Origin of the sequence: Pseudomonas matsuisoli, assembly GCF_014647635.1 — a bacterium.
GTDB classification, from domain to species: domain Bacteria; phylum Pseudomonadota; class Gammaproteobacteria; order Pseudomonadales; family Pseudomonadaceae; genus Pseudomonas_P; species Pseudomonas_P matsuisoli.
Genome location: NZ_BMPO01000006.1, coordinates 227,901 through 313,053, shown reverse-complemented (window position 1 = coordinate 313,053; position 85,153 = coordinate 227,901). Strand labels below are relative to the sequence as shown.

Genomic DNA, 85,153 nt, shown 5'->3' with positions numbered 1-85,153 from the left:
GAGCGCAGCGCAATCTACACAACAAGCTCGAGGCTTAAGGGCGGGTGCGGCTTGCGGTCCTCCCCCGATGATCAGTCGGGGACTATCGCCTCTTTGGAGACGGGAGTCGACATACAAGGGCGGGTGTTAACTTGCGCGGAATCAACGCATGACTATGGTTTCTCAACGTGGCGAAGGTCCGGTGGCGCTGGTTCGCGCGTGCGACGTAAGCCAGCGTTTCCGCTGTCTGTGCTAGGCTTGCCGCCCTTTTTTGACGACAGCGGAGCAGTACCATGTCCGACATCGAACTTTCCACGGACGAATCTCGGGTCAGCTATGGCATCGGCCGGCAATTAGGCGACCAGCTACGGGAAAATCCCCCGCCTGGAATCGATCTGGATGCGGTGATCGTTGGGATTCGTGATGCCTTCGGTGGAGCCGCCAGCCGCGTCGAAACTGAGGCGCTGAACGAATCGTTCCGGGTCATACGCGAGCGCATGCATGCCGAAGCGCAGGCCAAGGCGGAAGCGGTTGCGGGTGAAGGGCGCGCCTATCTGGAGCGCAATTCAGGACGAGAAGGTGTAACGGTGTTGCCGTCAGGCCTGCAGTATGAAGTCATCACGCAAGGCGCTGGCGAAAAGCCCTCGCGTGACAGCCAAGTGCGGACCCATTACCACGGCACATTGATCGACGGCACGGTGTTCGATAGCTCCTACGAGCGCGGCCAGCCGGCTGAGTTTCCCGTGGGCGGTGTGATTCCAGGTTGGGTCGAAGCGCTCCAGCTGATGGGGGTTGGGAGCAAATGGCGCCTGCATGTGCCGAGTGAGCTGGCGTATGCGGGCCAGGCCGTTGGCAACATTCCGCCTCACAGCGTTCTGGTGTTCGACGTCGAGCTTCTTGAAATCCTTTGATCCCCAGGCATGGCCGCTAGGTGCCCACCAGCGGCCATGCAGCGCCTGCGGCCTGGCTTGAACTCGGTAATCAAGCGTGCGTCGCTTCTGCGCTGGGACGTAGCGCCCGTGCGTAGCAGAACAGGAAAAGGTCGCGGACCATTTCCTTGAGCACGGGCGGCTCTGCCGAAGACAAGCTCGGTAAGTCCAGCTCGCCAAGCTCTCGCAGTTCTTCCAGAGCGTCGCCTTCCAGCTCGGCGCATACCTTCCCGGTCTCCCGGTGCAGGATGCGTAGATAGGGGTGGGGGCGTTCCAACCATGCATCGATCAAATAGGTCATGGCCTTGTTCTCCTCAATAATCGCTTTGAGTGAGAATAATTCTTATTATTAAAATGGCAAGGCATAATTTGCGCATGCCCGATGTGCGGCGTTTTGTCCCGGTGATATACGGGCGGTGCAGTCTGTTGGGGCGGCCATCCGCTTTAGTCGCCTATTGTGCAGGTGGTAGGGAGCCGGACGACCGAAGCGGTGGTTGCCCGTCGTCGCAGTAGCTTCGATCGCTCGATATCAGTGCGTGCGCGCGACGGCGAATTGGCTGAGTTCGATGAGCGCGTTGCGGTATTCGCTGTCGGGCAGGTCGCTGAGGCAGGCGATGGCGCGTTCGGCGTAATCGCGTGCAAGCGATGCGGTGTAGTCCAGCGCGCCGGCGGATTCGACCGCCTCGCGAATACTTTCCAGATCGTCGATGCCGCCTTTCTGGATCGCTCGGCGAACCAGCGCGGATTGGGCCTCACTGCCTTCGCGCATGGTGTAGATCAACGGCAGTGTCGGTTTGCCTTCGGCAAGATCATCGCCCACATTCTTGCCCAGCGTATCGGCATCACCCCGGTAATCGAGCAAGTCGTCGACGAGCTGGAAGGCGACGCCCAGGTGATCACCAAAGGCCCGCAACGCTTCACGTAGCTCGGGCGAGGCTTTTGCGAGAGACGCCGCGCTGTGCGTGGAGGCTTCGAACAGCATTGCTGTCTTGCCGCGGATAACTTCCATGTAGGTTTCTTCGGTCGTGCTGGCATCGCGAATCTTCGATAGTTGCAGCACTTCGCCCTCGGCGATGACGCGTGTGGCTTTGGACAGAATGCGCATCACGGCCATCGAGTCCAGCTCGACCATCATCTCGAAGGAGCGCGAATAGAGGAAATCACCCACTAGCACGCTGGGCGCGTTGCCCCACAGGGCGTTCGCCGTGGAGCGGCCGCGCCGCATGCCCGACATGTCGACGACGTCGTCATGGAGCAGGGTGGCGGTATGCAGGAATTCGATCGTGGCGGCCAGCAGGCGCAGGTCTTCTTTCTCGTGACCGAGCGCGCGTCCGCAAAGAAGAACCAATAAAGGGCGCAAGCGTTTGCCGCCAGCGGAGATGATGTAGTCACCGATCTTCTCGACCAGTGGCACATGAGATGTCAGCTGTTGCTTGATAATGCCGTCGACGGCGGCGAAATCATCCGCCACCACGCTGTAAAAGGCCTGGGGTTGCGTCAACGGGGTCACTCCTCATCGGTTGCGCGGCATGCTATGGGGCGGGTCTAGGGCTGTCAAGGCAAGCACCGGCGCAGCTTGCGTGCCGGAGGCGTCTTGCGTACAATCGCGCACCCTGAACTTCCCTGGGCATTTCCCTGCCTTACGCAATTGCCTGAGCGTCTCTTCCTGCGCCGGGCAGCCATGCCAGCCAACACTCTTCCTATAAAGCGCTGGGTGAGCAGGATCAACGGAGATAATCCATGTACGCAGTAATCGTTACCGGTGGCAAGCAATACAAAGTTGCCGAAGGTGAATTCCTCAAGGTCGAGAAGCTGGAAGTCGCCACTGGCGAATCCATCACGTTTGACCGTGTTCTGCTGGTCGCTAATGGTGATGACGTCACCATCGGTGCTCCGGTGGTCGATGGTGCCAAGGTTGTTGCCGAAGTCGTTTCGCAAGGTCGTCACGACAAGGTCAGCATCATCAAATTCCGCCGTCGTAAGCACCACATGAAGCGTCAGGGCCACCGTCAGTGGTTCACCGAAATCAAGATCACCGGCATTCAAGCCTGATCATCTTTTAGGAGGCTATGACACATGGCACACAAAAAAGCTGGCGGTTCCACCCGCAACGGTCGCGACTCAGAAAGTAAACGCCTCGGCGTGAAGCTGTTCGGCGGCCAGGTCATCAAGGCCGGTAACATCATCGTTCGTCAGCGTGGCACTCAGTTCCACCCTGGCTACGGCGTTGGCATCGGCAAGGACCACACTCTGTTTGCAAAGACAGACGGCGTGGTTAAGTTCGAAGTCAAGGGCGCGTTCGGTCGTCGCTACGTTAGCGTAGTCACTGCTTAATCGCAGTCCTGTCGAAAAAGCCCTGTCTTCTGGCAGGGCTTTTTTGTTTTCGCTGTCCATGGCGGGCTCGCTCGCAGGGTTGAGATGGCGATACCTTATTGTGATTGCGGCGCCTTCGGGTGCTGTCTTGTCTGCGTGATCGGTGTTGGCGGCATGCGGCCGTGACCTGCGATCCTGTGTTTTACCTGTTTACTCGGCCCGCCTTGGGGCGGGAGGCGCTAAATGAAATTCGTCGATGAAGTATCGATATTCGTAAAGGCCGGCGACGGCGGCAATGGGTTGATGAGCTTTCGGCGCGAAAAGTTCATCGAGAAGGGTGGTCCAAATGGCGGTGATGGTGGCGACGGCGGCTCGGTATTCATCGAGGCCGACGAGAACCTGAACACGCTGGTGGACTACCGCTATACCCGTCGTTTTGACGCGCAGCGTGGCGAGAACGGTGGAAGCAAGGATTGCACGGGCCGCAAGGGTGAGGATCTGGTGCTGCCGGTGCCGGTAGGTACGACCATCATCGATGCCAATACCCAAGAGATCATCGGTGACCTGACCAAAGCTGGGCAGCGTCTGATGGTTGCGCAGGGCGGCTGGCACGGTTTGGGTAATACGCGCTTCAAATCCAGTACCAATCGTGCACCTCGTCAGACAACGCCTGGTAAGCCGGGGGAGTCCCGTGATCTGAAGTTGGAGCTGAAGGTTCTGGCGGACGTTGGTCTTCTGGGGTTGCCGAATGCCGGTAAGAGCACCTTCATCCGGTCGGTGTCGGCGGCCAAGCCCAAGGTGGCGGATTACCCGTTTACCACGTTGGTGCCTAACCTGGGTGTCGTCAGTATCGGGCGCTACAAAAGCTTCGTGGTGGCGGATATTCCGGGCTTGATCGAGGGTGCTTCCGATGGCGCGGGGCTGGGCATTCGCTTCCTCAAGCACTTGGCGCGTACGCGTCTGCTGTTGCATCTCGTGGATATTGCGCCGCTGGATGAAAGTGATCCCGCTGATGCGGCTGAGGCCATCATTCGTGAGCTCGAGCGGTTCAGTCCGGCGCTGGCCGAGCGCGACCGCTGGCTAGTGCTCAACAAAGCAGATCAGTTGCTGGATGACGAGCGTGAAGCGCGTCTGCAGGCAATGATCGAGCGTTTGCAGTGGGAGGGTCCGGTTCACGTCATCTCCGCGCTCGAGCGCGAGGGGACCGAGGCGTTGAGTCAGGACATCATGCGCTACCTTGACGAGCGTACGCTGCGCATCGCTGAGGAGCCCGAATACGCGGAAGCGGTGGCGGAGCTCGATCAGCGTATCGAGGATGAAGCGCGTGCACGCCTGCAGGCGTTGGATGATCGCCGGGCGTTGCGTCGCTCGGGGCTGAAAAGTGTCGACGATGTCTCGGATGACGACTTCGATGACGATGACTTCGATGATGAAGACGGTCCTGAAATCATCTACGTGCGGGACTGATCGTATTCGGCGATAAGTGCCGATTGACTTTGTGCAGGGTGGAAGCATGCGGGACAAGGTTACGAGTGCGCGTCGCTGGGTGGTGAAAATCGGTAGTGCCTTGCTGACCGCCGATGGGCGAGGGCTGGATCGCTCGGCGATGGCTGTCTGGGTCGAACAGATGGTCGGTCTGCGTGAGGCGGGAATCGAGTTGGTGCTGGTGTCCTCCGGCGCGGTCGCCGCGGGTATGAGTCAGCTGGGTTGGTCCGAGCGCCCGAAGGCCATGCATGAATTGCAGGCGGCGGCCGCTGTTGGTCAGATGGGGCTAATCCGGGCGTGGGAGTCCAGCTTTGGGGAAAGAGGGCGCCAGACTGCGCAGATCCTGCTTACGCATGACGATTTGTCCGACCGCAAGCGCTACCTGAATGCCCGTAGCACGTTGCGCGCCCTTGTGGATCTGGGTGTCGTGCCAGTCATCAACGAGAACGATACTGTTGTTACTGACGAAATTCGTTTTGGTGACAACGACACGCTCGCGGCGCTCGTGGCGAACCTGGTGGAGGCGGACCTGCTGGTCATTCTCACCGATCGCGACGGTATGTTCGATGCCGATCCGCGTGCAAACCCCGATGCGCAGTTGATCAGTGAGGCGCGTGCCGACGATGCGGCGCTTGATGCGGTTGCGGGTGGCGCGGGCGGTGCGCTGGGTCGGGGTGGCATGCAGACGAAGCTGCGCGCGGCTCGCCTGGCGGCGCGTTCTGGTGCTTACACCGTCATTGTGGGTGGTCGTATCGAGCAAGTGCTGGCGCGCTTGCAGGCGGGAGAGGTGCTTGGCACCTTGCTGACGCCTGAGCGTGAGATGCTCGCTGCGCGCAAGCAATGGCTGGCTGGGCATCTGCAGACGCGCGGCACGCTTGTGCTCGATGCTGGGGCTGTCAAGGCGCTGGTTACGGATGGAAAGAGCCTGTTGCCGGTAGGGGTTCGTGCCGTGCAGGGGTCTTTCCGGCGCGGAGAGATGGTGGTCTGCATCGATGGCGAAGGGCGCGAAGTTGCCCGCGGTCTCGCTAACTACAGTGCGCTGGAGGCCCAGAAGATCGTTGGACGTTCGTCCGATGCGATCGAGCAGCTATTGGGCTATATGGGTGAGCCTGAGTTGGTGCATCGCGATAATTTGGTCTTGGTGTAGCGGGCTTGGTGGCGCATCGTTTTGTGGTGCCTGGCGACTAAAGTGGATCGTCCTCCCCCACCGGTCGCCCCTGCAAGATCTATGAGTTCTTCAAGATGAAGCCATCGCCGAGCGCGCTGTAGGGGCGACTTTAGTCGCGAAGGCGGCCGGAGGTCGCCCTTTCCTCGTTCGCGTCGTATTCATTTAATTCCAGGCTTCCTCCATCGCAACCGCTCTCTTGATAATCGTCTCGAGGCCGCTGTTGCTGTTTGCGATCAAGGCTGGTCGCTGCTTCGGCGACTAAAGTCGCCCCTACAGTAGCTTGCGCTGGGTAGTGAGTTCGGTAGTGCGCCTAGGCGACCGGGCGTCCGTCCGCTTCAGCCGGCTCATGCTTTAGGGCATGAATTTCAGGCACAAAAAAACCAGCCCGAAGGCTGGTTTTTTCTAGAACTTGCTTGCTTACGCAGCAGCCTGACCGAGGGCCTTGATGTGGCCATTCAGGCGGCTCTTGTGGCGAGCAGCTTTGTTCTTGTGGATGATGCCCTTGTCCGCCATGCGGTCGATGACCGGGACGGCGGCAGTGTAGGCTGCCTGAGCTTTTTCCAGGTCCTTGGCGTCAATCGCCTTGACCACATTCTTGATATAGGTACGGACCATGGAGCGCAGGCTGGCGTTGTGGCTACGACGCTTCTCAGCCTGTTTAGCGCGCTTTTTGGCAGAAGGTGTATTTGCCACCGTCAAGCTCCTCGAAATGGGATACGAACAAATAAGGCCGCGAATCTTGCCGTCGTGGCTGGTGCTTGTCAAGCAGCGTATTTAGTGGGCGACTAAAGGTTCCTGTCGTCGCGGCGGATGATTTCTTTTGTGTCCGGCTCTACACTCGGCGGCTTCGTTCAGAATGTGGCTGTATCGGTTTCGATGCGGGCGCAGATACGCAGGTGTGCACGGTTCATGAATCTTCTCCGGTCGCTGGCTGCTGTCAGTTCGATGACCATGCTGTCCAGGGTCCTGGGCTTCGTACGCGACACGATCATCGCTCGGGTATTTGGCGCGGGCATCGCAACCGATGCATTCGTCGTGGCTTTCAAGCTACCGAACTTGCTGCGGCGGATTTTCGCGGAGGGTGCTTTCTCACAAGCCTTCGTGCCGATTCTGGCGGAGTACAAAAACCAGCAGGGCGAAGAGGCGACGCGCACGTTCGTAGCCTATATCGCAGGGTTGCTTACGCTGGCATTGGCGCTGGTGACATTGCTAGGCGTCATCGCTGCGCCGTTCATCGTTTGGGCGACCGCCCCTGGTTTTGCCGCCAATCCGGAAAAGTTCGAGCTGACTTCGGGCCTCTTGCGTGTCACGTTCCCCTACATATTCCTGATTTCGCTGTCCTCGTTCGCCAGCGCTATTCTCAACACCTGGAACCGATTCAGCATCCCGGCCTTCGCGCCCACCTTGCTCAATGTGAGCATGATCGTCTTCGCGCTGTTTTTGACCCCTTATTTCGATCCGCCTGTGATGGTCCTGGGGTGGGGCGTGCTCGCAGGAGGCGTCCTGCAGCTGGTGTATCAGCTTCCGTATCTGAAGAAGATCGGGATGTTGGTGCTGCCTCGCCTTAATCTGCGCGATACCGGTGTCTGGCGCGTACTCAAGCAAATGTTGCCGGCGATCCTCGGGGTCTCGGTCGCGCAGATTTCGCTCATCATCAATACGGTTTTCGCGTCGTTTCTTGCGGCAGGTTCAGTCTCATGGATGTACTACGCCGACCGCTTGATGGAGTTGCCTTCCGGCGTGCTGGGAGTGGCGCTGGGGACGATCCTGCTGCCGTCGCTTTCGAAGACCTACGCCAGCAAGGATCGTGGCGAGTACTCGCGCCTGCTCGACTGGGGGTTGCGTCTCTGTCTGTTGTTGGTCGTGCCGTGCATGGTTGGTCTGGCGTTGCTCGCAGAGCCTTTGACCGCGGCGTTGTTTCAATACGGCAAGTTCACCGCGCACGATGCCTTGATGACGCAGCGCGCGCTCATTGCCTATGCCGTGGGGCTACTCGGCATCATTCTGATCAAGGTGCTTGCGCCTGGTTTTTACGCGCACCAGAACATTCGGACGCCCGTGCGTATCGCCTTGCTGACGCTGGTCGCTACGCAACTGATGAACCTCGTATTCATCGGTCCGCTGCAGCACGTTGGGCTGGCCTTGTCGATCAGCCTTGCCGCGTGCCTTAACGCAGGCTTGCTGTTCTGGAAGCTCCGCCAGCAGAAGATGTTCGAGCCGCAGGCAGGATGGGCAGCCTTTGCGGTAAAAATCGGCATTGCGGTGGTCCTGATGGCGGGTGTGCTTCTAGCGCTTCTGTGGCTCATGCCTGCTTGGGGCGAGGGGTTGATGGTGGAACGTCTGTTGCGCTTGATGCTGGTCGTCGGTGCGGGGGCCGGAACGTATTTTGCCGCGCTTGCCTTGCTGGGATTTCGCCCGCGTCATTTCTCCCGCCGCGCAGTCGCTTGACACCGGCTCCGCTCGACCGCGTGTTCGGGGTTTGGCCTGTCGCCAGCTGCCCTGTGTGCGTATAATCGACCACTTTGTGAACAAGATGCGCACTATGCAGCTGGTTCGAGGGCTTCAAAACCTACGTCCCCTCCCTGAAGGGTGCGTAGCCACCATCGGGAATTTCGACGGCGTTCACCGTGGGCACCAGGCAATTCTTAAACGCCTGCGCGAGCGTGCGGCCGAATTGCGTGTGCCGAGCTGTGTCGTGATCTTCGAGCCTCAACCTCGTGAGTATTTCGATCCCCAGGGGGCGCCTGCGCGTCTAACCCGGCTGCGTGACAAGCTTGAGCTGTTCAATGCCGAGGGTGTCGACATAGTGTTGTGCCTGGCCTTCAATCGCCGCTTGCGCGAGCTCAGTGCGGCTGCCTTCGTCCAAGCTGTGTTGATCGAGGGGCTGAAGATCCAGCATCTCGAAGTCGGCGACGACTTTCGTTTCGGCTGCGATCGGATGGGCGATTTCGACTTTCTGCGCAGCGCCGGTGAGGCGTTCGGCTTTAGCGTCGAGGCCGCGACTACCATCGAACTCGATGGTGTGCGGGTCAGCAGTACCCGCATACGCAAAGCGCTCATACAAGGCGATTTCGCCTTGGCTCAACGCTTGTTGGGGCGCACTTACGGCATCACCGGGCGTGTGCTCCATGGGCAGAAGCTGGCCCGCCAGCTGGGAACGCCAACGGCCAATGTGCAGCTCAAGCGCTGCAAGGCGCCCATGGCTGGAGTGTACCTTGTGAGTGCGCGGATCGAAGGCGGCGAACCGCTGCATGGCCTTGCCAACATTGGCGTGAGGCCAACGGTTCAGGGTGATGGGCGGCCGCATCTCGAGGTACACCTGCTGGATTTTTCAGGCGATCTCTACAATCGCCGAATGAGTGTGTTGTTTCATCAAAAGCTGCGCGACGAGCAGCGCTTCGCCTCTTTGGAGGCGTTGAAGACAGCGATCGATTCCGATGTCGCTGCCGCCCGGGCCTACTGGCTCGGCCAACCGCTTCACTAACGAGCCTGAATGAAGATGACCGACTACAAAGCGACCCTCAATCTGCCGGAAACGGCATTCCCGATGAAGGCCGGCCTGCCTAACCGCGAGCCGGAAACGCTGCAGCGCTGGAACAGTATTGACCTGTACGGCAAGTTGCGTGCGATCGGAGAGGGGCGCCCGAAATTCATTCTTCACGATGGCCCGCCCTATGCGAATGGCGCGATTCATATCGGTCATGCGCTGAACAAGATTCTCAAGGACATGATCACGCGTTCGCGAACCCTGTCGGGGTACGACGCACCCTATGTCCCGGGTTGGGATTGCCACGGCCTGCCGATCGAGCACAAGGTCGAAACCACGCATGGCAAGAACCTGCCCGCCGACAAAGTGCGCGAGCTGTGCCGTGCCTATGCTAGCGAGCAGATCGAACTGCAAAAGGTGGACTTCATCCGCTTGGGCGTGCTCGGCGACTGGAGCAACCCTTACAAGACCATGAATTTCGCCAACGAGGCCGGTGAGATCCGCGCGCTGGCGGAGATGGTCAAAGAAGGCTTCGTCTTCAAAGGCCTGAAGCCCGTCAACTGGTGCTTCGATTGTGGCTCTGCGCTGGCGGAAGCCGAGGTCGAGTATCAGGACAAACAATCCAACGCCATCGACGTAGCCTTCCCGGCCGCCGATCCGCAAAAGCTCGCCACGGCGTTTGGTTTGGCGTCGCTGTCCAAGCCGGCCGCCGTTGCGATCTGGACGACTACGCCTTGGACCATTCCTGCGAACCAGGCGCTAAACGTCCATCCAGAATTTGAATATGCACTGGTCGATACCGGCGAGCGCCTGCTGCTGATCGCCAGCGAGCTGGTCGAGTCCTGCCTGCAGCGTTACGGTCTTCAGGGCGACGTCATTGCAACCACGACCGGCGCCGCGCTGGAACTGATGGAATTCAACCATCCGTTTTACGAGCGCATTTCGCCAATGTACCTGGCGGATTATGTGGAGCTGGGTGCAGGTACTGGGATCGTCCACTCGGCGCCGGCTTACGGTGAGGATGACTTCTACAGCTGCAAGCGCTATGGCATGAGCAACGATGACATTCTCACGCCGGTGCAAAGCAACGGTGTATATGCCGAATCCTTGCCGTTCTTTGGGGGCCAGTTCATCTGGAAGGCCGGGCCTGCCATCGTCGAAAAGCTCGATGAAGTCGGTTGTTTGCTGGCCAGTGAAAAGATCACCCACAGCTACATGCATTGCTGGCGCCACAAGACGCCACTGATCTATCGCGCCACTGCGCAGTGGTTCGTCGGGATGGACAAGACGCCGGTCGAGGGCGCCACGCTTCGCGAGCGTGCGCTCGAAGGTGTCGAGCAGACTCAATTCGTCCCTGCGTGGGGGAAGGCGCGTTTGCACAATATGATCGCGGGGCGCCCGGATTGGTGTATCTCGCGCCAACGTAACTGGGGTGTGCCGATCCCGTTCTTCCTGCACAAGGAAAGCGGTGAACTGCATCCGCGTACCGTGGAGCTGATGGAGACCGTCGCCCGGCGCGTTGAGCAAGAGGGCATCGAAGCCTGGTTCAAGCTCGATGCCGCAGAACTCCTGGGCGATGAGGCTACGGAGTACGACAAGATCAGCGACACGTTGGACGTCTGGTTCGATTCCGGTACCACGCACTGGCATGTACTGCGTGGTTCGCACTCCTTCGGGCACTCCCAAGGACCGCGGGCGGACCTCTACCTGGAAGGCTCCGACCAGCATCGCGGCTGGTTCCACTCATCGCTGCTGACCGGTTGTGCCATCGATGGTCATGCGCCCTACAAGGCGCTGCTCACCCATGGTTTCACCGTGGACGAGAACGGCCGCAAGATGTCCAAATCGCTGGGTAACACCATCGCGCCGCAGAAGGTGAACGACACCTTGGGCGCGGACATCCTGCGTCTGTGGGTAGCGTCTACGGACTATTCCGGCGAGATGGCCGTCTCCGATCAGATCCTGCAGCGCAGTGCGGACGCCTATCGTCGCATTCGCAACACCGCGCGCTTCCTGCTCTCGAACCTGACCGGCTTCGACCCCGCGCAGCATGCGATCCCCGCCGAGCAGATGCTGGATCTGGATCGCTGGGCTGTGGATCGCGCGCTGCTGTTGCAGCGTGAAATCGAGCAGGCGTACGAGGAGTACCGCTTCTGGGTCGTCTACCAGAAGGTCCACAATTTCTGCGTACAGGAACTCGGCGGTTTCTATCTCGACATCATCAAGGACCGTCAATACACGACAGCGGCGGATAGCGTTGCACGTCGCTCATGCCAGACCGCGATGTTCCATATCGCCGAGGCGCTGGTACGCTGGATTGCGCCGATCCTGGCGTTCACCGCGGATGAGATCTGGCAGTACCTGCCAGGTGAGCGCAATGAAGCCGTAATGCTGAACACATGGTACGAGGGGTTGACCGAGCTGCCGGCGAACGTCGAGCTGGGCCGCGACTTCTGGGAACAGGTGATGGCGGTGAAATCTGCCGTCAACAAGGAGCTGGAAGCTCAGCGCGCCGCCAAGGCCATCGGCGGCAACCTGCAGGCAGAGATCACGCTGTATGCCGATGAGTCCTTGCAGGGGACGCTGACCCGTCTGGGCGATGAACTGCGCTTCGTGCTGATTTCCTCGAAAGCCTCCGTACAGCCCTTGGCGGCAGCACCGGAAGGTGCCGTGGCCAGCGAGCTGGCGGGTCTCAAGTTGAGTGTCGTGAAGTCCGCGCATACGAAGTGCGCGCGCTGCTGGCATCACCGTGAAGACGTTGGCGTCGACCCTGCGCATCCGGAAATCTGTGGCCGTTGCGTGAGCAACGTCTATGGCTCTGGCGAGGAGCGTCATCATGCGTGATTTCTCGCGCTGCGAGGCTGCATGGTGGATTACGGCGCTCGCGCCTAATCCACCCTACGGGCTTGTCGTAGGGTGGGATCCCCGCCGGGGCTTCCACCAGGTGGTTGCTGCGGAGTCCTGCGTATGACTTCGCGTTTCGGCAAGCTGCCCTGGATCTGGCTCAGTGTCGTAGTCTTCGTGCTCGACCAGATCACCAAATTCTATTTCGAAGGAACCTTGTCGCTGTACCAGCAGATCGTGGTGATCCCGGACCTGTTCAGTTGGACGCTTGCCTACAACACGGGCGCCGCGTTCAGCTTTCTCGCCAATGAGTCGGGCTGGCAGCGTTGGTTGTTCGCACTGATCGCAACAGGCGTCAGCATCGTTCTGGTCGTTTGGCTCAAGCGGCTCAAGGCGGATGAGACCTGGCTAGCCGTTGGCCTTGCGCTGATCCTGGGCGGTGCGCTGGGCAACCTTCTCGATCGTATGCTGCTGGGGCACGTGGTCGACTTCATCCTGGTGCACTGGCAGAACCGCTGGTATTTCCCTGCTTTCAATCTCGCAGACAGCGCGATAACCGTCGGCGCGATCATGCTGGCGCTGGACATGTTCAAGAGCAAGAAACCCGAGGAGGCCGCCCATGAGTGAACAACGCATCGGCCCTGACAAGCAGGTGACCCTGCATTTCGCGCTCAAGCTCGACAACGGCGATGTCGTTGACAGTACGTTCGACAAGAAACCTGCGACGTTCAAGGTCGGTGACGGCAGCCTGTTGCCGGGTTTCGAACAAGCGATCTATGGGTTGAAAGCGGGGGACAAGCGCACGTTAAGCGTTGAGCCGGAGCAGGGCTTCGGTCAGCCCAACCCGCAAAACGTCCAGATCATGCCGCGCAATCAGTTCGAAGGTATGGAGCTTTCGGAAGGACTGCTGGTGATTTTCAACGACGCGGCTAATGCCGAATTGCCAGGTATCGTCCGGCACTTCGACGACAACCAGGTCACCATCGATTTCAATCATCCGCTATCGGGCAAGACGTTGAGCTTCGATGTGGAGATCATTGAGGTTCAGTCGATACAGTGAGCGAGCGGGCCTGATCCGTTCTGACGTCGATCGGCCCGCGAACTGTTCGGAACAGTGTTGTCCAAACTATCCACGTGACAGGGGTGCGCCCCGTAACCGTCCAGGTACTTCATGCAGATCAAACTCGCTAACCCCCGCGGCTTCTGTGCCGGTGTCGACCGGGCCATCGAGATCGTCAACCGCGCGCTCGAAGTCTTCGGCCCGCCGATCTACGTCCGTCACGAGGTCGTACACAACAAGTTCGTGGTGGAAGACCTGCGTGCACGCGGCGCAGTGTTCGTCGAGGAACTGGATCAAGTGCCGGATGACACTATCGTCATCTTCAGTGCGCACGGCGTCTCCCAGGCAGTGCGCAAAGAAGCCGATAGCCGTGGACTGAAAGTGTTCGACGCGACCTGTCCACTGGTGACCAAGGTGCATCTAGAAGTGACCCGCTACAGCCGCACAGGCCGCGAATGCATCCTGATCGGCCACGAAGGTCACCCGGAAGTCGAAGGGACCATGGGGCAGTACGACGGCAGCAATGGCGGTGCGATTTATCTGGTTGAAGACGAGGAAGACGTCCGTAACCTGAGCGTCCGTGATCCCGAGAACCTGGCGTTTGTTACTCAGACCACCCTGTCCATGGACGACACCAGTAAGGTCATCGATGCCCTGCGTGCGAAGTTCCCCAGCATTGGAGGCCCGCGCAAGGACGACATCTGCTACGCCACGCAAAACCGCCAAGACGCGGTGAAGCAACTGGCGAGCGAGTCCGATGTGGTGCTCGTGGTCGGCAGCCCTAACAGCTCGAACTCCAACCGTTTGCGCGAATTGGCCGAACGTCTCGATACACCGGCCTATCTCATAGACGGAGCCAGTGATCTCAAGCGCGAGTGGTTCGAAAACGTCGCGCGCATTGGCGTGACCGCGGGTGCCTCCGCGCCGGACATTCTCGTTCGTGAAGTGATTGCCCAGCTCCGGGAGTGGGGCGCATCCGGTGCGGAAGAGCTGGATGGTCGGCCTGAGAACATCGTGTTCTCAGTGCCGAAAGAGTTGCGGGTGAAAGAGGTTTCGTAGGGCTGTTGCCTACGAAGCCTCATATTTCATCAGGTCACCGCCAGCATTCTGCCGCGCCTGCCGAACCGCTGGCGCCGCGCGTGCCGGCGGCGTTCAGTGTAAGGTTTCCGCATTTGGTGTCGTTTGCTTGCGCGCCTTTCGGTGTTGCGGTCAAGGTGTAGCCGTCGGTTCCGCTCACCGTCAGCTGGTACTTTTGCGTCTGCGACATGAACGCACCGTCCCTCTTTTGCAGGCCGAGGCTTTCGAGCTTGCTGCTGTCAGTCACGTAAGTCCTAGTCTGCGCAAAATAGCGTTCTTGCCGCGCGGCCGCGTCGCTCAGCAACGCCATGCCCTCCGTGCGGTTGCCACGCTGTACATAGCTCTGATAGCTCGGATAAGCGATGGACGCCAGAATCCCGATGATCACCACCACGATCATGACTTCGATCAGGGTGAAGCCCTTACTCATTCGCTGGGTTCGCATTCGTTGTCCTCATCGTCGCAGGGAATCAGTTGCCATGTTTGACGACCGTTGGATGTCGGGCCGAAGTTGGCGCGTATATTCTCGCCTGTGCTGAATACGACGTCACCGTTCAGCGTATGACCGCCGGCATAATCCAGCTGATAGCCAGAGCCTACTTCTCCGTCAACACTGTCATCCGAGTCGACGATTCCGTCGCCATTGAAGTCGAACACGTTAAAACTGGTACGGGCACCGGAGGTGGGGTTGAGTCCGTACAACCAGCCGGTTACACCATCTTTGCAAGGGTCGTCGTTAGGCGTAAGCGTAGTGAATATCAGTGCATCTCCTCTCGCCGTCATTGGACTGATCATCATCTCACCAAGCTTGGATGTACTCACCTGCAGGTCCATGCGCCATCCCCAATGCCTGACACTGCTGTCGTTGTCCTGCTGAGCCGTTGTCGTGCCGTCTTTATACCAAACGGGCACATTCTTGCTGAGGAGCCGAACCGGGTTGCTACTTCCACTCGCGGTTGTCGATGTAATGGTTTGTTCGATTAACGAGCTGCGTGTGATACTCGGCGGGTTAGTGCCACCGGTTGCTTCGCCTTTGGTTTTACGGTCCCAGATGGCGTAAATGCTTTGAGCGCGCGTCGTGTCCACTGCAGCATCCTTGTCCTCGAAATATTTACCAGTACCAATGATCACCAGATAGCCGCGCTGAGTGGGGTGTCGTACAAGTGATGGAGGTGCTGTGATTGCCTGTGCGTTGCCGTTCGCGTCAACTGCCTTGAACAGCGGTTTAGCGTTGTATGAAATGCTCACTCCTGTACTCGAGAAAGGCGTATCTGACGCGGTCGTCGAAGCATCGAACAAATCAAAGCGCCACAGATTGCCCTGTAGATCGCCAGCGTAAGCATAGTCAGCGATACCATCGCTATTATTGTCGGCCAGCCGGACGCTGGAGAGACCGTTCGCCTTGGTGGTATCGCCCGTAACTACCAGAGGTTTTTGATCGGGTGTGAGTTGGGCGCCGGTCTTCACATCGAGCACAAACAGTGCTGCCTTGTCAGGTGTACTACCGTTCTGGTTGCCGTAGCCGTTGCCAGTTACGACTGCCCACTTGCCGTTGTTCAGTCGGGCTACTGTGGGGGTTGCGAAGGTATAGCCTAGATCCTCATGGGAGAACTCCCAGAGAAGCTTTACATCGCCTGGGTTGGTAACGTCCAAGGCAAACAGCGAGCGACCGCCTCCCCTTAACGTACCGATTAGCACGGTATGCCACTCATTATCGTAGTACACGTCAGATACCACAGGTGTCCCATCCACGTAGAAGCGATGGCCGCCGGATTTGTAGTTCTGCCCTGTTAGGCGACTCAGGTTCGGAAACACAGCAGTCGGAATGAAGGCGAAGGTTTCATCGCCTGTCTCAGCGTTAAACCCATGCAGCATGCCGTCATTCGCGCCTACATAGACGACTGGCGTACGTGTAGCTACTGTTCTCTGGAACGATGCATAGGTGCCTGCGCTGCCGTCAATACGATCCGCAAGATAGGGCACGTATTGCGCGGCTTTCACCAATACCGGAGTCGAATTTACGATATCGCCGAGCACGGTGCTGCGCGGGCGGAAGTCGGTGCTACCGGTGCCCTCGCGGGTGCGCACGCCTCTGATGTATTCCGTACGCGGTTCGCCCAGAAGATCCGAAGCTTGGCTGGTGCTAAACGGATTAACGTTTAGATAGTCACGTTGAGCTGCGTTTAGATTGCCCCAGGTGAAATTTTGTAATCCAACTGTCCCATCCGTACTGGCCATCTTGACGGTGCGTGCTGCTACTAACTTGCTTTTCGCGCTCCATACAAGAGTTCGGGCACCCGCTGCATTGAGATTGTAGCGCTTGACATCTCCGCTCCAGTCCCCACTAGAGAATTCAGTCTCGTAAATCTCCCTTTGCGTGGAGTCTGTTGTTTGCGATGCTGCGACCGCTGGGCGCGTCGAGGAGGTTGCATAATTCCCGATACGATTAATGATCTGAGCAAATGCATCTACGACTTTATCTGGGCTATCTGCATTGAAGAATTCACCTCGGGAGTTGACTGCAGCGTGCCAGAGGTCGTAGACCTTTCCCTGATCGTTGATTTGCTCGTTGCCTAAGTTGTTTAAAGGCCACCACGTTGCTTTGCCGCTTAAAAGCGCTTCATAACCCGCTCCTGCGTAAGTTTCTCCAGTCCAAGGCACGTTGTTCCTGTCCAGCGCTGCGCTAAGACCAAAACTAACCGTATAGTTCACCATGTGCTGCCAAGTTGCTGGATTATTGCGCGGATTTGAAAAGGGATTAGCTGAAGCGACATTAATTACAGGTTTGACGTTATTAGCAAGGCCTGGCATGAGATCGTTAGCCCAATAGTAAAGGGCAAGATCCGCTAGCGTGTTTGGCACGCCGTCCGCAAAAGGCGCGGCCGGTGAGTACTCGCTATTGTCTCCGCGAGTATGGCTTTTATTGTCGTAGTTTCCAAAACTATTGCTTTCACCTGGTAATTTGTGGCCTGTACCATCTCCGCTCCAGACACCGTCCGTCATTAGCACATGGAAGCTAGGTCGGCAGCTGTAGATTTTTCCTCGGGCTGCTTCGTCCGTGCCGGCGGGATTTTCACGCCAAGCAGCGTCCTTCTTAAGTAGTTCCCCTGCCCGCGACGTGGCCTCGAACAAGGGCGTTCCCCCGCCGAACCGGATGCTTGGAAGCCAGGAAAAGAAGTCGCCTTTGCGAGCGTCAGTAAAAGTGCCAATAAAGTTCGATCCACAAAGAGCACCATCGCGTATCGGTGAGTTACAGCCACTGATAGTTTGCCAAGTTACACGTATGGATTGAGGTAAATCTGTGAATGATAGGTTCGCAGCACTTATTGTTGCTAGCGCGCGATTTCGGTAGAAAGAATACCAGTTAGAAAAGTTCTGCCTTTCATCAGTACCACTCGCTTTATCATCTGCTCTCACCACTCCCGAGGTCGCAGAGACGAATACAAGATCATAGCAATCTTCGTTGGTCGTTCTGCAAGAGGCTAAATTACTCTTGTATCGGTAGTAATAAGCGGGAACCCCTTTCTGCGTTAGATCAATTTCATAACGGCGAGTCCACCAGTTGAAGCTACAGCTAGCGTTTGGGAAGCCGGGTACGTTTGCCTTGCAATCAATGGCATTTCCCGTAACTGAGTACTTTATGCCGGTGCGCGAGTCCTGATAAGTGGTATTTAATGAATTCGGGGAAAGAAGGAAGTCTGACTGGGGGTTTACCGCTAGTCGAGGATTATCATTGCTTTGCCCGTATTGAGTTGGAAGCGCATTTTCGGTTGGATACGCCCACGTCACTTTATAGTCGGTAGAAAGATCCAGCGAGCCTCTGGTGGTATCCGGTAAGAAGCCATTGTTCCAGGCTTTCGTGAAGGTTGTGCTATAGGGCGTTTGAGAAATTTGTCCGTTACTATCGTATTTAACCGGTGTGCGGTAGGTAATGTTTGGGTCGTAATACATCGGATTGAATGCTGCTGATTTTACGCGACGTGTAGTATCTAATGTACGAGCATCATCCGGTACAAACGCCCAGCGCATGCTGCCAGAGTTATCGAGGCTAAGGATAAGATTTGGAGCAACGCTGTCAGATAGAACTAACGGTTTTTGACTGATACTTAACAGCGAGGCCTGCGTTTGTCCGATACCGAAGCAAAAGAAGCTGCTGGCTGCGAAGCTGATGGCTGCAAGGCGCGCTCGCTTAGATTTTACATGCGCTCTAATCATGATTAGTTAAATACCTTGGCCGTAGTGGAGCGCAAACGCGTAGTTTCCCCTTGGGCATTGCGCGACTCGCTGTTAACTTCATATCTAAAAGTACCGATCCCTTGCATCAGGTTCCCGTATTCGGGGTCTTCGGCCTGCCCGTTTGGAATGTCTGCAGGTAGAGGGACTGCATACCAGGTGATATCAATGTTGCTTGGGCCTTCATTGTTGTCGGCACCTCCGTATGCAACCCCTTTTTCGAATACCTGTTTATACTCGGGATCTTGATCTAGCAAACACGGCTTTTTGGGTGCGCAGGTCGTTGTTGCATTCAAGGGCTTGGCCGGCGCCGTAATTGATCGTTCACCTTCGCGAAGTGCGGACTCTGCTGCGTTTAGTAAGCGTTGTTGCTCTAGAAAGTTTCCGGTCATTCGGTATTCAAGTGTTACCTCTCTAGCGCTCGATACTGCCAAGAGGGTAATGATCAACAACATGATCAACGCGATAAAGAGCGCAGCGCCAGATTGTCGTCTTGGAAAATTCCTTCTCACGGCAGCAAGTTCCTTAAGGCAATCATGTTCTGGAATACTTGATACAGCTGGCGCTCGTCGGCTGTTTTGAGTGAAGCCATTTCAGCGGCGTCTGCGTTTGTCAGTGTTTGCCATTCGGCCAACGCATCATCGGCGCCGACGCTTTCTCTTAAATTAGCACCGCTTTCCAGCAAGACTGTGTATCGGACTGCAAGAATAGGTTTATCAGTGGGGTCACCGGTGTAGTTCGTGATGGCGCGGTTATCCGCTGCGGTACCTACGCCGAACTCGTACTTCAGGGCCGTCAGTCCGCTCGTTAGTTCCGCGCTGGATGTGTTCCCCTTTGCGGTACCGTCCTTGTCGGTTCGCCTACTCTCGCACCTGAACGTATCGCCCGCGACGTAGAATCGCTGAACGACGATTTCGCTCGTACTTGTATACGGTTTATCGATTCCGGTTGTATTTGTGACTGCATTACCTAGGCAGTCCAAGTCGTGCTCGGATCTAGGCTGGTAGCGCAGACATATTCCTGCTTCCGCATTTTGTTTATTGGAATTTGTCGCGCTGTAGTCTTTAGCCGTTATCAAAGTCGTGCCAGGAGCAAAGTCGCACTCACCAACATTGGATGCGGGGAACGCGCCTTCGAAAGCTTCGTCGGGTCGGCGTCGATAACCGGTTTTTGCCAGTTCCTGTTGCAGTATTAAAAGCGCATATCGTGCAGTTTCTGAATTTTGTGACTGGCTCTGCTGGAATACATAGCTGCGCTTATTGTCGATGTAGAGCTGAGTCACGCCAAGGATCAAAAAACTGCTTATTGCTAACGCGACCAGCAGTTCAACCAGCGATAGTCCACGTTGATGAACGTTGTTCATGGCTGTCCTTAAAGCTGGGTTCTAAGGGTGTAGGAGCATACGGTGGCATCGCCGCCCTGAACTTCGCATTCGCCCGCGCGGACTCGCCAGGCAATACGAATCTCGATCGCATCACCATCGTTGGTGCAATTACCACGGGTCTTGGAACGGCATACGTGGTATTCGCTTTTCATTAGCTCTGAATCGCCAGGAAGGACTTGAGCGGCCTTCGCCGCCCAACAGCCCAGTTGGTCTTCAGTGTCGTCTGGCAACGGTGTGCATTTGTCAGGTTTGGCCGGGAAATCGGCGTTCGCGCCCTTTAGAAAGCCGGAAGTACCAGGCAGGCCTTCGGGACGTGCACGCATCATTTCTACGAGTTCAATGGCTAACCCTGCCGCAACGTTGCGCTGCACGGCATCTTGGGTGTACTGAATCGTACGGCCCTGCAAGGCCATCATTCCCAGGACACCGATGCAGATCAGGACCATGGTGATGAGCACTTCAATCATGCTGAAGCCGGTCTGTTCTCGTTTTAGTCCTGTGATCATGGTTCGCAACTGCTCATTGGTTGTTCATCGGCAGTCTGCCCGCGCTTGGAGCTGCGTACCAAGCCGCTCGATTGGACTGTCAGTGTGTAGCCATTGGCAAAGTCTTCGTCGTGGCAGAGAACGATGGTCTGTTCCGGTGCACTGCCGTTGTGGCGGAAGACAAGGCTATCGTCCGAGGTCGCGACTTGTACGCCAGCAGCTACTTCCATGGTTCGTAGCGTGTTGTCCTGATCGCATTGGTTACCAGGGCTCACGAACCACACGGTGCTGTCGTCTAGACACACTGTTGCTGCTGCGCGACGTGTCAACGCAGATTCGCGACTGAACTGCAGCAGGGCCGTGAGCTCCGAAGCTGCCGACTGCGTCCGGTTGCCACTGACCAGTTGCGAAAAACTAGGTAAGGCGACGGCGGTCACTACCCCGAGAAGGACGACGATGATCATCAGTTCCACAAGCGTGAACCCCGATGTGCTGCGTCTGTTAAGCATGCATTCAGATCCCAATTTCTCTTGGGACGAATGATCCTCGCTGGACTTTCGAATGTCTCGACGTGGGGGATGGCCGGCATATGCCCGCGCATGACCGGTCTGTTCGCTTGTCGCTCGGTGAACTAGGTCTCACAGTACCGGTTTGACGGTGCGTCGGGAGCGCGCGTTTCAATTCTGGTCCTGCCTTGCCGATTGATTATCAGGTGCCAGTTTTCAAGTGTCGGCATTGCGGGACAGAACACGAAGCGGCCATTGCTGAGGGAGGTCGTTCCGTTCGCTTGATAGCGAATTACTTTGCGCACGCCGTGCCATGAAAGTTGGCCTGGACTGATCATTCGGTGTGTGTGGATTGTTTCCTTATTCACACGCACGAGCCAGCCAAAAGACCATGCTCCATCGCATGCTTCGCCATCGCTAGATCCGCAAAGCTCTACGGTGCGCCCACTCGTAACAGCGGTTGAACGTGCGTTTGCGAGACTAGCCATGAGCTCGTTTCTTATCGCGTCCCTGGCGTTCCTGGCCTGTAACTCTCCCAGTGCGGGAAGCGCAAAGCTCACGAGAACTGCAATGAGCGAAACGATAATCGCCAGTTCAACCAGCGTGAACGCGCGCTGCGATTGATAGTTCATGGGCATCTCCTTTGCACCTATCATGTGCGGCCTTCCTGGCCGGCTTTCTTTTCTATGCCAGGCATTTTTTATGTCAACGAAGCGCCCCTGGCTTTGTGACCTGTTACCGAGGAGTGTTTGGTGTTTGCGGACGTGATCGTGGTGGGCGGAGGGGTGATCGGCATGTTGTCAGCCCTGCGGCTGGCTGAGGCAGGCATGCGGGTTTGTGTGTTGGATCGTGCTGATTTCGGTCGTGAGGCGTCCTGGGCCGGGGGCGGGATCGTTTCACCGTTGTATCCGTGGCGCCACGGCTCGGCGGTCAAGGCGTTGGCTGAATGGTCGCAGGGCATTTACCCGACGCTAGGCTCAACGCTGGCGGCGGAAACGGGTATCGATCCAGAGGTCTATCAGACTGGGTTGTATTGGCTGGATATGCACGATGAGGCGGATGCGCTGGAGTGGGCGCAGCAGGAGCGCGCGCCGGTGCAATCGGTGCCGATCGAAACGGTGTATCGCGCCGTCGGAGGACTGGGGAAGGGCTTCTCGCGTGCGATGTACCGGGCAGATATCGCCAACGTTCGAAATCCGCGTTTGGTCCAAGCGTTGCTGGCGTCGCTTACTGCGAACCCGCTCGTGACCTTGCTACCGAACCAGGCCGTAGCTGACTTGATCCAGGAGGGATCCCGCGTCATTGGCGTCAGGACGGCGGCGGGTAATTTGCACGCGGATCAGGTAGTCATCGCGTCCGGCGCCTGGAGCGCCAGCTTGCTGAGCGCTCTCCACTTGCAGCTTCCTGTGTCGCCGGTCAAAGGGCAGATGATTCTCTATAAATGCGATGCGGAGTTCTTGCCGACGATGGTGTTGGCGCGGAGTCGTTATGCCATTCCACGGTGTGACGGCCATGTCTTGGTCGGCAGTACCTTGGAACACGCCGGATTCGACAAAACGCCGACTGGCGACGCATTGGCAAGCTTGGAAGCGTCCGCGCTCGAGCTGCTGCCCGGGCTTGCGAACTTTCCGCGTGTAGGGCATTGGGCGGGACTGCGGCCTGGCGCGCCTGAGGGAATTCCGTTCATTGGGGCAGTCGAGGGGCACGAGGGGTTATGGCTCAATTGTGGCCATTATCGCAACGGGCTGGTGCTTGCGCCGGCTTCCTGTCAGTTGCTTACTGATTTGATGGTGGGGCGCGAGGCGATCATCGATCCGGCGCCATATCGGCCTACGGTGGAGCGCATGCGGCCGGGAGTGATTGATTGATGTGTAGTGTTTGATGGTGAGTGGCCAAGGTGGGTAGCGAATGTTGTCCCGAGTGAGGTGGCTTAACGCGACTAAAGTCGCCCCTACAGAAAGACGAGCGCCGACCGGATGTTCGTTGCGCGATAGCGAGTGTCGTGAGCGTTAAAAGAAGCACAGGGCCGGCACGATGGGGTCGTGCCGGATTGTGCTGATCAATCGATACCCAGCTTCTTCAGGCGGTAACGCATGGAGCGGAATGATAAGCCGAGCCGTTCAGCCGCCGCTGTCCGGTTCCAGCGCGTTTCTTCCAGGGCCTGGACGATCAGTTTGCGCTCGAGCTCTTCGAGGTAGTCTTCGAGGTTGTCGATGTGAGCGAGACCGACTTCACCGTTTTGCTCCGAGGGCCGGGCCTCGGCCAGGCGAAGATCGTTGGCGCAGATGACATCGTTCTCGCACAGGGTGTAGGCGCGCTCAAGCATGTTTTCCAGCTCGCGAACGTTGCCTGGAAAGCGGTAGTTCTTCAGCTTTTCTTGTGCGCCTGCATCTAGCGTGGCGGGGTTGCTGCCGTTATCGGCCAGGCGTTGCAGCATCTTTTCCGCTAACAACAGAATGTCCTCGCGGCGCTCACGCAGGGGGGGCACACGTAGTTCGATAACGTTGAGGCGGTAGTACAAATCTTGGCGGAAACGCCCTGCAGCGACTTCGGCGGCAAGGTCTTTGTGCGTGGCGCAGAGGATGCGGACATCAACCGCGATTTCTTGCTGGCCGCCGACGGCGCGTACGGCTTTTTCCTGGATGGCGCGTAGCAGTTTCACCTGCATTGCAAGAGGAAGGTCGGCGACCTCGTCGAGGAAGAGCGTGCCGCCGTTCGCCGCCTGGAACAGGCCCTGTTTATCTTCCATCGCGCCGGTGAAACTGCCTTTGCGGTGGCCGAAGAACTCACTTTCCATCAATTCAGAGGGAATGGCGCCGCAGTTGACGGGAACGAAAGGATGGTCGATGCGAGGGCCTTGCTCATGGATAAGGCGCGCCACGAGCTCTTTACCACTACCGGATTCACCGCTGATGTAGACGGGCGCCTGGCTGCGCGACAGCTTGGTGATCTGCTTACGCAGCGTCTCCATCGGTGGCGACTTTCCCAACAGGCGCGCGTCGACTTGTGTCGCACCCTCTGCATTGGCTTTCAAGCGCAAAGCCGTCGCGACGAGTTCGCGAAGCCGCGGCAATTCGACGGGTTTGGTTACGAAATCGAAAGCGCCGGCTTTGAGCGCATTGACGGCGGTATCCATGCTGCCATAGGCGGTAATCATGGCCACTGGCGTCAATGGATAGCGTTGCTGAATGAATTGGACCAGATCCATGCCGCTGCCATCGGGTAGGCGCATGTCCGTCAAGCAAAGATCGAAGGATTCTCGCCCGAGGCAATCACGCGCTTCCTTGAGGTTGCGTGCGCTGCGGGTGTCCAATTTCATCCTTCCGAGGGTGATTTCCAGTAGTTCGCGGATATCGGGCTCATCGTCGACGATTAACGCCCGCTGTCGGGAGGCACTCATTAGTTATTCAGTTTCCGTCTGCTTTTGTGGATGAGCGAATGTAATGCGGAAGCAAGTGCCTCCTTCTTCGCGAGGTTGATGATCGAGGCGCGCCTGGTTGCTCTCACATAGTTCGCGCGAGATGTACAACCCTAGACCATTGCCCTGGCTTTCGGTGGTAAAAAATGGCTCGAAAAGATTTTGCAGCTGTTGCGACGAAACGCCAGGACCGTCGTCGATAACATCCAGAACAGGAAGCTCGCTCTTCACATTTCTATAGAGCCTCAGCCACACCTGGGCTGTTCCATTCTTTTGTTCGCTGTACCGTAAGCCATTCTGAACCAAATTGTTGATGACCTGCGTTAACTGGTTCGCGTCCATGCGGGTGAGTAGGCTAGAACCTTCTGTCTGGATATGCAGCGTTTGATCGGATTTTGCGGTTTCCCGAAATTCCGCCGCGTACCGGTGAAGCCAGTATTTGAGGTCGATTAGTTGGGGAAGCGACTTGCGGCGTCGGGACAACTGAAGGATGTCCTCGATGATGTGATTCATCCGCCGCGAGTGCTGCTGAATGATCTGAGTCAGGCGACGGTCTGCATCATCCAGTTCTTCGGATTCCTGCAGGAGCTGCGCAGCATGGCTGATGGCACCCAGTGGGTTGCGGATCTCATGCGCAATGCTTGCAGTCAAACGCCCAAGGGAGGCGAGCTTCATCTGCTGAGCTTGCTGCGTGACGCGTGAGGCGTCTTCGAGAAAAACCAGGATCTGATCCGCGCCACTGCGTTGCAATGCAATGAAAGCGGGCTGCAATGTGAGCCCTGATGCTGGCGCACTGAGGCTGCTTTGTCGCAAAGCGGGGTTTTGCTTCCAGCGATCGATCTGCGGTACCAGCTCAGGGAACAGTTGATCGACGTTCTTACCTTCCAAGCGCTCTTCACCCAACGCAATGCGGGCATGTTGGTTAGCCAAGAGAATATCCAGTTCGTCGTCGAGCACCATGATGCCTGTGCGCATACGTTCGATGATCAGCGCATTCAGCGCTTGCAGGTCGGCCAGATCCTCGCCGCGGCGTTCTGCCAACTCCTCCGTTACGCGCAAGCGCCGAGTCATGACCTGAACGAGGATCGCAAGCGAAAAGCCCAGCGCGCCTAGCGAGCCTGCCTGAAGGTAGAACGTCGAGCGATCAGGAAAGGCAAAGCCGAGATAGATGGTGATATAAAGCATACCGATAGCGGCTATGGCGGCCAGTATCAGTCCGAAACGAAGTCGCAAGAGAGAATTGGCGATAGCCACGGCGATGACGATGAAGTTGCCGATCCCACTGGCGGCGCCGCTGGCGGCATAGAACATCACCAACAGCATGCTGATATCGAAGAGCGCCACGGCGAAGATCTGGGCGCGCTTGTGCGGTTTGCGAATGACGAACGCAAGCACCAGGTTGATCGCCAGATAGCTCCAGCTGACGTACTGATACGTCGTCTCCTGGGACAGGTCCAGCAGGTTTCGATTCAGTTCCGTCGCCGTCAGTACGACCAGCGCGAGCCCAACGGTGAGCCGATAGAGATGGTAAAGCCGTAGAACGCGGAGTGCCCGGTGCTCGCGTGATTCGGTATCGATGGATTCAGTGATCACCCGTAGACCCGGTCTTCGGCAGATGGGTATGGCTGCAATACCATTTCTGGTCCTGCAGAAGCGCTTGCTGCTGCGGGACGTGCACACCGCAGGTCGCACAGCGCACCATCGGCGCGGGCTCTTCCGGGCGTACGTTGGTTTCGTTTGTTCGCGCAGTTGCGCGTTTCTTGCGGCGCCAGTACCAGACAACAAGGGCAATGACGGCGATCCAGAATAGCAGGCGTAGCATGGCGGACTCATCCAGTGCAGATGCCGCAGTGTAGCCAAGGTTAATAGCGCTTCACAGCGACATCACGGTAGTCGATGGCGTCGTCTTGTACAGGTTCGCGAAAACATCGCAATGAGCGAACTGTACGGCGCAGGGCGGATGCGTAGAATGCCCGCGAATGCGGCCTTGAGCGGCGCGCACGGTATCGTCTATTCAGGAGGGCTCATGAGCCATCGTCTGCGGGTCGCCATGGCCCAGCTCAACATGCGTGTCGGCGACGTGCACGGCAATGTAGAAAAAGTCATCGCGGCTGCGCACGAGGCGCGCGACCGGCTGGGCGCCCACGTCATCGTATTCCCCGAATTGACGCTGTGCGGATACCCTCCGGAGGACTTGCTGTTGCGCTCGAGCATGCAGCGACGTATCGAGCAGGCGCTGCAGCGTTTGAAGGAGGAAGTGCGCGGCATTCACATCGTCGTCGGCTTCCCTTGGCAGGAGGGCGGCGTCTGTTACAACGCGTGTGCGGTCATCACCGATGGCGAGCAACGCGCGCGTTATTACAAGCAACAACTGCCCAACTATCGCGTGTTCGACGAGAAGCGTTACTTCGAGCCCGGTGGTCGACCGTGCGTCATCGATATCGAAGGTGTGCCCGTTGCGATCACGATCTGCGAGGACATCTGGTTCGCCGAACCGATGAGCCAGGCGCGAAATGCCGGCGCGCGCTTGATGCTGAGTCTGAACGCCTCGCCGTTTCATCGCGGCAAGCAGCAGGAGCGTGAAGCATTGCTTAGCACGAGGGCCGGCGAGGGCCAGATGCCGATCGTTTATGTGAATCAGGTCGGCGGTCAGGATGAGTTGGTGTTCGACGGTAGCAGCTTTGTGGTGGATGGGGCTGGGCAGGTGATACAGCGCGCGCCTGCGTTCGTAGAGGGCATATTTCTCGCCGAATTCGAGGTGGACGGCGAGCGGGTATTGCCACGCGCCGGTACCCGTGCGGCCCCGACGAGCATCGAGGCCGATGTCTATCAGGCGCTCGTGGTCGGCGTGCGTGACTACGTGCGTAAAAATGGATTCAAGGGCGTTGTGTTGGGACTGTCCGGCGGTATCGACTCGGCGCTGAGCCTTGCCGTTGCCGTCGACGCGCTGGGGGCTGAGCATGTCGAGGCCGTCATGATGCCGTACCACTACACCGCCCAGATGAGCCAGGACGACGCCAAAGAGGAAGCTGAGCGACTGGGGGTGAAATATAGCGTGCTCCCCATCGCTTCGATGGTCGAGGCGTTTCTCGGAACGCTCGCGCCGGTGTTCGAGGGGCTTGCGAAAGATACGACCGAAGAGAATCTCCAGGCCCGTTGCCGCGGTACGTTGTTGATGGCGATCTCGAACAAGAAGCGCTATCTCGTGCTGACGACGGGTAACAAAAGCGAGATGGCGGTCGGGTATGCCACGCTTTACGGCGATATGGCGGGCGGGTTCGACGTGCTTAAAGACGTGCCCAAGACGCTGGTGTTCCGCTTGTGTGAATATCGCAACGGGCTGGGCTACGTCATCCCACAACGGGTCATTGACCGGCCGCCGTCAGCCGAACTGTCTCCAGATCAGAAGGACGAGGATTCGCTACCGCCTTATCCTGTTCTCGACGAGATTCTTCGGCTCTATATCGAGCATGATCTCTCCGCCGATGCGATCGTCGGAGCAGGTTTCGAGCGCGATACCGTGCACAAGGTCATTCGCCTGGTCGATCTCAATGAGTACAAGCGCCGCCAGGCGGCCGTAGGGCCCAGAGTGACCGAGCGTGGCTTCGGGCGTGACCGGCGATACCCGATCACATCCGGTTGGCGTATTGGCGATTGATTCACGACCGTCGGGTTTAACGCATGGACGTAGGGCTTCCACCCTTTACCGCGGGCGATTAATTCGATGGCGCGAGGTGAGCGGTGGATTACGCGGCCGGGCCGCTAATCCACCCTACGGTTCTGGATTGCCCGTAAGTAGACGCCGTTAACGCGAATCGCCCAGGACCTTTGTAGGAGCTAGCTTGCTGGCGATCCGGGTCTGATCGACGACGCCGTAGTGACCTGCTGATAATGATCGCCAGCAAGCTGGCTCCTACCCGGAAGCGGCGCGGTCCAGGCCGCCAAGGACCGTTCGGCGCTCGTTCCAAATCCACCCGCTCGATCGACCTATCCAAGCCACTAACGAATTGTCTGTATTTTCGTTTATCGCTTTGACAGGATTCATTTCTGAAATTAAATTTTCGGTTGCGAAAACTCCCGGTCGCGCTCGCGGTCCGAGTGAACAATTACAACAAACATCATGAGGCTCCTTATGAGTACTCCTCTCGTTCCCTCGTTGAAGGGACAATGCATTGCCGAATTCCTGGGTACCGCGCTGTTGATCTTTTTCGGTACCGGATGCGTAGCCGCCGCGGTCGTGGGCGGTGCCAGCATGGGGTTGTGGGAGATCAGCATCATCTGGGGTGTCGGCGTTAGCATGGCCGTCTACCTCGCCGCCGGTGTATCCGGTGCGCACCTGAGTCCAGCCGTCACGATTGCCCTTTGGCTGTTCGGTGGCTTCGATCGAAAGAAGGTGCCTTTCTATATCGTCGCGCAGGTGGCGGGCGCCTTTAGCGGTGCTGCGCTTATCTACGGTATCTATGTCAGTTTGTTTTTCGATTACGAACAGACCCATCAAATCGTGCGCGGGAGTGTCGAGAGCCTACAGCTCGCAGCCGTCTTCTCCACGTATCCTCATGCATCGCTTTCCATCGGCCAGGCATTTCTGGTCGAAGTGGTGATCACGGCCATCCTGCTAGCGCTGATTATGGCGTTGACCGACGACGGTAACGGGCTGCCCCGAGGGCCGCTGGCGCCGTTGCTCATCGGTCTGTTGATTGCGGTGATTGGCGGCGCGACCGGGCCGCTGACCGGGTTCGCGATGAACCCTGCTCGCGATTTCGGACCAAAGCTCATGACCTATCTGGCGGGATGGGGCGAGATCGCCTTCACGGGCGGGCGCGATATTCCCTACTTCCTGGTGCCGATCTTTGGCCCAATCGTTGGCGCCTGCCTGGGCGCCGCCGGGTACAAGGCATTGATTTGCCGGCATCTGCCCAAGCTGGGTTCGGGTGCCTGTGAAGCGTCCAGCACGGACGCGCGTGTCGCGAACGACGCCGAGTCCACTGCAAACGCGTCAAAAATTAGATAAGGAGTTGTCGCCATGACTGTCGAGAACAACAAGCAATACATTGTCGCCCTGGATCAGGGCACGACCAGTTCCCGGGCCATCGTATTGGACCGTGATGCCAACGTGGTCACTATCGCCCAGCGAGAAGTCGCACAGATTTACCCGCAGCCGAGCTGGGTGGAACAGGACCCCATGGAAATCTGGGGCACGCAGAGCGGTGTGTTCGTCGAGGCGCTGGCGCAAGCCGGCATCAGCAATGAACAAGTTGCAGCGATCGGGATCACTAACCAGCGTGAAACGACGGTCATCTGGGACAAGCTGACCGGGCGCCCCATTTACAACGCTATCGTCTGGCAGAGCCGGCAAAGCACTGCCATCTGCGATGAGCTCAAGCGCGAAGGTATGCAGGATCACGTCCGTAAGACGACCGGTTTGGTCATCGATCCGTATTTCTCCGGTACCAAGATCAAGTGGATTCTCGATCGCATCGAAGGGGCACGCGAGCGTGCCAAGCGTGGTGAACTGCTCTTCGGGACCGTCGATTCCTGGCTGATTTGGAAGATGACGCGCGGCGATGTGCATGTCACCGACTACACCAATGCTGCACGCACCATGCTGTTCGATATCAACAAGCTTGACTGGGATCCGGTCATGCTCGAGAAGCTCGACATTCCGCGCGAGATGCTGCCGGAAGTGCGCTCCTCCTCCGAGGTCTATGGGCAGGCCTACATTGGCTCCGGGCAGAGCACCGGCATTCCGATTGCGGGTATCGCTGGGGATCAGCAGGCCGCGCTCTTCGGTCAGATGTGCGTTGAACCAGGGCAAGCCAAGAATACCTACGGCACCGGCTGTTTCCTATTGATGAACACCGGCGACAAGCCCGTCGAATCGCGTCACGGCCTGTTGACGACCATCGCCTGTGGTCCGCGAGGCGAAGTGAACTACGCCCTCGAAGGCGCAATCTTCAATGGCGGGTCTACCGTCCAGTGGTTACGCGATGAGTTGAAGATCATCAACGACTCGTTGGACTCGGAATACTTCGCAATGAAGGTCGAGGACAACAACGGTGTTTATCTAGTCCCTGCGTTCACCGGGCTTGGCGCACCTTACTGGGATCCGTATGCGCGTGGTGCGCTGTTCGGACTGACGCGCGGCGTCAAGGTCGATCACATCATCCGGGCGACGTTGGAATCCATCGCGTATCAGACGCGCGATGTCCTCGACGCGATGCAGCAGGACGCCGGCGAGCGTGCCAAATCGCTACGGGTCGACGGCGGCGCGGTTGCGAACAACTTCCTCATGCAATTCCAAGCGGACCTGCTGGGTACGCCGGTGGAGCGTCCGGAAATGAAAGAGACCACCGCGCTGGGTGCGGCGTATCTGGCAGGGTTGGCGACTGGGTTCTGGGGCAGCTTGGATGAATTGCGCAAGAAAGCGACCATCGAGCGCGTGTTCGAACCTGAAAGCGAAGTCGCGCATCGCGAGGCTCTCTATAAAGGCTGGAAGCGAGCAGTCGAACGCACCAAGGGTTGGGCTGAAGAAAGTTGATTTAGCCTAAATCATGGGTAACGAGTGGCGGAGCCTGGGGCTCCGCCCTTTGCGTTATGTGGCATCGCTTTTCCCACAGGCAGTAGTCGGGCATGCTTGGTCCGGTTTTAATAATAAGGACACCTGCATGAGTCTCGCGCCCCGTCAGCAGAACACCCTCGATCTCGTACGCGAGCGCGGGTACGTCAGTATCGAGGAGCTGGCCCAGCACTTCTCTGTCACCCCCCAGACAATCCGTCGTGATATCAACCAATTGGCCGAGGCCGGGTTGTTGCGCCGCTATCACGGTGGCGCGGCACACGACTCCAGTGTCGAGAACACCGCCTACAGCATGCGTTCAGGCCAGGCCCGCGACGAGAAGCGGCGTATTGCGGAAGCCGTTGCCCAGCAGGTACCTGATCAGGCCTCGCTGTTCATCAATATCGGTACCACCACCGAAGCGATCGCCCACGCGCTGCTGAATCACCGCGATCTCAAGATCATCACTAATAACTTGCATGTCGCGAACATCCTGAGTGCCAAGGAAGACTTCGATGTGCTCGTGGCGGGCGGTCATGTCCGTGGGGATGGGGGCGTGGTTGGACAGGCCACCGCGGACTTCATCAAGCAGTTCAAAGTGGACTATGCCCTGGTGGGGATTAGCGGCATCGATGAGGACGGTACACTTTTGGATTTCGACTTCCAGGAAGTACGCGTCTCACAAGCCATCATCGAGAACGCACGCAAGGTTTACCTAGCGGCAGACGCGAGCAAATTTGGGCGGAACGCGATGACTCGCTTAGGCACGCTCGAACAGATCGACGTGTTGTTTACGGATGAGGAGCCCTCCAGCCATTTCATTCAGTTGCTGGCGGCGAACGGGGTAAAACTCGAAGTCGTGAGCTGATGCCTCAGCGCGTCATTAGTATTTTCATATCAGTTCGATAATTTTCTTTTAACGCGGAAATGAACACGCGCGGCTAGCTAATGGAATTTTATCTGCCTATGATGTTCATATTCGAATATGAATGTTCGTTTTCGGCAGGAGAGAACCATGGGTGCGCCCGCTTCCAGCTATCGAGACCTTTACGATATCGCCGTGATTGGCGGTGGTATCAACGGCGTAGGCATTGCCGCGGACGCAGCGGGACGTGGCCTGGACGTCTTTCTCTGCGAGCGCGATGACTTGGCGAGTCACACCTCGTCGGCCAGCAGCAAGCTGATCCACGGCGGGCTTCGGTATCTTGAGCACTACGAATTCCGGCTCGTGCGCGAGGCGCTTGCGGAGCGGGAGGTCTTGTTGGCGAAGGCGCCCCACGTCGTCAAGCCAATGCGCTTCGTGCTTCCGCACCGACCGCATTTGCGTCCGGCATGGATGATCCGAGCGGGGCTGTTCCTGTATGACCACTTGGGCAAGCGCGAAAAGCTGCCTGCGTCCAAGGGGCTGCGCTTCGGCAATCAGAGCCCGCTGAAGCCCGAGATCAATCGAGGTTTCGAGTATTCCGACTGCTGGGTGGACGATGCTCGGCTGGTAGTGCTCAACGCAATGCATGCACGAGAGAAGGGCGCCGATATCGTTACGCGAACGACGTGCCTGAAAGCGGTTCGTGTAGACGGTGTGTGGTCCGTCGATTTGCAGCGCGAAGATGGTACTCAATTCACCATTCGTGCGAGGGCGTTGGTCAATGCAGCGGGGCCTTGGGTGGCGAAGTTCATCGGCGAGCATCTCCAGCAGCGTTCGCCGTATGGCATTCGGCTTATCCAGGGAAGCCACGTCATCGTGCCGAAACTGTATGAGGGCGAGCACGCCTACATCATGCAGAACGAAGATCGACGTATCGTCTTCGCGATCCCTTACATGGGGCGCTATACGATGATCGGCACGACGGATCGTGAATACAAAGGCGATCCTGCGAAAGTGGACATGACCGACGAAGAGATCGCCTATGTACTGGGCGTTGCGAACGCTCACTTCAAGAAGCAGCTATCGGCGGAAGATGTGTTGCACACGTTTTCCGGCGTACGTCCGCTGTGTGACGACGAGTCCGATAACCCCTCAGCGATCACGCGTGACTACACGTTGTCGGTGTCCGACGACGGCGGAAAGGCCCCGCTGCTTTCGGTGTTTGGCGGCAAGCTGACAACGTACCGCAAGCTGGCCGAGTCGGCGATGTCACAGCTAAAGCCTTTCTTGCCGAATATGGGTGCAAGCTGGACTGCCTCCGCGCCACTACCGGGCGGCGAGGATATGGATTCCCCTGCGGCGTTGGCGGACACCTTGACTCGGCGTGTAGAAGGTCTGATGCCCGATGTGGCCATGCGTTGGGCCAGTGCTTATGGCACGCGCGCATGGACGTTGCTGGGCGACGCCCGCTCGGTCGCGCAATTGGGAGAGCATTTCGGGCATGGCCTGTATGCGCGCGAGGTGGAATACCTCTGTCAGGAAGAATGGGCTTCGCAGATAGATGACATTCTTTGGCGCCGGAGCAAATTGCAGTTGGTCTTTTCACCGGCGGAGGTCGCGCGTCTCGAGGCGTACCTCGATGCTCGCAAGCGTCAGGTTGCCGAAGGCAGCGATGCGGCCTGATGACTGCCGAATTGTCTCGAGCGCTATAGCGAATGTCTTACACGCAGAGACGTAAACTGGCGATTGGGTGCTTGGTGGGATCGGCGTAATCTACGTCCATCAACTGCAGCACAGGACGTGCTCAGGTCGCTCAAGGATGAAACGCCACCGCCAGGAAGGCAGCCCGATATGGACATTGGGACGTGGTCGGCAAAACCCGCTTCGGCGGGTTTTTTGTTGCCTTTAAAAAGTCGATTTCCTTCAGTCGTGTCGGTCGCCTGCCGTCCCCTTTTCTATGTTTCCTCCTGCGCATTGGGTTGGAACGCCTATCTCGCCGTGGGATCGAAGTGCTATCTGGCTTGGGCGCCTTAACGATGCCCGTAGCGTTGCTTAGGATGGGCTTCTCCTCAAATGACTGAAAGGCATAAAACGCGTTATCCCGAAACGCGCGTGGATAACAGCGCGACAGCGGACCTTTCCGATCCCGGAAAGAACATTTTCTTCGCGGCGGTCGAGACAACTCGCATGCCGATGATCGTCACGGATCCTAATCAACCGGATAATCCGATCATCTTTGCAAACCCCGCCTTTCTGGAGCTGACAGGCTATTCCTTGGCGGAGTTGATCGGTCGAAATTGCCGGTTCTTACAAGGACCCGAGACTGACCGTGAGGTGGTGGCTCAAGTACGCACGGCGATCGCTGACCGCCATGAAATTCAGACTGAGATCCTGAACTATAAAAAGGACGGGTCCACATTTTGGAACGGCCTTTTCGTTTCCCCCGTGTTCAACGACGCCGGAGAGCTCATTTACTACTTCGCTTCTCAGCTCGACGTCAGCCGTCGGCGGGATGCTGAGGACGCGTTGCGGCAGTCGCAAAAAATGGAGGCGCTTGGGCAGCTTACGGGTGGTATTGCCCATGACTTCAACAACCTCTTGCAGGTGATCACGGGCTATATCGACCTTATTCAAATCAGTGCGTCCAAGCCGGAAGTTGATTCGCAGCGGATCATTCGAAGTGCCGGTCTGGCTAAGGATGCCGCGGCCCGGGCGAGTACGCTGACTCAACAACTCCTTGCCTTTGCTCGAAAGCAGAAGCTGCAGGGCCGAGTGCTCAATTTGAACAGCCTCGCAAGCGCGCTGGATGATCTGGCGGAGCGGACGCTGGGCGAGGCCGGGTTCTCGGTTTCCATGCAGCCAGACCTCTGGAATTGTCGTGTCGATGGCACGCAGCTCGAGGTGGCCTTGCTCAACATCCTGATCAATGCGCGTGACGCATTGGAAGGTGCGGGGTCGCCGCATGTGTCGATCGAGACACGCAACGTCGAGTTGGACGAGCAGGCCGCGAGTAGCCGCGCACGCATGGCATCAGGGCGATATGTCTGCATTTCCATTTCGGACAACGGTGCGGGAATGCCGAACGAGATACGCCAGCGCGTGATGGATCCGTTCTTCACTACCAAGGATGAAGGCAAAGGGTCTGGGCTCGGCCTTTCGATGGTGTATGGCTTCGTCAAGCAATCGGGGGGCACGGTCCGGATTTACTCGGAGGAAGGGCACGGGACTACGGTGCGCCTCTATTTCCCGGCAGAAGAGAGTGCCGTCAAGCCAACCGAGGCGGACACGCACATATCGACGGACGCTACCGGAAGCGAGCGCGTCCTTATCGTCGATGATCGTGAGGACGTGGCAGCGCTGGCGGAGGAAATACTCAAGGATTACGGCTATGTCACCGAAATTGCGCTCGATGCCAAACAGGCGCTTGCGCGCTTGGAGCGGGCGCGTTTCGATCTCCTGTTCACGGACCTAATCATGCCTGGCGGCATGAACGGCGTTGTGCTCGCGCGTGAGACTCAGCGCCAATACCCCGAGGTAAAGGTGCTGCTGACTACGGGCTACGCCGAAAGCGCGATCGAGCGGACCGATATTGGCGGTGTGGATTTCGACGTCATTACCAAGCCCTACATGCCCAGTGAATTGGCGAAGAAGGTCCGAATGGTATTGGATAGAAATGGCCTGATTAAATGATAACCAGGTCACATTAGAACGCTGAAGTAATTCGCAGAACGGTGTCGCTTGATGTCGTTTTGATACTATCCGTCGCAGGCCTTCTAGGCAGGGTTAACCCTGTCTTCTGCGACGTTGCACATAGGATGTGCGTACTTCGGATCCCAAATGACCACTACTGAACAACAACTCATAAAGCTGATGGCACAGAATGCGCTGTCCATTGCTCAGCTCACGAGCGTCGTGACCTCTTTTGCATTCGAGCTTGCTCGCAGCAGTGATCCTCGGGTGAGCCGCGCCAGCGCTCACGTGTTGGCAAAGTTAAGCACGGTGTCGACTGAGATGGACCGGCAGTGGATCACCATCACCGAGATTTCCGGCGTGCCGAGACCGTTTCTCACGAAAGTGGAAGAGGTCGTGCTGCAAAAGCGGGACGCGAGCGCCTCTCGTCGAGAAACCACGGCGTAGAAAAACATCGAGCAGATCTGAGACGCGGTAGGCAAACACGGAATGTTACTCGGTTTAACGTAGGCACAGATGTTTAACCGCCCCGACAGGACGTCAGGCCTATGGAAACGCTAGATCCTATGAAAGCCCTCCTGTTTTCCAGTGCCTCTGCCGAAGTCGTGTCGATCGATCACATTCACGATCTCGACGCCCATCCGATCGATGTCGATGCGCTGATTGAAGAAGATCTCTGCGCGTGGCTCGTTGAGACCGGCTGTACCGTCCGTAAGCTTGGAGCATCGCATTGGTCGGTTACCCGGCCGGATGGCAGCGAAGTGTCCATAAGCGGTCTTGATCGACTCTCTCTCTATACCGCGAACGCTCAGCAGCTACATCAGGTCGGCGGGCACTGAGCAGGATTTCTGCGCGGTCAGTCCGTTCACGATGTCTATTGACCGAGGCAGATCGCCTCCGTCCTACGCAAGATGCAGCGGGCATGGGGGCGGGAGCGCCTCTTTCCATCCATAGGCGAACGCCTACGTCGACTTGAGCATGTCGATGAACGCTCGCAGAGCTGCAGGCACTTGCCGATGCCCCGAGTAGTAGAGCGCCAGCCCAGGTTCCAGCGGGCACCAATCCTCCAGCACACGCCGCAGCCTACCGTCACTGATCGCCGCGACAGCATAGGGCTCCGGCACGTATGCGATTCCCAGACCGGCAATGGCTGCTTCGAGCATCAGGGTGTTGCTATCCAGGGTCAGTTGCCCAGGAACGTCGATCGAAACCGCTTTGGTATCGTGGGCGAACTCCCAACGGTAACGTTTGCCGCTGGGCAGACGCTGGCGAATACAAGAGTGCGTAGATAGCTCGCCCGGCTCGTTGATCGCGGAGTGGCCTGCGAGATAGCGCGGCGAAGCGACCGCAATGAACCGCAACGGTGGGCCCAGCGGCACGGCCACCATGTCCCGTGGCACCGCTTCTGTCAGACGAATTCCTGCATCGAAGCCCTGTTCGATAATGTCGACCAAAGCGCCATCGGTTACGAGGTCCAGTTCGACGTGGGGGTATTGCGCCATGAATGGCGGCACGACCGTGGACAGCAGCAAGCGAATGCCGCCTTCGTTGCCGTTAATACGAAGCGTGCCCCGAAGGTACTCGGCGTTCGGTACGAGATCGGCCAGCACGCCGTCCATCTCGTTCATCAACGGCAGCATGCGTTGGATCAGGCGCTGACCTTCCGGTGTGGGCGATACGCTACGTGTCGTCCGGTGCAGTAGCCGCACGCCCAAGTCGCGCTCCATGACTCGAATGGTATGGCTAAGAGCCGAGCGGGTAACGCCAAGGGTATCGGCCGCTTCCCGAAAGCTACGTCTCGCGACAATTTCGGCAAGCGCCTGCAAGTCATTCCAAGAGGGCCTTTTCATCGGTGAATCTGCCTCACCGGCGCGTTCTATTTTCGAAGGATTATGCCACCTATAGGGCGCAATAAGATGAATCCCCCCGGGGACCGATACAGCGGCTTCGCGCTTATCGGAATAGGTACAACCAAAGGTGAGGTGGCAGGTATGAATCTGAAAAGAATGCTGTTGGCGCTAAGTGCATTGGTTGCACTTGTGCTGCACGGTGGAGCATTTGCAGAAAAGCGTAACGTCTTGGTAGGCACCTGGCAGATGGTCGAAGCGACGCTGGAACGTGAAGGCGTTCGCTCTGAGGCCTATGGGCCGCGCCCGCATGGTTGGCTCGTATTCACCGAGGAGCTGACGTTTGTCGAGGTGCTCACCGATCCGCGCGTTCCAAAGTTCAAGTCCGCGGTTCGCGGCGAAGGAACCGACGATGAAAATCGGGCGGCCATGGCAGGAAGCATTGGCTTCTTCGGGCGTTATACCGTCGATGAGAACGGCGAGTTCGCTGGCAATACCGTCGAAGGCTCAACGTTTCCGAATTGGGTGGGCGCGACGCGCACGCGAGATGACCTGACGCTGGACGTCGACGGTGATCGAATGGCCGAAGACTTTCAACGCCCGGACGGTACCCGCGTCCATATCGTATGGACACGGGTGAAATGAGTACTCCCGCCGGAGCGGTGTGGGTGCAAAGCATCTCCGCATCACCACCCGGTCGCAAGCGGGTCGCCGCCCATACCTGCAGCAAGCCGGCACATTTTGGAACGCGGTCAGCAGGTCGAATGCGCTACTGTGCGTTCCGGAACGATTTTATTCACTTTCTCTTCCATGGCCGCCGCCGGCCTCATGAGGAGCTGTATCGGAAATGCATTCCGCAGAGCTCAAATCCTTCTACATGGTCGCGCGTCTGGGCAGCGTTACCCAGGCCGCGAAGAAGCTCGGTCTTAGCCAGCCGACCGTGACGACTCAGATCCGAAATCTAGAGGCGCAATACGGTGTGGAATTGTTCTATCGCGGCGGGCGTCGTCTCAGCTTGAGCGATGACGGCGCGCGGCTGCTGCCAATGGTGCAGAAATTACTGCAGCAGGAGGCGGACATTGAATTCTTCCTGCGTAACAGCGGGCAGTTCCAGGGCAACCTTCGTATCGCCGCCACCGCGCCGTACTACGTGCTGGATGTCGTGCAACGCTTTCGCGAGCGCTTGCCGCAGATGCAGATCACCTTGGAAATCGGCAATTCCCAGCAGGTCATCGAGGCGTTGGAAGAGTATCGGGTCGATCTTGCTGCCTCCTCACAACTGGAGCAGGACGCACGGTTTACCCGAATGGTGCTCGGTCAGGACCCGTTGGTTCTCGCAGTGCACCACAGCCATCCGCTGGCCCACCACGAACGTCTACCCGCATCGGCCCTCTCGGGCCAGTGCCTGTTGATGCGGGAAACAGGCTCGACGACACGTCAGCTTACCGAGCAGATGCTGCAAGAGGCGGGTGTCACCGGGACCAACATGCTGGAGATCGGTAGCCGCGAATCGATTCGTGAAGCCGTCCTGCGCAATATCGGCATCAGTGTGATCGCGCGTCATGAGGTGCCGGACAATCCCGCGTTGCGGGTCATTGCCCTAGACGACGCGCCGCTTATTCCCGAATACCTTTATTGCCTGCGTGAACGCCGGCAGGCGCGATTGCCTTCGGCGTTTCTCGCCATTGCCCGAGAGTTTTCCGCACCCTGACGCGCGCCTTCCGCTATACCAAAAATCCCGATGCCCTCATCGACGGCTTTTGCCTTATTGCCATGAAGCCTTAGTACGTCGCGCCCACCATGAACCTTGACCGATTTCATACGAGGTTCTGGCATGGCTACCGTCGATCTGCAACTGCGCGACATTCACAAGGGCTTCGGCGCCTTCAAAGCACTGGATGGCGTTTCGCTGGATGTTGCAGCAGGCGAACTGGTGTGTCTGCTCGGGCCGTCCGGCTGCGGCAAAACAACCTTACTGCGGTGCATCGCCGGCCTGGAGCATCAAGATCGGGGCCAGATCTACCGATCAGGGCGCGATGTCTCGGCGATGCCGCCTCAGGCGCGGGACTACGGCATTCTGTTCCAGTCGTATGCGCTGTTCCCCAATCTGACGGTGGCTCAGAACGTCGGCTACGGCCTGGCCAATCAGGGGCGCGAATCCATGCGCGCACGTGTGGGTGAAATGCTCGATATGGTCGGTCTGGCGGGTAGCGCGGAGAAATTCCCCGCGCAGCTCTCCGGCGGCCAACAACAGCGCGTGGCACTGGCACGCGCGTTGGCCCCGAACCCTTCGCTGCTGTTGCTCGATGAACCGATGTCCGCCCTCGATGCGCGGGTGCGCGAACATCTTTGTGGGGAGCTGCGCAATCTGCAGCGTCAGCTCGGCATTACTACCTTGATGGTCACGCACAATCAGGACGAAGCCATGTTGATGGCCGACCGTATCGCCGTGATCAACCGTGGGCGTGTCGAGCAGTACGCCTTGCCGAAAACGATCTACAACGCGCCGGCGAGTGCCTTCGTTGCCGAATTCGTCGGGCAGGGCAACTGGCTGCCGTTCGAACGTGAAGGCGTTCGCGCACGTGTGGGTGGGCTAAGCCTGCATCTAGAGGCGCCCGGCACTCAGACCCAGGGGCGTTTGTTCTGCCGACCAGAGGCCGTACTGATCAATCCGGATGCCGAGCAGGAAAACCAATTCTCGGCACGGATGCGCGAGATGACGTTCCTGGGTAATCGCTGCCGTCTGCGCTTCGAGTTGGATGAACTACCAGGCCACGCATTGCTGGCGGAAATCGCGCCCGAATCCATGCCGCAGCTGCGGGATGACCATATTCGTGTTGCGCTACCCGCGCGCAGCCTTCAGGTATTCGCCTGATGGAGCAGACCATGACCATCAGGGCGACCGTGCGCGCGGCTGATCATAAGGGGCGAGCAGACCTGGCCGACCGTTTGTTCGTGAACGGTGGGCAGTGGTCGATGCTGATCCTGCTGGTACTCGCCGTCATGCTGCCGCTGCTGGCGATGTTGTGGCGCGGCCTTGTCGGTGACCCTGCGCAGGGCGGTGGCCTGGCCGCCGCCACTGAGCTGTTCGGCAGCGCGAACTTTCGTTGGCTGCTCGGTAACAGCGTGACAAGCGCGTTATGCGTCGCGCTGATCGTGGTTCCGCTCGCGTATGGTTTCGCGTACGCACTGCAGCGTACGTGCGTGCCGGGCAAGGGGATGTGGCGCGGTATCTCGCTGCTGCCATTGCTGGCGCCGTCCATGCTGCCGGGCATCGCGTTGATCTACCTGTTCGGTAATCAGGGCGTACTTCGTGAGTGGATACCGGGCAACATCTACGGCTTCTGGGGCATCGTGCTGGGGCAGGCGATCTATACCTTTCCCCACGCGCTGATGGTGTTGCTCAGTGCATTGGCATTGGCCGATGCCCGCTTGTTCGACGCGGCGTCGAGCATGGGCGCTTCACCTTGGCGCGCGTTCCGCAGCATCACCTGGCCGGGTAGCCGGCAAGGGGTATTCGCCGCCGCGTGCTTGGTGTTCACCCTGTGCATCACGGATTTCGGCGTGCCCGTTGTCGTCGGTGGCGATTACCAGACGCTGGCGCTGGAAGCCTACAAGGCGGTACTGGGGCAGCAGCAGTTTGGGCGGGGTGCCTTGATCGGGCTCTTCCTGCTGGTGCCGGCGCTTCTCAGTTTTGCTGTGGACCTGTGGCTGCGTCGCCGGCAGCGCGATGCCCTCAGTGGGCGCGCGCAGCCATACCACGCCACGCCTCAGCGTGGACGCGATGCCAGTTTCCTGTTGCTGGTCGTGACGATCTGCGCGGTACTACTCGGCGTCTTCGGCATGGCGGTGTATTCGTCGCTGGTGAAGTTCTGGCCCTACGATTTATCGCTGTCCCTGCACAACTATGCCTTTTCCGAATTGCCCGGCGGCTGGCTGGCTTATCGTAACAGCCTGGCTTTGGCTTGCGCCTGCGCACTGTTCGGTAGCGTACTGATCTTCACGGGCAGCTACCTTTTGGAGAAGACACGGCAAACGCCACTGACCCAAGTTCTGCGCCTGCTGTGCTTCATCCCCATGGCGGTCCCGGGGTTGGTGCTCGGGCTTGGCTACGTGTTCTTCTTCAATCTCCCGGCCAACCCGCTGCACGGCCTCTACGGCAGCCTGACGCTGCTTGTCATCTGCACCGTGGCGCACTTTCTGACGACGGCGCAGATGACGGCCGCTGCAGCGTTGCGGCAACTGGACGGGGAGTTCGAAGCCGCGGCGCTTTCGCTCAAGGTACCGCTGCTGCGTCACTTCCTTCGCGTGACACTGCCTATTTGTCTGCCGGCGCTGCTGGACATCGTCCGCTACCTGTTCGTGTCTGCGATGACCACCGTTTCGGCCGTGATCTTCCTCTACAGCCCTGACACCGTGCTGGCTTCGGTCGCCGTGCTGAACATGGATGACGCCGGCAACGTTGGCGGCGCCGCAGCCATGTCCACCCTGATCCTGCTCACGTCCGCTGGCGTTTCCCTGCTGCTGGCCGGGGCCTCGCGCGGTTTGCTGCGCCGGTCCCAGGCCTGGCGTGGCGCGCCCGCTCATTGATCCTTCGGAGAACGTCCATGCACTACCAACACCCGACACACCTGCAAGCGGCCATCCTTGACTGGGCGGGCACCGTGGTCGATTTCGGCTCCTTCGCGCCTACGCGGATCTTCGTCGAAGCCTTCGCCGCGTTCGATATCGAGATCAGCCTTGACGAAGCCCGCGGGCCGATGGGGATGGGAAAGTGGGATCACATCCGCACGTTGTGCAACCAAGCCGAGATCGCCGAGCGGTTTCGCGGGCGGTTCGGTCGTGCGCCGACTGATGCTGACGTGACGGCCATCTACGAACGTTTCATGCCGTTGCAGATCGCCAAGGTGGGCGAGCATTCGGCACCGATCCCTGGCGCATTGGAGGCCGTGGCGGTTCTGCGCGCACGCGGCCTGAAGATTGGCAGTTGCTCTGGCTATCCCAGGGTCGTGATGCAGAAAGTGATCGAGCTTGCCGCGGACGCCGGTTATCACCCCGACCACGTGGTCGCGACCGACGAAGTACCCAAGGGCCGTCCTGGCCCAGCGCAGGCGCTGGCCAACGTGGTCGCGCTGGAGATCGACGACGTGGCGGCGTGCGTCAAGGTCGACGACACCGAGCCCGGAATCCTCGAAGGCCGCAGTGCTGGTATGTGGACAGTCGCGCTGCGGTTTTCGGGAAATTTTTTGGGGTTGGACTGGGCGCAGTTCCAGGCGCTCTCCACGTCGCAATTGGCCACTGAACGGGTGCGTATCGACACATTGTTCGCCGCCAGCCGCCCGCACTACCTGATCGATACGCTGGCCGATCTACCGCCTGTCATCGATGCCATCAACGCACGTCTGAGCCGCGGCGAAAGCCCGCAGGCAAGCTGACTCGCCACTTCGCCCTTTCATTACAGGAGCCTCACCATGTTCAAACGTATTGCCTTTGCCGCCGGGCTGTTCGCTGCGGGTGTCTTGCCGGCGCAAGCCGCGACCGAACTGACTGTCTATACGGCGTTGGAAGTCGAGCAGCTCAAGCCCTACCAGCAGGCCTTCGAAAAGCAGAACCCAGACATTCGCATCAAGTGGGTCCGCGACTCCACCGGTATCGTTACCGCAAAGCTACTGGCCGAAAAAGATCGCCCACAGGCCGACGTGGTCTGGGGGCTGGCCGGCTCGAGTCTCGCTGTTCTGAAGCAGCAGGGCATGCTCGAACCCTATGCTCCGAGCAGTCTGGACCGGATCGGTGCTCATTACCGTGATAGTGCCAATCCGCCCGCTTGGGTCGGCATGGACGTTTGGGCGGCAAGCATCTGCTTCAATACCATTGAGGCGGAAAAGCAAGGCTTGCCGAAGCCGACTAAATGGGAAGACCTGGCAGACCCGATCTACCGCGGCAAGATCGTCATGCCCAACCCCGCATCGTCGGGGACGGGCTATTTGGACGTCAGCGCGTGGCTGCAAACCTTTGGCGAGGAAGGGGGGTGGGCCTACATGGACAAGCTGCACCAGAACATCGGGCAGTACACCCACTCGGGCTCCAAGCCCTGTAAGCAAGCGGCAGCCGGCGAATTTCCAATCGGTATCTCGTTCGAGTACCCGGCCATCCAACTCAAGCGTAAAGGTGCGCCGCTGGACATCGTCCTTCCCAAGGAAGGGCTGGGCTGGGAAATCGAGGCCACCGCGCTCATCAAGGGCAGCCCCCATCTCGATGCGGCGAAGAAGCTCGCGGACTTCTCCGCCAGTCGCGAAGCGATGGATTTGTACAAAGCCAACTTCGCGGTATTGGCCCAGCCAGGTATTGCCGAGCGTTTTCAAGAGCTGCCGGCAGATTACGAGCAGCGATTGATCAAGAACGACTTCGATTGGGCGTCGGAGAACCGCGATCGCATTCTCGCCGAATGGCGTAAGCGCTACGACGGCAAATCCGAAGCCGTATCCCGATGACGCGCACGCCATTTCTCATCCAGGAGTTTTTGTATGAGTCAGCAAGACTGTGACTTATTGATCGTTGGTGCCGGCATTCTTGGTCTGGCGCATGCCTGGGCAGGCGTTCGCCGCGGGCTCAAAGTCCGAGTGTTTGAGCGAAGCGACCGGGCGCTGGGCGCTTCGGTACGTAATTTTGGGCAGGCACTGGTCACGGGGCAGGCACCTGGGCCGATGCTCGATCTTGCGCGCCAATCCCATGGGCTCTGGTGTGAGCTGGGAAAGGCCGCCGGGTTGTCCCTGAAACAAAAAGGCTCCTTGATATTCGCGCGCAGCGAAGCCGAGGAGGCCATGCTCGAAGCGTTTTGCGCAGGGCGTGGCCGTGAGCTCGGCTATCGCGTAGAGCTCCTGCGCGGTGCCGAACTGCGCGATCTATACGGCGGCTGCTTCGCTCATCATCGGGCGGCTTTGCATGGCATGGATGATCAGCAATTGTTTTCCCGCGAGGCACTGCCGCAGATGGTTGAGTATCTGCGGGGGCTGGGCGTGGATTTCCATTTTTCCACCTTGGTACGCGATGTCGACGAGGGCATCGCCCAGACGACAGCAGGACGCTTCACCGCGCGGCACATCGTGGTGTGCTCGGGGCACGACTACCAGACGTTGCTGGCCGAACCGATGGCCACGCTACGACCCTCGGTATGTCGCTTGCAAATGTTGCGTGCGCGCCTCGATCAGCCGCTCGATCTACAGCATGCGGTACTGACAGGCTTGAGCTGCGTGCACTATGGCGCATTCGCCGATTTGCCCGAGGCTGAGGCTATCCGTCAGGAGATCCGGCGTGAGCAGCCTGCCTTGGAGGCATTCGGTATCCACCTGTTGGTGAGTCCGACCCCTTATGGTGACCTCATCATTGGCGACTCCCATGACTACGGCAGCGATGCCCAACCGTTCAATACCGAGGCGGTCGATGAGCTACTGGTCGACTTGGCCGAACATACGCTCGGCGGGCGCTTACATGTGCTGGAGCGTTGGCAGGGTGTTTACGGCGCACGCGGTCCGGGCCCGTTCAGCGTGTTGCGCGCGGGTAAAGGGGTGACCGGTGTACTAATGCACACCGGGCTCGGCATGAGCGTGGGGCTGGGATTGGGTGAGCGTACCGTTGGCGCATTACTCGGGGAGCGGGACTGGCCGGTTGCGTCGCCGGCGTAAGCAGCGCCATCAATCATCGCAAGGGACCGTTTCGCGCGCAGGCCCATGCGTGGCAAACGTCTACAGCGGTTCCTACGGCGGTGATGGTGGATTACGCTTCGCTTAGTCACGCTCACGCCAACCCTCTATTGGAGTCCTCATGCCGACCCTGCCGTTCGATCCTGCCGCCCCTGCAACCTTACTTCTCGACGCCTGGAAAACCGGCGACCTGCTGAACGCCTTGTCCGAGGCGCTTCGTCCGGAAACGCTTGAGCAGGGCTACGACGTGCAGGACGCCTTTTTCAAGGCCGCGGGCGGCGCGCGCGGTGGATGGAAACTTGGCGTCGGAAGCCCTGCGGCCATGCGCGGTGCAGGGCTGTCTCGGCCACTGGTGGGCCAGTTGGATAAGGCGCGTATTCACGCCAGCGGCGCGCACCTGAGCCTGCCGTCGCCAACGACCCTTACCATTGAGTGCGAGATCGCGTTCACCCTGGCTCGTGACCTGCCTCCCCAGCCGGGGCGGGAGATACAGCCCTACGATATTCGCGCGACGTGCCTGACATTCGAAGTGGTGCGCTCGCGGTTCGTCGACCGCAAAACGGTCGGTTGGCCAAGCTTCACGGGCGATAACGTGGGATTTGAGGCCTTGGTCGTAGGTGCGAATGCCTGTGCCGGGCTTGACCGCGAGGTGCTGCGCACTTTGGCAGAAACAGCGGTGGTGCATTTGGACGGCGCGCCCAAAGCCAAAGGGCTGTTTGGTGAAACCGCTACCGATCCGTTGAACTCCCTTGCGGAGCTTTACGCCCATGCGGCGGAGCGAGGCGAGACGCTACGTGCAGGAGACATCGTCTCCAGCGGCGCGATGTGCGAGCCGTTCGATATCGAAGGTGCGGGCCATACGCTGTCGGTGCGTTATTTCGGTCATGAATTGACGTTTTCGCTGTAAGGCACGGGCGCGGATTCTGGATTCACCCGCCATGGGGCGGTGTCACCACGCGCCTCATGGCTGATGTGCTACGGTCAGGCCTACACTTTATCCGCGGAGTGCGCTTCGCTCTTATAGGCTTCCAGCGCCTGTAAGCGTGTCGTTAGCGCCGCATGGATGTTCTCGTAGGCCACGCTGCCGAGGGGAAGGCGGAAGGGCGGCTTGGTTTGGTCGATAGCGCGCAGCATCGCGTCCACGGTGCGCTCGGCGTCGCCCTTCAGTTTGAATCCTCCTGACTTCAACCCACTGCGAACCTCGTCAGCAGGCGTTCCGGCGTAGTCGGGATGCGGATCTGCGTAATTGACGCTCGCGCCAAACTGCGTCTCGGTCGGGCCAGGCTCGGCCAGGATGAAGTCGATACCGAACGCCGCTACTTCCTGCGAGACGGCTTCGATGAACCCTTCGATGCCCCATTTGCTGGCGTGATAGAGGCTAAAGCCGGGGTACGCAATTTGGCCGCCTTCGGAGGAGACCTGCACGATCCGTCCGCCGCCTTGACGCCGTAGATAGGGAAGCACAGCGCGGATGAGTTGAATGCTACCCACAAGGTTGGTCGCCAGTTGCTGCTCGATCTGCTCATCACTTAGCTCTTCGGCGGCGCCGAGCAGGCCGTACCCGGCATTGCTGACAATGTAGTCGATGTCTCCGGCGTGCTCGAATGCCGCTTTTACGCATTCGCGAATGGCCTCGGTACGGGTGAGTTCGAGTTCAAGCACGTGCAACTGCTCTGGGTAGCGTGCTTTCAGGTCATCCAGTGCGCTCGGCTTGCGTACGGTTCCAATGACGCGATCGCCGCGCGCTAGAGCACGCTCCGCCAGCACGCGACCAAGGCCGGACGATGTACCTGTGATCAACCATGTCTTTGCCATGTCTGTCTCCCGGTATGGATGGAAGCCTTATCCTATCCAGGTATCCGCCGCGACAGAATCCTCACCAACTTGTATGGGTTGATGAGGACTTTTCACCAGTTATCGGCCGGTCGATGAGATGTGTACGTTTAATGTGGGACGGAATCGCGCATCGCCTGCCGTGGGCGAATCGCGCCAGCGCAGCCGGCGGCCATGGCAAAGATGCATAGCGCACCAAGCGTGCCGACGGCCTCCAGCGTCGCACCAAACAGCGGCGTGCCTAGTGTCTGACCGAGGGCAAGCATTAGGAACGGGATACCTAGGCCGAGGTCGGGCTGATCGGGAAGTAGCTCGATGCCCTGTATTAGATAGGTTCCCGTCGAGATGATGTAGGCCATGCCGAACAGCCCCATGGCAGCGAATCCATAGGCATCAGAGATGGACGTGGCGGCAAGCCCCAAAGTCCCCGCGCCAATACCAAGCAACGCCCACGCATGAATACATAAGGTGCCGTAGCGATGCGTGAGGACGCCTGTCAACGAGCCTGCGACGCCTACGGCGCCCAAGACGATCCAGGCCCAGGCAATTTGAGTGGTGGAAAATCCAAAATCGCCGCGCAGGATGTTGGCGCCGAACGTCCACACCGCCGTGCTGGATACGCCCGCGACGAACGCGCTCAGGCAGAGGGTGAGTACGCCGTCGCGTTTCAGCACTGCAAATGAAAAGCCCCTATTGTTTTCACCGTAGGTACCGGGTGGAAGAGCAAGCCACAGCCAAACCGACACCCCGGCGCCGATCAGCGCGAACAGTGTATAGAGTTCGCGCCACGACCCAGTTGCCATTAGCGCGGCTATCCCGGAAAAAACGATGCCGACGGCGGTGCCCGCGTTGATGGTGCCGTTCGCCTTGGGCCGCTCGCTTTCACGGAATTGTCGGGACACCGCCGACGCGAGGGGCGGCGACGCCAAGCCCGAACTCAACCCGGCGAGTGCGATACCAATGCCCAGAACCCAGCCTGACGCGGCAATCGTGACGATCGCCATGCCTGCGGTCGCAGCAACGCCGGCGAACAGGGCGATCATCCGTGGGGCGATTTTTCCGCTGGCGGCGAAGGTGAAGCCAATTCCCAGGCAATAGGCCGCGAAGGCACCTCCGCCAATCCATCCCGATGCAAGCACGCTAAGCGCAAGGTCCTCGCGAATCTGGGGGAGGAACAGTCCGTACGCGAACCGCGCCAGGCCATACGACAGCGCCGTCAGTGCGAAGGCTGCGGCAACCAGATTAATGCCTTTCATGAGGCGCGGTCCCTAGCCGTGCAAATGAGCACTAAGGCGGCCTGCTTGGCATCTTCGATGACCGAGGCACCCGCGACGCTGGCGCCTGCGGTCGCGCCTTCGAATATCAGCCAGATCTGCATAGTGAGCGTAGCGTCATCTCGACCAAGGCAGTGGCGAACACGCTTGGCCACATCGGCGCGGAATTCGTCTTTCTGCTGATGAACGAGCGACACGATCTCTTCACATGCGGAGGCGTACTCGCTTCGGGCGCGTAGCAGCATGCACCCGCGAGCACCACGGCCCTCGATCCAGTGTCGTAGCGTATCGAAGAGGTGCGCGATGGGGTTGGCTGCACTGGAATCAGCGGCGAGTTGCTCCATGAAAGCGGCGTGGCGCGCTCGGAGCACTTCAATGACCAGGCCGTCACGAGAGCCGAAGTGCTTGTACAGCGTACGTGTCGACACGCCGGAAGACGCGATGATCCGGTCAATGCCGATCCCGCGGAAACCCTCGGTTTCAAAAACGTCGGCTGCGCCGACGACGATTGCGTTGTGCTTGTCCATGGCTCGAGTGTAAAGCGATCGTTTTACACGTCAAGCGCGCGGTACGGGAGTTTTGCTACTGGATCGCTTTTAGCGCGGGTTCAAATCCTTAATTTTGGCCGCGCGAACGCCTATGGCGAGTCTCCAACGCAGGGTTGATCGCGGTACACGATGCCTGCATAGGCTTTTAGTGAGGGCCCGTGTTCACTGGCCTGCGGCAACTATTCATAAACAGTTGCATATCTTGGAATCTGGTATACCATAATACCGAAACCAACAATGCAGGGGGCTATCATGGGCTTCGAGATCCGCAAGATCGTCAGTTACGTAGAAGAAACGCTGATCGAAGGTGGCAAGGCAACCGATAAGCCAGTGAAGATGGTCGGTCTGGCTGTCGTCATCAAGAACCCATGGGTAGGTCAGGGCTTCGTTGAAGACCTCAAGCCTGTCATCAAGGGCAATTGCTCCGAACTGGGCGCTTTGATGGTCGAGCGTTTGACCGCAGCCATTGGTGGCGCCGCGCGTATCGAAGCATACGGCAAGGCGGCGGTGGTTGGCGCTGATGGTGAGATCGAGCACGCGTCCGCTGTCATTCACACGCTGCGTTTTGGCAACCACTACCGCGAAGCGGTTCAGGCCAAGAGCTACCTGAGCTTCACCAACAAGCGTGGCGGTCCTGGTACGTCCATTCAAATCCCAATGATGCACAAGGATGATGAAGGCCTGCGTTCTCACTACATCACGCTTGAGATGCAGATCGAAGACGCACCGCGGGCAGACGAAATCGTCGTTGTGCTAGGTGCTGCTGACGGTGGCCGTCTGCATCCGCGTATCGGCAACCGTTACATCGATTTGGAAGAGTTGGCCGCCGAAGCCAAGTGAGCAGGAGCATCGACATGATCGGGCCCAGCGCCGAGCGTACGCCTAACCAGACCAGCTATAGAGTCACGGGGCAAGGTAGCCCAGTCGTGCTCATTCATGGCGTGGGTCTCAACAAGGACATGTGGGGCGGGCAGGTCGTCGGCCTGGCGCCGCACTTTCAGGTCGTCACATACGACATGCTGGGGCACGGCGAAAGCCCGCGTCCGAGTGGCGATTGTGGTCTAGAAGGGTACGCCGATCAGTTGGTCGAGCTTCTCGATCATTTGGGTATCGAGCAAGCTGGAGTGATTGGTTTCTCGATGGGCGGCCTGGTCGCGCGTGCATTTGCACTGCGCCATCCCGATCGCATTTCCTCGCTTGTTGTGCTCAACAGCGTTTTCAATCGCTCTCCTGAGCAAAGCGCAGGCGTGATCGCCCGGACGGCGCAAGCTGCCGAGCACGGTCCTGACGCAAATGCCGAAGCCGCGCTCAAGCGCTGGTTCAGCCTGGAGTACCAAGGCGCGAACCCTGCGCAGGTGAGTGCTATCCGGGAAACGTTAGCGAATAACGACCATCAGGGTTACTTGACAACTTATTCGCTGTTCGCCACGCAGGATATGTACGGCGCCGACGAGCTGCACCGTATTGCAGTGCCGACGCTGATCGCGACGGGCGAGCTCGATCCTGGGTCGACGCCGGAAATGGCGCGCGGATTGGCAAAGCGAATTCCTGGTGCGCAAGCGGTGGTGCTCGAAGAGCAGCGGCACATGATGCCGGTCGAATCGCCGCGCCTGGTCAATCAACTATTGCTGGATTTTCTTTTGCGGGCCGATTGCCTGCAGGACAGAGCAAAGGGGATCGTCGCATGACGCTTTCACGCTATCAGATGTGTATCGACGGGCAGTGGGTCGATGCCGAGTCAGGCGCGACGTTCGAAAGCCTGGACCCAGCGCTCGCCCAGCCTTGGGCGGTGCTTCCAGATGCAGGAGAGGCTGACGTCGAGCGCGCCGTTACTGCGGCGCAGCGGGCCTTCGATAATCCAAGCTGGCGTGGACTTTCCGCGACCGCACGCGGCAAGCTTTTGCGTCGCTTAGGCGACCTCATTGCCGAAAACAAGGAAGCCCTGGCGCAGCTAGAAAGTCGCGATAACGGCAAATTGATCCGCGAGACGCGGGGCCAGGTAGGCTATTTGCCAGAGTTCTTCCATTACACCGCAGGCTTGGCCGACAAGCTTGAAGGCGGCACCTTGCCGCTGGATAAGCCGGACATGTTCGCCTACACCGTCCATGAGCCTTTGGGTGTCGTGGCAGGCATCATTCCTTGGAATAGCCCGCTTTACCTTACGGCCATCAAGGTTGCTCCGGCATTGGCTGCTGGCAATACGGTGGTTTTGAAACCGTCCGAGCATGCCTCGGCAACAATCCTGGAACTAGCGCGTTTAGCGTTAGAGGCCGGCTTTCCAGCCGGCGTCCTCAACGTGGTTACGGGCTTCGGACCGACCACGGGCGCGGCCCTGACCAGCCATCCGTTGGTGCGCAAGATTGCCTTCACGGGTGGTGCGGCGACGGCGCGCCATGTCGTCAAGGCAAGTGCAGCGAATTTCGCCAAGTTGTCGCTGGAACTCGGCGGCAAGTCGCCGAACATCATTTTTGCCGATGCGGATCTTGATAGCGCCGTCAATGGCGTGGTCGCAGGCATCTATGCCGCCTCTGGGCAGAGCTGCGTCGCAGGTTCGCGGCTGTTAATCCAAGACGAGATTTACGATGCATTCGTCGAGCGTCTGATCGAGCGCGCCAAGCGCATTCGGATCGGCAATCCACAAGACGATGCCAGTGAAATGGGCCCAATTGCTACGGCTCAGCAGCTCGGTGTCATCGAGGGCTTGGTCGAGGCAGCAAAGGCCGAAGGCGCGAAGTTGCGAATGGGCGGCAAGCGCGCGGAAGGTCAAGCAGGCGGCTGGTTCTACGAACCCACGCTGTTCGAATGCGATCGCCATTCGATGACCATCATGCAGGAAGAAGTGTTCGGCCCCGTGGCGTCAGTCATTCGGTTCAAGGATGAGACGGAAGCACTCGAGCTCGCCAACGACTCCCAATTCGGCCTGGCTGCAGGTATCTGGACTCGTGACTTGGGGCGTGCGCATCGCCTCGCCCGTGACGTGCGTTCCGGAATCATCTGGGTGAATACCTACCGCGCGGTATCCGCCATGGCGCCAATCGGTGGCTTTGGCAACAGCGGTTACGGCCGCGAAAGCGGGATCGATTCGGTGCTTGCGTACACCGAATTGAAGACCGTCTGGATCAATTTGTCCCAAGCACCAATGCCTGATCCGTTTGTAATGAGGTAACAACAACATGATCGATCCGAGCCTCTATAAATCCGTAATGGGCGCGTTCCCGTCCGGTGTAACCGTCATCACTACGCTCGACAGCGACGGTGGCATCGTTGGTTTGACCGCGAGTGCCTTCAGCGCCTTGTCGCTCGAGCCGGCCTTGGTGCTGTTCTGTCCGAACTACACCTCAGACTCGTACCCAGTGCTGCGCGACAGTAAGCGTTTTGCAATTCACTTGCTTTCCGGCGAGCAACAGGCAGAAGCCTATGCATTCGCCAAAAAGGGCAAGGAAAAGGCACAAGGCATCGAGTGGGAGCTCAGTGAACTGGGTAACCCATTGCTGGCTGGCGCAACTGCAATCATCGAGTGTGAGTTGTGGCGCGAGTACGATGGTGGCGATCACGCCATTATGGTCGGCGCTGTCAAGAACCTGATTTTGCCGGAAGAGCCGCCAATCCCGATGATCTATCACCGGGGCAAATTGGGACCGTTGCCAGCCTTTGCCTGACTGACGCCCTGACGGACCGGAAAATGCCTGACCGTCCAAGCATTGAAATCACCCTTTTGGCCGTGCGTGTTCCGCGCGGCCTTTTTTTTGCGGAGTGGTCATGACACCTGCTGCATCTCTCCTGCGCCAGCAGGCTTTCATTAATGGCATCTGGCGCGACGCTGCCAATGGTAGCGTTCAAGACATCCTGAACCCTGGGACTGATCAGTCGATCGGAACGGTTCCTCATATGGGCGAAAGCGAGACCGTAGAGGCGATCGAGGCCGCCGAGTCGGCATTGCCTGCGTGGCGCGGACTGACGGCTGCGCATCGCAGTGCGGTGCTCAAGCGCTGGCACGCGCTGATGATCGAGCATACCGATGCATTGGCTGAACTCCTGACACTCGAACAGGGCAAGCCCGTAGCTGAAGCGTGCGGGGAAATTCTTTACGCCGCCAGTTTCATCGAGTGGTTCGCCGAGGAAGCACGGCGCACCTACGGCGATACCATTCCCAGTCATCGCGCCGATGCACGCATCCTGGTGACCCGCGAACCGATTGGCGTCGTGGCTGCTATTACGCCCTGGAATTTTCCAGCGGCAATGATCACGCGCAAGGTTGGACCGGCGCTCGCGGCAGGCTGTACGTGCATCGTCAAGCCAGCGCCCGAAACCCCTTTCACCGCGCTGGCGCTGGCAGCATTGGCCGAGCAGGCAGGTCTCCCCGCGGGTGTGCTCAACGTGGTCACCGGAGATGCCGTCGCGATTGGCAATGCATTATGTGCGAGCCCGGTGGTGCGCAAGCTTTCGTTCACCGGCTCTACACCGATCGGCAAGCTCTTGATGCGACAAAGTGCCGACACCTTGAAAAAAGTGTCGCTCGAGCTCGGTGGTAATGCGCCTTTCATCGTGTTCGACGATGCTGACCTCGAGCGTGCGGTTGAAGGTGCACTGATCGCGAAGTTTCGTAATGCCGGTCAGACTTGCGTCTGCGTGAACCGCTTTCTTGTGCAGGATGGGATTCACGACGCGTTCGTGGCGCGTTTGGCAGAGCGCGTGAACGAATTGCGGGTGGGTTCGGGCTTCAGTGCAGGCGTAGAGCAGGGGCCGCTGATTAACGAGCGCGCGGTAGAAAAGGTCGAGGCGCATGTGCGAGACGCCTTGGAAAAAGGCGCGGAGCTGCATTGTGGCGGTGAGCGTCATCCGCTTGGGCAAAACTTTTTCAAGCCAACTGTTATCAGCAATGTCGACGAGCGGATGAGCGTGGCGACCGAGGAAACCTTCGGGCCCTTAGCGGCGGTTTTTCGCTTTCGTACTGAAGCCGAGGCGATCAAGCGAGCGAACGATACGGAGTTCGGTCTCGCCGCGTATTGCTACACGCGCAATCTGGGGCGTGCATTTCGCATGAGTGAGGCGCTCGAATACGGCATGGTCGGCATCAACGAAGGGTTAATTTCCACGGAAGTCGCGCCGTTCGGCGGGATCAAGTCGTCCGGTCTCGGTCGTGAGGGTTCGCACTACGGTATCGACGACTACATGGAAATCAAATACACCTTGATGGGTGGCCTGGATGATGGGGTGGAATCATGAGTAGCGAGAAATACGAAAAAGGTCTGGAAATTCGGCGCCGAGTGCTGGGCGATGACTACGTCAATCGCTCCATCGAGAATGCCAACGACTTCAACCAACCATTGCAGGAGCTCGTTACCGAGTACTGCTGGGGTCATGTCTGGGGGCGGGAGGGTTTATCGATGCAAGAACGCAGCATGATAAACTTGGCCATGATTTCCGCGCTCAATCGTCCCCACGAATTGAAGCTTCACATCCGCGGCGCTCTGCGCAATGGGTTGAGCCAAGAGCAGATCAGAGAGGTTCTGCTGCAGGTCGGCATCTACTGTGGCGTCCCTGCTGCCGTCGACAGTTTTCGAATTGCGCGCGAGGCGTTCGCCGAGGCTGAGGAGGGGATGTAAGAACGTGTTCACGGTGGAGTAAATGCGTGTCGCATTGTTGATCGTGAACCGTCTTGAGCGTGGTCAGCCTGAAGGCACTTACGCCACCATGAACAGAACAGTCGAGCACTGAATGAAACGCCAGCCTCTAGACGATAGCTTTAAGGTGAGTCGCAACCCAGTGACATTGCGTGAAATGGTGCTCGAAAAGCTCCGTAGCGCCATCATGAATTTCCAGCTGCTTCCCGGTGATCGTCTCGTGGAGCGCGATTTGTGCGAGCGGCTGGGCGTCAGCCGAACATCGGTACGCGAGGCGCTTCGGCATCTGGAATCCGAGGGGCTGGTGGAGTTCGCCGACGCCAAGGGGCCACGGGTTGCGATTATTACGCTCGAGGATGCCTGCGATCTTTACGAGCTCCGGTGCGTGCTCGAAGGGATGGTTGTCCAGCTCTTCACATTGCGTGCTCGCGCCAAAGATATCCGTGCGCTGGAACGTGCTCTGGAAAACAACCGCAAGACGCTGCAGGACGGCGAGCTACAGCAGGTGCTGGAGTCCGTACAGGATTTTTACGACGTACTGATGGAAGGCTCGGGCAACGATATCGCGGCGGGTCAGTTGCGTCAGTTGCAAGCGCGGATCAGCTATTTACGTGCGACTTCGGTATCGCAGATCAATCGCCGCGGTTCGAGCAATCAGGAGATGGAACGGATGGTTGAGGCGATCAAGAGCGGTGATCCGATCGCCGCGCACAAAGCCTCGGTCGACCATGTCCGCTCCGCCGCGAAGGTCGCGCTCGAATATCTCGAAGCAAAGCAGGAAGGCGCCAAAGCGCGTGAAATCGTGCCGCCGATTGCGTTGAAAGACCCTCGGATCGGGATGTGAAGCATGCTCATCGTGCCGCGCTTCTGTTGCCAATGCGGTAGCGCGTCGCTCGATCGTCGCTTGCCTCCAGGCGACGATCACCCACGGCTCGTGTGCCTGAGCTGCGGCTACGTTCACTATGAAAATCCCAAGATCATCACGGGCTGCATCATCGAGCACGGGGGGCGTTATTTGCTTTGTAAACGTGCCATCCCGCCGCGCATTGGTACATGGACGTTGCCTGCCGGCTTCATGGAAAACGGTGAAACTGCAGAGGATGCGGCGCTTAGGGAAGTGCGGGAGGAGTCCGGGATTTTGGCGGAAATTCTATGCCCGTATTCGTTGTTCAGTGTCCCCACCATCAGTGAGCTGTACCTGATCTTTCGCGCGACGATGATCGAGGACACAGGCCACTTCGGTCCTGAAACGCTCGAGTGCCGTTTCTTCGCGCCCGAAGAGATTCCGTGGGATTTGATCTACTACCCGGCGATACGGCAGATTCTCGAGCGTTACATTCAAGAGCGTGACAAAGGGCACTACGGCCTCTATGTGGGCAACGACGCGACTGGACGTGTTCACTTCGTTCAATAGTTCGCCGCGCCGCTACGCCGCACTCATCAGTGCGGGACGCCTTCCACGATGATCACCTCTGCATTGGCGACCCCCTGCCTGTAACTCGCCGCTTCCTGATATTCGGGTGACCGATAACACGCGAGCGCCTGCTCATACGATTCGAATTCGATCACGACACTTCGTTGTGGTGTAGCGCGTCCTTCCATTGCTTCCGATTGCCCGCCTCTCGCCAGTAACCGCCCGCCGTATGCAGCAAACGCAGCCGGCGCGTGCTTGGTGTATTCCGTGTAGCGCTCGGGGTCGGTGACGTCGACGTGCGCAATCCAGTAGCCCTTCATGGGAATCGCCTCTTGGGAGAATGATGGTCTTACGGTATACCATGAGTCTCGGTTTTTCCATGAGGTGAGGATAGCCATGACATTCCATCCAATCGATGCGCTCATCGAGGATTTTCGCGGCGGCAAGATGGTGCTGCTGGTCGATGACGAAGACCGCGAAAACGAAGGCGACCTTTTGATTGCCGCCGAACATTGCACGGCGGCGTCCATCAATTTCATGGCGCGCGAGGCGCGTGGGCTGATCTGCCTGACGTTGACCGACGAGCATTGCCTTCGTCTCGGTCTGGAGCAGATGGTCCCCAGCAATGGCAGCGCGTTTTCGACTGCGTTTACCGTATCCATTGAGGCCGCTACTGGCATCACGACGGGTATTTCCGCGTCCGATCGAGCGCACACGGTGAGAGAGGCCGTGCGCCCGGATGCCGGACCGGCCGATCTGGTGCAGCCTGGTCACATCTTTCCGCTACGGGCAAAAGAAGGCGGCGTGCTAACGCGGGCGGGGCATACGGAAGCAGGCTGTGATCTAGCCCGGCTGGCGGGTCTTACGCCGGCCGCGGTGATTGTCGAAGTGATGAACGATGACGGCACCATGGCGCGGCGGCCAGAACTGGAAGCGTTCGCGCGCCAGCACGGCATTCGGATCGGCACCATCGCGGATCTCATTCAATACCGCCTCAGCAACGAACACACGGTCACGCGTATCGGCGAGCGCGAACTGCCGACCGTCCATGGAGAGTTCCGGTTAATCACGTATGAGGATGGCATCAACGGCGGCGTCCATATGGCGATGGTGATGGGACAAATAGACCGCAAGACGCCGACGCTAGTACGCGTGCACGCCATTGATCCATTGCGTGATCTGGTGGGCGCGGAATACATCGGCCCGAAAAGCTGGACGCTTTGGGCTGCACTCGAGCGCATTGCCAAAGAGGGCGCGGGAGTCGTTGTGGTCCTGGCGAACCATGAGTCTTCTCAAGCGCTGCTGGAGCGTGTACCCCAGCTGACACAACCTAAACGCCCTTACCATCAGGGCTCTTCCCGGATTTATTCCGAGGTCGGTACTGGCGCGCAGATTTTGCAGGATTTGGGCGTTGGAAAATTGCGCCATCTTGGCCCCCCGCTCAAGTACGCAGGTCTCACCGGATACGATCTCGAGGTGGTGGAAAGCGTCCCGTTCGAATGAACGGGAAACGCTTGCAGAAAGTTTGGAATACCATAATATGGAATTCATAAGGTCGATCCCCTTTTCCGGACCCTGCTAGCAGGACACACGAACAATATCCGGTCAGACCACCATTTTCAGATCCGCTGGATCCACTGCTCCCGTCAGGCGGGCAAAAGCGCCCGCTTGCACAAAAACACAACAATGAGGGCAAGCAAGATGGTATTTCGTAAACGAATCGTCGCTGCGTTCTGTGCAAGCTTGATCGGTAGTGCCGCCGCTGCTTCAGCTGCTGCTGATACCGTCAATTTCGTCAGTTGGGGCGGTACCACGCAGGATGCGCAAACGCAGGCATGGGCGGACCCTTTCAGCGCCGAGACCGGCGTAACCGTCGTACAAGACGGCCCTACCGACTACGGCAAGCTCAAGGCAATGGTCGAAAGCGGCAACGTCCAGTGGGACGTAGTCGATGTGGAAGCCGACTTCGCGATGCGCGCGGCCAATGAAGGGCTGCTTGAACCCCTTGATTTCAGCGTGATTCAGCGGGATCGGATCGATCCTCGCTTCGTGTCCGATCATGGCGTCGGTTCTTTCTATTTCTCCTTCGTGCTTGGCTACAACCCGTCGCGGATCGGCGCCTCCAAGCCGGACTCCTGGTCCGCACTGTTCGACACCAAGACCTATCCGGGCAAACGCGCGCTGTACAAGTGGCCGAGCCCCGGCGTGATCGAACTCGCGCTGTTAGCGGATGGCGTTGCAGAGGACAAGCTGTATCCGCTCGATCTGGACCGCGCCTTCAAGAAGCTGGATGCCATCAAGAAGGATATCGTCTGGTGGGGCGGCGGCGCGCAATCTCAGCAATTGCTCGCTTCGGGTGAGGTCAGCATGGGCCAGTTTTGGAACGGTCGTATCCATGCGCTGCAGCAGGAAGGCGCGCCGGTTGGCGTCAGTTGGAAGCAGAACCTCGTCATGGCGGACTTTCTCGTCATTCCGAAGGGCGCGCCGAACAAAGCCGCTGCGATGAAGTTCCTCGCCAATGCCAGTGGCGCGAAAGGCCAGGCCGAATTCGCCAATCTGACGGCTTACGCACCCGTGAACCTGGATAGCGTACAAAGCCTGGACGCCGACCTGGCTCCGAATCTGCCTACCGCCCACGAAGCGGATCAAGTCACCCTTGATTTTGCCTACTGGGCAAAGCACGGCGGTGAGATCGCGGGTCGCTGGAACGAATGGTTGGTGAAGTGACATGACGGCCCTTCGAACGACGTTGGTCGACACGGCCACTTCGGGCAAGGCGCGTTTAGCCAGCGACCGCTGGCGGGGTGCGCCTTACCTCTTGCCTGCTCTTATTTTCCTGGGACTGTTTTTCCTGGCGCCCCTGATCGGGCTGCTTCTGCGCGGCATTCTGGAGCCAACCCCAGGGCTGAGTAACTACGCCCAGTTATTCGCCAACTCCGCGTACTCGAAAGTCTTGTTCAACACCTTCGCCGTGGCGGGCTTGGTGACGCTGATCAGTCTTCTTCTCGCGTTTCCGTTAGCGTGGGCAATTACGCTGGTGCCGCGGGGTTGGGGTCGCGCGCTTTTGGGTATCGTGCTGTTGTCGATGTGGACAAGCCTGCTTGCGAGGACGTATTCGTGGCTGGTGCTGTTGCAAGCATCCGGTGTGATCAACAAGGTACTGATGGCGTTCGGTGTGATCGATCAGCCGCTCGAGATGGTGCATAACCTCACGGGCGTGGTGATCGGGATGACCTACATCATGATTCCGTTCATCGTTTTGCCGCTTCAGGCAACCATGAGCGCTATCGATCCAATGGTATTGCAAGCCGGTTCGATCTGCGGCGCTAGCCCGTGGCGCAACTTCTTCCGAGTGTTCATTCCGCTGTGCCGACCGGGGATTTTCTCGGGTGCGCTCATGGTGTTCGTCATGTCTCTCGGCTACTACGTGACACCGGCGTTGCTCGGTGGCGCTCAGAACATGATGCTTCCTGAGTTCATCGTCCAGCAGGTGCAGTCGTTCCTGAATTGGGGCGTCGCCAGTGCCGCTGCGGCGTTGTTGATCGTGATCACGCTTGCGCTGTTCTACGTCTACTTGAAGTTGCAGCCGGAATCGCCGGCCGCTTCGGCCACTGCGAGGTAAGCATCATGTTGCTGTCTGCCAACGCCATGGGGCCGCGCCTGCGCTTCGGCCTGTTTACGGTGAATGCAGTGATCGCTGCCTTCCTGTTATTACCGATCCTGTTCATCGTGCTGTTGTCGTTCGGGTCCTCCCAGTGGTTGGTGTTCCCACCGCCAGGTTGGACGTTCAAATGGTACGAGCAGTTCTTCTCCAATGCGCAATGGATGCAGTCCGCCTTCGTCAGCTTGAAGGTCGCGCTGCTGACGACTGTGTTCGCTACGGTACTCGGGTTGCCTACGGCCTTTGCGCTGGTGCGCGGGAAATTCCCTGGAAGAGACCTGCTATATGCTCTGTTTACGCTGCCGATGATCGTGCCTTTGGTCATCATAGCGGTGGCTACGTACGCGCTGTTCCTGAAGTTCGGTTACACCGGCACGCTCACGGCATTCGTGATCAGTCACGTCATCGTCGCGCTGCCATTCACGATCATCTCGATCATCAACTCACTGAAGTTATTCGATCAGTCCATCGAGGACGCAGCAGTGATCTGCGGGGCTTCGCGTTGGCAAGCGATCCTTAAAGTGACGTTTCCCGCCATTCGGCCCGGTCTCGTCGCGGGTGGCTTGTTTGCCTTTCTCGTCTCATGGGACGAGGTGGTGTTGAGCATCATGATGGCCAGCCCCGGATTGCAAACGTTGCCAGTGAAAATGTGGACCACCCTGCGTCAGGACCTTACCCCGGTCATTGCCGTCGCTTCGACGCTACTGATTGCGCTCTCGATTCTTATCATGCTCGTTGCTGCGCTCTTGCGCCGGCGCGCCGAACTTAAAGGCTGAGGATAAAAACATGAATGCCGTCGTTCGCGAAAATCAGCCTTCTTCCGTCTTGGTAAGCCTGCGCAATCTCAACAAGCATTACGGGGATTTCACAGCTGTCGACAACATCTCGTTGGAGATCAGGGACGGCGAATTCCTGACCTTCCTCGGCTCCAGTGGGTCCGGCAAGAGCACGACGCTGTCGATGCTGGCTGGCTTCGAGACTCCAAGTTCGGGTGAAATCCTCGTTAGCGGCTCATCCCTGATCAACGTGCCGCCCCATAAACGCGATATCGGAATGGTGTTTCAACGCTACTCGTTGTTTCCTCATTTGAATGTGCGCGACAACATCGAATTCCCGCTGACGTTGCGCAAGATGACCACAGCGGAGCGGCAAAAACGTGTCGACGCGATGCTGAAGCTCGTTCAGCTCGAAGCGTTCGCTCATCGGCGTCCTGCCCAGTTGTCCGGAGGGCAGCAGCAACGCGTGGCCATCGCGCGGGCGTTGGTCTATGAGCCACGCATCTTGTTGATGGATGAACCTCTCGGTGCGCTGGATAAAAAACTGCGTGAAGACCTTCAGGACGAACTGCGTCATTTGCATCGGCGGCTGGGTATCACCATCGTCTACGTCACGCATGATCAGGAGGAGGCGATGCGGTTGTCTCAGCGCATCGCGATTTTCAGTCACGGACAGATCGTCGGGCTTGGGAGTGGCTATGACCTTTATCAGTCGCCGCCGAACGCTTTTGTGGCGTCTTTCCTGGGTAACTCGAATTTTTTGCGTGTGAAGTCGGTTGCAAATGCCTCGGCCAGTTTCGAAGGGCAATCTTTGACGACGGTTCCGGTTGGCGGGCTCACAGCTGGGCAGGATGTGCTGCTGATGCTGCGCCCGGAGAAAATCCGAGCGCTTTCTGTCGAGGCGGCCCAGCAAACTGCGCTGCCTTCGGGCTGGAATGAAATTTCGGCGAAGGTCCGCGAGATCGTTTTTCTCGGTGAAAGCCTGACCTGCAACGTTGTCACGCCAGGCGGTACCGAGCTTACGGTGAAGAGCCTCGGCAGCGGCCTGCAAAACGTACAGCCGGGCGCTGATGTCCGGGTACGTTGGGCCGCTGCAGACGCGTGCCTGTACGATCAATGGAATGACGCCGATCTGAGCAAAGGTGCCGGCGCGCACTAAGCATGCAGAGTTAACTCGCCGGAAAGTCGGCGGGTTAACTCTATCGGCAGGCGCTCATTCACAGATCACCCTTTTGAGGGTCGGCATCGCGCTGATATAGCGTGGATAAGCGCGTAGAAAACATTCGGTCTCAACCATGGGCGCCGCCGCATGATAGCGGGCGGAAAGGCAGATTTTCTGCGGTCTCGGCGTATCCAAAAAATTCGCTTTGAAAGATTATATTATGGTATACCATGAACCATAAGGTGATCAGCCAGTCGATATCGGTGCGCGCCGGTTTCGACCGTCAACAAAAAAGCGAGGTAAGCAAGTATGAAGTTCTCTCTGTTCGTGCATATGGAGCGTTACGACCAAGAAGTCGGCCATCGCGAACTTTTCGAGCAGCTCACGGAGCTCACGCTGCTTGCTGAAGCAGGTGGTTTCAGCACTGTGTGGATTGGCGAGCACCACACGATGGAGTACACCATCTCGCCAAGCCCGATGCCGTTGCTTGCCTACCTGGCGGCACGTACCACAACCATTCGCCTTGGCGCTGGGACCATCATTGCGCCATTCTGGCACCCCATCCGCGTAGCCGGTGAGTGCGCATTGCTCGATGTCATCAGCAATGGCCGTATGGAAGTTGGCCTCGCGCGCGGCGCTTACCAGTATGAGTTCGACCGCATGGCGAACGGCATGTCGGCTTCCGATGGCGGTAAGTACCTGCGCGAGATGGTCCCTGCCGTCAAAGCCTTGTGGAAGGGCAACTATACGCATGAGGGCGAGATCTGGTCGTTCCCGTCCAGCACCTCGTCGCCCAAGCCACTGCAACAGCCGGAGCCGCCTGTCTGGATTGCCGCACGCGACCCTGACTCGCATAATTTCGCCGTTAAGCATGGCTGCAACGTAATGGTCACGCCCCTGATGAAAGGGGACGAAGAGGTAGTCGACCTCAACAATAAATTCAATAGCGCGCTGGCTGCGAACCCTGACGTGCCGCGTCCACAGCTCATGGTGCTGCGTCATACCCACGTACATACGGCGGACGATCCCGAGGGCTGGAAGGTGGGCGCCGAGGCAATTTCCCGTTTCTACCGCACGTTCGATGCCTGGTTCGGCAACAAGACGACACCCGTAGACGGCTTGCTAGCGCCGAGCCCCGAAGAAAAATTCAAAGAGCGCCCCGACTTCGAGCTGGAAAATATTTGCAAGAACGCGATGATCGGAACGCCGGAAGAGATCATCGCGCGCATCCGTCACTACGAAGAGTTGGGTGTAGACGAATTCAGCTTCTGGGCGGACAACAGCCTGCCTTACGAAGAAAAGAAGAAGTCGCTCGAACTCTTCATCAAACACGTGGTGCCCGCGTTCCGCTGACACCTCGCAAGGCTCCGGTCATGTCGCTTTGACCGGAGCTCGTTTCACCTCTGAGCCACTCCAAAAAAGACAAAAACAGGTTTTTTCATCATGCCCCGTGCGTTCCTATCGGTTTCAAGGCCGTTATTCGCTGTATCTCCCGAACTCCCGCGCTCCGCGTCCTATATCCGTCTCGACTGAGCAACTGGACCACACGCCGTAGCCAACGTTAGCGCGACAGAAGTCATCGCTGTCGTGAAGGAGAGCCTTGTATGTCTCATTCCCCCGGTTCCGAAGAACTCATCGAAAGTAACTCCGTTGGCCAGGTCGACCCGGCCAATCGGCACGGTCGCGTGCGCGACCTCTTTACCCTCTGGTTCAGTACCAATATCGCCCCGCTGCCCATCGTTACAGGCGCAATGTCGATCCAGGTATTCGACCTCAGCTTAGTATGGGCAATCTGCGCCATCGTCGTGGGACACATGATCGGCGGCATCGTACTGGGACTTGCCTCGGCGCAAGGCCCGCAGCTTGGTCTGCCTCAGATGCTGCAAAGCCGGGGGCAATTCGGCCGGTATGGCGCGTTGCTGGTAGTCGTGATTGCCGCGATTCTGTACGTCGGTTTCTTCATTTCCAACTGCGTTCTAGCCGGTAAGTCGATCCATACGATGGTGCCCGCCATGCCATTGGAAGGTGCAATTCTGACCGGCGCTTGCGCCGCCACGCTGATCGGTATCCTCGGTTACAACTTCATCCATACCCTCAACCGGCTCGGTACTTGGGTGATGGGGTTCGGCCTTTTGGGTGGTTTCGTCTTCCTCTTCATTAACGGCCTGCCGGAGGGCTTTGCTAGCCGCGGTGGGTTCAACATTGCGGGTTGGTTAGCGATGGCTTCGCTGGGCGCGATATGGCAAATGTCCTTCGCCCCTTACACGTCTGATTACTCTCGTTATCTGCCAGAAGATGTCGGCATCTGGAAGCCTTTTATTGCGACCTACAGTGGCGCCGTGCTGGGTACCTCGTTGTGCTTCATCTTCGGTACGCTGGTCGCACTGACCGTAGCCCCGGATGCGGACATCATGGGAGCCGTGAAGGGCGCGACTGGTGAATTTGGACCGGTGCTGATGGTGTTGTTTATCCTGAGCATCATCAGTCACAACGCGTTGAATCTCTATGGCGCCGTACTTGCCCTGATCACTTCGGTACAGACCTTCGCGGCTGACTGGACGCCGAGCCGACGTGCTCGTGTAGTGCTTTCTGGTGTGCTACTGATTGCCTGCTGTGCGGTTGCCGTTACCGCGCCTGCAGACTTCATCGCAAAATTCATGAAGCTGATTCTGGCGATGATGATCGTGCTGGTGCCGTGGGCGACGCTCAACCTCATGGATTTCTACATTGTCCAGCGCATGCGCTATCACGTACCGTCGTTGTTCGCCCAAGACGGCGGCATCTACGGACGCTATAACCCGAACGCAGTGACGGCGTATCTGATTGGGATCATCGTGCAGCTGCCATTCATCTCAACACCGATCTACACCGGTCCGGTCGTTGCGTACCTGGATGGGGCAGATCTGTCCTGGTTGGTGTGCATTATCGTGACGGCGCCGTTGTACTGGCTGCTGGCGCGGCGCGACACGCCTTATCGCCGGCAACAAATTTCGACGCTGTCCCGGTGGGCAAGCGCGAACTGAAAAACTAGCGTGTTGAAAAAAGGGACCGCCGAGGCGGTCCCTTTTCATTTCACTGCCAGTCAAACAGCACTAACCCGCGGCGGAGGTGGCGGAGTCAAGCAGGCTACCAATCCCAGCTGGTTTACCGTCGAACTCCTCCATGGCATCAAGCAATGCGCCCCACAGGTAATGTGCGGAAGCGCGGTCGCACAAGAGGTGGAAGATGGGGAGATCCGCTATGCCGGCATTGACGACAATGGCGTTCACGCGCGCTACTGATGTCTGTACCACTGCATCGACGCTGAAGGCCTCGGCGCGGAGATCGACACCGCAGACCTTGGCGAATAGCTTTGGCAGGTAGGCGCCCGTCAGGGCGAACCAAGCGTGACTGTCCTGACGCGGCAGCAGGTAGTTGGCTTGGCCTTCGTCGTAGTGCCAGCTGGCTTCTTCGGAGGCGATACGGGCGCCGCCGTCGTGTAGGCTGCCGAGCAGAAAATACTCGGTCTGCGACAGGCGCAGCAGGCTTTCGCCACTGGCCTGCACGACGGCCCGGTTGGGCGCGTCCGGCAGTTGATAACCCTCGCGCTGCAGATAGGTCGCACTGTCCGTGCCACGGAAACCAACCCGTGGCAGATTGCTCAGGTCAATCAGTGCGCAGCATTGCAGTTGCTCGCTGTCGCTTTGTGAGCCAGCGACGAACAGCCGTTCGCCCAGCAGGGTCAGCGCGGCGTTGCCGTGCAGCTCATAAATCGGGCTGCGTTCAGCATGGTGGTGAATGGACAGGCTCATAATCACAGCTCCTGGCGTTGGCTTTCAGGGTCGTAGAACGGCAGTTTCACCACGGTGGCCTGGACGATTTCGCCGCCCTCCACGCGAATCGGAATCTGCATGCCGGGCGTGGCCTGATCGGCACCGGCGTAGGCCATGCCGATGATCGCGCCGACGGTCTCGGAGTACTCGCACGAGGTGACGTTGCCGCTGATGTCCGGGCCTTTCAGCACCAGGTGGCCTTCCAGTGGTTTGGCGCTGCCCTTGGGCAGGGTGAAGCCGACCAGCTTGCGCTTCAGCGGCTGCGACTCGAGGATCTCGATGGTGCGCTTGCCGACGAAGAACGGCTTCTTGCGGCCAATCGCCCAGCCCATGTCCAGTTCGGTCGGATGGCTCATGCCGTCGGTGTCCTGGCTGATGATGACGTGACCTTTTTCCAGGCGCAGTAGGCGCTGGGTTTCCACGCCGAACGGGCGGATGTCTTGGGCCTTGCCGGCGTCCATCAGTGCGTCCCACAGGTGCTCGCCGAAGCGTGCCGGCACGTGGATCTCGTAACCCAGTTCGCCGACGAAACCGACCCGCATCAAACGTACGGGCACGCCGGCGACGCTGCCTTCACGCACGCCCAGATACGGGAAGCCCTCGGATGACAGGTCGACATCCGTGCAGACCTTTTCCAGCACCTGGCGCGACAGCGGGCCGGCCAGGTTGACCGCGGCGAAGGCCGCGCTGACGTTGGCGATGTCGACGTTCAGGCGCCATTGCGCATTCCACTTGAGCATGCTGCGGTAGACGCGATCTACGCCACTGGTGGTGGCCGACACGTAGAAGTGCTGCTCGCCGAGGCGACAGGCCACACCATCGTCGATCACCACGCCGTCTTCGGCGGTCATCAGCGCATATCGGGTACGGCCGACGGGGAGCTTCTTGAAGCCAAAGGTGTACATGCGCTCCAGCAATTCGGCAGCATCCGGCCCGCGCACGTCGAGGCCGCCAAGGGTGGAAACGTCGATCAGGCCGACCTTTTCGCGCACGTGGTGCGCTTCCGCCTGCATGCAGGCTTCACGGTCTTCGGCCTTGCCATAGAACGCCGGGCGCTGCCATACGCCGGCGGGCATCAGCTTGGCGCCCAGTTCGACGTGACGACGGTGCATGGCGGTCTGCCGATAGGGGTCGAAAGCACGACCGGCCACATGGGCGAGCTTCTCGGCAGAGAAGGGTGGACGTGCGGTGGTCACGCCCGTGTCGCTGACACTGCGGCCGGTGGCGTCTGCCACCAGGCGTGCCGTTGGCAGTGCCGAATGGCGACCCTGGGACGGGCCCATGCCGACGGTGGAGAAACGCTTGACCAGTTGCACGTCGCGGTAGCCGTGGCGGGTGGCGTTGACGATGTCCTTGATCTGCAGGTCTTCGTCGAAGTCGACGAATTCCTTGCCCTGCGGGTGGGCGAAGATCGGCCAAGGGAAGTTGACTTTGCTGTCGTCTTTGTCGGCTCCCTCCACGCGCGTGCTTTCTAGACCCAGATCGGCCAGAGCTTCGGCGGCAGCGCGCTGGCCATCCGCGAGCACGCGTTGCAGGTCGTGCCGGCCGTTTACCGAACCGGCAATACGGAGGATTTTCGGCAGGTTCTGGATCGAGAAGGCGGCGTGCTCGTCAGCGTAGCGCAGGCTGCCGCCGGCTTGGCAAAGCAGCTGGTAGACCGGCATGTAACCGGCGGACATGCACAGCAGGTCGCAGTCGATGCGGGTGCTGGAGTCGGCGACCTTGCCTTGGCCGGTGATACGGCGCACATCGACGCTGGCGATATGCCGGGCGTTTTTGCGGGCGATGGCTTCGTACACAGTATGCCCGGCATGGCAGGGGATACCCTTCGCCTGCACGGCCGCGGCCAGTCCGGCGGTGTCGACGCGCTCGCGCATGTCGACCACGGCGGCGACTTCTACGCCCTGTTCGTGCAGATCGAGCGCGGCGAGGTAGCCGTCGTCGTTGCCCGTCAGCACCACGGCGCGTTGGCCCGGTTTCACGGCGTACAGCCGCATCAGGCGTTGGGCAGCACTGGTGAGCATTACGCCGGGCAGGTCGTTGTTGCGGAAGATCACCGGCTGGTCGAACGAGCCGCTGGCAACGATGCACTGTTTGGCGCGCACCTTGTACATCCGGTTGCCCTGGATCACCGGCAGGTAGTTGTCGGCGAACCAGGCATTGCAGATCGCCGAGTCGAGAATATGGATATTGGCGTGGTCACGCACGGCGCCCACCAGCTCCTCGCGCAGGCCCATGGCCGCATTGGCATTGAGGCTGAAGCGCGCGTAGGTCAGCGAGCCGCCGAGCAGCGGGTTCTGTTCGATCAGCAACACCTTGGCGCCGGCGTTGGCGGCGTACAGGGCGGCAGACAGGCCGGCGGGACCGGAGCCGATCACCGCCAGGTCGCAGAATAGGTAAGCCTTGTCGTGGTAAGTAGGCTCGAACGTTAGGTTGAGCACGCCGAGGCCGGCTTTCTTGCGGATCAGCGGTTCCCAACGTTTCCACATGCCCTTGGGCTTGTAGAAGGCACGGTAATAGAAGCCCACTGGCATGAACTTGGAGAACTTGCCGAGATGGGCGTCGCGGTCCTTTTCCAAAGTGCCGTTTACGTTCTGCGGCGTAACGTTCAAACCGGCTTGCAGCTGGTGTTCATCGGCCAGCACGTTGGGTTCGTCCGGCAGCTGCACCAGGGTGTTGGCGTCCTGGCCGGCCATCGTCAGTGGGCCACGCGGACGGTGGTACTTGAAGGAGCGCGACAGCAGCCAGCGGCTGTCGGCCGCCAGGGCGCTGGCGATGGTATCGCCGGCGAATCCTTGGCAGGTCGTGCCGTCGAAGCTGAAGGTCAGCGGTTTGTTACGGTCAATCAACAGACCCATGGGGGCGGGCAGGCGGTTCATTGGGCGGCCTCCGGTACGGCGAAGTCGATGCGCTGGTTGAACAGCTCACTGGGGTCGAAGGTGCGAAGGATCTCGTCGCTGCCGGTGTGGCGCTCGGCCAGAAACCAGTAGCTGGAGGCCGTGTGCATCCACCATTCGGTGACCACGCCGAGCCGATTCTCGCTGTTGAACACGTAGTCGGCCCATTCGGCGACGCTGCAGGTGTTCGGATCCGGCATCTGCTTGAGCTCGCCGCCGTAGGTGAATTCGCTGATGTTGCGTGGCCCGTTGAGCGGGCAAGTCATGATCTTCATCTTCTGTGACCCGTCAGTGGCTGGCCGCCGTAGCGCCCATTTCGTTGACCTGCTGGAAGCGACTGAAGCGATCCAGACCGAACGGTGCGATCAGCTCCGGCACCTTGCCGCCGCTGGCTACAAGTTCGGCCATGGTCTTGCCGCAAATGGGTGTGGCCTTGAAGCCCCAGGTGCCCCAGCCAGCGTCCAGGTAGTAACCGTCGATGGGTGACAGGCCCATGATCGGGCTGTAATCCGGGGTCATGTCGGTGATCCCTGCCCATTGGCGCATCAACTTGGCGTTGGCCATGAACGGGAACATCTCGATGGCGTGGGCCAGCAGGCTTTCTTTGAGGTCCAGGGTCGAGCGTGTGTTGTACAGCGGGTACGGGTCCGAGCCGCCGCCAAAGACGATCTCGCCGCGGCTGGTCTGCTGTACGTAGCAGTGCAGGGCGGACGAGCTAACCAGGGGATCGAGGAACGGTTTGAACGGCTGGGTGACCATGGCCTGCAGCGGGTAGGTGTGGATCGGCGCCTTGATCTTCAGCTTGTTCATCAGCAGCGAGCTGGTGCCGGCCACGGCCTGCACTACGCAGCCACACCCTATGGTGCCGCGATTGGTTTTCACCGCGCGAATGCGCTCGTTCTCGACGACGAAATCCTGCACTTCGGTGAGTTGATGGATTTCCACGCCGCGCTTGGCCGCGCCCTTGGCGTAACCCCAGGCCACCGCATCATGGCGGGCGGTGCCGCCGTCGATATGCCAGAGGCCGGCGAGCACTGGAATATGACCAGGATCGAGGTTGAGACTTGGCACCAGTTCGCGGATCTGCTGGCGGTCGATCATCTCGGTGCGCCCGCCGAAATGCTTGTTCACTTCGGCACGTTGGCGGAAGGCGCGCACGGTGGAATCGGTGTGGGCCAGGGTCAGCTGACCGCGTCCTGAGTACATGATGTTGAAGTCGAACTCGTTCGACAGGTTCTCGAACATGCGGACCGATTCGATGTAGAACTTCACGCCTTCGCTGGTCAGGTAGTTGGAGCGAATTACTGCCGTATTGCGCGCGGTATTGCCGCCACCCAGGTAAGCCTTTTCCAGTACGGCGATATTGGTGATGCCGTGGTACTTGGCCAGGTAATAAGCGGTGGCAACGCCGTGGCCGCCGGCACCGATGATGACGACGTCGTAGGAGGACTTGAGCTCTTTTGGCGCGGGTAGGTCGACCTCGACGGGGTACTCCGACGACAGGCCGTATTTCAAAAGACTGAAGGGCATGATCGGCTCCGGATCAACGAATGGCTGCCGGCTGAACCGGAAGCGAATTTTGCAGACGCGCCGCACGCACGGTATTGCGCATCAGGAAGGCAATGGTCATGGGGCCGACGCCCCCCGGTACCGGCGTGATCGCCGAAACCTGGGGCAGTACGGCGTCATAGTCGACGTCACCGACCAGCCTCGAGCGGCCGTTTTCTTCTATCCGATTGATACCGACGTCGATGACGACCGCACCGGGCTTGATCCATTCGGCGTTGACCATGCGTGGGCGTCCGACGGCGGCGATGACGATGTCGGCCTGGCGGCAGAGGGCGGCGGCGTCCTTGCTGCGGGAGTGGACGAGGGTCACCGAACAATGCGCCTGCAGTAGCAAGGACGCCACCGGCTTGCCGACGATGTTGGAGCGGCCGATGACCACGGCATGCTTGCCGCTGAGCTCGCCGAGCACCTGTTCCAGAAGGTACAGGCAACCCGTCGGCGTGCAGGGTGTGAGCACGTTTTGACCGAGCACCAGGCCGCCAACGTTTTCGCGATGAAAACCATCCACGTCCTTCTCTGGGCGTATGGCCTGAATCACGCTGGCTTCGTCGATCTGCGGCGGTAACGGCATCTGTACGAGGATGCCGTGCACGGTTGGGTCGGCGTTCAGCGTGTTGATCAAGCTGAGTAATTCACGGGCGTCGATATCGGTAGGGAGCCGGTGTTCGAGAGAGCGTATGCCCACCTCGGCGGCACGCTGGACCTTGTTGCGGACATAGACATGGCTTGCCGGATCATCGCCCACAAGCACAACCGCGAGGCAGGGTTGCACGCCGCTTTGCGTCAGCTCCGCAACGTCCTGGCGAACCGTTTGGAGAACACGTGTCGCCGCTGCGACGCCGTCGATACGTTTGGCATTCATCGGAAGATCACCGTGCGGTCGTCGTTGAGGAATACACGGTGTTCGGTGTGGTACTTCACCGCTTTCGATAGCGCGACGGTTTCGGTGTCGCGTCCGATAGCGACCAGGTCATCAGGCCGGTACGCGTGGTCCACGCGCTGGACTTCCTGCTCGATGATCGGGCCTTCGTCGAGGTCAGAAGTCACGTAGTGAGCGGTGGCACCGATAAGCTTCACGCCCCGCTCAAAGGCCTGATGGTAAGGCTTGGCGCCTTTGAAGCCAGGTAGAAATGAGTGGTGAATGTTGATTGCACGGCCGGATAGCTGTTTGCACAGGCTGTCGGACAGGATCTGCATGTAGCGTGCGAGTACCACGAGTTCCGTACCGGTCTCGTCGACGATTTTCATCAGCTCAGCTTCCTGCTGGCTCTTCGTATCTTTCGTTACAGGCAGATACACGAAGCGGATGCCTTCACGCTCCGCCATCGGGCGTAGATCAAGGTGGTTGGACACGATGGCGGTGATCTGCATGTTCAGCTCACCTTTCTGATGCCGGTACAGAAGGTCGGCCAGGCAGTGATCGAACTTGCTAACCATCAAAAGTACTTTTGTGGGTTGAGCCGCACTGAGCAGCTCCCAGCGCATGTCGAAGTCCGCTGCTACTGCCCGGAAGCCTTCGCGGAGGGTTTCCATATCGTTCGGTGAGCCGTCGTTGAAGCGGAAAACAGCGCGCATGAAAAAGCGATCGGTGAACTCATCGTCGAACTGCGCAAGCTCGCTGATGTAGCAGCCGCTGCCGGCCAGATAGGTAGTCACGGCGGCGACGATACCTGAGGTGGCAGGGCAACTGACTTTAAGAATTAGAGTGGGCTGTGCTGTTTGCATGGTGTCTCCGACTGCACTGGATGAATGGGCAAGATGACGCGGCAGCAGAAAAATTCTCTGTAGGAATATTATTTTCTTAAAGCGTTTTTATAGGCGAAAACGGCCCTGAACGTCTAGCGCTCGTGAAAATTTATTTCCTGTCGGTTATGTCTGGGTGGCGTGCGGTCGATAGCCCCGATGTCTAGTCGGAGCTGTAATTCATGATGGAAAGCAATTGGATAGGAACCTCCAAAAGCTTCTCGGGGCCATGAGGGATATCACTGTCGAACGTGAGGCTGTCCCCTGGGCCCAGCTCGTAGAGGTGATTCCCGTGGCGATAGACGATATGGCCCTGTAGCACGTGAATGAATTCGGTGCCGGGATGTGAAAACGTCGGGAACTCTTCGCTGGCGTCGTCCATGGCCACCAAATAGGCCTCCATGCTTTTCTTCGGCCCGCGCGAGTGGTTGAGCAGGTGATAGGTATGGCCTTTCTCGGTTCCTCGCCTCACGACCTCCATCCCATCGCCTGCCTTAACCAGCAGGGCGTCACGTCCCTGTTGATCGAACTGGCTGAACAGGCGCGACATCGGCATGCCCAGCGTGTCGCACAGGCGATTGAGTGTCTCCAGGCTCGTAGAGACCTGGGCGTTCTCGATCTTGCTCAACATCCCTTGGCTGATACCCGCCAAGCGCGCGACATCGGCGATCTTGAGCCCTTGGCTTTGGCGCTGCCGTTTGATCTGAATGCCAATGTATTGCTCGATCTTGAGGCGAGGTTCAGGCGTAGCGGCGTTTGTCATCAAGAATGCTTCATTCTGGTTCTAGTAATAATTTATTCGCACTAGTCAAGTGCGGTCATCGAGTTTCAGGCGGTCATCAGATGGCCGCGCTAGCGCGAATCATGCCCTACAAATTGCTGCACAAGAAACTTAAGTTCCCAGCGGTTACGCGGGTTGCATGGCTGATTCGATGAATATTGGTATGCCGTAAGACAGGCTTGGCTTCAAGCTGGCAGAAGGTTTGCATTCTCAAAAGGAAATTTACTTTCTAACTGGGAATAAATACCCTATCCGTCAATTGGAGACCTGCATCATGTTGCCTACCGAAACTCAGCACCTGATCGAGCAGCACGGCATTAAATATGTACTGGCGCAATTCGTGGACATCCACGGCTCGGCCAAAACGAAGTCAGTTCCCGTCACTGGGCTTGAGGCCGTTGCTGAGAATGGTGCCGGCTTTGCGGGTTTTGCCATCTGCGGTATGGGCATGGAGCCGCATGGGCCGGATTTCATGGCAAAGGGTGATCTTTCCACGCTGATGCCAGTGCCGTGGCAGCCTGGCTACGGTCGTGTGGTGTGCATCGGGCATGTCGATGGTGAACCGTGGCCCTACGACAGCCGTTATGTGTTGCAGCAGCAGGTAGAGCGACTGGAGGATCGGGGCTGGACGCTGAACACAGGCCTGGAGCCCGAATTCAATCTGATGCGCCGTGATGAAAACGGCGTCCTGCAACTGGTGGATGCCAGCGATAACCTCGACAAGCCCTGCTACGACTACAAGGGCTTGTCGCGCTCCCGCGAGTTTCTCGAAAAGCTGACTGAAGCGTTGCAGCCAGTCGGTTTCGACATCTATCAGATCGATCACGAAGACGCCAACGGGCAGTTCGAGATCAACTACACCTATAGCGATGCCATGGAGTCGGCGGACCGTTTCACGTTCTTCCGCATGGCGGCCGGCGAGATCGCCAATGACCTGGGGATGATCTGCTCGTTCATGCCCAAGCCCGATCCGAAGCGCGCCGGCAACGGCATGCACTTCCACCTTTCTATCTCCAGCGCCGAGAGCAAGAACCTGTTCTTCGACGCCAACGACAAGAACGGCATGGGGCTCTCGAAGATGGCGTACCACTTCGCAGCTGGCCTGCTTGCCCATGGCCCTGCGCTGTGCGCCTTCGCCGCGCCGACGGTGAACTCCTACAAACGCCTTGTCGTTGGTAATTCCCTATCGGGTGCAACCTGGGCGCCGGCCTTCATTGCCTTTGGCGCGAACAATCGCTCGGCCATGGTGCGAGTGCCTCATGGTCGCTTGGAGTTCCGCCTGCCTGATGCCGGCTGCAACCCTTATCTGGTGACTGCGGCGATTATCGCGGCGGGCCTGGACGGTATCGACCGTCAACTGATGCCTGACCAAATCTGCAACGAGAACCTGTACTCGCTGGGTCTGGAAGCCATTGCCGCCAAAGGTATCAAGACCCTCCCGCAATCGCTCAAGGAGGCCTGCGATGCGCTGGAAGCCGACCCGCTGTTTGCCGAGGTGATGGGCAAAGAGATCGTCGGCGAGTTCATCAAACTCAAGCGCATGGAGTGGGTGGAATACAGCCGCCACGTCTCCGACTGGGAGATCAAGCGCTACACCGAATTCTTCTGACCCGACCAACGACAACCGTTTTCCCGGTGCTCGTCGATGACGGGTGCCTTCTGCCCAGGAGTTATAGCTATGTGTGGAATCGTGGGGCTTTACCTGAAAAACCCGGCGCTGGAATCACAGCTCGGCAAACTTTTCGAGCCGATGCTCGAAGCCATGACCGATCGTGGACCCGACAGTGCCGGCTTCGCCATCTATGGTGATGAAGTGGCCGATGGCTGGATCAAGTTGACCTTGCAGTCGACGACCGAGAGCTCCGACTGGAAGGCCCTGATGGGCGAGCTGGAAGGCCGCTTGGCAACGTCCCTCAATTGGTTTCAAAACGCCAGTGCCGCTGTACTCAAGGCCAAAGCGGAAGAAGCGGTAGTACGTGCCGCGCTCGCTGAATTGGCGCCGGGCGTGCGTATCATGAGCGCCGGCCAGAGCATCGAGATCCTTAAGGGTATGGGCCTGCCGAAGGAAATTTCCGAGCGTTTCGGCCTAGCCAACATGAAGGGCAGCCATATCATCGGCCACACCCGCATGGCCACTGAGAGTGCGGTGACTATGGAAGGCAGCCACCCGTTTTCCACTGGCGCCGACCTGTGCCTCGTGCACAACGGCTCGCTGTCCAACCACTTCCGTCTGCGCCAAGAGCTGCGCCGCGAAGGCATCAACTTCGAAACAGAAAACGACACCGAGGTGGCTGCCGGCTATCTGGCCTGGCGTCTGCAGCAAGGCGACTCGCTGAAAACCGCGTTGGACAGCTCCCTGGAAGCGCTGGACGGCTTCTTTACCTTCGCCATTGGCACCCGTAACGGTTTCGCGGTGATTCGCGACCCGATTGCCTGCAAGCCAGCGATCCTCGCTGAGACTGACGACTACGTCGCCATGGCTTCCGAATACCAGGCGCTGTCGAGCCTGCCGGGTATCGAGAAGGCCAAGGTCTGGGAACCCGTTCCCGCCACCATGTACATCTGGGAACGCGAGTCGGCTTAAGGAGCACGCACATGAAAACCATCGATCTATCCGTTGCAACCGTGCGCGACCTTAACCAGGCACTGCACGACCAAGTTAACAATGTTCAGGATCGTGAGTGGGTCGTCACCCATGCCAACGGTGCGCACAACCTCGCGGTTGGCGTTAACGAGGCCGTTTCCATCGATATTCAGGGCCATGCCGGCTACTACTGCGCGGGTATGAACCAGAAGGCGTCTATCACCGTGCATGGCAACGTCGGTGTCGGCTGCGCAGAAAATATGATGAGCGGTTACGTACGGGTCAAGGGCAGTGCGTCCCAGGCGGCCGGCGCCACTGCTCATGGCGGTCTGCTGGTCATCGAAGGTGACGCCGGTGCGCGTTGCGGGATTTCCATGAAAGGTATCGACATCGTGGTCGGCGGCAGCATCGGTCACATGAGCTGTTTCATGGGCCAAGCCGGTCGTTTGGTGGTGTGTGGCGATGCCGGCGATGCGCTGGGCGATTCACTGTACGAAACCAAGATCTTCGTCAAAGGCAGCGTCGAATCGCTGGGCTCGGACTGCATCGAGAAAGAGATGCGTCCTGAGCACATCGAAGAACTGCAAGAGCTGCTCAATCGCGCTGGCTTCAACGAGAAAGCCACCGATTTCAAACGCTATGGCTCGGCTCGCCAGCTGTACAACTTCAAAGTCGACAACGCTTCCGCGTACTGATCAGGAGCATTACCCATGAGCGACGTTTCTAACTCAAAAGCTGTGCCTCCAGTTCTGCGCGAGTCGGCCACCTTCGATCGTCTGTCGATTCAGGAAATCCAGCGCGCCGCCGAAACCGGCATCTACGACATTCGCGGTGGCGGCACCAAGCGCAAGCTGCCGCACTTCGATGACCTGCTACTGCTCGGCGCCAGCGTGTCGCGTTACCCGCTGGAAGGCTACCGCGAGAAATGCGGTACCGACGTGATCCTTGGTAACCGCTTCGCCAAGAAGCCGCTGCACCTGAAGATCCCGGTGACCGTCGCCGGCATGAGCTTTGGTGCGCTATCGGCCAACGCCAAGGAAGCGCTCGGCCGTGGCGCCACCATCGCCGGCACCAGCACCACCACTGGCGACGGTGGCATGACCCCCGAAGAGCGCGGCCAGTCGCAGCACCTGGTTTATCAGTACCTGCCGTCGCGTTACGGCATGAACCCGGACGACCTGCGCAAGGCCGATGCCATCGAGATTGTGCTCGGCCAGGGCGCCAAGCCGGGCGGCGGCGGCATGCTGCTGGGCATGAAGGTCACCGAGCGTGTCGCGGGTATGCGCACCTTGCCGATCGGTGTCGATCAGCGCTCCGCCTGCCGCCATCCGGACTGGACGGGCCCGGACGACCTGGCGATCAAGATCGCCGAGATCCGCGAGATCACCGACTGGGAAAAGCCCATCTACGTGAAGATCGGCGCCAGCCGTCCTTACTACGATGTGAAACTGGCGGTTAAGGCCGGTGCCGACGTGATCGTCCTCGACGGCATGCAGGGCGGTACCGCAGCGACTCAGGAAGTGTTCATCGAACACGTCGGCATCCCGATTCTGCCGGCCATTCCGCAAGCCGTTCAGGCGCTGCAGGAAATGGGCATGCACCGCAAAGTGCAGTTGATCGTGTCCGGCGGTATCCGCAACGGTGCCGACGTCGCCAAGGCCATGGCCTTGGGCGCTGATGCCGTGGCTATCGGGACCGCGGCGCTGATCGCCCTGGGTGACAACCATCCGCGTCTGGACGAAGAGCTGAAGAAGATCGGCTCGGCCGCCGGCTTCTACGATGACTGGCAGAACGGTCGCGACCCGGCCGGGATCACCACCCAGGATCCGGAACTGTCCAAGCGTCTCGACCCGGTCGAGGGCGGTCGCCGTCTGGCCAACTACCTGCGCGTGTTGGTGCTGGAAGCCCAGACCATGGCCCGCGCCTGCGGCAAGTCGCACCTGCATAACCTCGACCCCGAGGATCTGGTGGCGCTGACCGTGGAGTCCGCGGCCATGGCCCGGGTGCCGTTGGCGGGCACCAACTGGGTTCCTGGGCAGCAATACTGATAGCGCTTCAACAACGCCCGGCGGATTTCCCCGGGCGTTTTTGTTCGCCTGGCTAGGCTCGTTGACCGTTTCAGTAATCGTGTTGAAGCCACAATTGGTTCTAGCGTCGATACGCGCCATCAGAGCTGCGGTCGCATCTGTGTTTCTTCTACTGCCGATCCTTTCAACTTCAGATGTGAGGAATCGACGTAATGGGTGAGCAAAAACGTAAAGGTGCGTTATTCGGGCTGGCCATGTTGCCAGCATTAGCGAGCGCACAAGAGGTCACCCTCGACAGTGGCGACACTGCGTGGATGATGGTCTCTACGGTCCTGGTTCTCATGATGTTGGTGCCGGGGCTTGCTCTTTTCTACGGTGGCATGGTGCGCGCCAAGAACCTGCTCTCGGTCTTTACTCAGTGCTTCGCCGTGGCCGGGGTTATTGGCCTGCTCTGGGTCATCTATGGGTACAGCCTGTTCTCCGACACCACAGGGATGAAGGAGGGCGTGGTCAACCTGCATAGCCTAATCGGCGGCTTTCAACACTTCCTGTTGATGGATCTAAGGCGGGAAAGCCTTACTGCAGCCATTCCGGAAAGCGTATTTGCCACCTTTCAAATGACCTTTGCGTTAATCACGCCAATGATCATTGCTGGTGCGTTTGCCGAACGCATGAAGTTCTCTGCCGTGGTGTTGTTCGCCGCCCTGTGGTTCACCTTCTGCTACATCCCGCTGGCGCACATGGCTTGGAGCGGGCCCGGCGGTTTGCTGTGGGACTGGGGCATTCTCGAATTCGCAGGCGGCACCGTGGTGCATATCAATTCTGGCGTTGCCGGTTTGGTCGCCTGCCTGGTGCTAGGCAAGCGCAAGGGTTACCCGACTACCGCCATGCCGCCACACAACATGGGCTTTGCGCTTACCGGCGCGGCCTTGCTGTGGGTCGGCTGGTTTGGCTTCAATGTAGGCTCGGCTGTCGCTGCCAGTACGAACGCCGGTATGGCCATGCTCACTACGCAAATCGCCGCGTGTTCCGGCATCGTCGGCTGGCTAGCGATCGAATGGTGGAAGAGCGGCAAGCCAAGCGCATTGGGCGCGGCATCCGGTGCGCTCGCCGGGCTGGTTACCATCACCCCGGCCTGCGGCTTCGTTGGACCGGGCGGGGCGTTGGTCATGGGTTTCTTCACCGGGATCATCTGCTTCTTCGCCATCGCTTGGCTTAAGCGGTCGCTGGGCTACGACGATTCCCTGGATGCTTTCGGCCTGCACGGGGTGGGCGGCATCGTCGGTTCGATTCTCACCGGTGTTTTCGCCTCGACTTCCCTGGGTGGCTTCGAGGACATCGACATTGCGTCCCAGGTACTGATCCAAGCCAAGAGCGTGTTGTTCACGATCGTCTATTGCGCAATCGTGACGTTCGTTTTGCTTAAGACCATAGGGCTGGTTACGCGTGGCCTTCGTGTTAGTGAAGAGGTGGAGCAGCAGGGTCTTGATATCGGCAGTCACGGCGAGCGTGCTTACTCATAGCATTTGTTACGGGAGTGATTACCGTACTGATACGGGGACCGTCATCCTAACAATTGAATGAGCAGAACTCGGTCGGTCGGATTGATGCAATCGCACATGATGCATCGGTATGAACGCGAATAGATGGCGCAGGCCGGCCGGGATAGGTTGATGTCGGTTTAGCGAAGCCAGACTCGTATCCGGCTTCGCGGATAGACGAACACGGGGCAGCGGTGCCGAGTTCACCATTCTCACTTTCCATCAGGCACAAAAAAGGACGTCCGAAGACGTCCTTTTTTGTTTATTTGGTGGAGCCGGGGGGATTTGAACCCCCGTCCGCCAGCTCTCCGCTATTGGTTCTACATGCTTAGCCAATTCTACTGAGTTAACTCCGCGCCGCCCGAATGGCAGGGTGCTTGGAGCGAGCTGTATGAGATTTAGCCGTTACGTCTACAGCGAACTTGGCGGCGATCCTGTTCTATCTGACGGTCATTTTGGGTTTACAGGCATCCCCTCATGACCGCTGGCGCCGAAGCGACCAGATGAAGGTTAGGCGGCTAGCGCGTACCCTTCGTAGTTGTCGTCGTTGGCAACTAATGATTTGCAACAGTGGATTTACGAGTTCTGTTACCCACTCGGCATGCCCCTCAAGTTTCGCTACCGGCGTCGAATCCTAATCGGCCCCATAGCCTTGATGGCCTAGGCGCAGAGTCTACGCCTATCCATCGTTGCAGTCGACCGCCAGTGATGTCGGGTGACGATTAGTCGGCGGTTGCGACACTATTTAGCTCGCGTTAGGCGGACGCTGTATTAGCTACCTGATCCTGAACCACCGCCGTTAGAGCCTTCACCCGCTGGGCTTTTGAGCAGTTGTAAAGCCTGAGTACTTGCAGTGATGCAGCTCTCGGTATCACCTGATTTCTGCGCCTGCATGGCTTCTTTCTTGAGATCGGTAACTTGCTGCTTGAGTGGGTCGCCCAGCGTTGCAGCGCTGGTCGTGGTGGCGTCGTCGATCTGTTGCAGGTTTATCGCGCACAGGTCCTCGGCGAACGCTGGCGAGGCCATCAGGGCTGCGGTGATGATGAAGGCGGCACGTTTCATGTGTATCTCCTCGGTGCTAAAAAGGGTGATAGAGCATGTTCACGTCTGCTGCAATGCCAGGGACTGGCTCTGCTGCACCAAAGGCCGGTTGGCCGAATGGCTCCGCTAAATTGCGCGCGGTATCGCCAGCAGGTCGCGTGACATCCGATATTGTCCGGACTATGTAGTGGACTGCGCAGCGCGACCAACGGTTCAGTCACGCTGATATCAGAAATGCCATCACCTTTATGTACTCGAGAAAATTGTGGTTCCGATAGTAGGGTCAGGGCACCACGGGCCGCTGTGGGACGAGGGCACTGCTGTCTATCTCGGCAATACTTTTTGCGCCGGTGAGCACCATGGCGACCCGCATTTCCTTTTCGATAAGGTTCAGTAGGTTGCTAACGCCTGCACCGCCTGCGGTCGCGAGCGCGTAGATGAATGCGCGGCCCAGCAGGACGCTATCCGCGCCCAGGGCAATCATGCGCACAACGTCCAGGCCGCTACGGATGCCTGAGTCGGCGAGGATTTTCAGGTCGCCTTTGACCGCGTCTGCGATCTCGGGCATTGCCCGGGCGCTCGAGAGGACGCCGTCCAACTGACGCCCACCGTGGTTGGAAACAACGATGCCGTCTGCGCCGAAACGCACGGCATCGCGCGCGTCGTCTGCATCGAGGATGCCCTTGATGACCATTGGACCGTCCCAGGTATCGCGGATCCACTCCAGGTCTTTCCAGGATATCGACGGGTCGAAGTTGTTCGCCAGCCAGCCAATGTAGTCCGCCAGCCCCGTTGGGTGGCCTCGATAGTGGGAGATGTTGCCGAGGTCGTGGGGGCGCCCGAAGAGGCCGACGTCCCAAGCCCAGGCCGGGTGAGTGAAGGCCTGCCACATCCTTCGCATCGCCGCGCGCTCTCCGCTCATGCCGGAGTGCGCGTCTCGGTAGCGAGCGCCAGGGGTGGGCATGTCGACGGTGAATATGAGCGTTTTGACGCCGGCGGCTTTGGCGCGCTCCAAGGCGTTCTTCATGAACCCGCGGTCTTTCAGCACGTAGAGTTGAAACCACATCGGGCGTGATATGGCGGGCGCGACCTCTTCGATCGGGCAGACCGAGACGGTCGACAGCGTGAAGGGAATGCCTTTGGCTTCGGCGGCTTTGGCGGCTTGCACCTCGCCCCGGCGCGCGAACATGCCAAGTAGGCCGACGGGCGCCAGCGAGACCGGCATCGACAGCTTTTCACCGAACAGCTCGGTGTCCAGGCTCAGCTCCGACATGTTGCGCAACACACGCTGACGCAACGCGATGCCGGACAAGTCTTCGACATTGCGCTTAAGGGTGTATTCGGCGTAGGCGCCCCCATCAATGTAGTGGAAGAGGAAGGGGGGAAGTTTGCGTTCGGCCGCAGCTCGGTAGTCGGTAGAGGCAGAAATGATCATATGTTTCGTCTCTTACGAAAGGGCGACAGGCGACTTCGGGCGCCTGTCGGAATACACCCGCGCAACGGCGGGAAACACCGGCCAGCCGAGGACTGGCCGTTTGCTCAGGGGATCAGCATCCCAGTGAACACGTAAGCCTGGGCGATCGTAATGATGCCCACGAACGTGGCGAAGATGAGACTGTGCTTGAGCGTGAAGCGGAACAGATCGGACTCCCGTCCCACCATGCCTGTCGCGGCGCACGCAACGGCGATCGACTGGGGCGAAATCATCTTGCCGGTCACGCCGCCGCTGCTGTTGGCTGCGACCAGAAGCGTGTCGCTTACGCCGATCTGGTTGGCTGTGGTGGCCTGAAGCGAGCCGAACAGCGCGTTCGAAGACGTGTCGGACCCGGTCAGGAAAACGCCGAGCCACCCGAGGAAAGGCGAGAAGAACGGGAACAGCGTGCCGGTGCCCGCCAGAACCAGTGCCAGCGTCGATGACATGCCTGAGTAATTCACCACGAAGGCGAAAGCGAGCACCATGCCGATCGAAAGAATCGGCCACTTCAGCTCAATCAGCGTTTCTTTGAAGGTCTGCAGGCTGAGCTTTGGCGAGAGTTTCAGGACGGCCATCGAAATCAGCGCCGAAATCAGGATGGCGGTGCCGGTTGCCGATATGGGGTCGAATTTGAAGACTGCCGCCATCGGCGTTGCGGTCGCCGCGATGGGCGCGCCTTTGAGCACCAACTGATCGAGGTAGGGAACCGGAATCATCATCACCAGGCTTTCAAGCGCGCCACCAGGTAGGAAAAGCGCTTTGAAGGGTTTGAGGGTCCAAATCGTGACCAGCGCGGTCAGAATGAGGAACGGCGACCAGGCCTTAATGACTTCGCCTGCGCTGTATGGGCAAGGTTCGGTTCGGCCATTCGTTGTCGAGCCTGCCACGGCCGCGCCGCCTGCAGTCACACCTACGACTTCTGTGCCTTCCGATTTTGGTTGCCATACCTTGAGCAACGCTGTCAGGCAGATGAGGCTGACGAGCGATGAGGTGATGTCCGGCAATTCTGGACCCATGAAGTTCGACGTCAGGTACTGCGTGATGGCGAAGCTGACGCCGACCACGAGCGCAGCCGGCCAGGTTTCGCGGATGCCCCGCCAGCCGTCCATCATCGCCACGAGCCAGAACGGCACGATGACGGAAAGGAAGGGCAGCTGCCGGCCCGTCATTGCGCCAATGTCGAACGCACTGATGCCGGTCACCTGGCCTGCGACGATGGTCGGAATCCCCAGAGCACCGAAGGCTACCGGTGCGGTATTGGCAATCAGACAGAGGCCCGCAGCGTAGAGTGGGTTGAAGCCGAGCCCGACGAGCAGTGCGGCGGTAATCGCCACAGGCGCCCCGAAGCCTGCAGCCCCTTCGAGGAAGGCGCCGAACGAGAAGCCGATCAACAGTACTTGGATACGCTGGTCGCCAGTGATCGAGAGCACCGAACTGCGAATGATCTCGAACTGACCGGCCTTGACCGTCAGCTTATAGAGAAAGACCGCCGCTACGATGATCCAGGCGATAGGCCACAAGCCATACAAGAACCCATAGACCGCCGAGGCGAGCGCCATGCTTGCCGGCATCTTGTAAACGAGCATCGCGATGGCGAGGGAGATGAGCATGGTCGTTGTGCCCGCGATATGTCCCTTGAGGCGGAACACGGCAAGCGCGAGAAAAAAGAAGACGATTGGAACGAGTGCCGCTAAAGCCGACAGCGTAAGGCTGCCTAAGGGCGTGTAGAGCTGTTGCCAGGTTTCCATCTGTCGGAGCCTCTATTGTTATTAGCGATGGGCTTGTAGTTCGACTGCTTATCCTGACTGCATGAAATTGGTCATACCAATTTACAGAGCAGCTTCGTCAGCCTAAAATTCCAGTCTTCAACTGTCAATTCGTCGCACCGAGACTTTCGTATAGGTTCGCTGGCACGTCATACGTGTGCGGGCTATACGGAAGGGTATCGGTCGCTCGAAAGGTCGACGTTCAATCGAAGTGCAAAACGACACCCATGGTTAGCTTGCAACCTGTGCAGTCTCGACGGCTCTCGGACACTATCGTGGAGCGCATCGAGACGATGATTCTCGAAGGCACGCTCAGAGCTGGGGAGCGCTTGCCTGCCGAGCGCGTGCTGTCCGAGCAATTTGGAGTTTCGCGACCCTCATTGCGCGAAGCTATTCAGAAGCTTGTGGCGCGCGGGCTTTTGTTGAGCAGGCAAGGCGGCGGGAATTATGTCGCACGTAACGTCGGGTCGACCTTTCGGGATCCCTTGGTTGAATTGCTTGAGCGCAGTGCGAATGCGCAGCAGGATTTGCTCGAGTTCCGGCACACCCTTGAAGGGTCATGTGCGTACTACGCCGCTATTAGGGCGACCGAGTTCGATCAACAACGGTTGCAGGAAGCGTTTGCGCAGGTACTGGACTGTTATTCACGTGCCGGCGAGGTGACGCGTGAGGAAGAGGGGGCCGCAGATGCCGCCTTCCACTTGGCGATCGCCGAAGCGAGTCATAACGCGGTATTGCTACATACGATTCGTGGATTGTTCGATCTGCTCAAGAATCATATGGTCACCAACATCGTTGGTATGTATGCGCAGCGTAGTGAAACCCGGGACATACTGCTGCAACAGCATCGCGACCTGTATGAGGCCATTCTTGCGCGTAACGCAGAAGAGGCACGGAACGTTTCGCAGCGCCACATCAGTTATGTGCAGGAAGTGTTGCATGAGGCTCAGGAAGAAAAGCGCCGCTGCGATCGAGCACAGCGGCGTCGAGGCGTTTGACGATTACTCGTCCTTGCCTTTGGTGCGCATTGCCCGCTGAATCTCGCGATCCGAATCGCGTTCACGTTCCGTCGCGCGCTTGTCGAATTCCTTCTTGCCTTTAACGAGAGCAATCTCGCACTTGATCAGGTGCTTCTTCCAGTACAGAGCCAATGCTACGCAGGTATGACCTTTCGCCTGTACTGCACCGAACAGTTTGCCCAGTTCTCGCTTGTGCAGAAGCAACTTGCGCGTGCGCGTAGGGTCGGCAATCACATGAGTGCTTGCCGTCTTCAATGGGGTGATGTGACTCCCCAGCAGCCAGGCTTCGCCGTCTTTGAGCAGGACGTAGCTGTCCACCAATTGAGCTTTTCCGGCGCGTAGACTTTTCACTTCCCAACCCGCTAGCGCGAGTCCGGCTTCGAATTTGTCTTCGACGAAATAGTCATGCAGCGCCTTTTTGTTCAGCGCGATGGTGCCTTGAGGTTGTTTCTTCTGTTTAGCCATAGGGGCCGCATTATAGGGAGTTGCCAGGCGCATGGCGACTGGTCTCGAGGGTTGTGGAAGGCTGTGCTTGAGGCATGAGGATGAATGCCGGACAATATTTCCTCTTCGGTCGCATGCCAGGGCATGCCGGACGTTGCTCATTTCGTGTCGACTACTCGGTAACGCGGTGGGCCCGTCGTAAACGAGGAGTTGACGGAGTTAGCATGACGACCCATATCCAGCGCTCGGCGCTGTTACCTTATCCTGCACAATCCATGTTCGAACTGGTTAACGACGTTGCGCGTTATCCAGAGTTCCTGCCGTGGTGCTCGGACACGCAAATCCTGGAGCATGACGATCGCCTCATGCGTGCGCGTCTTTCTGTTGCTAAAGCGGGCATCAGCCAGCATTTCGTGACTCGCAACACGCTGGAGCCGGGGCAATCCATTGTCATGGACCTCGAAGAGGGGCCGTTCAGCCAACTTCACGGCGTCTGGACCTTCAAACCGCTTACCGACAAAGCGTGCAAGATCAGCCTGGATCTCTCCTTCGACTATGCTGGGCCCGTGATCCGCGCGACGCTGGGGCCGCTATTCAATCAAGCAGCGAATACGTTGGTGGACGCGTTTTGCCAGCGCGCGAAGCTGCTGTATGGCTGACGAGTCATTGGTGCGTGTCGAAGTGGCCTGCGCCACGGCCGAATCGCAACGTCTATTGACCTTGAACGTCACACCGGGAACGACGCTGCGTCAGGCCGTCTTAATTTCTGGAATCGAGCGTGATTTTCCCTCGATCGACATGAGCGAGGCGCCGCTAGGGCTGTACGGGCGTCGTATCGACAACGCTAACGAGCGGGCAGTGAGTGATGGGGACCGTATCGAGGTCTATCGACCGCTTTTGGCCGATCCCAAAGAAGCACGCAAGAGACGCGCAGCGCGATCAGCGGCAACGGCCGGTCAGAAAGATTGCAACGCTTGACCCGATGCTGCCACTAACCTGGCGGAACTCGCCTCGAACCCAGATCAATACGATGAGCTGGATTCGGGCGTAGATCAGTTCGGGTTGGTATCGAGGGGTTCTGGCGTCGGTACCGGAAACGGCTCGACCGTATCGATGTCACGCTGGATTTCCTCTTCG

Annotated in this window: 80 protein-coding genes, 1 other RNA gene and 1 pseudogene (1 of these 82 running past the window's edge); 51 read left to right on the top strand and 31 right to left on the bottom strand. The window is 58.8% G+C overall.

Features of this window, described 5'->3' with window-relative positions; all coding sequences use genetic code 11:
* The first annotated feature begins 272 nt into the window (after nucleotides 1-272).
* On the top strand, nucleotides 273-890 hold the full coding sequence (gene bamJ / locus IEY47_RS14750) for a BamJ family beta-barrel-assembly machinery protein (RefSeq protein WP_188984018.1): 618 nt from the start codon (nucleotides 273-275) through the stop codon (nucleotides 888-890).
* 70 nt (nucleotides 891-960) lie between these two features.
* On the opposite strand, the gene IEY47_RS14745 is transcribed toward bamJ, so the two are convergent.
* Together IEY47_RS14745 and IEY47_RS14740 are read right to left on the bottom strand one after the other, a co-directional pair.
* Nucleotides 961-1,209, bottom strand: a complete 249-nt coding sequence (locus IEY47_RS14745; protein WP_188984017.1) for a PA4570 family protein — start codon at nucleotides 1,207-1,209, stop codon at nucleotides 961-963.
* A gap of 228 nt (nucleotides 1,210-1,437) precedes the next feature.
* A complete protein-coding gene (locus tag IEY47_RS14740; protein WP_188984016.1) occupies nucleotides 1,438-2,409 on the bottom strand; it encodes a polyprenyl synthetase family protein in 972 nt (323 codons plus the stop codon).
* A gap of 239 nt (nucleotides 2,410-2,648) precedes the next feature.
* Here IEY47_RS14740 and rplU point away from each other — a divergent pair, with 239 nt between their 5' ends.
* The 4 genes from rplU (at nucleotide 2,649) to proB (ending at nucleotide 5,853) form a co-directional block, all read left to right on the top strand.
* Nucleotides 2,649-2,960, top strand: a complete 312-nt coding sequence (gene rplU, locus IEY47_RS14735) for a 50S ribosomal protein L21 (protein WP_188984015.1) — start codon at nucleotides 2,649-2,651, stop codon at nucleotides 2,958-2,960.
* A 24-nt stretch (nucleotides 2,961-2,984) separates the two neighbouring features.
* Nucleotides 2,985-3,242: a 50S ribosomal protein L27 gene (rpmA, locus tag IEY47_RS14730; RefSeq protein ID WP_188984014.1), complete on the top strand. Its 258-nt coding sequence runs from the start codon at nucleotides 2,985-2,987 to the stop codon at nucleotides 3,240-3,242.
* Nucleotides 3,243-3,464: 222 nt separating this feature from the next.
* On the top strand, nucleotides 3,465-4,688 hold the full coding sequence (gene cgtA, locus IEY47_RS14725; RefSeq protein WP_188984013.1) for an Obg family GTPase CgtA: 1,224 nt from the start codon (nucleotides 3,465-3,467) through the stop codon (nucleotides 4,686-4,688).
* Nucleotides 4,689-4,734: 46 nt separating this feature from the next.
* A complete protein-coding gene (gene proB, locus IEY47_RS14720; protein ID WP_188984012.1) occupies nucleotides 4,735-5,853 on the top strand; it encodes a glutamate 5-kinase in 1,119 nt (372 codons plus the stop codon).
* 438 nt (nucleotides 5,854-6,291) lie between these two features.
* On the opposite strand, the gene rpsT is transcribed toward proB, so the two are convergent.
* Nucleotides 6,292-6,567 (bottom strand): 30S ribosomal protein S20, encoded by a 276-nt coding sequence (gene rpsT, locus IEY47_RS14715; RefSeq protein WP_188984011.1) that lies wholly within the window; start codon nucleotides 6,565-6,567, stop codon nucleotides 6,292-6,294.
* 216 nt (nucleotides 6,568-6,783) lie between these two features.
* Between rpsT and murJ the strand changes: the two genes are divergently transcribed.
* The 6 genes from murJ (at nucleotide 6,784) to ispH (ending at nucleotide 14,324) form a co-directional block, all read left to right on the top strand.
* Entirely contained in the window at nucleotides 6,784-8,322 is a 1,539-nt protein-coding gene (gene murJ / locus IEY47_RS14710; protein WP_188984010.1) for a murein biosynthesis integral membrane protein MurJ, read from the top strand.
* Nucleotides 8,323-8,416: 94 nt separating this feature from the next.
* On the top strand, nucleotides 8,417-9,358 hold the full coding sequence (gene ribF / locus IEY47_RS14705) for a bifunctional riboflavin kinase/FAD synthetase (RefSeq protein ID WP_188984009.1): 942 nt from the start codon (nucleotides 8,417-8,419) through the stop codon (nucleotides 9,356-9,358).
* Nucleotides 9,359-9,373: 15 nt separating this feature from the next.
* Nucleotides 9,374-12,205 carry an isoleucine--tRNA ligase gene (gene ileS, locus IEY47_RS14700; protein WP_188984028.1) on the top strand — a complete coding sequence of 944 codons (2,832 nt, stop codon included), beginning with the start codon at nucleotides 9,374-9,376 and terminating at the stop codon, nucleotides 12,203-12,205.
* 123 nt (nucleotides 12,206-12,328) lie between these two features.
* Entirely contained in the window at nucleotides 12,329-12,832 is a 504-nt protein-coding gene (gene lspA, locus IEY47_RS14695; protein WP_188984008.1) for a signal peptidase II, read from the top strand.
* On the top strand, nucleotides 12,825-13,265 hold the full coding sequence (fkpB, locus tag IEY47_RS14690) for an FKBP-type peptidyl-prolyl cis-trans isomerase (protein ID WP_188984007.1): 441 nt from the start codon (nucleotides 12,825-12,827) through the stop codon (nucleotides 13,263-13,265). Before lspA ends, fkpB begins: the two co-directional genes overlap by 8 nt.
* Nucleotides 13,266-13,376: 111 nt before the next feature.
* The gene (ispH, locus tag IEY47_RS14685; protein WP_188984006.1) at nucleotides 13,377-14,324 is read left to right on the top strand and encodes a 4-hydroxy-3-methylbut-2-enyl diphosphate reductase; all 948 of its coding nucleotides are present in this window, start codon (nucleotides 13,377-13,379) and stop codon (nucleotides 14,322-14,324) included.
* Nucleotides 14,325-14,358: 34 nt separating this feature from the next.
* Here the strand turns inward: ispH and IEY47_RS14680 are convergent, their stop codons facing one another.
* The 7 genes and pseudogenes from IEY47_RS14680 to IEY47_RS14650 form a co-directional block, all read right to left on the bottom strand.
* Nucleotides 14,359-14,772: a type IV pilin protein gene (locus tag IEY47_RS14680; protein ID WP_373293599.1), complete on the bottom strand. Its 414-nt coding sequence runs from the start codon at nucleotides 14,770-14,772 to the stop codon at nucleotides 14,359-14,361.
* A gap of 539 nt (nucleotides 14,773-15,311) precedes the next feature.
* Nucleotides 15,312-16,580: pseudogene (locus IEY47_RS20825) on the bottom strand (pilus assembly protein); the annotation flags it as partial.
* Nucleotides 16,581-18,559: 1,979 nt separating this feature from the next.
* Nucleotides 18,560-19,087, bottom strand: a complete 528-nt coding sequence (locus IEY47_RS14670; RefSeq protein WP_188984004.1) for a pilus assembly PilX family protein — start codon at nucleotides 19,085-19,087, stop codon at nucleotides 18,560-18,562.
* Nucleotides 19,084-19,938 (bottom strand): PilW family protein, encoded by an 855-nt coding sequence (locus IEY47_RS14665; protein WP_188984003.1) that lies wholly within the window; start codon nucleotides 19,936-19,938, stop codon nucleotides 19,084-19,086. The genes IEY47_RS14670 and IEY47_RS14665 overlap by 4 nt, the downstream gene beginning before the upstream one ends.
* Nucleotides 19,939-19,946: 8 nt before the next feature.
* A complete protein-coding gene (gene pilV, locus IEY47_RS14660; RefSeq protein WP_188984002.1) occupies nucleotides 19,947-20,465 on the bottom strand; it encodes a type IV pilus modification protein PilV in 519 nt (172 codons plus the stop codon).
* A complete protein-coding gene (locus IEY47_RS14655) occupies nucleotides 20,462-20,953 on the bottom strand; it encodes a GspH/FimT family pseudopilin (RefSeq protein WP_188984001.1) in 492 nt (163 codons plus the stop codon). Before IEY47_RS14655 ends, pilV begins: the two co-directional genes overlap by 4 nt.
* A 122-nt stretch (nucleotides 20,954-21,075) precedes the next feature.
* A complete protein-coding gene (locus IEY47_RS14650) occupies nucleotides 21,076-21,582 on the bottom strand; it encodes a GspH/FimT family pseudopilin (RefSeq protein ID WP_188984000.1) in 507 nt (168 codons plus the stop codon).
* A 120-nt stretch (nucleotides 21,583-21,702) separates the two neighbouring features.
* On the opposite strand from IEY47_RS14650, the gene IEY47_RS14645 reads away from it, so the two are divergent.
* Nucleotides 21,703-22,818, top strand: a complete 1,116-nt coding sequence (locus IEY47_RS14645; protein ID WP_188983999.1) for an NAD(P)/FAD-dependent oxidoreductase — start codon at nucleotides 21,703-21,705, stop codon at nucleotides 22,816-22,818.
* Between the two features lie 191 nt (nucleotides 22,819-23,009).
* Here IEY47_RS14645 and IEY47_RS14640 read toward each other — a convergent pair whose 3' ends face one another.
* Genes IEY47_RS14640 through IEY47_RS20545 form a run of 3 tightly spaced genes read right to left on the bottom strand, consistent with a single transcriptional unit; the run spans nucleotide 23,010 to nucleotide 26,190 of the window.
* Nucleotides 23,010-24,350, bottom strand: a complete 1,341-nt coding sequence (locus IEY47_RS14640) for a sigma-54-dependent transcriptional regulator (RefSeq protein ID WP_188983998.1) — start codon at nucleotides 24,348-24,350, stop codon at nucleotides 23,010-23,012.
* A 3-nt stretch (nucleotides 24,351-24,353) separates the two neighbouring features.
* On the bottom strand, nucleotides 24,354-25,961 hold the full coding sequence (locus IEY47_RS14635; RefSeq protein ID WP_229779446.1) for a sensor histidine kinase: 1,608 nt from the start codon (nucleotides 25,959-25,961) through the stop codon (nucleotides 24,354-24,356).
* Nucleotides 25,951-26,190 carry a PP0621 family protein gene (locus IEY47_RS20545; RefSeq protein ID WP_229779445.1) on the bottom strand — a complete coding sequence of 80 codons (240 nt, stop codon included), beginning with the start codon at nucleotides 26,188-26,190 and terminating at the stop codon, nucleotides 25,951-25,953. Before IEY47_RS20545 ends, IEY47_RS14635 begins: the two co-directional genes overlap by 11 nt.
* A gap of 204 nt (nucleotides 26,191-26,394) precedes the next feature.
* Here IEY47_RS20545 and IEY47_RS14630 point away from each other — a divergent pair, with 204 nt between their 5' ends.
* The 8 genes from IEY47_RS14630 (at nucleotide 26,395) to IEY47_RS14595 (ending at nucleotide 36,318) form a co-directional block, all read left to right on the top strand.
* Nucleotides 26,395-28,026, top strand: a complete 1,632-nt coding sequence (locus IEY47_RS14630) for an NAD+ synthase (protein ID WP_188983996.1) — start codon at nucleotides 26,395-26,397, stop codon at nucleotides 28,024-28,026.
* Between the two features lie 474 nt (nucleotides 28,027-28,500).
* Entirely contained in the window at nucleotides 28,501-29,379 is an 879-nt protein-coding gene (locus tag IEY47_RS14625) for an MIP/aquaporin family protein (RefSeq protein ID WP_188983995.1), read from the top strand.
* 12 nt (nucleotides 29,380-29,391) lie between these two features.
* Nucleotides 29,392-30,906 carry a glycerol kinase GlpK gene (gene glpK, locus IEY47_RS14620; RefSeq protein WP_188983994.1) on the top strand — a complete coding sequence of 505 codons (1,515 nt, stop codon included), beginning with the start codon at nucleotides 29,392-29,394 and terminating at the stop codon, nucleotides 30,904-30,906.
* 127 nt (nucleotides 30,907-31,033) lie between these two features.
* Nucleotides 31,034-31,792 (top strand): DeoR/GlpR family transcriptional regulator, encoded by a 759-nt coding sequence (locus tag IEY47_RS14615; RefSeq protein WP_188983993.1) that lies wholly within the window; start codon nucleotides 31,034-31,036, stop codon nucleotides 31,790-31,792.
* A 147-nt stretch (nucleotides 31,793-31,939) separates the two neighbouring features.
* The gene (gene glpD / locus IEY47_RS14610; protein WP_188983992.1) at nucleotides 31,940-33,472 is read left to right on the top strand and encodes a glycerol-3-phosphate dehydrogenase; all 1,533 of its coding nucleotides are present in this window, start codon (nucleotides 31,940-31,942) and stop codon (nucleotides 33,470-33,472) included.
* Nucleotides 33,473-33,862: 390 nt separating this feature from the next.
* Nucleotides 33,863-35,479 carry a histidine kinase famiy protein gene (locus IEY47_RS14605; protein ID WP_188983991.1) on the top strand — a complete coding sequence of 539 codons (1,617 nt, stop codon included), beginning with the start codon at nucleotides 33,863-33,865 and terminating at the stop codon, nucleotides 35,477-35,479.
* A 147-nt stretch (nucleotides 35,480-35,626) separates the two neighbouring features.
* Nucleotides 35,627-35,926, top strand: a complete 300-nt coding sequence (locus tag IEY47_RS14600; protein ID WP_188983990.1) for a hypothetical protein — start codon at nucleotides 35,627-35,629, stop codon at nucleotides 35,924-35,926.
* Between the two features lie 119 nt (nucleotides 35,927-36,045).
* Nucleotides 36,046-36,318 (top strand): hypothetical protein, encoded by a 273-nt coding sequence (locus tag IEY47_RS14595; RefSeq protein ID WP_188983989.1) that lies wholly within the window; start codon nucleotides 36,046-36,048, stop codon nucleotides 36,316-36,318.
* A 123-nt stretch (nucleotides 36,319-36,441) separates the two neighbouring features.
* On the opposite strand, the gene IEY47_RS14590 is transcribed toward IEY47_RS14595, so the two are convergent.
* Entirely contained in the window at nucleotides 36,442-37,329 is an 888-nt protein-coding gene (locus IEY47_RS14590; RefSeq protein WP_188983988.1) for a LysR family transcriptional regulator, read from the bottom strand.
* Between the two features lie 141 nt (nucleotides 37,330-37,470).
* Between IEY47_RS14590 and IEY47_RS14585 the strand changes: the two genes are divergently transcribed.
* The 8 genes from IEY47_RS14585 (at nucleotide 37,471) to IEY47_RS14550 (ending at nucleotide 45,933) form a co-directional block, all read left to right on the top strand.
* Nucleotides 37,471-37,971, top strand: coding sequence for a lipocalin-like domain-containing protein (locus IEY47_RS14585; protein WP_188983987.1), 501 nt, complete (start codon nucleotides 37,471-37,473; stop codon nucleotides 37,969-37,971).
* 202 nt (nucleotides 37,972-38,173) lie between these two features.
* On the top strand, nucleotides 38,174-39,037 hold the full coding sequence (locus IEY47_RS14580) for a LysR family transcriptional regulator (protein WP_188983986.1): 864 nt from the start codon (nucleotides 38,174-38,176) through the stop codon (nucleotides 39,035-39,037).
* A 123-nt stretch (nucleotides 39,038-39,160) separates the two neighbouring features.
* Nucleotides 39,161-40,201, top strand: a complete 1,041-nt coding sequence (locus IEY47_RS14575) for a putative 2-aminoethylphosphonate ABC transporter ATP-binding protein (RefSeq protein ID WP_188983985.1) — start codon at nucleotides 39,161-39,163, stop codon at nucleotides 40,199-40,201.
* An 11-nt stretch (nucleotides 40,202-40,212) separates the two neighbouring features.
* Nucleotides 40,213-41,916, top strand: coding sequence for a putative 2-aminoethylphosphonate ABC transporter permease subunit (locus IEY47_RS14570; RefSeq protein WP_373293596.1), 1,704 nt, complete (start codon nucleotides 40,213-40,215; stop codon nucleotides 41,914-41,916).
* 17 nt (nucleotides 41,917-41,933) lie between these two features.
* Nucleotides 41,934-42,761: a phosphonoacetaldehyde hydrolase gene (gene phnX, locus IEY47_RS14565; protein ID WP_188983983.1), complete on the top strand. Its 828-nt coding sequence runs from the start codon at nucleotides 41,934-41,936 to the stop codon at nucleotides 42,759-42,761.
* Nucleotides 42,762-42,797: 36 nt separating this feature from the next.
* Entirely contained in the window at nucleotides 42,798-43,817 is a 1,020-nt protein-coding gene (locus IEY47_RS14560) for a putative 2-aminoethylphosphonate ABC transporter substrate-binding protein (RefSeq protein ID WP_188983982.1), read from the top strand.
* 33 nt (nucleotides 43,818-43,850) lie between these two features.
* Complete coding sequence (locus IEY47_RS14555) at nucleotides 43,851-45,008, top strand: TIGR03364 family FAD-dependent oxidoreductase (protein ID WP_188983981.1); 1,158 nt, start codon at nucleotides 43,851-43,853, stop codon at nucleotides 45,006-45,008.
* 139 nt (nucleotides 45,009-45,147) lie between these two features.
* Nucleotides 45,148-45,933 (top strand): 2-keto-4-pentenoate hydratase, encoded by a 786-nt coding sequence (locus tag IEY47_RS14550; RefSeq protein WP_188983980.1) that lies wholly within the window; start codon nucleotides 45,148-45,150, stop codon nucleotides 45,931-45,933.
* 80 nt (nucleotides 45,934-46,013) lie between these two features.
* On the opposite strand, the gene IEY47_RS14545 is transcribed toward IEY47_RS14550, so the two are convergent.
* The 3 genes from IEY47_RS14545 to IEY47_RS14535 all read right to left on the bottom strand — a co-directional run bounded on the left by IEY47_RS14545 (nucleotide 46,014) and on the right by IEY47_RS14535 (nucleotide 48,660).
* Entirely contained in the window at nucleotides 46,014-46,841 is an 828-nt protein-coding gene (locus IEY47_RS14545) for an SDR family oxidoreductase (RefSeq protein ID WP_188983979.1), read from the bottom strand.
* A gap of 128 nt (nucleotides 46,842-46,969) precedes the next feature.
* A complete protein-coding gene (locus IEY47_RS14540) occupies nucleotides 46,970-48,115 on the bottom strand; it encodes an MFS transporter (protein WP_188983978.1) in 1,146 nt (381 codons plus the stop codon).
* Nucleotides 48,112-48,660 (bottom strand): TetR/AcrR family transcriptional regulator, encoded by a 549-nt coding sequence (locus tag IEY47_RS14535; RefSeq protein ID WP_188983977.1) that lies wholly within the window; start codon nucleotides 48,658-48,660, stop codon nucleotides 48,112-48,114. The genes IEY47_RS14540 and IEY47_RS14535 overlap by 4 nt, the downstream gene beginning before the upstream one ends.
* A 273-nt stretch (nucleotides 48,661-48,933) precedes the next feature.
* On the opposite strand from IEY47_RS14535, the gene IEY47_RS14530 reads away from it, so the two are divergent.
* The 8 genes from IEY47_RS14530 (at nucleotide 48,934) to IEY47_RS14495 (ending at nucleotide 55,719) form a co-directional block, all read left to right on the top strand.
* Nucleotides 48,934-49,521 (top strand): amino acid synthesis family protein, encoded by a 588-nt coding sequence (locus IEY47_RS14530; protein ID WP_188983976.1) that lies wholly within the window; start codon nucleotides 48,934-48,936, stop codon nucleotides 49,519-49,521.
* Between the two features lie 14 nt (nucleotides 49,522-49,535).
* A complete protein-coding gene (locus IEY47_RS14525; RefSeq protein ID WP_188983975.1) occupies nucleotides 49,536-50,369 on the top strand; it encodes an alpha/beta fold hydrolase in 834 nt (277 codons plus the stop codon).
* A complete protein-coding gene (locus tag IEY47_RS14520; protein ID WP_188983974.1) occupies nucleotides 50,366-51,847 on the top strand; it encodes an aldehyde dehydrogenase in 1,482 nt (493 codons plus the stop codon). The genes IEY47_RS14525 and IEY47_RS14520 overlap by 4 nt, the downstream gene beginning before the upstream one ends.
* Before the next feature lie 7 nt (nucleotides 51,848-51,854).
* Complete coding sequence (locus IEY47_RS14515; protein WP_188983973.1) at nucleotides 51,855-52,340, top strand: flavin reductase family protein; 486 nt, start codon at nucleotides 51,855-51,857, stop codon at nucleotides 52,338-52,340.
* 100 nt (nucleotides 52,341-52,440) lie between these two features.
* Nucleotides 52,441-53,907 carry an NAD-dependent succinate-semialdehyde dehydrogenase gene (locus tag IEY47_RS14510; RefSeq protein WP_188983972.1) on the top strand — a complete coding sequence of 489 codons (1,467 nt, stop codon included), beginning with the start codon at nucleotides 52,441-52,443 and terminating at the stop codon, nucleotides 53,905-53,907.
* The gene (gene pcaC / locus IEY47_RS14505; protein WP_188983971.1) at nucleotides 53,904-54,287 is read left to right on the top strand and encodes a 4-carboxymuconolactone decarboxylase; all 384 of its coding nucleotides are present in this window, start codon (nucleotides 53,904-53,906) and stop codon (nucleotides 54,285-54,287) included. Before IEY47_RS14510 ends, pcaC begins: the two co-directional genes overlap by 4 nt.
* A 112-nt stretch (nucleotides 54,288-54,399) precedes the next feature.
* Nucleotides 54,400-55,149, top strand: coding sequence for a GntR family transcriptional regulator (locus IEY47_RS14500; RefSeq protein WP_188983970.1), 750 nt, complete (start codon nucleotides 54,400-54,402; stop codon nucleotides 55,147-55,149).
* A gap of 3 nt (nucleotides 55,150-55,152) precedes the next feature.
* On the top strand, nucleotides 55,153-55,719 hold the full coding sequence (locus IEY47_RS14495) for an NUDIX hydrolase (RefSeq protein ID WP_188983969.1): 567 nt from the start codon (nucleotides 55,153-55,155) through the stop codon (nucleotides 55,717-55,719).
* Between the two features lie 26 nt (nucleotides 55,720-55,745).
* Here IEY47_RS14495 and IEY47_RS14490 read toward each other — a convergent pair whose 3' ends face one another.
* Nucleotides 55,746-56,039, bottom strand: coding sequence for a DUF1330 domain-containing protein (locus IEY47_RS14490; protein WP_188983968.1), 294 nt, complete (start codon nucleotides 56,037-56,039; stop codon nucleotides 55,746-55,748).
* Nucleotides 56,040-56,115: 76 nt separating this feature from the next.
* On the opposite strand from IEY47_RS14490, the gene ribBA reads away from it, so the two are divergent.
* The 7 genes from ribBA to IEY47_RS14455 all read left to right on the top strand — a co-directional run bounded on the left by ribBA (nucleotide 56,116) and on the right by IEY47_RS14455 (nucleotide 64,341).
* Nucleotides 56,116-57,222 carry a bifunctional 3,4-dihydroxy-2-butanone-4-phosphate synthase/GTP cyclohydrolase II gene (ribBA, locus tag IEY47_RS14485; RefSeq protein WP_188983967.1) on the top strand — a complete coding sequence of 369 codons (1,107 nt, stop codon included), beginning with the start codon at nucleotides 56,116-56,118 and terminating at the stop codon, nucleotides 57,220-57,222.
* Between the two features lie 198 nt (nucleotides 57,223-57,420).
* The gene (locus IEY47_RS14480; RefSeq protein WP_188983966.1) at nucleotides 57,421-58,446 is read left to right on the top strand and encodes an ABC transporter substrate-binding protein; all 1,026 of its coding nucleotides are present in this window, start codon (nucleotides 57,421-57,423) and stop codon (nucleotides 58,444-58,446) included.
* 1 nt (nucleotide 58,447) lies between these two features.
* Complete coding sequence (locus IEY47_RS14475) at nucleotides 58,448-59,341, top strand: ABC transporter permease (RefSeq protein ID WP_188983965.1); 894 nt, start codon at nucleotides 58,448-58,450, stop codon at nucleotides 59,339-59,341.
* Between the two features lie 5 nt (nucleotides 59,342-59,346).
* Complete coding sequence (locus IEY47_RS14470; protein ID WP_188983964.1) at nucleotides 59,347-60,156, top strand: ABC transporter permease; 810 nt, start codon at nucleotides 59,347-59,349, stop codon at nucleotides 60,154-60,156.
* Between the two features lie 10 nt (nucleotides 60,157-60,166).
* Nucleotides 60,167-61,315 (top strand): ABC transporter ATP-binding protein, encoded by a 1,149-nt coding sequence (locus IEY47_RS14465; RefSeq protein WP_188983963.1) that lies wholly within the window; start codon nucleotides 60,167-60,169, stop codon nucleotides 61,313-61,315.
* A 312-nt stretch (nucleotides 61,316-61,627) separates the two neighbouring features.
* Complete coding sequence (locus IEY47_RS14460; protein ID WP_188983962.1) at nucleotides 61,628-62,671, top strand: LLM class flavin-dependent oxidoreductase; 1,044 nt, start codon at nucleotides 61,628-61,630, stop codon at nucleotides 62,669-62,671.
* Between the two features lie 251 nt (nucleotides 62,672-62,922).
* The gene (locus IEY47_RS14455; protein ID WP_188983961.1) at nucleotides 62,923-64,341 is read left to right on the top strand and encodes a purine-cytosine permease family protein; all 1,419 of its coding nucleotides are present in this window, start codon (nucleotides 62,923-62,925) and stop codon (nucleotides 64,339-64,341) included.
* A 69-nt stretch (nucleotides 64,342-64,410) separates the two neighbouring features.
* Here the strand turns inward: IEY47_RS14455 and IEY47_RS14450 are convergent, their stop codons facing one another.
* The 7 genes from IEY47_RS14450 to IEY47_RS14420 form a co-directional block, all read right to left on the bottom strand.
* Entirely contained in the window at nucleotides 64,411-65,112 is a 702-nt protein-coding gene (locus tag IEY47_RS14450) for a sarcosine oxidase (RefSeq protein WP_373293598.1), read from the bottom strand.
* Nucleotides 65,112-68,009, bottom strand: coding sequence for an FAD-dependent oxidoreductase (locus IEY47_RS14445; RefSeq protein ID WP_188983959.1), 2,898 nt, complete (start codon nucleotides 68,007-68,009; stop codon nucleotides 65,112-65,114). The genes IEY47_RS14450 and IEY47_RS14445 overlap by 1 nt, the downstream gene beginning before the upstream one ends.
* Entirely contained in the window at nucleotides 68,006-68,302 is a 297-nt protein-coding gene (locus IEY47_RS14440) for a sarcosine oxidase subunit delta (RefSeq protein ID WP_188983958.1), read from the bottom strand. The genes IEY47_RS14445 and IEY47_RS14440 overlap by 4 nt, the downstream gene beginning before the upstream one ends.
* Nucleotides 68,303-68,315: 13 nt before the next feature.
* Nucleotides 68,316-69,557, bottom strand: coding sequence for an FAD-dependent oxidoreductase (locus IEY47_RS14435; RefSeq protein WP_188983957.1), 1,242 nt, complete (start codon nucleotides 69,555-69,557; stop codon nucleotides 68,316-68,318).
* A 13-nt stretch (nucleotides 69,558-69,570) separates the two neighbouring features.
* Nucleotides 69,571-70,458, bottom strand: coding sequence for a bifunctional methylenetetrahydrofolate dehydrogenase/methenyltetrahydrofolate cyclohydrolase FolD (folD, locus tag IEY47_RS14430; RefSeq protein WP_188983956.1), 888 nt, complete (start codon nucleotides 70,456-70,458; stop codon nucleotides 69,571-69,573).
* Nucleotides 70,455-71,321: a formyltetrahydrofolate deformylase gene (gene purU / locus IEY47_RS14425; RefSeq protein WP_188983955.1), complete on the bottom strand. Its 867-nt coding sequence runs from the start codon at nucleotides 71,319-71,321 to the stop codon at nucleotides 70,455-70,457. Before purU ends, folD begins: the two co-directional genes overlap by 4 nt.
* Before the next feature lie 181 nt (nucleotides 71,322-71,502).
* Nucleotides 71,503-72,102, bottom strand: a complete 600-nt coding sequence (locus IEY47_RS14420; protein WP_188983954.1) for a helix-turn-helix domain-containing protein — start codon at nucleotides 72,100-72,102, stop codon at nucleotides 71,503-71,505.
* A gap of 292 nt (nucleotides 72,103-72,394) precedes the next feature.
* Here IEY47_RS14420 and glnT point away from each other — a divergent pair, with 292 nt between their 5' ends.
* From glnT to IEY47_RS14395, 5 genes are all read left to right on the top strand, one after another.
* On the top strand, nucleotides 72,395-73,729 hold the full coding sequence (gene glnT, locus IEY47_RS14415; RefSeq protein ID WP_188983953.1) for a type III glutamate--ammonia ligase: 1,335 nt from the start codon (nucleotides 72,395-72,397) through the stop codon (nucleotides 73,727-73,729).
* 69 nt (nucleotides 73,730-73,798) lie between these two features.
* Nucleotides 73,799-74,704: a class II glutamine amidotransferase gene (locus IEY47_RS14410; protein WP_188983952.1), complete on the top strand. Its 906-nt coding sequence runs from the start codon at nucleotides 73,799-73,801 to the stop codon at nucleotides 74,702-74,704.
* 11 nt (nucleotides 74,705-74,715) lie between these two features.
* Nucleotides 74,716-75,399, top strand: a complete 684-nt coding sequence (locus tag IEY47_RS14405) for a GltB/FmdC/FwdC-like GXGXG domain-containing protein (protein ID WP_188983951.1) — start codon at nucleotides 74,716-74,718, stop codon at nucleotides 75,397-75,399.
* A 15-nt stretch (nucleotides 75,400-75,414) separates the two neighbouring features.
* The gene (locus tag IEY47_RS14400; protein WP_188983950.1) at nucleotides 75,415-76,752 is read left to right on the top strand and encodes an FMN-binding glutamate synthase family protein; all 1,338 of its coding nucleotides are present in this window, start codon (nucleotides 75,415-75,417) and stop codon (nucleotides 76,750-76,752) included.
* A 191-nt stretch (nucleotides 76,753-76,943) separates the two neighbouring features.
* Nucleotides 76,944-78,254 carry an ammonium transporter gene (locus IEY47_RS14395; protein ID WP_188983949.1) on the top strand — a complete coding sequence of 437 codons (1,311 nt, stop codon included), beginning with the start codon at nucleotides 76,944-76,946 and terminating at the stop codon, nucleotides 78,252-78,254.
* A gap of 285 nt (nucleotides 78,255-78,539) precedes the next feature.
* On the opposite strand, the gene ssrA is transcribed toward IEY47_RS14395, so the two are convergent.
* The 4 genes from ssrA to IEY47_RS14375 form a co-directional block, all read right to left on the bottom strand.
* Nucleotides 78,540-78,918, bottom strand: a transfer-messenger RNA (tmRNA) gene (gene ssrA, locus IEY47_RS14390).
* A 125-nt stretch (nucleotides 78,919-79,043) separates the two neighbouring features.
* Nucleotides 79,044-79,334, bottom strand: coding sequence for a PA2433 domain-containing protein (locus tag IEY47_RS14385; protein ID WP_188983948.1), 291 nt, complete (start codon nucleotides 79,332-79,334; stop codon nucleotides 79,044-79,046).
* 262 nt (nucleotides 79,335-79,596) lie between these two features.
* A complete protein-coding gene (gene lldD / locus IEY47_RS14380) occupies nucleotides 79,597-80,748 on the bottom strand; it encodes an FMN-dependent L-lactate dehydrogenase LldD (protein WP_188983947.1) in 1,152 nt (383 codons plus the stop codon).
* A gap of 104 nt (nucleotides 80,749-80,852) precedes the next feature.
* Nucleotides 80,853-82,535: a lactate permease LctP family transporter gene (locus IEY47_RS14375; protein WP_188983946.1), complete on the bottom strand. Its 1,683-nt coding sequence runs from the start codon at nucleotides 82,533-82,535 to the stop codon at nucleotides 80,853-80,855.
* Nucleotides 82,536-82,780: 245 nt separating this feature from the next.
* On the opposite strand from IEY47_RS14375, the gene IEY47_RS14370 reads away from it, so the two are divergent.
* Nucleotides 82,781-83,551, top strand: a complete 771-nt coding sequence (locus IEY47_RS14370) for a GntR family transcriptional regulator (RefSeq protein ID WP_188983945.1) — start codon at nucleotides 82,781-82,783, stop codon at nucleotides 83,549-83,551.
* Nucleotides 83,552-83,554: 3 nt separating this feature from the next.
* Here IEY47_RS14370 and smpB read toward each other — a convergent pair whose 3' ends face one another.
* Nucleotides 83,555-84,037 carry an SsrA-binding protein SmpB gene (gene smpB / locus IEY47_RS14365; RefSeq protein WP_188983944.1) on the bottom strand — a complete coding sequence of 161 codons (483 nt, stop codon included), beginning with the start codon at nucleotides 84,035-84,037 and terminating at the stop codon, nucleotides 83,555-83,557.
* Nucleotides 84,038-84,240: 203 nt separating this feature from the next.
* Here smpB and IEY47_RS14360 point away from each other — a divergent pair, with 203 nt between their 5' ends.
* Both IEY47_RS14360 and IEY47_RS14355 read left to right on the top strand, forming a co-directional pair.
* Entirely contained in the window at nucleotides 84,241-84,675 is a 435-nt protein-coding gene (locus IEY47_RS14360) for a type II toxin-antitoxin system RatA family toxin (protein WP_188983943.1), read from the top strand.
* Nucleotides 84,668-84,994 (top strand): RnfH family protein, encoded by a 327-nt coding sequence (locus IEY47_RS14355; protein WP_188983942.1) that lies wholly within the window; start codon nucleotides 84,668-84,670, stop codon nucleotides 84,992-84,994. Before IEY47_RS14360 ends, IEY47_RS14355 begins: the two co-directional genes overlap by 8 nt.
* A gap of 74 nt (nucleotides 84,995-85,068) precedes the next feature.
* On the opposite strand, the gene IEY47_RS14350 is transcribed toward IEY47_RS14355, so the two are convergent.
* A protein-coding gene (locus IEY47_RS14350; protein WP_188983941.1) for an outer membrane protein assembly factor BamE crosses the window boundary here: on the bottom strand, nucleotides 85,069-85,153 show its end. 425 nt of this gene lie beyond the right edge of the window; the window shows 85 of its 510 coding nt (coding positions 426-510); its start codon lies beyond the right edge, outside the window; it ends in the stop codon at nucleotides 85,069-85,071.

What these genes read in the sequence shown, in the direction of transcription:
- IEY47_RS14375 (WP_188983946.1), bottom strand. Translation starts at nt 82,535, where the DNA reads ATGGAAACCTGGCAACAGCTCTACACGCCCTTAGGCAGCCTTACGCTG.
- pilV (WP_188984002.1), bottom strand. Translation starts at nt 20,465, where the DNA reads ATGATCACAGGACTAAAACGAGAACAGACCGGCTTCAGCATGATTGAA.
- IEY47_RS14550 (WP_188983980.1), top strand. Translation starts at nt 45,148, where the DNA reads ATGCCGACCCTGCCGTTCGATCCTGCCGCCCCTGCAACCTTACTTCTC.
- IEY47_RS14605 (WP_188983991.1), top strand. Translation starts at nt 33,863, where the DNA reads ATGACTGAAAGGCATAAAACGCGTTATCCCGAAACGCGCGTGGATAAC.
- IEY47_RS14745 (WP_188984017.1), bottom strand. Translation starts at nt 1,209, where the DNA reads ATGACCTATTTGATCGATGCATGGTTGGAACGCCCCCACCCCTATCTA.
- IEY47_RS14435 (WP_188983957.1), bottom strand. Translation starts at nt 69,557, where the DNA reads ATGCCCTTCAGTCTTTTGAAATACGGCCTGTCGTCGGAGTACCCCGTC.
- IEY47_RS14370 (WP_188983945.1), top strand. Translation starts at nt 82,781, where the DNA reads ATGGTTAGCTTGCAACCTGTGCAGTCTCGACGGCTCTCGGACACTATC.
- IEY47_RS14355 (WP_188983942.1), top strand. Translation starts at nt 84,668, where the DNA reads ATGGCTGACGAGTCATTGGTGCGTGTCGAAGTGGCCTGCGCCACGGCC.
- IEY47_RS20545 (WP_229779445.1), bottom strand. Translation starts at nt 26,190, where the DNA reads ATGCTACGCCTGCTATTCTGGATCGCCGTCATTGCCCTTGTTGTCTGG.
- IEY47_RS14405 (WP_188983951.1), top strand. Translation starts at nt 74,716, where the DNA reads ATGAAAACCATCGATCTATCCGTTGCAACCGTGCGCGACCTTAACCAG.
- ispH (WP_188984006.1), top strand. Translation starts at nt 13,377, where the DNA reads ATGCAGATCAAACTCGCTAACCCCCGCGGCTTCTGTGCCGGTGTCGAC.
- glpK (WP_188983994.1), top strand. Translation starts at nt 29,392, where the DNA reads ATGACTGTCGAGAACAACAAGCAATACATTGTCGCCCTGGATCAGGGC.
- IEY47_RS14455 (WP_188983961.1), top strand. Translation starts at nt 62,923, where the DNA reads ATGTCTCATTCCCCCGGTTCCGAAGAACTCATCGAAAGTAACTCCGTT.
- folD (WP_188983956.1), bottom strand. Translation starts at nt 70,458, where the DNA reads ATGAATGCCAAACGTATCGACGGCGTCGCAGCGGCGACACGTGTTCTC.
- IEY47_RS14495 (WP_188983969.1), top strand. Translation starts at nt 55,153, where the DNA reads ATGCTCATCGTGCCGCGCTTCTGTTGCCAATGCGGTAGCGCGTCGCTC.
- IEY47_RS14640 (WP_188983998.1), bottom strand. Translation starts at nt 24,350, where the DNA reads ATGAGTGCCTCCCGACAGCGGGCGTTAATCGTCGACGATGAGCCCGAT.
- IEY47_RS14615 (WP_188983993.1), top strand. Translation starts at nt 31,034, where the DNA reads ATGAGTCTCGCGCCCCGTCAGCAGAACACCCTCGATCTCGTACGCGAG.
- IEY47_RS14655 (WP_188984001.1), bottom strand. Translation starts at nt 20,953, where the DNA reads ATGCTTAACAGACGCAGCACATCGGGGTTCACGCTTGTGGAACTGATG.
- ileS (WP_188984028.1), top strand. Translation starts at nt 9,374, where the DNA reads ATGACCGACTACAAAGCGACCCTCAATCTGCCGGAAACGGCATTCCCG.
- IEY47_RS14680 (WP_373293599.1), bottom strand. Translation starts at nt 14,772, where the DNA reads ATGAGTAAGGGCTTCACCCTGATCGAAGTCATGATCGTGGTGGTGATC.
- IEY47_RS14520 (WP_188983974.1), top strand. Translation starts at nt 50,366, where the DNA reads ATGACGCTTTCACGCTATCAGATGTGTATCGACGGGCAGTGGGTCGAT.
- IEY47_RS14475 (WP_188983965.1), top strand. Translation starts at nt 58,448, where the DNA reads ATGACGGCCCTTCGAACGACGTTGGTCGACACGGCCACTTCGGGCAAG.
- IEY47_RS14595 (WP_188983989.1), top strand. Translation starts at nt 36,046, where the DNA reads ATGAAAGCCCTCCTGTTTTCCAGTGCCTCTGCCGAAGTCGTGTCGATC.
- lspA (WP_188984008.1), top strand. Translation starts at nt 12,329, where the DNA reads ATGACTTCGCGTTTCGGCAAGCTGCCCTGGATCTGGCTCAGTGTCGTA.
- IEY47_RS14535 (WP_188983977.1), bottom strand. Translation starts at nt 48,660, where the DNA reads ATGGACAAGCACAACGCAATCGTCGTCGGCGCAGCCGACGTTTTTGAA.
- IEY47_RS14525 (WP_188983975.1), top strand. Translation starts at nt 49,536, where the DNA reads ATGATCGGGCCCAGCGCCGAGCGTACGCCTAACCAGACCAGCTATAGA.
- IEY47_RS14585 (WP_188983987.1), top strand. Translation starts at nt 37,471, where the DNA reads ATGAATCTGAAAAGAATGCTGTTGGCGCTAAGTGCATTGGTTGCACTT.
- IEY47_RS14395 (WP_188983949.1), top strand. Translation starts at nt 76,944, where the DNA reads ATGGGTGAGCAAAAACGTAAAGGTGCGTTATTCGGGCTGGCCATGTTG.
- IEY47_RS14560 (WP_188983982.1), top strand. Translation starts at nt 42,798, where the DNA reads ATGTTCAAACGTATTGCCTTTGCCGCCGGGCTGTTCGCTGCGGGTGTC.
- glnT (WP_188983953.1), top strand. Translation starts at nt 72,395, where the DNA reads ATGTTGCCTACCGAAACTCAGCACCTGATCGAGCAGCACGGCATTAAA.
- IEY47_RS14555 (WP_188983981.1), top strand. Translation starts at nt 43,851, where the DNA reads ATGAGTCAGCAAGACTGTGACTTATTGATCGTTGGTGCCGGCATTCTT.
- IEY47_RS14360 (WP_188983943.1), top strand. Translation starts at nt 84,241, where the DNA reads ATGACGACCCATATCCAGCGCTCGGCGCTGTTACCTTATCCTGCACAA.
- cgtA (WP_188984013.1), top strand. Translation starts at nt 3,465, where the DNA reads ATGAAATTCGTCGATGAAGTATCGATATTCGTAAAGGCCGGCGACGGC.
- murJ (WP_188984010.1), top strand. Translation starts at nt 6,784, where the DNA reads ATGAATCTTCTCCGGTCGCTGGCTGCTGTCAGTTCGATGACCATGCTG.
- IEY47_RS14515 (WP_188983973.1), top strand. Translation starts at nt 51,855, where the DNA reads ATGATCGATCCGAGCCTCTATAAATCCGTAATGGGCGCGTTCCCGTCC.
- IEY47_RS14440 (WP_188983958.1), bottom strand. Translation starts at nt 68,302, where the DNA reads ATGAAGATCATGACTTGCCCGCTCAACGGGCCACGCAACATCAGCGAA.
- IEY47_RS14385 (WP_188983948.1), bottom strand. Translation starts at nt 79,334, where the DNA reads ATGAAACGTGCCGCCTTCATCATCACCGCAGCCCTGATGGCCTCGCCA.
- IEY47_RS14445 (WP_188983959.1), bottom strand. Translation starts at nt 68,009, where the DNA reads ATGAACCGCCTGCCCGCCCCCATGGGTCTGTTGATTGACCGTAACAAA.
- rpmA (WP_188984014.1), top strand. Translation starts at nt 2,985, where the DNA reads ATGGCACACAAAAAAGCTGGCGGTTCCACCCGCAACGGTCGCGACTCA.
- IEY47_RS14480 (WP_188983966.1), top strand. Translation starts at nt 57,421, where the DNA reads ATGGTATTTCGTAAACGAATCGTCGCTGCGTTCTGTGCAAGCTTGATC.
- IEY47_RS14630 (WP_188983996.1), top strand. Translation starts at nt 26,395, where the DNA reads ATGAGCCATCGTCTGCGGGTCGCCATGGCCCAGCTCAACATGCGTGTC.
- IEY47_RS14540 (WP_188983978.1), bottom strand. Translation starts at nt 48,115, where the DNA reads ATGAAAGGCATTAATCTGGTTGCCGCAGCCTTCGCACTGACGGCGCTG.
- IEY47_RS14545 (WP_188983979.1), bottom strand. Translation starts at nt 46,841, where the DNA reads ATGGCAAAGACATGGTTGATCACAGGTACATCGTCCGGCCTTGGTCGC.
- ribF (WP_188984009.1), top strand. Translation starts at nt 8,417, where the DNA reads ATGCAGCTGGTTCGAGGGCTTCAAAACCTACGTCCCCTCCCTGAAGGG.
- ribBA (WP_188983967.1), top strand. Translation starts at nt 56,116, where the DNA reads ATGACATTCCATCCAATCGATGCGCTCATCGAGGATTTTCGCGGCGGC.
- IEY47_RS14410 (WP_188983952.1), top strand. Translation starts at nt 73,799, where the DNA reads ATGTGTGGAATCGTGGGGCTTTACCTGAAAAACCCGGCGCTGGAATCA.
- smpB (WP_188983944.1), bottom strand. Translation starts at nt 84,037, where the DNA reads ATGGCTAAACAGAAGAAACAACCTCAAGGCACCATCGCGCTGAACAAA.
- IEY47_RS14530 (WP_188983976.1), top strand. Translation starts at nt 48,934, where the DNA reads ATGGGCTTCGAGATCCGCAAGATCGTCAGTTACGTAGAAGAAACGCTG.
- pcaC (WP_188983971.1), top strand. Translation starts at nt 53,904, where the DNA reads ATGAGTAGCGAGAAATACGAAAAAGGTCTGGAAATTCGGCGCCGAGTG.
- IEY47_RS14500 (WP_188983970.1), top strand. Translation starts at nt 54,400, where the DNA reads ATGAAACGCCAGCCTCTAGACGATAGCTTTAAGGTGAGTCGCAACCCA.
- IEY47_RS14600 (WP_188983990.1), top strand. Translation starts at nt 35,627, where the DNA reads ATGACCACTACTGAACAACAACTCATAAAGCTGATGGCACAGAATGCG.
- rplU (WP_188984015.1), top strand. Translation starts at nt 2,649, where the DNA reads ATGTACGCAGTAATCGTTACCGGTGGCAAGCAATACAAAGTTGCCGAA.
- IEY47_RS14460 (WP_188983962.1), top strand. Translation starts at nt 61,628, where the DNA reads ATGAAGTTCTCTCTGTTCGTGCATATGGAGCGTTACGACCAAGAAGTC.
- IEY47_RS14470 (WP_188983964.1), top strand. Translation starts at nt 59,347, where the DNA reads ATGTTGCTGTCTGCCAACGCCATGGGGCCGCGCCTGCGCTTCGGCCTG.
- IEY47_RS14510 (WP_188983972.1), top strand. Translation starts at nt 52,441, where the DNA reads ATGACACCTGCTGCATCTCTCCTGCGCCAGCAGGCTTTCATTAATGGC.
- IEY47_RS14580 (WP_188983986.1), top strand. Translation starts at nt 38,174, where the DNA reads ATGCATTCCGCAGAGCTCAAATCCTTCTACATGGTCGCGCGTCTGGGC.
- IEY47_RS14590 (WP_188983988.1), bottom strand. Translation starts at nt 37,329, where the DNA reads ATGAAAAGGCCCTCTTGGAATGACTTGCAGGCGCTTGCCGAAATTGTC.
- fkpB (WP_188984007.1), top strand. Translation starts at nt 12,825, where the DNA reads ATGAGTGAACAACGCATCGGCCCTGACAAGCAGGTGACCCTGCATTTC.
- IEY47_RS14465 (WP_188983963.1), top strand. Translation starts at nt 60,167, where the DNA reads ATGAATGCCGTCGTTCGCGAAAATCAGCCTTCTTCCGTCTTGGTAAGC.
- IEY47_RS14420 (WP_188983954.1), bottom strand. Translation starts at nt 72,102, where the DNA reads ATGACAAACGCCGCTACGCCTGAACCTCGCCTCAAGATCGAGCAATAC.
- glpD (WP_188983992.1), top strand. Translation starts at nt 31,940, where the DNA reads ATGGGTGCGCCCGCTTCCAGCTATCGAGACCTTTACGATATCGCCGTG.
- IEY47_RS14575 (WP_188983985.1), top strand. Translation starts at nt 39,161, where the DNA reads ATGGCTACCGTCGATCTGCAACTGCGCGACATTCACAAGGGCTTCGGC.
- IEY47_RS14400 (WP_188983950.1), top strand. Translation starts at nt 75,415, where the DNA reads ATGAGCGACGTTTCTAACTCAAAAGCTGTGCCTCCAGTTCTGCGCGAG.
- IEY47_RS14665 (WP_188984003.1), bottom strand. Translation starts at nt 19,938, where the DNA reads ATGAACAACGTTCATCAACGTGGACTATCGCTGGTTGAACTGCTGGTC.
- lldD (WP_188983947.1), bottom strand. Translation starts at nt 80,748, where the DNA reads ATGATCATTTCTGCCTCTACCGACTACCGAGCTGCGGCCGAACGCAAA.
- IEY47_RS14570 (WP_373293596.1), top strand. Translation starts at nt 40,213, where the DNA reads ATGACCATCAGGGCGACCGTGCGCGCGGCTGATCATAAGGGGCGAGCA.
- IEY47_RS14650 (WP_188984000.1), bottom strand. Translation starts at nt 21,582, where the DNA reads ATGAACTATCAATCGCAGCGCGCGTTCACGCTGGTTGAACTGGCGATT.
- phnX (WP_188983983.1), top strand. Translation starts at nt 41,934, where the DNA reads ATGCACTACCAACACCCGACACACCTGCAAGCGGCCATCCTTGACTGG.
- IEY47_RS14490 (WP_188983968.1), bottom strand. Translation starts at nt 56,039, where the DNA reads ATGAAGGGCTACTGGATTGCGCACGTCGACGTCACCGACCCCGAGCGC.
- IEY47_RS14625 (WP_188983995.1), top strand. Translation starts at nt 28,501, where the DNA reads ATGAGTACTCCTCTCGTTCCCTCGTTGAAGGGACAATGCATTGCCGAA.
- purU (WP_188983955.1), bottom strand. Translation starts at nt 71,321, where the DNA reads ATGCAAACAGCACAGCCCACTCTAATTCTTAAAGTCAGTTGCCCTGCC.
- proB (WP_188984012.1), top strand. Translation starts at nt 4,735, where the DNA reads ATGCGGGACAAGGTTACGAGTGCGCGTCGCTGGGTGGTGAAAATCGGT.
- bamJ (WP_188984018.1), top strand. Translation starts at nt 273, where the DNA reads ATGTCCGACATCGAACTTTCCACGGACGAATCTCGGGTCAGCTATGGC.